This is a genomic window from Filimonas lacunae (assembly GCF_002355595.1).
In the GTDB taxonomy this organism is placed as follows: Bacteria; Bacteroidota; Bacteroidia; order Chitinophagales; family Chitinophagaceae; genus Filimonas; species Filimonas lacunae.
In genome coordinates this window covers 115,344-230,686 of sequence record NZ_AP017422.1, presented here as the reverse complement: position 1 = coordinate 230,686, position 115,343 = coordinate 115,344, and the positions used below count along the sequence as shown (strand labels likewise).

90 protein-coding genes (2 of these 90 cut by a window edge) are annotated in these 115,343 nt (G+C 43.7%); 33 read left to right on the top strand and 57 right to left on the bottom strand.

Annotated elements, in window-relative coordinates; all coding sequences use genetic code 11:
• Positions 1-1,094: the 5' end (the start) of a preprotein translocase subunit SecA gene (gene secA / locus FLA_RS00895; RefSeq protein WP_076379423.1), read on the bottom strand. It extends 2,233 nt beyond the left edge of the window; only the first 1,094 of its 3,327 coding nucleotides appear in the window; its start codon is at positions 1,092-1,094; its stop codon lies beyond the left edge, outside the window.
• A gap of 301 nt (positions 1,095-1,395) precedes the next feature.
• Here secA and atpG point away from each other — a divergent pair, with 301 nt between their 5' ends.
• The 6 genes from atpG (at position 1,396) to FLA_RS00860 (ending at position 9,442) form a co-directional block, all read left to right on the top strand.
• Complete coding sequence (gene atpG, locus FLA_RS00885; protein WP_076379425.1) at positions 1,396-2,277, top strand: ATP synthase F1 subunit gamma; 882 nt, start codon at positions 1,396-1,398, stop codon at positions 2,275-2,277.
• Positions 2,278-2,533: 256 nt separating this feature from the next.
• Positions 2,534-3,529, top strand: coding sequence for an SMC-Scp complex subunit ScpB (scpB, locus tag FLA_RS00880; RefSeq protein WP_076379426.1), 996 nt, complete (start codon positions 2,534-2,536; stop codon positions 3,527-3,529).
• 1 nt (position 3,530) lies between these two features.
• Positions 3,531-4,745, top strand: a complete 1,215-nt coding sequence (gene lysA, locus FLA_RS00875; RefSeq protein WP_076379811.1) for a diaminopimelate decarboxylase — start codon at positions 3,531-3,533, stop codon at positions 4,743-4,745.
• Between the two features lie 101 nt (positions 4,746-4,846).
• Complete coding sequence (locus FLA_RS00870; protein ID WP_159445110.1) at positions 4,847-5,998, top strand: Lnb N-terminal periplasmic domain-containing protein; 1,152 nt, start codon at positions 4,847-4,849, stop codon at positions 5,996-5,998.
• Between the two features lie 5 nt (positions 5,999-6,003).
• Positions 6,004-6,807, top strand: a complete 804-nt coding sequence (locus FLA_RS00865; protein WP_076379428.1) for an alpha/beta fold hydrolase — start codon at positions 6,004-6,006, stop codon at positions 6,805-6,807.
• Between the two features lie 16 nt (positions 6,808-6,823).
• The gene (locus FLA_RS00860; protein ID WP_084206244.1) at positions 6,824-9,442 is read left to right on the top strand and encodes a PKD domain-containing protein; all 2,619 of its coding nucleotides are present in this window, start codon (positions 6,824-6,826) and stop codon (positions 9,440-9,442) included.
• Between the two features lie 3 nt (positions 9,443-9,445).
• Here FLA_RS00860 and sov (FLA_RS00855) read toward each other — a convergent pair whose 3' ends face one another.
• Positions 9,446-16,663 carry a T9SS outer membrane translocon Sov/SprA gene (sov, locus tag FLA_RS00855; protein ID WP_159445111.1) on the bottom strand — a complete coding sequence of 2,406 codons (7,218 nt, stop codon included), beginning with the start codon at positions 16,661-16,663 and terminating at the stop codon, positions 9,446-9,448.
• Between the two features lie 279 nt (positions 16,664-16,942).
• Here sov (FLA_RS00855) and FLA_RS00850 point away from each other — a divergent pair, with 279 nt between their 5' ends.
• Genes FLA_RS00850 through FLA_RS00840 form a run of 3 tightly spaced genes read left to right on the top strand, consistent with a single transcriptional unit; the run spans position 16,943 to position 20,098 of the window.
• Entirely contained in the window at positions 16,943-17,707 is a 765-nt protein-coding gene (locus FLA_RS00850) for an SDR family NAD(P)-dependent oxidoreductase (protein WP_076379431.1), read from the top strand.
• 54 nt (positions 17,708-17,761) lie between these two features.
• Positions 17,762-19,666, top strand: coding sequence for a sensor histidine kinase (locus FLA_RS00845; protein WP_076379432.1), 1,905 nt, complete (start codon positions 17,762-17,764; stop codon positions 19,664-19,666).
• A gap of 30 nt (positions 19,667-19,696) precedes the next feature.
• Positions 19,697-20,098, top strand: coding sequence for a response regulator (locus tag FLA_RS00840; protein ID WP_076379433.1), 402 nt, complete (start codon positions 19,697-19,699; stop codon positions 20,096-20,098).
• A 30-nt stretch (positions 20,099-20,128) separates the two neighbouring features.
• Here the strand turns inward: FLA_RS00840 and sov (FLA_RS00835) are convergent, their stop codons facing one another.
• Entirely contained in the window at positions 20,129-27,358 is a 7,230-nt protein-coding gene (gene sov / locus FLA_RS00835; protein ID WP_076379434.1) for a T9SS outer membrane translocon Sov/SprA, read from the bottom strand.
• Between the two features lie 84 nt (positions 27,359-27,442).
• Complete coding sequence (ruvA, locus tag FLA_RS00830; RefSeq protein WP_076379435.1) at positions 27,443-28,042, bottom strand: Holliday junction branch migration protein RuvA; 600 nt, start codon at positions 28,040-28,042, stop codon at positions 27,443-27,445.
• A 157-nt stretch (positions 28,043-28,199) separates the two neighbouring features.
• On the opposite strand from ruvA, the gene FLA_RS00825 reads away from it, so the two are divergent.
• From FLA_RS00825 to FLA_RS00815, 3 genes are all read left to right on the top strand, one after another.
• Entirely contained in the window at positions 28,200-29,195 is a 996-nt protein-coding gene (locus FLA_RS00825; protein ID WP_076379436.1) for a beta-ketoacyl-ACP synthase III, read from the top strand.
• 109 nt (positions 29,196-29,304) lie between these two features.
• Positions 29,305-29,745, top strand: coding sequence for a DUF2147 domain-containing protein (locus tag FLA_RS00820; RefSeq protein WP_076379437.1), 441 nt, complete (start codon positions 29,305-29,307; stop codon positions 29,743-29,745).
• Positions 29,746-29,767: 22 nt separating this feature from the next.
• Entirely contained in the window at positions 29,768-30,238 is a 471-nt protein-coding gene (locus FLA_RS00815) for a GNAT family N-acetyltransferase (RefSeq protein ID WP_076379438.1), read from the top strand.
• Positions 30,239-30,376: 138 nt separating this feature from the next.
• Here the strand turns inward: FLA_RS00815 and fabD are convergent, their stop codons facing one another.
• From fabD to FLA_RS00795, 4 genes are all read right to left on the bottom strand, one after another.
• A complete protein-coding gene (gene fabD, locus FLA_RS00810; protein WP_076379439.1) occupies positions 30,377-31,270 on the bottom strand; it encodes an ACP S-malonyltransferase in 894 nt (297 codons plus the stop codon).
• 95 nt (positions 31,271-31,365) lie between these two features.
• A complete protein-coding gene (gene folE / locus FLA_RS00805) occupies positions 31,366-31,965 on the bottom strand; it encodes a GTP cyclohydrolase I FolE (protein ID WP_076379440.1) in 600 nt (199 codons plus the stop codon).
• Positions 31,966-31,994: 29 nt separating this feature from the next.
• Positions 31,995-32,411, bottom strand: coding sequence for a 6-pyruvoyl trahydropterin synthase family protein (locus tag FLA_RS00800; RefSeq protein WP_076379441.1), 417 nt, complete (start codon positions 32,409-32,411; stop codon positions 31,995-31,997).
• A gap of 13 nt (positions 32,412-32,424) precedes the next feature.
• A complete protein-coding gene (locus tag FLA_RS00795; RefSeq protein ID WP_076379442.1) occupies positions 32,425-32,835 on the bottom strand; it encodes a 6-pyruvoyl trahydropterin synthase family protein in 411 nt (136 codons plus the stop codon).
• A 73-nt stretch (positions 32,836-32,908) separates the two neighbouring features.
• Here FLA_RS00795 and FLA_RS00790 point away from each other — a divergent pair, with 73 nt between their 5' ends.
• The 3 genes from FLA_RS00790 (at position 32,909) to FLA_RS00780 (ending at position 34,450) form a co-directional block, all read left to right on the top strand.
• Positions 32,909-33,298, top strand: coding sequence for a nucleoside phosphorylase-I family protein (locus tag FLA_RS00790; RefSeq protein ID WP_096510620.1), 390 nt, complete (start codon positions 32,909-32,911; stop codon positions 33,296-33,298).
• A 98-nt stretch (positions 33,299-33,396) separates the two neighbouring features.
• Positions 33,397-33,576 carry a phosphorylase family protein gene (locus FLA_RS31765; protein ID WP_096510618.1) on the top strand — a complete coding sequence of 60 codons (180 nt, stop codon included), beginning with the start codon at positions 33,397-33,399 and terminating at the stop codon, positions 33,574-33,576.
• 1 nt (position 33,577) lies between these two features.
• On the top strand, positions 33,578-34,450 hold the full coding sequence (locus tag FLA_RS00780; RefSeq protein WP_076379444.1) for a 1,4-dihydroxy-6-naphthoate synthase: 873 nt from the start codon (positions 33,578-33,580) through the stop codon (positions 34,448-34,450).
• On the opposite strand, the gene FLA_RS00775 is transcribed toward FLA_RS00780, so the two are convergent.
• The gene (locus FLA_RS00775; RefSeq protein WP_076379445.1) at positions 34,437-35,744 is read right to left on the bottom strand and encodes a cryptochrome/photolyase family protein; all 1,308 of its coding nucleotides are present in this window, start codon (positions 35,742-35,744) and stop codon (positions 34,437-34,439) included. The genes FLA_RS00780 and FLA_RS00775 overlap by 14 nt on opposite strands.
• Before the next feature lie 133 nt (positions 35,745-35,877).
• Positions 35,878-37,773, bottom strand: a complete 1,896-nt coding sequence (rpsA, locus tag FLA_RS00770; protein ID WP_076379446.1) for a 30S ribosomal protein S1 — start codon at positions 37,771-37,773, stop codon at positions 35,878-35,880.
• Between the two features lie 182 nt (positions 37,774-37,955).
• Between rpsA and FLA_RS00765 the strand changes: the two genes are divergently transcribed.
• The gene (locus tag FLA_RS00765; protein WP_076379447.1) at positions 37,956-38,270 is read left to right on the top strand and encodes a hypothetical protein; all 315 of its coding nucleotides are present in this window, start codon (positions 37,956-37,958) and stop codon (positions 38,268-38,270) included.
• A gap of 113 nt (positions 38,271-38,383) precedes the next feature.
• Here the strand turns inward: FLA_RS00765 and FLA_RS00760 are convergent, their stop codons facing one another.
• The 34 genes from FLA_RS00760 to FLA_RS00595 all read right to left on the bottom strand — a co-directional run bounded on the left by FLA_RS00760 (position 38,384) and on the right by FLA_RS00595 (position 72,792).
• Positions 38,384-39,607, bottom strand: a complete 1,224-nt coding sequence (locus tag FLA_RS00760) for a BaiN/RdsA family NAD(P)/FAD-dependent oxidoreductase (RefSeq protein ID WP_076379448.1) — start codon at positions 39,605-39,607, stop codon at positions 38,384-38,386.
• A 3-nt stretch (positions 39,608-39,610) separates the two neighbouring features.
• Positions 39,611-40,438 carry a type I methionyl aminopeptidase gene (gene map / locus FLA_RS00755; RefSeq protein ID WP_076379812.1) on the bottom strand — a complete coding sequence of 276 codons (828 nt, stop codon included), beginning with the start codon at positions 40,436-40,438 and terminating at the stop codon, positions 39,611-39,613.
• Between the two features lie 106 nt (positions 40,439-40,544).
• Positions 40,545-41,894, bottom strand: a complete 1,350-nt coding sequence (secY, locus tag FLA_RS00750) for a preprotein translocase subunit SecY (protein ID WP_076379449.1) — start codon at positions 41,892-41,894, stop codon at positions 40,545-40,547.
• 80 nt (positions 41,895-41,974) lie between these two features.
• Complete coding sequence (rplO, locus tag FLA_RS00745) at positions 41,975-42,424, bottom strand: 50S ribosomal protein L15 (RefSeq protein ID WP_076379450.1); 450 nt, start codon at positions 42,422-42,424, stop codon at positions 41,975-41,977.
• Between the two features lie 62 nt (positions 42,425-42,486).
• Positions 42,487-42,669 (bottom strand): 50S ribosomal protein L30, encoded by a 183-nt coding sequence (gene rpmD / locus FLA_RS00740; protein WP_076379451.1) that lies wholly within the window; start codon positions 42,667-42,669, stop codon positions 42,487-42,489.
• Between the two features lie 58 nt (positions 42,670-42,727).
• Positions 42,728-43,249: a 30S ribosomal protein S5 gene (gene rpsE, locus FLA_RS00735; protein ID WP_076379452.1), complete on the bottom strand. Its 522-nt coding sequence runs from the start codon at positions 43,247-43,249 to the stop codon at positions 42,728-42,730.
• Positions 43,250-43,282: 33 nt separating this feature from the next.
• Positions 43,283-43,636: a 50S ribosomal protein L18 gene (gene rplR / locus FLA_RS00730; RefSeq protein WP_076379453.1), complete on the bottom strand. Its 354-nt coding sequence runs from the start codon at positions 43,634-43,636 to the stop codon at positions 43,283-43,285.
• A gap of 55 nt (positions 43,637-43,691) precedes the next feature.
• On the bottom strand, positions 43,692-44,246 hold the full coding sequence (gene rplF, locus FLA_RS00725) for a 50S ribosomal protein L6 (RefSeq protein ID WP_076379454.1): 555 nt from the start codon (positions 44,244-44,246) through the stop codon (positions 43,692-43,694).
• A gap of 127 nt (positions 44,247-44,373) precedes the next feature.
• Complete coding sequence (rpsH, locus tag FLA_RS00720) at positions 44,374-44,772, bottom strand: 30S ribosomal protein S8 (RefSeq protein WP_076379455.1); 399 nt, start codon at positions 44,770-44,772, stop codon at positions 44,374-44,376.
• A gap of 45 nt (positions 44,773-44,817) precedes the next feature.
• Positions 44,818-45,087 carry a 30S ribosomal protein S14 gene (rpsN, locus tag FLA_RS00715; RefSeq protein WP_076379456.1) on the bottom strand — a complete coding sequence of 90 codons (270 nt, stop codon included), beginning with the start codon at positions 45,085-45,087 and terminating at the stop codon, positions 44,818-44,820.
• Positions 45,088-45,142: 55 nt separating this feature from the next.
• Positions 45,143-45,718: a 50S ribosomal protein L5 gene (gene rplE, locus FLA_RS00710; protein ID WP_076379457.1), complete on the bottom strand. Its 576-nt coding sequence runs from the start codon at positions 45,716-45,718 to the stop codon at positions 45,143-45,145.
• Positions 45,718-46,056, bottom strand: a complete 339-nt coding sequence (gene rplX / locus FLA_RS00705; RefSeq protein WP_076379458.1) for a 50S ribosomal protein L24 — start codon at positions 46,054-46,056, stop codon at positions 45,718-45,720. The genes rplE and rplX overlap by 1 nt, the downstream gene beginning before the upstream one ends.
• Before the next feature lie 102 nt (positions 46,057-46,158).
• Complete coding sequence (gene rplN / locus FLA_RS00700) at positions 46,159-46,527, bottom strand: 50S ribosomal protein L14 (RefSeq protein WP_076379459.1); 369 nt, start codon at positions 46,525-46,527, stop codon at positions 46,159-46,161.
• Between the two features lie 108 nt (positions 46,528-46,635).
• Entirely contained in the window at positions 46,636-46,893 is a 258-nt protein-coding gene (gene rpsQ / locus FLA_RS00695; RefSeq protein ID WP_076379460.1) for a 30S ribosomal protein S17, read from the bottom strand.
• A gap of 30 nt (positions 46,894-46,923) precedes the next feature.
• The gene (gene rpmC, locus FLA_RS00690) at positions 46,924-47,136 is read right to left on the bottom strand and encodes a 50S ribosomal protein L29 (RefSeq protein ID WP_076379461.1); all 213 of its coding nucleotides are present in this window, start codon (positions 47,134-47,136) and stop codon (positions 46,924-46,926) included.
• 19 nt (positions 47,137-47,155) lie between these two features.
• Complete coding sequence (rplP, locus tag FLA_RS00685) at positions 47,156-47,542, bottom strand: 50S ribosomal protein L16 (RefSeq protein ID WP_455423351.1); 387 nt, start codon at positions 47,540-47,542, stop codon at positions 47,156-47,158.
• 136 nt (positions 47,543-47,678) lie between these two features.
• Positions 47,679-48,473, bottom strand: coding sequence for a 30S ribosomal protein S3 (gene rpsC, locus FLA_RS00680; RefSeq protein WP_076379463.1), 795 nt, complete (start codon positions 48,471-48,473; stop codon positions 47,679-47,681).
• 21 nt (positions 48,474-48,494) lie between these two features.
• Positions 48,495-48,839, bottom strand: coding sequence for a 50S ribosomal protein L22 (rplV, locus tag FLA_RS00675; RefSeq protein ID WP_076379464.1), 345 nt, complete (start codon positions 48,837-48,839; stop codon positions 48,495-48,497).
• A 34-nt stretch (positions 48,840-48,873) separates the two neighbouring features.
• Positions 48,874-49,143 (bottom strand): 30S ribosomal protein S19, encoded by a 270-nt coding sequence (gene rpsS / locus FLA_RS00670; protein WP_076379465.1) that lies wholly within the window; start codon positions 49,141-49,143, stop codon positions 48,874-48,876.
• Positions 49,144-49,200: 57 nt separating this feature from the next.
• Positions 49,201-50,040, bottom strand: a complete 840-nt coding sequence (rplB, locus tag FLA_RS00665; RefSeq protein ID WP_076379466.1) for a 50S ribosomal protein L2 — start codon at positions 50,038-50,040, stop codon at positions 49,201-49,203.
• 50 nt (positions 50,041-50,090) lie between these two features.
• Positions 50,091-50,390, bottom strand: a complete 300-nt coding sequence (gene rplW, locus FLA_RS00660) for a 50S ribosomal protein L23 (RefSeq protein WP_076379467.1) — start codon at positions 50,388-50,390, stop codon at positions 50,091-50,093.
• Between the two features lie 29 nt (positions 50,391-50,419).
• A complete protein-coding gene (gene rplD / locus FLA_RS00655; protein ID WP_076379468.1) occupies positions 50,420-51,058 on the bottom strand; it encodes a 50S ribosomal protein L4 in 639 nt (212 codons plus the stop codon).
• Positions 51,059-51,076: 18 nt separating this feature from the next.
• Positions 51,077-51,694, bottom strand: coding sequence for a 50S ribosomal protein L3 (rplC, locus tag FLA_RS00650; RefSeq protein ID WP_076379469.1), 618 nt, complete (start codon positions 51,692-51,694; stop codon positions 51,077-51,079).
• A gap of 345 nt (positions 51,695-52,039) precedes the next feature.
• On the bottom strand, positions 52,040-52,345 hold the full coding sequence (rpsJ, locus tag FLA_RS00645; protein WP_068242832.1) for a 30S ribosomal protein S10: 306 nt from the start codon (positions 52,343-52,345) through the stop codon (positions 52,040-52,042).
• A gap of 207 nt (positions 52,346-52,552) precedes the next feature.
• The gene (gene fusA / locus FLA_RS00640) at positions 52,553-54,703 is read right to left on the bottom strand and encodes an elongation factor G (RefSeq protein ID WP_076379470.1); all 2,151 of its coding nucleotides are present in this window, start codon (positions 54,701-54,703) and stop codon (positions 52,553-52,555) included.
• Positions 54,704-54,897: 194 nt separating this feature from the next.
• The gene (locus tag FLA_RS00635) at positions 54,898-55,818 is read right to left on the bottom strand and encodes a bestrophin family protein (RefSeq protein WP_076379813.1); all 921 of its coding nucleotides are present in this window, start codon (positions 55,816-55,818) and stop codon (positions 54,898-54,900) included.
• 47 nt (positions 55,819-55,865) lie between these two features.
• The gene (locus tag FLA_RS00630; RefSeq protein WP_076379471.1) at positions 55,866-56,351 is read right to left on the bottom strand and encodes a hypothetical protein; all 486 of its coding nucleotides are present in this window, start codon (positions 56,349-56,351) and stop codon (positions 55,866-55,868) included.
• A gap of 72 nt (positions 56,352-56,423) precedes the next feature.
• Entirely contained in the window at positions 56,424-57,791 is a 1,368-nt protein-coding gene (locus FLA_RS00625) for a HAMP domain-containing sensor histidine kinase (RefSeq protein WP_076379472.1), read from the bottom strand.
• The gene (locus FLA_RS00620) at positions 57,775-58,473 is read right to left on the bottom strand and encodes a response regulator transcription factor (RefSeq protein WP_076379473.1); all 699 of its coding nucleotides are present in this window, start codon (positions 58,471-58,473) and stop codon (positions 57,775-57,777) included. Before FLA_RS00620 ends, FLA_RS00625 begins: the two co-directional genes overlap by 17 nt.
• 105 nt (positions 58,474-58,578) lie before the next feature.
• Positions 58,579-59,046, bottom strand: coding sequence for a 30S ribosomal protein S7 (gene rpsG / locus FLA_RS00615; protein ID WP_076379474.1), 468 nt, complete (start codon positions 59,044-59,046; stop codon positions 58,579-58,581).
• A gap of 80 nt (positions 59,047-59,126) precedes the next feature.
• On the bottom strand, positions 59,127-59,507 hold the full coding sequence (gene rpsL / locus FLA_RS00610) for a 30S ribosomal protein S12 (protein WP_076379475.1): 381 nt from the start codon (positions 59,505-59,507) through the stop codon (positions 59,127-59,129).
• Positions 59,508-59,701: 194 nt separating this feature from the next.
• Positions 59,702-61,738, bottom strand: a complete 2,037-nt coding sequence (locus tag FLA_RS00605) for an OmpA family protein (protein WP_076379476.1) — start codon at positions 61,736-61,738, stop codon at positions 59,702-59,704.
• Between the two features lie 43 nt (positions 61,739-61,781).
• On the bottom strand, positions 61,782-62,792 hold the full coding sequence (locus FLA_RS00600; protein WP_076379477.1) for a PorP/SprF family type IX secretion system membrane protein: 1,011 nt from the start codon (positions 62,790-62,792) through the stop codon (positions 61,782-61,784).
• A gap of 10 nt (positions 62,793-62,802) precedes the next feature.
• Entirely contained in the window at positions 62,803-72,792 is a 9,990-nt protein-coding gene (locus tag FLA_RS00595; RefSeq protein ID WP_144264040.1) for an Ig-like domain-containing protein, read from the bottom strand.
• A 492-nt stretch (positions 72,793-73,284) separates the two neighbouring features.
• Here FLA_RS00595 and FLA_RS00590 point away from each other — a divergent pair, with 492 nt between their 5' ends.
• Positions 73,285-75,855 carry an NACHT domain-containing protein gene (locus tag FLA_RS00590; protein ID WP_076379479.1) on the top strand — a complete coding sequence of 857 codons (2,571 nt, stop codon included), beginning with the start codon at positions 73,285-73,287 and terminating at the stop codon, positions 75,853-75,855.
• A 65-nt stretch (positions 75,856-75,920) separates the two neighbouring features.
• Here the strand turns inward: FLA_RS00590 and FLA_RS00585 are convergent, their stop codons facing one another.
• The gene (locus FLA_RS00585; RefSeq protein WP_076379480.1) at positions 75,921-76,985 is read right to left on the bottom strand and encodes a branched-chain amino acid aminotransferase; all 1,065 of its coding nucleotides are present in this window, start codon (positions 76,983-76,985) and stop codon (positions 75,921-75,923) included.
• Positions 76,986-77,049: 64 nt separating this feature from the next.
• Between FLA_RS00585 and FLA_RS00580 the strand changes: the two genes are divergently transcribed.
• The 3 genes from FLA_RS00580 to FLA_RS00570 are packed head-to-tail and all read left to right on the top strand — an operon-like array spanning position 77,050 to position 78,688.
• Entirely contained in the window at positions 77,050-77,622 is a 573-nt protein-coding gene (locus FLA_RS00580; RefSeq protein ID WP_076379481.1) for a hypothetical protein, read from the top strand.
• Complete coding sequence (rdgB, locus tag FLA_RS00575) at positions 77,619-78,203, top strand: RdgB/HAM1 family non-canonical purine NTP pyrophosphatase (RefSeq protein WP_076379482.1); 585 nt, start codon at positions 77,619-77,621, stop codon at positions 78,201-78,203. Before FLA_RS00580 ends, rdgB begins: the two co-directional genes overlap by 4 nt.
• Before the next feature lie 35 nt (positions 78,204-78,238).
• Positions 78,239-78,688 (top strand): acyl-CoA thioesterase, encoded by a 450-nt coding sequence (locus tag FLA_RS00570; protein ID WP_076379483.1) that lies wholly within the window; start codon positions 78,239-78,241, stop codon positions 78,686-78,688.
• A gap of 2 nt (positions 78,689-78,690) precedes the next feature.
• Here FLA_RS00570 and FLA_RS00565 read toward each other — a convergent pair whose 3' ends face one another.
• The 3 genes from FLA_RS00565 to FLA_RS00555 form a co-directional block, all read right to left on the bottom strand.
• Entirely contained in the window at positions 78,691-79,422 is a 732-nt protein-coding gene (locus FLA_RS00565; RefSeq protein ID WP_076379484.1) for a shikimate dehydrogenase family protein, read from the bottom strand.
• Entirely contained in the window at positions 79,422-80,201 is a 780-nt protein-coding gene (locus FLA_RS00560) for a phosphosulfolactate synthase (RefSeq protein ID WP_076379814.1), read from the bottom strand. The genes FLA_RS00565 and FLA_RS00560 overlap by 1 nt, the downstream gene beginning before the upstream one ends.
• A 90-nt stretch (positions 80,202-80,291) precedes the next feature.
• Positions 80,292-81,713 carry a tetratricopeptide repeat protein gene (locus FLA_RS00555; protein ID WP_076379485.1) on the bottom strand — a complete coding sequence of 474 codons (1,422 nt, stop codon included), beginning with the start codon at positions 81,711-81,713 and terminating at the stop codon, positions 80,292-80,294.
• A gap of 138 nt (positions 81,714-81,851) precedes the next feature.
• On the opposite strand from FLA_RS00555, the gene FLA_RS00550 reads away from it, so the two are divergent.
• Positions 81,852-82,199, top strand: a complete 348-nt coding sequence (locus tag FLA_RS00550; protein WP_076379486.1) for a hypothetical protein — start codon at positions 81,852-81,854, stop codon at positions 82,197-82,199.
• Between the two features lie 600 nt (positions 82,200-82,799).
• Here the strand turns inward: FLA_RS00550 and FLA_RS00545 are convergent.
• Positions 82,800-83,393 (bottom strand): hypothetical protein, encoded by a 594-nt coding sequence (locus FLA_RS00545; RefSeq protein ID WP_144264041.1) that lies wholly within the window; start codon positions 83,391-83,393, stop codon positions 82,800-82,802.
• 62 nt (positions 83,394-83,455) lie between these two features.
• On the bottom strand, positions 83,456-84,304 hold the full coding sequence (locus FLA_RS00540) for an aminotransferase class IV (RefSeq protein WP_076379488.1): 849 nt from the start codon (positions 84,302-84,304) through the stop codon (positions 83,456-83,458).
• A gap of 73 nt (positions 84,305-84,377) precedes the next feature.
• On the opposite strand from FLA_RS00540, the gene FLA_RS00535 reads away from it, so the two are divergent.
• From FLA_RS00535 to FLA_RS00480, 12 genes are all read left to right on the top strand, one after another.
• On the top strand, positions 84,378-85,475 hold the full coding sequence (locus FLA_RS00535) for a Nif3-like dinuclear metal center hexameric protein (protein WP_076379489.1): 1,098 nt from the start codon (positions 84,378-84,380) through the stop codon (positions 85,473-85,475).
• A 44-nt stretch (positions 85,476-85,519) separates the two neighbouring features.
• The gene (locus FLA_RS00530) at positions 85,520-86,275 is read left to right on the top strand and encodes a zinc ribbon domain-containing protein (RefSeq protein ID WP_076379490.1); all 756 of its coding nucleotides are present in this window, start codon (positions 85,520-85,522) and stop codon (positions 86,273-86,275) included.
• Between the two features lie 68 nt (positions 86,276-86,343).
• The gene (locus tag FLA_RS00525; RefSeq protein ID WP_231940372.1) at positions 86,344-87,849 is read left to right on the top strand and encodes a tetratricopeptide repeat protein; all 1,506 of its coding nucleotides are present in this window, start codon (positions 86,344-86,346) and stop codon (positions 87,847-87,849) included.
• A gap of 102 nt (positions 87,850-87,951) precedes the next feature.
• Entirely contained in the window at positions 87,952-89,607 is a 1,656-nt protein-coding gene (recN, locus tag FLA_RS00520) for a DNA repair protein RecN (RefSeq protein WP_076379491.1), read from the top strand.
• Between the two features lie 12 nt (positions 89,608-89,619).
• A complete protein-coding gene (locus FLA_RS00515) occupies positions 89,620-90,309 on the top strand; it encodes a phosphatase PAP2 family protein (protein ID WP_144264042.1) in 690 nt (229 codons plus the stop codon).
• A gap of 343 nt (positions 90,310-90,652) precedes the next feature.
• Complete coding sequence (locus tag FLA_RS00510) at positions 90,653-91,765, top strand: helix-turn-helix domain-containing protein (RefSeq protein ID WP_076379493.1); 1,113 nt, start codon at positions 90,653-90,655, stop codon at positions 91,763-91,765.
• A 209-nt stretch (positions 91,766-91,974) separates the two neighbouring features.
• Positions 91,975-95,388, top strand: a complete 3,414-nt coding sequence (locus tag FLA_RS00505) for a SusC/RagA family TonB-linked outer membrane protein (protein ID WP_076379494.1) — start codon at positions 91,975-91,977, stop codon at positions 95,386-95,388.
• Between the two features lie 21 nt (positions 95,389-95,409).
• Entirely contained in the window at positions 95,410-97,029 is a 1,620-nt protein-coding gene (locus FLA_RS00500) for a SusD/RagB family nutrient-binding outer membrane lipoprotein (RefSeq protein ID WP_076379495.1), read from the top strand.
• Between the two features lie 194 nt (positions 97,030-97,223).
• A complete protein-coding gene (locus tag FLA_RS00495) occupies positions 97,224-98,039 on the top strand; it encodes a hypothetical protein (protein ID WP_076379496.1) in 816 nt (271 codons plus the stop codon).
• 293 nt (positions 98,040-98,332) lie between these two features.
• Positions 98,333-98,923, top strand: a complete 591-nt coding sequence (locus FLA_RS00490) for a TetR/AcrR family transcriptional regulator (protein ID WP_076379497.1) — start codon at positions 98,333-98,335, stop codon at positions 98,921-98,923.
• Positions 98,924-98,945: 22 nt separating this feature from the next.
• Positions 98,946-99,173, top strand: a complete 228-nt coding sequence (locus tag FLA_RS00485; protein WP_076379498.1) for a hypothetical protein — start codon at positions 98,946-98,948, stop codon at positions 99,171-99,173.
• Between the two features lie 10 nt (positions 99,174-99,183).
• Entirely contained in the window at positions 99,184-100,494 is a 1,311-nt protein-coding gene (locus FLA_RS00480; RefSeq protein WP_076379499.1) for an MFS transporter, read from the top strand.
• A 6-nt stretch (positions 100,495-100,500) separates the two neighbouring features.
• Here FLA_RS00480 and FLA_RS00475 read toward each other — a convergent pair whose 3' ends face one another.
• The 7 genes in view from FLA_RS00475 to FLA_RS00445 are tightly spaced (at most 34 nt apart) and all read right to left on the bottom strand, a layout consistent with a single transcriptional unit that may run on beyond the window.
• The gene (locus tag FLA_RS00475) at positions 100,501-102,267 is read right to left on the bottom strand and encodes a condensation domain-containing protein (protein WP_084206247.1); all 1,767 of its coding nucleotides are present in this window, start codon (positions 102,265-102,267) and stop codon (positions 100,501-100,503) included.
• A gap of 6 nt (positions 102,268-102,273) precedes the next feature.
• Positions 102,274-103,476, bottom strand: a complete 1,203-nt coding sequence (locus FLA_RS00470) for a glycosyltransferase (protein WP_076379501.1) — start codon at positions 103,474-103,476, stop codon at positions 102,274-102,276.
• 9 nt (positions 103,477-103,485) lie between these two features.
• On the bottom strand, positions 103,486-104,682 hold the full coding sequence (locus FLA_RS00465; RefSeq protein WP_076379502.1) for a glycosyltransferase: 1,197 nt from the start codon (positions 104,680-104,682) through the stop codon (positions 103,486-103,488).
• A gap of 14 nt (positions 104,683-104,696) precedes the next feature.
• Positions 104,697-105,458, bottom strand: a complete 762-nt coding sequence (locus FLA_RS00460) for an alpha/beta fold hydrolase (protein WP_076379503.1) — start codon at positions 105,456-105,458, stop codon at positions 104,697-104,699.
• Positions 105,449-105,745, bottom strand: a complete 297-nt coding sequence (locus FLA_RS00455; protein ID WP_076379504.1) for a phosphopantetheine-binding protein — start codon at positions 105,743-105,745, stop codon at positions 105,449-105,451. The genes FLA_RS00460 and FLA_RS00455 overlap by 10 nt, the downstream gene beginning before the upstream one ends.
• Complete coding sequence (locus tag FLA_RS00450) at positions 105,733-110,001, bottom strand: type I polyketide synthase (RefSeq protein ID WP_076379505.1); 4,269 nt, start codon at positions 109,999-110,001, stop codon at positions 105,733-105,735. Before FLA_RS00450 ends, FLA_RS00455 begins: the two co-directional genes overlap by 13 nt.
• 34 nt (positions 110,002-110,035) lie before the next feature.
• Positions 110,036-115,343, bottom strand: the 3' portion of a protein-coding gene (locus tag FLA_RS00445) for a type I polyketide synthase (RefSeq protein ID WP_076379506.1). 1,700 nt of this gene lie beyond the right edge of the window; 5,308 of the gene's 7,008 nt are visible here — the last part of the coding sequence; the start codon falls outside the window, past its right edge; the stop codon is at positions 110,036-110,038.

The following is a 115,343-nucleotide window of genomic DNA, read 5'->3' as shown; positions in this document are numbered from 1 at the left end:
GGATCGTCGTTACCCTCAGATATTTTCTTTTTGGCTTCGTTCAGGAACTGGTTCACTACACGCTTTTGCTCAGCTACCAGTTTCTCGATACGGGGCTTTAATTCAAAAAATTGTTGTGTGTTATCGCTATGTCCAACCGGACCAGATATAATTAAAGGAGTACGCGCATCATCAATTAATACGCTATCCACTTCATCCACCATGGCAAAGTGGTGCTTGCGCTGTACCATTTCTTCCGGAGAATGCACCATGTTATCACGCAGGTAGTCGAAACCGAATTCGTTGTTGGTACCATATACGATATCGGCCATGTAGGCGTTGCGACGGGCAGCGCTGTTAGGCTGGTGTTTATCAATACAATCTACCCGTAAACCCAACCATTCAAATATAGGTCCGTTCCACTCACTATCCCTGCGGGCCAGGTAGTCGTTCACGGTTACAATATGAATACCTTCTCCTGCTAATGCGTTCAGGTAAGCGGGCAGGGTACTTACCAGTGTTTTACCTTCACCGGTAGCCATTTCTGAAATTTTACCCTGGTGCAAAACAGTACCACCAATTAACTGCACATCGTAATGCACCATATTCCAGGTAACCAGGTTGCCGGCAGCATCCCAGGTGTTTTGATACACACTCTGATCGCCATTAATGGTTACATGTTTCTTTCTTACACTTAACTCACGGTCAAGCTCGGTAGCAGTGGCTACCATTTCTTTATTTTCTTTGAAACGGCGGGCAGTTTCTTTTACCACGGCAAATGCTTCAGGTAAAATGGCTTCCAGCGCTTCTTCAATTTTCTTATCCCTGTCTTTTTTCAGCTTGTCAATCACCGTGTAAATGGTATCGCGGCCCTGGATGTCTTCCTCCGGCAAAGCTTCAGCTTCCTGCTTTTTACCGGCAATGTCGGCATCGATACTGGTTAAATGCTGCTGAATACGTTGTTTAAATTCAACGGTTTTGCCACGCAACTCATCGTTGGTTAAGCTCTGGAACTGCTGATAGTACTGGTTTACTTGGGCAATAACAGGTTGAATCTGTTTTACGTCTTTCTCAGATTTGTTGCCTCCCAGTAGTTTACTTAAAAAACCTAACATAGAATTATGATCGTTTTACACCCGGTAACAGAGAACCTTCCGGCGCTTAATTATTAGTATTTTTGATATACATCCTCTTCAAAAACAATGCAAGCCCGTGCCTAAAGGCCAAATTGACAGGCCCTTTACTACAGCGGGTGCCAAAGGTAATCAATTTACGGAGGGAAGTTTAGCCCCGGGTTACAAAATTGCTGGAAAGGCTTTTTTAGAACCAGTAATGGAAATGTGCCTATTTTCTGCTACTTTTGCAGCCAATTTTAGGTTTTTGTTGTTAAAAAAACATCCAAACGATTAATTCACAATGGCCGGTCAGTTAAAAGAAGTTCGCAACCGCATTAAATCTGTACAGAGTTCTCAACAGATCACCAAAGCCATGAAAATGGTGAGTGCTGCCAAATTACGCCGTGCGCAGGACGCAATAATACAAATGCGCCCTTATGCACAGAAATTGCAGGAAATGCTGAGTAATATAGTAAGCAGCACCGAAGGAGAATTGAATTTAGAACTGGCCGAAACACGCCCTGTTGAAAACGTACTGCTGATAGTTATTACCAGCGACCGTGGTTTAGCTGGTGCTTATAATACAAACGTAGTAAAAGCAGCCAAAGCCACTATCCAGTCTAAATACGCTACCCAGTTTGCCAAAGGCAATGTTACTATCTGGAACATTGGTAAAAAAGGCTGGGAAACCCTGACCAAAGGCGGTTACAAAACCGACGCTACTTATAAAGATCTTTTCCTGCAACTGAATTTTGAAAACGTTCAGCAAGTGGCCAGGGCTGCTATGAAAGCTTTTGCCAACAAAACTTTTGATGCAGTAGAAATCGTATACAGCGAATTTAAAAACGCTGCTACTCAACGCTTTGCAGCAGAACAGTTCTTACCTATTCCTAAGGAAGAACCGAAACAAGGTGCCAAAAAGACTGATTTCATCTTTGAACCAGAGAAAGGTGCTTTGATTGCAGAGTTGATGCCTAAAATATTAAATATCCAATTATACAAAGCGGTGCTGGATGCCCACGCCAGTGAGCATGGAGCCCGTATGACCGCTATGGATAAAGCCAGCGAAAACGCAAATGAACTGTTGAAATCGCTGAAAATATCTTACAACCGCGCCCGTCAGGCAGCTATCACTACCGAACTTACCGAGATTGTAAGCGGTGCTGCTGCATTAGGAGCGTAGTCTTTGAGCAAATAGTCAATAAGTCATTGAGGTTAAAATAATTACAGCTAATTAAAGTGAATGCGCTTTTTACACGGATGAAGTGGTAAATTCGATTCACTTTTTTTAACCTTTAACCTCAATGACTATTTTATATTAGCTAAGAACTCATTGACTGACATGTTCCTTAAAATGCATTGACCGTCCCTGACTCAATGACAATAAGCAAGTTCAATGATATTCTTACCTGACTTGTATGACTTAATGACTATTAACCATGGAGCTATCTGAAATTATTCCGCATATTGAAGTTTTGATCTTTGCCAGTGAAAAACCATTGACCAGTCCCGATATAGTGGAGCTGATTAATAACGCATTTGGCTTCATGGAACAGCGCATTACCCTGGAACAGGTAGAAAGCTGTATGGAAAACATTGCTGACAAATACGAATCGGAATTCTTCCCGTTTGAAGTAAGAGAAAGCGGCGGCGGCTGGCAGTTCCTCACTAAAAAAACCTTCCACAAAACCGTAGCACAACTCAATGGCGATAAGTTTTTAAAACGCCTGTCGAACGCAGCTATGGAAACGCTGGCTATTATAGCCTACAAACAACCTATTACCAAAGGGGAAATTGAAGGCATACGGGGTGTAAACAGTGACTACAGCATTCAAAAATTACTGGAAAAAGAATTGATCGTGATATCCGGACGTAGCGAAGAGTTACCCGGGAAACCTTTAATATACAGCACGTCCAAAACCTTTATGGACTACTTTGGCATTAACAGCGCCGAAGACCTGCCAAAGATAAAAGAAGTACTGGCCGAGCAAATGGTAGAAGCTACCGTAGTAAACGGCATTACCACCTCCAGCGAAGAAAATATTGTACACGAAGAAGAAGAAGCCGTGGTGGTGCAATCTGAAATACCACTGGCAGTAGACAGCAGCGGTGCTTTAATTCCCGTGGATGACCTGGATGGAGACTCTGATGTAGAGGCCTCCGAAACCACAGAAGCTGCTGAACCCTCAGAATACGAAGCAAGCATTTCCGAAACACAAGCAGGTGTTTCAGAAGAGGACGAAACTGACACAGAAGATATAGAACAGGAAGAAGCAGACGAAGAAGCCACCACTTCCGGAGAAGAAGAGGACGAAGCAGATGAAGAAGATGCTTTTGATGACGAAGAAGAGGAAGACGAAGACAATACCCCAGACAATAATGAAGACGGCCACCAGGATGATGAACCTTCTGGTGAGCATCCCGAACAAAAATAACATGGCACAAGCATTAAGCAGCGAACAATTAGTGGACATTGCCGGCACGTATGGAACCCCGGTTTATGTTTACCACGCAGAAAAAATTGAAGAGCAATACCGTAAACTAACTACCGCTTTCAGCAATACCAATACGGTTTTCTTTTATGCCTGTAAGGCACTTACCAACATCAACATTTTAAAGCATATTAAAGAGCTGGGTGCCAATGTTGATTGTAGCTCCATTAATGAAGTAAAGCTGGCACTACACGCCGGATTCCCTCCCAACAGAATTTTGTACACTTCCAACGGCATCGGCTTTAGTGAAATTGAAGAAGCCAAAAACCTGGGTGTATACATTAATATAGACAGCCTTTCCAATCTGGAAAAGTTTGGTCAGAAATTCGGTCACTCCTACCCGGTGGGTATCCGCCTGCGTCCTAACATTATGGCGGGTGGTAACCTGAAAATTTCTACCGGTCACGAAAAAAGCAAATTCGGCATTCCCGTAGACCAGATTGAAACCATACTGGAACTGGTAAACAAATACAACCTGCGCATTTGCGACTTACACATACACACCGGCAGCGAGATAAAAGATGTGGAGGTGTTTGTAAAGGGTATTGAGGTGTTATTCAATATCATTCCTCATTTTAAAGACCTGGAGTTTATTGACCTGGGCGGCGGCTTTAAAGTGCCTTATAAAGACGGAGATGTAGAAACCGATATTCCTTTGCTGGCCCAAAAAGTAGGGGAAGCATTTGCCAACCATCCTAACCCCGGCGGCAAACCTTTACAGGTTTGGTTTGAACCCGGTAAATTTATGGTAAGTGAATGTGGCTATTTCATAACACAGGTAAACGTGATGAAAGAAACCAGTGCCGCTACCTTTGTAAGCGTAGACAGTGGATTTAACCACCTGATACGTCCCATGTTTTACGATGCTTACCACCGTATAGAAAATATCAGCAACCCTAACGGGCCTAAAAAAACATATTCGGTAGTAGGTAATATTTGCGAAACAGACACTTTTGCCTGGCATAGAGAGCTGAATGAAGTGCGGGAAGGCGATTACCTGGTTTTTTATAATGCAGGCGCTTACGGGTTTGAAATGAGCAGCAACTTCAACAGCCGTTATAAACCGGTAGAAATACTGGTAAAAGACGGAACCGCCCACCAGATACGCAAGAGGGATGTGTTTGAAGACCTGCTTCGCAATCAGATAGAAGTACTATAACAACCATATACAAAAATGGAAAAGTCAGTAGTAAAAAGTAAAACCACCGGCAATAGTTAACGTTCTTTACTTTTTATTACTGGCTTTTTTTAATGAATTCTATGCGCCACTTTATTTCGTTTGTACTGGCATTGGCTATCAGCACCAGCCTGGCATTTGGCCAACCGGACAGCTGCCGTTTACGCATCAGCGTCATTACCTGCGCCCCCGGCGCCGAACTGTATTCTTTATTCGGGCATACTGCCCTGCGTATTACCGACAGCACCCGGCACCAGGATGTAGTGTTTAACTATGGCACCTTCGACTTTAGTGATCCGGATTTTTATTCCAAGTTTGTAAGAGGTAAGCTGGACTATTTTCTGAACCCGGAGCCTTTTGATGGCTTCATGCAATTTTACCAGGAAGAGCAGCGCGGCATTACCGAGCAGGAATTAAACATGACCTGCGCCGAAAAACAGGCGTTACTGGAAGCCCTGAAAACAAACCTGCAAGGCAGCAACAAGTATTATAAGTATGATTTTTTATTTGACAACTGCACCAGCCGTGTAAGGGACCAGGTACAACATAATATACCGGGCGTTACCATGCAGGCCCCGCTTGTGCCGGAAGGCACCACTTTCCGTAACATGATTCATGTTTACCTGGACAATGGTGGCCAGCCCTGGAGCAAACTGGGTATAGACCTGTTATTGGGCAGCAGGATGGACAGACCTGTTACCGTAAATGAAAGCATGTTTTTACCGGACTACCTGCTGAAAGGAGTAGATAGTGCTAAAAAAGGCGATAAAACACCATTAGTGTTACAGAAAAAGCAATTATTCAGCGCCAGCCCCGATTTATCGCCGCAGAATAAGCATGTACCCCTGATAGTGTTTAGTGTAATAGCTGTAGTAGTGTTGCTATTATCACAATGGAAACAAAAAGCCGGCACTACCCTTATGCTCATTATTGATTCTATTGGGTTATATGTTACCGGACTGGTAGGTGTGCTATTATTGTTTATGTGGTTTTGTACCGACCATGTTGCCTGTGCAGCCAACTATAATCTGCTTTGGGCATTACCCACCAATTTATTAGCAGGCTTTTTTATATACAAACGCCCCACCTGGGTAAGGAAATATTTTTTGTATCTGGCCTTTTTGCAAATAGCTGTTTTAGTAGCCTGGATTTTTTTACCCCAGCAACTTAACATTGCCTTCCTTCCGGTTGTTATCATTACAGCCTGGCGCAGTTTTCAGCTGACTTTTAAATAATATGTATGACTTATCAGTTTTCCTATAAAAACCACCCCCTTAGCTATACAAAAAACGGCACCGGCCCTGTGGTGGTGTTATTACATGGCTTTGGAGAAGACAGCACCATATGGGATGAGCAGGTTTCGTATTTACAACAACATTGCCAGGTAATTGTACCAGATATTCCCGGTAGTGGCGCATCTGCTCCGCTGCATTCTCAACCTGAATCGAATATAGAAGATTATGCAGCCGCTATTTATGCGTTACTGCAACACGAACAGGTAACCAGCTGCACCTTTCTGGGGCATAGCATGGGAGGTTATATTACCCTGGCCATGGCTGAAAAATATCCTGCTATTATTAACGGCTTCGGTATGGTGCACAGCACCGCTTTTGCCGATAGTGACGAGAAAAAAGCCAACAGGCAGCGGGGAATTGAAATGATGGAACAATATGGCGGCGCTGCCTTTTTAAAAACCACCATTCCTAACCTGTTTGGAGCTGACTATAAAGCGAAGAACACCGATAAAATAAATAGTCTTATCGAAAAAAGCACAGCTTTTTCTACCCTCAGTTTACAGCAATACTATCATGCCATGATGATAAGGCCCGACAGAACAAGCGTTTTGAAAAACAGCCCTGTTCCGGTATTATTTATCATGGGAACAGAAGATGTGGCTGCTCCTTTCAATGATGTGTTAAAACAGTCATCCCTGCCTAATAGTTCGTATATTCATGTACTGAAACAAGTGGGCCATATGGGAATGTGGGAAGCTACAGCAACTGTAAACAGCTACCTGTTACACTTTATACGGGCGGTGAACTGATTATCACGTTCTTTTCATGAAGAAACTAATTCTACTTATCCTGTTTTCAGGTATAGCAACCTCCTTGCTTGCCGATCACCTCAAAGGTGGCTGGATACAGTATGAATACCTGGGACCAGGCATCAGCAGCAATACTTCCAGATACCAGGTTACCGTAAATCAATATTTAAGCTGTGCATCGCAACAACGGCAAATTGACCAGGTAGTATACCTGGGCGTTTTTGACGCAGTTACCGATGCTTACCAGTACACACTGAACATCCGGCATACAGACAGCATTATTGCTCAAAAAGTTTGGTTTAGCCCTTGTATCAGCCCTGTTCCGGACATTTGCTACCGGATAGATAAGTACACTACCACTATTGAATTAGCCAACAACGACAACGGCTACACGCTTGCCGTACAACGTTGTTGCCGTATACAGGGCATTGTAAACGTATTTAACTCCAGCAACGTAGGGGTTACCTACACCAATACCATTCCCGGAAAAGTGAATAGCTTGCCTTTTTATGATAATAACAGCCCCGTATTTGCACAAAAGGATACTGCAGTGGTTTGCTACAACTCACCATTCACTTTTGACTTTAGTGCTACTGATAAAGACGGCGATTCGCTGGTATATTCCTTTACAGATGGTATTATAGGTGGTAGCGCAGGCAATAACGGAGGAGCGCAGCCTAACCCGCCCAGCAATCCACCTTACGCTTCCGTGCCTTACAATGGCAGCTATAGTGGCACCACCCCTTTGGGTAATGATGTTACCATTGATAAGTTTTCGGGTATTATTTCGGGCCGCGCCCCTTCACAAACAGGCGACTACGCTGTGGCGGTAGTGGTGATGGAATATAGAAAAGGCGTACTAATAGGACAAACCCGGAAAGAAATTCATATTACAGTAGCCAACTGTAGCTTATCAGCTGCATTGCTTGACCCGGAATACATTTCCTGTAATAGCTTTACCAATAGCTTCTTCAACGAATCTACCAATAGCAATATCACTTCTTATCTCTGGGATTTTGGAGTGCCCAATATTACCACCGACACATCGCACCAGGCAAATCCTACTTATACTTATGCCGATACAGGTGTTTATACTATTAAATTAACAGTGGTGGCAGGTGCAGGTTGTACCGATTCGGCCAGTGCCAAAGTAAGAGTGTTCCCGGGGTTTGTACCGGATTTTAATGTAAACGGCAGCTGTTACCTCAATAGCTTTTTGTTTACAGATGCCACCCAAACAACCTATGGTGTAGTGGATAGCTGGAGCTGGAACTTTGGCGATAACACCACCCAGGCAGATACATCGCATATACGTAATCCCAGCTACTTATACCCCGCCCCTGCCAACGTAAATGTGCAGCTGATAGTTACCAATAGCAAGGGCTGTAAAGACACTACTACTAAGGCAGTGGTGATATCGGCAAGGCCGCCCATAACATTGCCTTTTAAAGACACTTTAATATGCAGCGTAGACACCCTGCCATTAATAGCCTACGGCACGGGCACCTTTCAATGGACGCCTAATTATAACATTATAAACGCCAACACCAATAATCCACTGGTATATCCTAAAGACACTACCACTTACATAGTAACCCTTACTGACCGCGGCTGTACCAATACCGATTCTATTAAAGTAAACGTGCTGGACTTTATTACCGTGCAGTTGCCCGTGGATACTACTATTTGCCAAACAGATAGCATTACCCTTCGCCCGGTAAGTCATGGCCTGCAATATACCTGGACGCCTGCCACCGGATTAAGCAGCACTACCATTAAATATCCTAAAGCGGCGCCGCTTAATAATATCACCTATTTTGTAGAAGCCCGGCTGGGTAAGTGTACCGCCAATACCTCAACCAATATTATTGTAGTACCCTACCCCACTGTTGTGGCTACAGGTGATACCACACTTTGTTTTGCCGACCTTGCTACTATACATGCCACAACTACCGCTGCGCATTTTCAATGGTCGCCAACCAAATCCATGCTCAACACCAATACACTGAATCCTATTGTAGGGCCACAAGCCACCACCACCTACTATATTTCTGTTACAGACACCTTGGGCTGCCCTAAGCCTGTAAAAGATTCTGTGCTGATAACCGTATTGCCGCCGGTAAAAGCCTTTGCCGGCAATGATACCAACGTAGTGGTAGGACAACCGGTTCAACTACATGCCACCGGAGGTGTTAACTATGTATGGTCACCTTCCACAGCATTAAACAGCACTAATTCGGCTGATCCTGTATTTATTTATTACACTGGTGGCGACACCATCACTTATACAGTAAGAGTGTATACAGCAGAAGGCTGCTATGCAGATGACCAGGTTACGGTTCGGGTGTTTACCACACAACCGGAAATATTTGTACCCAGCGGCTTTACACCGAATGCCGATGGCCTGAACGATATTATTAAGCCTATACTGGCCGGTATGAAGCAGCTGAAATTCTTTAGAATATACAACCGCTGGGGCAGGCAAATGTTTTACACCACCGAAGAAGGTAAAGGCTGGGATGGCCGTTATGATGGCGAACCACAGGCCAGCGGCACCTATGTATATACTGCGCAAGCTGTTGACTACACCGGCAGAACAGTAGAACGAAAAGGTACTATTGTATTGATCCGGTAACCTTTACTTTGTTAAGGCTATCCGCACTTTCACACCTCCTTTAGTAACTGTTATGGGCGAAGAAGTAGACACATAGGGAATGCTCTTTTGCCTGTCGAAATAGAACGAGATATTAATGCGTTTATTCAATGTGTAGTCAATAGAAGGAGATAGTTTGATGACTCTTTGTCCACCGGTAACATAAGTAACGTTTTCATCCAGTACACTGGTGCTTTGTGCATCACGCCGGTAACTGAAATCAACAGTAATACCCAAATCGTTTTGCAGTCTCTTTTGCCCTGCTTTCATAAACGGCAGGGTAAAAGGCAGATCTAAGCCATGCGTTCTCCAGCTTAAGCCAAAATCCCAGCCACTGCTTTGCACCTCACTCAACTGGTAATCGCTCAGACTTAAACTCAACTGCCGGCTTCTGTTGTACTTCAGGTGCACATTCAGCTGTTTTAACGTGGTTACATCTATGCCTATCAGCGGGCTGAACTGCTCTTGAATAGTAATGTTAGGCACAATGTAATAAGGCACAAAGTTACCGGAGGTGCTATCAATAAAACCCGGTGTACCCAAATGCAGCGGATCGTTAAATGTAAGATCACTGGAATAACTGTTCATACTTAAAGTGCCGGAATAGGCATGTGTAAAAACAATGCTGCTGAATAGGCTGCTCAGCGCCGGTATACGGGTAAGGCCCGAGTAGGTAGCGTTCCAGTTAGGTAAAGGCTTTATACCCGAAAAAGGATTGGAAGTAATGCCTGTGTTGGATTCATTGAGCAAAGCTATTTTATGGGCATCCTTATTGGTGTAGGCTGCCACGAACGCTGGTATCAGCACGTTTTGCGAATAACGGCCATACCCGGTATAATATCCATCCACCGTTTTAGTACCATCCTGATAAGCATTTAAACGCGCCATACGCGACGACACAATTAAACGGTTATTCTGAAAGGTTTTAAATGTTTCTGACACCTGCGATGGGCTGCTTTTACGAAACAGGGTTTGAAAACTGATAAACGATACACTAAAACCGCCGTTGGCTGTGCCGCTTAAATGTGAAAAGTGCAGGCCTGATCCCGTAGTATCTTTAAACAGTTCGCTATAGGTTTTAGAGAACGTTTTTTGCACAGTTACTTCTATCGTAAAATCCTTTAATGGTTGCAAAGTAGCCGCCATATTAAACTGTTGCGAAAAGCCCTGCTGAAAGTAATCATTAAAAGTAGAATCGGCGCTGAGCAAACCCAGGCGCGCCTTTTGCTCCATCCATTGTGCATTGGGCTGCTTACCAAATATATAATCCAACCCCGGCTGCATGCTTTTCCAGTTTTGTCCCAGAAACTGCGAGCTATCCATATAGCCCGGCACATAACTGTTCACATTGGTGGTATAGCTGATAGAAGCCCGCTTTACCATGGTAACCAGGGAGGTAACCGCTTTGGTTATTTCGGCAGGCTGGGCCGTTGCAGCCGCCTTTTCCCTTTCCTGTCTGCGACGTTCTCTTTTAGCATGCCGCCATTGGCGCAATGCCTTTCGCTTTGCTTTTCCATGAAGGTCTTTGATCACCTCATCCCTTTCCGGTAAAGGCGGCAATGCCACTGGTTTAATTGCTTTAGCTGGTATAGTTGCGGTGGTCTTTACCGGTTTATTTTGCTTTACAGGCGTGCTACCCTGGCTTACACGGGCCAGCCATTTCCATTTACTATACAAACGGGCAAAGTCCAGCTCGGCAGTAACGTTATGGTCCAGGCTGTTTTGCAATGTATTACCCAGGTACTTGGCCGATAAACTGGCCGAAGTGTAAGCGTAAGAAGCGCCATAGGTATACCGTGTAGTAATCCAGTTGGTTAGCGGAAACTTAGCTAAGGGTAATGTATAGGATGCAGATAGTTTTTGTTGGTACGATAAAGGCCGCCCGCCTTTCCAGAAGGTTTTCCATACACTGTCGCGCTTTTGTTTGGTATCCAGCTTTCCTTCCGGCTCATCTATAATAGCCCTGTTGGTAGCGCTGAAATCAATGTTAAGCGAACGGGAAAGATCCCACCGCAGATTATAGTACCTGTCGAACGTGAATTTCTTATTATAGGTAGTATCTACACGTGTAATAGTATTGGTAGAAGTGTTTACAATACGGGGGGTATACATGCCCATTTGTCGGTTAACATCCGTTCGAAAGCTGATGAGTGAAGGATTTAGATTGATATTAAAATCTCTTATTAATTGCAGCCACCCCGTTTTCCACTTCATACCTTTAAAAGGCTGTATATATTTAGCCGTGCCGTTAAAAGTATATCCAAAACCACCCCGGTATTTACGCATGTCATTCAACGATATCACCGAACTGGTTGCCGATGTTCTGGTATAGGCAAACGTAAAATCAAAATTACTCAGGCTCCATAGCTTAGGCTTAGCCGGCACTTTACCAAAACGTACATTGGTAAACGTAAGTGTTTGCATGGTAGAGATATCGCGCGCATTATTTAAAATAGAATCCCGTTTAGATTTGCTGGTTTTCTTTAACTGTGAACTGAGTTTGATATCAAGGTTGTACGGATCGTATTCAGGAGTAGCCACTGTTTTGCTATATCCTGCATACATAGGCATGGTGATACCTGCCTGTGAAGGCAATAGCTTACCGGCATCTATCTGCAAGGCAGCATCTACCTGCCTGGTGCTGTTAATAGATCGCTGGCTTAAGCTTTGTTCCACAGTGCCCCATCCCTGCGAATAGGTACTACCCGCCAGCGAGAAAGTACCCAAATCGGCCAACTGCATATCAACCCTGCCTATAGCCGCCCAGGCACCATGCTCATCTATCTCAGATAAACGTAACTCATCCACCCACACCTCCGTACTCAATGCAGCCGTATTGCCACCCTTGGGGTTTTCCACTGCTATCAATACACCACCTATATCGCCCAGGTTGGGATTGCCCATTACGGAATAAGTTTTCCCATCTATCTCCTTGCGGTAAATAACGCCGGTGTTTACGCCGTTATCATTACGCTCCACTTTTAAACTCACCAGTTGCTGTAATGAAAAATCGAGATTATTGGCAGTGGGCCAGATGGTTTCCGCAGTGGCGTTGCTCGTTAGCGAAGTCATGGTAAGCGGTATTTTTATTTCATAGTAGTTAGATAAAAAATCCTGCCCAATACGCACTACCAGGTTTAAATCTTTATTGGCAATAGCGGTTTGTCCACTTACCCCTTCGGCATGCACATACATGCTCAGCTTGCCATACTTACGCACATCCAGGCTCATCGTTTTAAATACAGCACGGGCTTCGCCATCTGTTAGTCCGGATATTTTCATGCTCATAGACCGCTCATCTTCCAGCACCGTAGTATTGGTGCTGCTTAACGTTTGCACACGCGCAATATCCGGCGGCAACTTATAGGGGATAGGTGTGCGGGCACTGTTATCTTCCAGCCCCACCGAGGTAATATCCAGTGTGGAAGTAGTGGAAAGCTGCGTGTAAGAACCGGTAGTATCGAGGTTATAAGTAAACGAACGCCAGGAACTGCGTACCAGGTTTAAAGCACCAAAACGCAACACCACCGAATCTTCAAAGCCTGATAAATACATACGCGAAAACTGTATAGACTTGAAATCGGATATACCACCAACAGCACTGGTATATCCTTCTATAGGAATGCGAAACAGGTACCAGTTTTCGGTGCTGCTGCTTCCATTCACTAAAGTAGGCGTTACCGTTCTTTTATCTGTAATGTAATTGCTACCTACCACAAGACTACCCGGTGTAAGATCAATGGCATACTCATAATAGGCTTCTGTTTCGTTCATTACATTATCCCTGTTCAAATCTTCATTATCCGGGTAAGTAGTAGCTGCTGTAGTAGTGGATGTAGAAGAGCTATTGGCTACCGGCGAGTTGCCTTGCGGGTTATTATAGTTTTTATAACGCACCAGGATGTCGGAGTTTTCCGTGAACCGGTCATCCCGGTACCATACATAATCATCATCACTGGGATCGTTATAGGCACGTTGATAGATGGTAGAAGTGGATTGGAAATTACGCAATAGGTTGCCCAGGTAATTACCACGCTTTCTTCTTTCCTCTTCATTATTCAAGCCATCATAGCCCACATCCTGGTAAGCACGATCGCTGGTTTCGTTACTAAATGCCTGCGTTTGCTGTACGGGATTTACAGGTACTTTACCCCAGGTACCACTGCTATCTACCGTTGTGTTTTGCGTAGGGGTGCTTAAGCCGTTTTCATAAAAATGCTTGCCATCTTTTAAAATATCTTCACTTACACTACCCAGGTTAATATGCAGTTTACCACCAGTGCTGGCGGGCTTTTTAATAAAAGGGTCCTGCATCCAGAATTCCACATAGGCAATATTGGCCGTTTCAAAATCACTTTGATCTATGCTGCGCATAATACCACCCCATTTGCTTTTAGGGTTGCGAAATCTTCCCTCTGCTGTTAACTCCGAAGTACGTGCTTCAAAGTTATAAGGCCCTTTCTCTTCGGGATAATAAGCAAGGTCCAGCGTTGCCAGCTGCACATCAGTAACGGTAGTGGTACGGTCGGGATACAACTCACTGGTATATACCGCACGCATACGCGGATCGCTTAACACGGCCAGGTTTTTCCGTAAAGGGTTGGTGCTGTAACTGGTGTTTTGTAAAACCGATTCAATCGTATACCAGGCCAGCTTTGCCCGGTTTCTATTGTAATCAATAGAATCACTTAACTCCGCTTCCGGAAATAAGCTGTTGCCCGAAGGCGTAGAAGCCAGCGCCCAGTTAGTGGCCGGATAACGAATATCAATACTGCTGCTGGCGCTTTCAAAATCATCAATATAAACAGCACCGGAAGTGCCTGAGCCAATTTGTGAAGCATGCCCCGGCTTTAGATAAGCAAATTCACCCGAAGCATTGATAGCACTGTTGGTAGTAGAGTGATAAAAAGGTAGCAGTTTATTTAACGCCCTTGTAATACCCGGCGATTGGGAAGCATAAGTAAAATCAACACCATAAATACTGTTGCTGATAGGATCATCGCCCACATTCACTTTGCTATAAAACGGTGTAGTGCCCAAATGCTCAAACGTAGCCCCCAGCGCCAGTTTGTCACTGGCTTTATAATCCAGTCGCACGCCCATAAAATTACGCTGCTGCATAGCATAGCTGGAGCTTTCATAATCTACCGTGACCGTAGTGCCTGAAGCCAGTAAGGCCTGGTTAATGATAGTTACCGTACCCAGGCTATAATCCACTGTATAGTCTACATTCTCTTTTAAGGTATTAGCCCCTGCCCGCACCGTTACTGAACCTGACGGAATATTAAAAGCCCCCAGCGATAAAGAAGAGCTACTGGTGCCTTTTACCGACCCCGAAGCCACAAAGCGGTTAAGATTGGCATAGGTTTGCGCTACTGCTTTAATAGAATCATACAAAGCGTAATACACATACTTAGCTTTTACAGAAGCAGGCATACCCGCAAAAGCAAGTGTATCCAGATCTTTACCAAACGGCTCCAGCACCGGGAAGATGATCTTGCCCTGCGCAGGTAGAATCGTATAGCCATTCACATAATCGAACATGCCATCAGGTATACTATTTTGGGTACTGTTTAACCTGTCCAGTTTCAATATAGATAACAGCGACTTTCCTTCTACTGCTGTAGCACTTTCAGGAAGATAAATTTTATCACCACCACTGGCTTCGCGGTATAATACATTGAAAGTAAAATCGGCCGAATCAATGCCCGTAACCCCTACAGAATATACATTCTTCATCATCAGGTGCCACATAGGCAGCGCTACCCTTTGCGAGGTACCTTTTAATAATTTCAAAAACAATACCTTTTGAATACCGCTAGTAGAATCTACGGTAACATCTTCCGAAAACTCCCCCACCTGGTACACCTTACCATTATAGGTATATTGAAAAGCCACTGCTAATGCATCGCTGGACTGCAATTGCCCGTTCAAACATAAAAACCCCACCTTGGCGTTGTAAGAGTATTCTGTGCTGGTAAGCTTACGGGCATATATCTTTTCAAAATCATTTACCTGTGTTAGCCCTCTTGCCTTTAAAAAACTGGTGATGTAGTTAGAGTTGCGATACGTTTCGTTACTGGTAGCATAAGCATATAAATCGTTCGCGCCGTTTTGCGGCAAAGCACTGGTGGATAAAGAAGTATTGGCACTATTGGCAGGCTCCGGCTCCCCCAGATCGGCCAGCCCAGCTACATACCGGGCATTGGTAGTAGAGCCCGTGCGGTTGGTTACCCACACCTCCATACGGGTTATTTTAATCTGGCTGTTTACAACAGGCAAACTCCCCATGGCTTTATTGAAATTATTGCGGAAGTATTGCGCCAGTAAGAAGTTTCGGTTCTCGTCATAATCATCCAGCTTTTTAGAAAGCGTAGTAGTAGCGCCACCCCCAGCCAGTGTAGCCGACTTCTTTTCAGAACGTTGATTGGCAATAGCCGCAGTAATACCCAGCCTGCCAAACTGCAATTGCGTTTTCACCCCAAACAAACTTTGCACCCCACTTACCAGCGAGCTGCGTGTTTGAAAGGAAATATTACCTGCTTCAATGCTCCGGATAATTTCATCATCCATCCCTTTATAATCCAGTTTCAACTGGTTTTCAAAATCAAAATTGGCCAGTGTGTTATAGTTAATAGGCAGCTTTAACTTATTACCAATGTTGGCAATCATGCTAAGGTTAGCATTCATATCAAAATCAAACCCACCAGTTTTACGTGCTGCTTCACTTAAAGAAGGATTATCAATTCTTTGCCCCATGTACCCCAATGCCAGATCCACAGTGCCTTGTGGCCTTATGTCCACTTTCATATTATTGGAGTCAAGCCCAAACATCCTGTCAAACAGCTTATGATAAAGCTGCATCTTTGGCCGCTTTACCTTTTTATTCAGGTCGTCCAATGTATGCGCCCTTACCATAAAGTAATCCTTTTCGGCCTTTGCATTCTGTAGCTTCCAAAACTCTTCATACGTTAAGTAAGTGGGCTTGCGGTAATAGCTGTTACCAATCTTCTCCACTATATAATAGCGATGCGTTACAGGATCATATTCCACTGTGCGTTTCAGGTAAGCAGTATCCGCTATATCAAAATGATTCTTTGGCTGATAAGTAAAAGGATCTCCCCTCCTGTCTTCAATAGGAAAACGGAGCGAGTCTGTTTTTTGAGCATAGCCCTTTATAACAGTTAGCAACCAGGTAAACACCAGGCAGTATATAACACGAACACAACCTTTTAACGGCACTAAACAGAAAGCTTGATGAGGTAGAGTTTTAATCGATAGGGTCTGTTTTTTAAAAAGGCTTATTGGATAACTGGCTACTTTGATACAGGCTTCTATGCTTTTGTTGCCTGCCCGTTTTGCCCCCTCCTAAGCCCGGCAAACACCCGTTTATTTGCTAAGAGGTATGATCAAACATTGTATAGATATTTTGTGGGTGAACCTGTGGTTTTGGTGTAGTTTCGTTGTTGCAAAAAAAAGTGTATGTCAGGCAAAATAATTTTAGTTACCGGGGCCACCTCAGGGTTTGGAAAAGCGATAGCAGAGAAATTTGCAGCAGCAGGATGGAACTGTATTATTACAGGACGCAGGAAAGAGAAACTGGAAGAATTAGCCAGCCATTTGCAAAACCAATACAAGGTAAACATACTACCCCTGACCTTTGATGTACAGGACCGGGAAGCTACAACTACACAATTACAGCAATTGCCCGCAGAATGGCAACAAGTGGATGTGCTGGTAAACAACGCCGGCCTGGCATTAGGACGTGACACTTTTGACGCCGCCTCACTGGACGACTGGGATACCATGATCAACACCAACGTAAAGGGTTTACTATATGTTTCCAAAGCGGTAGTACCTTACATGATAGCTAACGGCAAAGGACATATCATCAACATAGGCTCTACTGCAGGCAAAGAAGTATATCCTAACGGGAATGTATACTGCGCTAGCAAACATGCCGTAGATGCCATCAGCAAATCGCAACGGATAGATTTATTACCACATAGTATTAAAGTAACTGCTGTACATCCGGGCGCTGCTGAAACAGAATTTTCCGATGTTCGTTTTAAAGGGGATGCCAGCAAGGCAAAAGCAGTATACGATGGCTACGAACCACTACATGCAGCCGATGTGGCCGATATTGTTTTTTATGCTGCCAACCTGCCCGCACATGTGTGCATTAACGACCTGGTGGTAACCTGTACCGCCCAGGCCAATTCCTTTTTCACCCATAAAAACAGCTGATTGGTAGTTGTTTAATTTCTTACATTGCAATAGTAACTAATTCCCCTTAGCCCTATGCCCGGAATCCTTGATTTCCTATTTAAACTATTGGATACCAGCGACTGGCCACCACGTTGGCATTGTGGCAAGTGGACCTCTTTTCATGGCTGGCTTTTTATAGTCAGTGACCTGTTAATATGGGGTGCTTATTTTACCATACCTGCCATTATCATAAAATACTTAACCCGCCGCAAACACCAGCGTTTTATCCGCCTGTACTTCCTGTTTGCCTCTTTTATCCTGGCTTGTGGCACCACACACTTTATAGATGCTGTAACCTTCTGGTATCCCGCCTATCGCCTTAATGCAGTAGTAAGGGCTATCACCGCCATTATAAGCTGGATCACCATTTTTTATATGATAAGGCTACTGCCTTATTATTTTTCATTGCAAAGCCCCGAAGCACTGGAAGCAGAAGTAGCGATGCGTAAAAAGGCAGAAAAAGAGCTGCAACTGAAAAACGAACAGCTACGTAATGCAGAAATAGTAGGCCAGTTCGGGCACTTTGAATGGGATACTACCACCAACAACATCAAAACTTCGGAAGGTATGCGTCTGCTGCTGGATCTGGGCGAACAAGAGGACATTACCACCATAGAGCAATACCTCGCATTTTTTCCACCAGAGGTAAGAGTGCAGCAGGAAGAAACATTGAAACATTGCATTAAGGACAATAATTTCCACACCCATTATCAGGACATTGTTACTGCCCAAAATAACGAGAAAGTATTTCTAACCAGGGGCACAGTGGTTACCGGGGCTGATGATACGGTAGAAAAAGTGATTGTTACCTCACAAAACTTCACCGAGTTTAAAAAGAACAAGGAGCTACTGGAAGAAAGCCGCAAAATATTTAAAAACGCCTTCGACTTTTCTTCTATAGGAATGGCCTTTGTTGATTTGAATGGCCAATGGCTGGACGTGAATCAATCGCTTTGCGACATTTTCGGGTATACCAAAGAAGAAATGCGGCGACTCAACTTCATGGATATGACCCATCCTGATGACATAGCCGTAGATATGGCTTATGTAAAACAGCTGTTATCGCATGAAATAGAGAACTACCGCATGGAAAAGCGGTATTATAAAAAAGACGGTAGCATTATATGGATATTGCTATCCGCATCCTTGATATGGAAAAATAATCAACCCGCTTACTTTACCAGTCAACTGGTAGATATCACGGCAAACAAACACCTGATCACTGAACTGGAAAGCAAAAACATCGCCTTTAAAAAAGCGAATAAAAACCTGCAATATCATATTGACAACATAACAGAGTTCAACAGCATTATCAGCCACAACCTGCGCGGCCCGGCCACCTCGCTGATCAGCGCTGTGGACTTTTTGGACGATTGTGAAAATATAGAGGAAGCCAAAGAATTACTTTCTAAAATCAAGGGCACCTCCGAGCTTGTAATACAAACCCTCAACGATTTAAAAGAGGTGATAGAAATTCAGCTGAACAAAGACATAGTATACACCAGCTGTAACCTGTTTCAGGTATTACAAGGCAAATTGTTACTGTTTCACCCGGCTATTCATGCCACGCATGCCACCATTACCTGCGATTTTGAAATAGAAGTGATCAGCTTTCCGCTGGTATATCTCGAAAACATATTCCAAACACTCATTAGTAACGCCCTCACTTTCCGGAAAGAAGGCCAGGCGCCTACCATACATATATCCTCGGCACAGGTAAAAGATCAGGTGGTAATTCAGTTTATAGACAATGGTTTAGGTATAGATATGAACAGGCATAAAGAAGAAGTATTCAAATACAAAAGGATATTTCACAAAGGCTACCACGGCAGAGGACTGGGTTTATTTCTGCTAAAAAGTCAGATAGAGGCCTGTGGCGGAAAAATAACGTGGGAAAGTGATGGAATAAACGGTTCTATCTTTACTATTGCAGTATAATAAGCATAATCCCCTTAAAGAATACCAATAATGCTTGAGAAACCATACCGCCTGGGCATCATTGATGACGATCAGGTGTATCAGTTAATTCTGAAGAAGACATTTGAGAGAACCCAACCTGGAAAAAGTGTGTTGCAGTTTTTTAATGGTGAGGAAGCCATTGATTTTTTCAAAAGCTGTACTATTCCTGTTCATGAGTTGCCTGATGTGTTGTTAGTGGACATTAATATGCCCTACATGAATGGATGGCAATTTTTAGAAGCCCTGGAATTACTCAGTTTTGCGCACGAATACAATCCTGATATACACATTATCAGCTCTTCACCCGCCAATGAAGATATAGCGCTGGCACACCAATACAGAAGAGTAACCAGCTACATAGTAAAGCCCATAACAAAAGATAAGTTAGCCTCTATAATAGCAAAAGCCTGATCATTCGATCAGGCTTTTGTTTTTTAGCTCTTATTGAGCCAGCGATATTCTGATTTGCAACCCTCCCCTGGTTGTGGTAATAGGCGAGGAAGAAGAAATATAAGGTATCGTTTTCTGCTGATCGAAGTACAGCTTCACATTAATGCGGTTGTTTAAGATATAGTCAATAGCCGGCTGTATCTTAATTACCTTTTGCCCGCCTGTGCTATAAGCGGCATTCTGGTCGAGCGTGGTATTACTTTGTGTATCATCCCGCATCGAAAGATCCAGCGTTAAATTCAGGTCGTTATCCAGTTTTCTGCTCCCCTTTCCTCCTGGTATTTTAAATGGCAGCACCAGTCCGCGCTTACGCCAGCTGAAACCAAAGTTCCACTGGGTGCTTCTTACTTCACTCAACTGGTAATCAACCAGGCTCATACTCAACTGACGGCTTTTGATAAACTCAAATTTTATGTTTAACTGGTTAACGGTAGTTACATCAATACCCAATAACGGACTAAACGATTCCTGGATAGTAAGGTTGGGCACCAGGAAGTAAGGAACGAAGTTGCCCGACACCGTATCCACAAACCCGGGCGATCCTAAATGGAACGGATCATTAAAGTTTAAGGCGCTGGTATAACTGTTCATACTTAATGTACCGGTATAACCATGCGTTAAAGTGATATTAGAGAAAGTGCTACCCAGCCCCAGCATACGTGCTAAACCCGAGTAAGAAGCACGCCAGTTAGGCAAAGGTTTAATGCCACTGAATGGGTTAGACTTAATATTAGAATTGGTTTGCTTAATCAGCCCCACCTTGTTAGGGTCTTTGCCACTATATGCCGCAATAAACGCCGGGATAATTACTGCTTGTGAATACCTGCCGTAACCTGTATAATACCCATCCGAAGTTTTAGTACCATCCTGGTAAGGGTTGCTTTTAGCCAGCCTTTCAGAAACCACCAGACGGTTATTCTGGAAATCTTTAAATGTGCTGGACACCTCGTTAGGATTGTACTTGCGGAACATGGTTTTGAACCCGATATAAGAAACACTGAAACCACCAGAAGCATATGGGCTTAAGTGTCCGAAGTTATTACCCGTTCCGGTAGTGTCTTTAAACAACTCAGAGTATTCTTTTGTAAACGACTTGTCAATATTCAGGTCAATGGTAAACTCCCTGATAGGTTCTACCCTGGCTGTAAGTGCCAATCGTTGTTCAAATGTTTGCCGGAACATCAGGTTAAAGGTAGAGTCCCTGGAAATGATGCCTTTCTTCGCTTTCTCATCCAGCCATGCAGAATTCACCTGCTTACCAAACACAAAGTCCATTCCCGGTTGCATACTGCTCCAGTTTTGGCCCAGTACTCTTGTACTATCCATATATCCCGGAATACGGGTACTATAGTTAGCCGTATAGTTTACAGAAACCGTTTTCACCATTGTTACCAACCGGCCCACAGTTTTCACCACCGGCCCTGGGTCAGGCATAGCATTATTGCCCTTCATAGCCCTTGCAGCCCTTCTGGCTTCTTTCTTCTGCTTACGCCATTTACGCAGTGCTATCCTTCTCTTCTTACCATGCAGGTCCTTTACCACATCTTCCTTCGATGGAAGAGCAGCCATTGGATCAACCGCCTTTGTATTTTTATTAGCAACCGGTGCCGACTTCTTAACAGGTATTTGTTGTTTTACGCCCTTCTTAGGACCACCGCCACCATCAATAGCACTTAACAAACGCGATTTGCTATATAAGCGGGTAAAATCAAACTCACCATTTAAAGTATTCTGCTGGCCGTTTTCAATAATGTTACCGAGGTTTAAAGCCAAACGACTGGCGCCAATCCAGTTGTAATTGGCAGCGTAGCTATAACGCACATTAATCCAATCGGTCAAAGGCAGTTTGCTCAATGGCAATGTATAGCTGGCAACCGCCTTTTGTTGATACAGTGTGTTACGTCCACCTTTAAAGAAGTTATCCCGTACAGAATCTCTTTTTGCTTTCGTGTCTAAACGTCCGGCAGGTTCATCCACATAAGCCTTGTTGATGGCATTAAAGTCGAGGTTTAAGGAACGGGCCAGATCCCACCGCAGGTTATAATACCTGTCGAAAGTAAAGTACTTGTCATAGGTAGTATCTACACGCTCTACCTTATTGTCATAAGTACTGATGATGCGCGGAATATAAGTACCAAACTGACGGTTAATATCTGTTCTAAACCCAATCAGTGAAGGTGTAAGGTTAAAGTTGAAATCTTTCACCAGCGAGAACCAGCCACTCTTGCTTTTGATCCACCTTTTAAATGGTGTGATATACTTGGCGGTACCATTATAAGTATATCCAAAACCTCCATGATGTTTAATCACACTATTACGGGTAATTAACGGGCTGGTTTGCACCGTGCTGGTATAAGAATAGCTGAAATCAAAGTTGCTGATACTCCATAGCTTAGGCTTTTTACCCGTGTTACCAAATCGAACGTTGGTAAAGTTCAGCGTTTTAATAGTAGTTTGATCCAGTGCTACATTTCTGACCGAATCCTTATTCCTGGTAGTAGAAAGCACATCCTTCAACTTCACATCCAGATTGTAAGGATCGTATTCTGGTGTATAAGTAGTTCTGTTAATGCTGGCATAAATAGGCATGGTTACACCTATAGACTTAGGCATCATCTTACCCGCATCTATTTGCAGGGCAGCATCAAACTGCATCATGCTTTCACGCGCCCTTTCATTCGTTCTTTGTTCTATACTTCCCCAACCCGCAGAATAGGTATTAGCAGAGACAGATAAAGTACCCAGGTCAGACAACTGCATATCCACACGGCCCAAAGCAGCCCAGCCACCTTTCTCATCTATTTCAGATAAACGCAATTCGTTAAACCATACCTCTGCACTTAATTGTCCCGAGTTTTGATCAAGCGCATTTTCCACCGCTATCAAAAAGGCATTCACCTCTCCCAGATTAGGATTACCCATAATGGAGAAGGTTTTATTATTGATCACCTCCCTATAAATACTACTTACTGGTGCTCCATTATTATTCCTGCGCAGCTTCAGCTTCACCAGGTCTTGTAGCGAAATGTCCAGATCGTTTAAGGTAGGCCACACCTGCGCAGAAGTAGCGGTAACATTCGGCGCGGTGATGTAAAGCGGAATTTTTATTTCGTAGTAGTTGTTTAAAAAGTCTTGCCCTATACGAATTACCGCATTCAGCTCACCATCTTTCACTGTAGTTTGTCCTACCATCGACTCCGCGTGAATAAACATGTTTATTCTTCCATACTGCCGCATGTCCAGGTTCATGGTTTTAAACACCGCCCTGGAATCGCCGTTAGCAAGGTTACGCACTTTCAAGCTCATACTCTGCTCGTTCTGCAACAGGTTTACACCATTGTTGCTCAACATCTGCACCCGCTCAATGCCTGGTGGGATAACATAAGGAATGGGCTGGCGTGTGCTGTTTTCTTCCAGGTTTACAGCTAACACATCAAAAGACGTAGCACCATTATTCTGAACCGGCTTATAAGAACCAGTGGTATCCAGATCATACTTAAACTGGCGCCATTGGTTACGCACCAGGTCAAACTTCGCAAAACGCATGATCACCGAATCTTCAAAACCGGTAAGATATAAACGGATAAAGCGGATAGATTTAAAATCAGGGATATCGCCAATTTTGGCAGTATATGCATCAATAGGTACACGGAACAGATACCAGGTTTCTTCTGTCCCTGTTTGTGATCCATCCGGAATAAATGTTTTTTTATCTGTAATATAATTCGTTCCAACCTGCATGTTAGGCTTTATATCAACGCCGTATTCAAAATAGTCTTCGCTTTCATTTAAGGTATTATCCCTGTTCAAATCTTCATTATCAGGATATAAAGTAGCAGCAGGAGAAAATAAAGAACCACCCGACACTACAGGAGAGTTACCCTGTGGCTTATTAAAATTCTTATATCTGCCCAGAATACCAATATTATCCCTGTCATAAACAGCATCACGATACCAAACATAGTTGTCATTGGATGGGTCGGCAACAGCTTGGGTAACAAAGGTGGCGCCAGGGAAATTTTGATTCAACTCTCTCAGGTATCCGTCTCTTTTTCTTCTTTCTCCGTCATCGTCCAAACCATCAAAACCCAAATCCTGGTAAGCCCTGTCGGCAGGATCATTACTAAATGCCTGTGTAATTTGAATGGGGTTAACAGGAGTGCGTCCCCAGGTAGAAGTACTATCTACCGACGTAGTTTGAGTAGGCGTGCTTAACCCATTTTCATAAAAGCGACGACCATCTTTTAATACATCCTCACTAATGTCCCCCAGGTTAATGTACAGTTTACCACCAGGTCTGCCCGGCTGCTTAATAAAAGGGTCCTGAACCCAAAATTCAACAAAGCCTATATTGCCTGTTTCAAAATCGGTTTGATCAATATTACGCATGATACCACCCCAACGCTGCTGTGGATTTTTTAAAACACCTTCCGGTGTAAGATCAGTGGTAGTGTTGCTAAAGTTATATGGACCTTTTTCTTTAGGATAAAAAGCCAGGTCGAAAGTTGTTGACTGTACATCCGTAATATTGGTTGTTTTTTGTGGAAACAATTCTTTCGTATATACAGCACGTACATAAGGAGCAGTAAGATCAAAGCCTTTACCTCGTAAAGGGTTGTTCACGTTACTGGCATCTTGTAAAATAGGTTCAATATTATACCAGGCGAACTTTGCCCTGTTTTTACCATAAGCGATAGAATCAGTTAAAGTAGCTTCCGGAAATAAACCATTACCCGATGGCGTAGAAGCCATCACCCACGAAGTGGTGGGAAAGCGGATATCAATATTACTGGTGCTACCTTCAAAGTCATCTATATATACTGCACCTTGTGTACCACTACCAATTTGTGCAGCATGCCCTGGTTTTAACGCAGCTATCTCACCATAAGCATTGATAGTACTCATGGTGGTGGAATTATAAAACGGCAACTTGTTCAAAGCTCTTGTTAAGCCCGGCCACTCCGAACGATAGTTAAAGTCGAAACCATACATGGAGTTGTTGATCGGGTCTTCGCCATAGTTTACTTTAGTAAAGAATGGACGCTCTGCCAATTTTTCATAGGTGGCCCCGATAGCCAGCTGCTTGTTAACAGCATAATCAAGACGTACCCCCATAAAGCTTCTCTGCTGCAAACCAAACGTGGCATTATTTTCAAACTGTACGTTTACAGGAACGCCCGAGGTAAGAATAGCCTGGTTAATCACCCGCAGCGTACCCATGTTATAATCAATTACGAAATCCGTGTTCTCTATCAACGACTGCCCGCCCGCCGTCACTTTCACCGAACCTTGCGGAACGTTCAACGCCCCTAAATAAATCTCTGATGACGAACTCCCCTTGACCGATCCCTGCGCCACAAACCTGTCCACGTTGGCATAGGTTTGCGCAATGGCTTTAATAGAATCATATAACTGGTAGAATACGTACTTGTCTTTTAGTGACTGGGGTTGTCCGGCAAAAGCCAGTGTATCCAGATCGCGCCCAAAAGGCTCCAGCACCGGGAAGATGATTTTACCCTGCTGAGATAATACCGTAAATCCTTCCACAAAGTCAAACTCACCATCAGGCAAAGGATCATTACGGCTGTTCAAACGGTCCAGGTTCACTATGCGTAATAACGACTTACCTTCTACATCAGGAGAGCTTTCCGGTAAGTAGCGCTTATAACCACCGCTAGGATCCTGGTACAATACGTTCAGTTTAAAATCCTGACGTTGAATACCCGTAACATCCAGTGAGTATACGTTTCTCATTGCCAGCTTCCAGATAGGCAGACTTATCCTGGCAGAAGTAGCTTTCAACAGTTTTACAAACAATACCTTTTGAATGCCTTTAGAAGAATCCACCGCAACATCCTGCGAAAATTCCCCCACCTGGTACACACGGCCGTTGTAGGTATATTGATAAGCCACACCCAGCACCTGGTCACTCTGCAATTGTTGATTTAAACAAATAAAACCCACTTGCGGGTTAAAGTAATATTCAGTGCTGTTCAACTTACGGGCAAATGTTTTTTCAAAGTCATTCACCGGTTTAAAGTTTCTCGACTGTAGTATAGTGCTGATAAGGTTGGGGTTACGGTTGTTCTCATTCCCCGCCAGGAAACCATATAAATCGTTAGCGCCATTCTGTGGCAGCGCACTGGATGTTAAAGAATTAATATTGGGATTATAGGGAGCACTCTCACCCAGGTCCATCAAACCAACAATGTTTCTTGTTTCTGTAGTAGCACCGGTACGGTTGGTTACCCAAACCTCCATACGCAAAATCTGCACCTGGCTGTTTACTACAGGCAGGTTGCTCATGGTTTTATTATAGGTATTGCGGAAATACTGGCCTAACAGATAGTTTTTGTTTTCTTCGTAGTCGTCCAGTTTTTTATTCAGTGTTTGCTTTAATCCACCGCCTTGTAACGCAAGTGACTGTTTCTGGCTACGGTCGTTAGCCAATGCTGTAGTTATGCCTAAGCGTCCAAACTGCAAGGAGGTTTTTACACCAAATAAGCTTTGCACACTCGACATTAACGTACCCTTGCTCTGGAAAGAAATGTTACCCGCTTCAATGCTACGGATAATCTCATCATCCATCCCTTTATAATCCAGCTTAATCTGGTTTTCAAAATCAAAGTTGGCGAGCGTGTTATAGTTAATGGGCAATTTCAGTTTGTTACCAATGTTACCTACCACGTTCAGGTTGGCATTCATATCAAAATCAAAGCCACCTGTTTTACGCGCTCTTTCCGGTAAAGTGGGGTTGTCAATTCTTTGCCCCTGGTAGCCCAACAATAAATCCACATTACCCTGCGGTTTAATATTTACTTTTAAACCACCACTGTCCACCCCAAAAATGCGATCGAATAATTTGTTATACAAACGCATCTTAGGACGTTGCACCTTTTTATTCAGATCAAATAAGGTTTGGGAACGCTGACTGAAATAATCTCTTTCTGCCTGCTGCGAGCGCAGTTTCCAGAATTCATCAAAAGTGAGATAAGTAGGTTTGCGATAGTAGGTGTTACCTACCTTTTCTATAATATAATATTGCTTCGTTACCGGGTCGTATTCTATAGTACGTTTTAAGTAAGAAGTATCTTTTATATCAAATGGATTTGACCTGGGGGCAGCAAAAGGATCGCCCCTCCTATCTTGTATAGGAAAGCGGAGAGAATCGGTCTTTTGACCATATGCACGTAGTGTGCCCAACAGGCAGCATACCAGCATGGTTATCCAGTAAAACCGAAAACTATAGTTACGGGTTATCAATTTACTCTTAAGCTCTGGTTAAGTAGAATTATGTCTATAGGCTCAAATATTTTTCAGGGCCAGTTTAATTAATGATTCCAGTGTAGTTTCTTCTGTAGGATGATTGGATTTTAATGCTTTCTTTAAAGCCTGTTCTGCAGTTGGTCTGGCTATTCCTAAACTTACAAGGGCGTTTAAGGCGTCTGATTCCATAGAATATTGCTGAGCGTCGGCCTGCGACAAAATGGACAGGTCAGGAGCTTGTTTGTTCAGCTTATCTTTTAACTCTAAAACCAGGCGCTCTGCCGTTTTTTTGCCTATACCTTTAATTCCTTCCAGTTGTTTTGCATTGCTCTGAACGATAGCTTTCACTATTTCGTCAGGTTTCATCCCCGATAACATCATACGCGCTGTAGAAGCACCCACACCCGAAACACTAATCAGCTGCAGAAAAAGTTCTTTCTCCCGCATCTCATAAAACCCATATAGCGTTTGACCATTTTCGGTAATATGCAAATAGGTGTACAATTGTCCCTTTTCCATATTACTGATAACTGAAAAGGTGTGAAGGCTAATATGTAAATCATATCCTACACCATTCACATCTACAATTACCTGGGCCGGGGTTTTGTGCACAAAAATGCCTCTTACAAATGCTATCATATACCGAGTTATACCAAAAATAGGGGTTTTTCTACCTAATAGACGTAAATAATAGTCACTTAGTCATTAAATTTTTTATTTCTATACCCCCTTAAAAATTGAAAAACCATATTAATGAATTGTCAATACCTTTGGCACCTTTAATTGAATTCACAGCATGAACAAAATCAGTGCAGCCATTACCACCGTGGGAGGCTATGTTCCTGAATATAGACTTACCAACCAGGAGCTGGAGAAAATGGTAGATACCAATAATGAATGGATTATCGCGAGAACCGGAATAGAGGAAAGACGTATCTTAAAAGGGGAAGGCAAAGCCAGCAGCGACATGGCAGCTCCCGTAGTAGAAGAAATTCTGAGAAAGAGAAACATCAGCGCCGAAGAGATTGACTGCATTATCTGCGCTACTGTAACCCCCGACATGGTTTTCCCTGCTACTGCTAATATCGTTTCTGATAAAGTAGGTGCTGTAAACGCCTTTGGATTTGATGTAAGTGCCGCCTGTAGCGGCTTTTTATATGCCCTTACCACAGGAGCTGCTTTCATTGAAAGTGGTCGTTATAAAAAAGTGATTGTAATAGGTGTAGATAAAATGAGTGCCATCATTGACTACACTGATAGAAACACCTGCGTAATCTTTGGTGATGGTGCCGGCGGCGTATTGCTGGAACCTAACGAAGAAGGTTACGGTGTAAGAGACAGCATTTTAAAAAGCGATGGCAACGGCAGACACTATCTGCATATGAAAGCCGGTGGATCATTGAAACCAGCAAGTATTGAAACAGTTACCAACCGTGAGCACTACGCTTTCCAGGAAGGTAAAACCGTTTTCAAATATGCAGTATCCGGCATGGCCGATGTAGGTGCACAAATATTAGAGCGTAACAACCTCACGGCCGATGACATTGCCTGGCTGGTACCACACCAGGCCAACCTGCGTATCATCGACGCTACCAGAACCCGTATGGGACTGCCACTGGAAAAAGTAATGATCAATATTCAACGTTATGGCAATACTACCGCTGCCACTATTCCTTTGTGTTTGTGGGAGTGGGAAAAGCAACTGAAAAAAGATGACAACTTGGTATTGGCTGCCTTTGGTGGTGGGTTTACCTGGGGTGCTACCTGGATTAAGTGGGCTTATAACGGCTAAACAAATAGAACTTAACACATTATTAGCGGCTATTACACCTGGTAATAGCCGCTTTTTTTATGGCTATAGACACTAAAAACAGTAACTTAGAAAGAGAAAGCCTGTTAATATGAAAAAAATAATCGCCACATTGCTTACCTACGGCATCTGTTTCACCGCCCTGGCTCAGAAAGCATCGATAGAACGTATATGGTTTAACGCTGAAAAAACTTCCAAAATCCAGATTTACAAAGCCGTAGATGGCAAATACTACGGAAAAATAGTCTGGCTGCAGGAGCCTGTTGATGAACACGGTAAACCACGCACCGATGTGAAAAACCCCAAAGAAAACCAGCGCAATGTTCCACTCCTCAACTTCGTGATTTTAAAAACCTTTACGCAAGACAAAGACGATAGTAACATATTTGAAGACGGCACCGTTTACGACCCTAAAAGTGGTAAAACCTATTGCGGTAAACTTACGGTTAACGGCAAAGAACTCAAACTCAAAGGCTTTATCTGTGGCTTCTCTTTGCTCAGTCGCTCCAGTATATGGACGCTGGCAGAATAAGCAAAATCACTAATTTGCAATAATGACAATAACAATACGCAGAGCCAGGAAAGAAGATTGTCCGCGGCTGATGGAATTAGTGAATGAACTTGCGTTATTTGAAAAAGCTCCGGAGGAAGTAACCGTTACCCTGGAACATTTTGAAGAAAGCGGCTTTGGCCCCAACCCCGTGTGGTGGGCTTTTGTAGCCGAAGCCCCGGTAACTGCCGGCAGCCCAGAACTACACATTATAGGCTTTGCCCTTTACTATATCCGGTACAGCACCTGGAAAGGGCAGCGTATGTACCTGGAAGATCTGTTGGTGACCGAATCATGGCGTGGTAAAGGCGTAGGAGCCATGCTGTTTGAGCAACTGTTTGCCGAAGCTAAAGCCCGCGGCTTAGCCGCCATTGCATGGCAGGTGTTAGATTGGAACGAACCCGCTATTAACTTCTACAAAAAGCTCAACGCCAGCTTCGATGGAGAATGGGTGAATTGTAGTGTGAATGTGTAACCGGCAGCCTTGTAAAACTATAAGTTCCTCTTGGCGCATCACATCAGATGCAATTTAATACTGATTATATCTGCGCAAAATAAAAGCGGCTGCTTCAATGAAACAGCCGCTTTTTATAAATATTATTCAGGTATTACATTAAGAAACACCATCAGTAATAGCAGATTTCTCAATTTTTGCTACTAATCCCTGTAACACTTTACCAGGACCAGATTCTGTAAAATGAGTAGCGCCATCAGCCACCATAGCCTGTACACTCTGCGTCCATCTAACTGCGCCGGTTAACTGGCTGATCAGATTTTGCTTAATAGTAGCTGCATCGCTTACAGCACTGGCCACAACGTTCTGATAAACGGGGCAGGTAGGCGTGTTAAAAGTAGTGGCTTCAATAGCAGCAGCCAACTCTTCACGCGCAGGAGCCATTAAAGGAGAGTGGAAAGCACCACCTACGGGCAATACCAGCGCACGCTTGGCACCTGCCGCTTTCAGCCTTTCACAGGCAACATCAATGCCCCTGATGCTACCGCTGATTACCAGCTGGCCAGGACAGTTATAATTAGCCGCTACAACCACCTCTTTAGTTTCGTTTTGTACCAGGGCACAGATTTCTTCCACCTTGGCATCTTCCAGTGCTAACACCGCAGCCATGGTAGATGGAGTTAATTCGCAGGCCTTTTGCATAGCAGTAGCACGAATGCTTACCAGACGTAAAGCATCTTCAAACGATAAAACACCGTTGGCTACCAGCGCAGAAAATTCGCCTAAAGAATGACCGGCAACCATATCAGGCACCGCATTCTCTAAAGTACGATATGCTACCACAGAGTGTAAAAACACTGCAGGCTGGGTAACATTCGTTTGTTTTAACTCCGCATCAGTTCCGGTAAACATTACGTCACTGATACGAAAACCCAGAATATCATTAGCCTGTTCAAACAGGTCTTTAGCCTGAGCATTAGACTCATACAAAGCCTTTCCCATACCACTGAACTGGCTGCCCTGTCCGGGGAATATATAAGCATGTTTACTCATCAGATGTAAAACTTTTTTGCAAACGTAACGTAACTGGTTTATATCCGCACCGCTGCACAAACATATAAATAAGGGGTATACTCCTCCTCACCTCTCTAGCTGAGGTCGGATGAAATCAATTTCAGAAACTCGTTACGGGTAATATGATTGTGTAAAAACTCGCCGTCAAAAGCCGAAGTAGTGGTAACAGAGTTTTGCTTTTGCACACCACGCATCATCATACACAGGTGTTTTGCTTCAATAACTACTGCCACGCCTAGCGGGTTCAACGCTTCTTTAATCGCCTCCAGAATTTGAGTGGTTAACCTTTCCTGCACCTGCAGGCGGCGGGCATACACATCCACCACCCTGCCCAGTTTACTTAAACCGGTAATATAACCATTAGGAATATAGGCAATATGCGCTTTACCAAAGAAAGGCAACATATGATGCTCACACATCGAGTACAATTCAATATCCTTCACAATCACCATCTCGCTCACCTCTTCCTTAAACTTGGCTGAGTTTAGTATATCTATAGCGTTCAAATCATACCCTTGCGTAAGATATTGCATAGCCTTAGCCATGCGTTCAGGCGTTTTCAAAAGCCCCTCACGCTCAGCATCTTCACCCAGTAAGGTCAAAGCGTCTTTATAGCTTTTCATCAAGCCTTCCGTTACCTGCTCATCATATTCTTCTGTCTTCTTATATGCCATACATGTTTAATTTGAAATCAGAAAAAAGCCTATACCGGGTATTCCACAAAATTCCTGGGTGTTTCATATAGCCGCACCTGCATATCCAATGAAGCATCTATACAAGGTCGCAACAGATTATAAATAACAACAGCGATATTTTCAGCAGTAGGATTTAATTCTTTAAACTCTGCTGTGTCCAGGTTCAGATTTTTATGATCAAACCTGTCCAATACCTGCTCCTTAATAATATCGCTTAGTATCTTCAAATCTATCACATACCCGGTAGTTGCATCAGGCACACCCACCACCTTCACAATCAGCTCATAGTTATGCCCATGATAATTGGCGTTGTTGCATTTCCCAAACACAGCATCATTTTTCACATCATTCCATTCCGGAACATGCAGGCGATGTGCAGCGTTAAAATGCTCTAGTCTGTATACAGCTACTTTGTTATCAGGCATGAATTATTAGAGGTTAATCACCAAAATATTCTACGTAAATTCTCTGCGTTTCGTACAACTTAACACAATGCAGCTTCACATGTTCGGGCAGATGAGGAGCCAGTTCATGCCAGATACCCATTGCCAGGTTTTCTGTGCTGCACATTTTACCACGTAAAAAATCAACATCCAGGTTCAGGTTCTTGTGATCTACTTTCTTAATCACCTTCTCCTGCACCAGTTTGCTTAGCTTTTTAACATCCATTAAAAAGCCCGTATCAGGGTCAACAGTACCCTTGATAGTAATATACAGGTCAAAATTATGACCATGCCAGTTCTCATTGGCGCAAACACCAAACACAGCATCATTCTGCTCTTTGCTCCAGTTGGGATTATACAACTTGTGCGCTGCGTTAAAATGTTCCAGCCGGGTTAGATAAACCATCTCGCTCCCAAAATTTTTGCAAAGTTAACTGTTTCTGCGTTTATACCTATTTTACTACGACCTTTGCCTATATATGCGCATAGTAATTTCAGCGGCAACAATAGGAGAATGGATGCCAGCTTACGCAGGCATAGACCCGCTTTACACGGGAAATAGCCAACGCATGCATGTAACCTTCCACCAGGGAGGTGTAGGCCTGCTGGCTACAGCCTTTTCCCTTACCAAACTTATTTACGAAGAAAAGCCCGATTTAATTATCCAGGCAGGCATTGCCGGATGCTTCGATACCACACAGCCACTGGCTAAAGTGTTGGTTATAAAAGACGAAAGTCTGGCCGATACGGGTGTGCAGGAGGAAGGACGCTGGAAAGATATTTTCGACCTCAAACTCGAAAAACCTGGTTATCCCCCTTCGAAAAAAGGAGACTTTCTAATCCCTGGCTGCCCCAATACAATCTGCTAAAGCTGCCCGAAGTAAGCGCCATCACCATCAACACCATTACCACCGGCGAAAAACGCATTCAGCAGATCAGGAAAAAATACAATCCTGTTATTGAAAGCATGGAAGGGGCAGCCCTGCATTACGCATGTCGCCAAACCAACACGCCATTTATACAAATAAGGGCCATCAGCAACTATATAGGCGAACGCGATAAAAGCAAATGGCGCATTAAAGACGCTATTGGCGAACTAAACCAGGTGTTACTGAAATATATTGACAAACTTTATAAGATAGGATGATATGAAACTGACGTTAGGATTTAGCCCCTGCCCCAACGATACTTTTATTTTTGACGCATTGGTCAACAAAAAGATAGATACCGGCGATCTGGATTTTGAAGTAGTGCTGGCCGACGTACAAACCCTCAATGAATGGGCATTGGAAGGAAAACTGGACTTGTCTAAAATAAGCTACGGAGTGCTGCCACTCATTTACCAGCAATACACTGTATTAAGCAGCGGTGGCGCCCTGGGTAAAGGCGTAGGCCCCTTACTCATTACCGCCGATCCCGCAAATATTACCAACTTTGCCAGCCGGTTCAACAGCGAAGCCGATCAGCCAACAATAGCCATTCCCGGCGAAAACACCACCGCTCACATGCTATTCTCACTCGCCTTTCCTAATGCAAAAAAGAAAGTGCTGAAAGTGTTTCATGAAATTGAAGACGCAGTAAAAACAGGAGAAGTAGATGCCGGCGTTATTATCCACGAAAACAGGTTCACCTATCATTTAAAAGGCCTGCATAAAATAATGGATCTGGGCGAATACTGGGAAGCCACTATAAAAGCGCCTATTCCTTTAGGTGGCATTGTAGCCCGTAAAAGCATAGATAAAACTTTAACCACCCGCATTGATAAACTGATACAAGAAAGCCTGGCCTATTCTTATCAACATCACCACAAGGAATTGTCTGATTACGTAAAGGCCCACGCCCAGGAAATGAGCGAAGATGTAATGCGTCAGCACATCAATTTGTATGTAAACAATTTTTCACAGCAATTAGGCACAGAAGGCGAAAAAGCAGTTATGGCTATGTTGCAGGTATATCAGCAGTTACATCCCGAAACTGCTATCAATACCAGCAACATATTCAATGAGACTATCCCTTCTTAAGCACTTTGCCATAGGTAGCCAGCGCCCGCTTTCTTGCATCTTCATGCACCACCATGGGCGCTGGGTACTCAAACCCTTCCAGCTCAGGCACCCATTTTTTAATATAGGTAAGCTCTTTATCAAATTTCTCCGTTTGCCGGGCAGGGCTAAAGACTCTGAAATAAGGTGCAGCATCACAACCACAACCTGCCGCCCATTGCCAGCCACCATTATTGGCCGCATAATCATAATCCAACAGCTTTTCTGCAAAATACGCCTCGCCCCAACGCCAGTCAATTAACAGGTGCTTGGTTAAAAAAGAGGCCGTGATCATGCGCACCCGGTTATGCATAAAACCTGTAGTATTCAACTCACGCATCCCCGCATCCACAATAGGATAACCCGTTTGGCCAGCACACCACTTCTCAAACTCTTTTTCATTATTCCGCCAGGGTATACGGTCATAGTCCTGCCTAAACGATTCTCCCGCACGCACATGCGCAAACTGCGCTAATATCATATGATAGAAATCACGCCAGATAAGTTCATTTAAAAACACCTCACTTTTCTCCTGCGCCTTCCGGGCCAGTTGACGGATACTGATAGTACCAAACCGCAAATGTATCCCCAGGTGACTGGTGCCTTTAATACCCGGAAAATCACGCGTATCCTTATAGTGTTCAATCAGGGCCGATTTCACCTGCTTCCCGGGAAAATCAATATCCACACGTTCAAATCCCATACTTTTTAAAGTCGGCAGAGCGTATGCTTTTTGCTGGTAAAAGTTGTCGTAATATTTTTTGGCCGGGTAAGAAGATAAATAAAAAGGCGTCAGCGCCGACTTCCATTTGCGGCTGTAAGGCGTAAACACAGTATAAGGTGTGCCATCATCCTTCACCACCTCATTACGCTCAAATATCACCTGATCTTTGTAAGTATGCAAAGCAGCACCATGCTGTTTCAGCAAAATTCCAATAGCCTCATCCCTGTCTATAGCATACTGTTCATAGTCATGATTCGTAAACACATGCCCTATATCATATTTCTTCAGCAATGCTGTAAAAACCTCTTCCGGAGTTCCATGATACACTTCCAGACTGCTGCCCAATGCTTTCAGTTGCTCCTGCATCTCTTCCAGCACATCATAAATAAACGTTATACGCTTATCAGCTGCCGGCAATTCATTCAAAATATTGGTATCAAACACAAATATGGGCACTACCGGCCTGCTACTTTTCAAGGCATGGTACAATGCGGCATTATCAGTAAGCCGCAAATCCCTCCTGAACCAGGCAATATTCACTTTTGCTTTCATAGTTTACATAGTACGTTTTAACAGGGTAACAGAGCCGAAAGATAAAGGTTTAAGCAACATACTACTACAAAAAAGAAGAGGCAACATCCTTGCGGATATTGCCTCTGTATCTTCAGATTGAAGTAGTAACAGATTAACCGTTATCTTCTTCTTTCTTCAGTTTTTCTTTGATTTGAGCTAAAGCACCCAGGTCACCTAAAGTAGCTTTTTCTACTTTGCTCTGGATGTTTTTAACAGCCTTCTTCGTTTTGTCAGCTTCTACTTTTGCTTCTTTCTTCACTGCTTCTTTTTCTTCAGCAACAGCTTGCTCCCAAATACGTGCATGGCTTACAACGATACGCTTTTCATTACGATCGAATTCGATCACCATGAATTGAGCAGTTTCGTCAGCTCCTACGCTCTTACCATCTTCTTTTGCAAGGTGACGGTTAGGCGCAAAACCTTCTAAACCGTAAGGTAATTGAACAATAGCACCTTTCTCATCTTTGCGGGTAACAGTACCTTCGTGAATGCTACCTACAGCAAATGTATCTTCCAGGGTGTTCCATGGATCTTCTTCCAGTTGCTTATGTCCTAATTGCAGTTTGCGGTTTTCTTTATCAATGCTCAGGATGATAACATCGATTTGCTCACCAACTTTAGTGTACTCAGAAGGATGGTTGAAGCGTTTCAGCCAGCTCAGGTCGCTGATGTGGATCATACCACCGATACCAGCTTCCAGTTCAACAAACACACCGTATGGAGTGATGTTTTTAACCAGGCCTTTGTGCTTGCTTCCTTCTGGGAACCTTGTTTCAATAGTGCTCCAAGGATCTTCAGTCAGTTGCTTAATAGATAAGCTCATTTTACGGGCATCTTTGTCTAAAGTAACCACTTTAGCTTCGTGCTCGTTACCCAGCTTGAAGAATTCTTTAGCGTTGATTGGAGTGTTAGCCCAGGTAATTTCACTTACGTGAACCAGACCTTCAACACCAGGCTGAATTTCTAAGAACGCACCGTAGTCTTCGATATTAACTACTTTACCTTTTACGGTAGCACCTTCGTGGATCCACTCAGGCAGCACATCCCATGGATGTGGAGTTAATTGTTTCAGACCCAGGCTGATACGACGTTTGTCGTCGTCGAAATCCAGAACCACCACATTCAGTTTCTGGTCTAATTTCAGCACCTCTCCCGGGTGTGAAATACGACCCCAGCTGATGTCGGTGATGTATAACAAACCGTCCAGGCCACCCAGGTCCATGAAGGCACCGAAATCGGTGATGTTCTTCACAGTACCTTCCAGTACTTGACCTTTTTCCAGTTTGCTGATGATCTCTGCACGTTGTGCTTCGATATCGCTTTCGATCAGAGCTTTGTGAGATACTACTGCGTTTTTGATAGCCTCGTTAACTTTAACCACTTTGAATTCCATGGTCTTGTTAACAAACTGATCGTAGTCAGTAACAGGTTTAACGTCGATCTGAGAACCTGGTAAGAATGTTTCCATACCAAATACGTCAACGATCAAGCCACCTTTAGTTTTGCTGGTAACAGTACCGGTAACCACTTCACCTGTTTTATGAACCTCAACGATTCTTTCCCAGGCACGGTGAATACGCGCTTGTTTACGGCTCAGGTGTAAGTGACCTTGCCTGTCTTCTTTCTCAACCACCATTACTTCTACAGTATCACCTATTGCCAGGTTCTGTAAGTCACGGAATTCGTTTAAAGAAACGAGACCATCGCTCTTAAAGCCAATGTTGATAACAACATCAGTTTTAGTCAGCGCCACAACACCACCGTTTACGATTTCACCATCTTCGATTTGAACGAAAGTGTTTTCGTAAACTTTGTCGTATTTCAGTTGCTCTTCAGCAGAGTAATGAGCCACGTTACGCTTGTCAATACTCCAGTCGAAATCATCATGAGCAGTTGCTACAACTGGCTCAGCTACAGGTGCATTTGTTGTCGCAGTAGGTTGCTCTGCCGGGGCAGCACTCTCCTGTGCATCTGCGTTTAATTGTTTAACGATAAAATTTTGAAACATAACATTACCCCGAGGTTTTATTCGGGGTTGCAAAGTTACTATTTTTTTACCAGATACACTATATACCCTAAGCCAGCATTGCAATGCAATCCTGATGGGAATTTTTTAAGTAATTCTTCAGGAAAAAGTAAGCAGCGAATCTCAAAATTCTCCTACCTTTTCTGCCTAAATACATGATTTATATGAAAAAACTGATCCTCGCCCTGATGGCCACCTGCATGCTGTCAGCAGCTTCTTTTGCACAAACCAAAGAGAAAAAGGCCGAAACAGCCCAGGCACCTGCAAAAACAGCAACAGCTACTCCTAAAAAAGATCAGAAGCCGGCAGCAACAACAGGTACGCCAACTAAAAAAGACGGCACGCCTGACATGAGATATAAAGAGAACAAAGACGCAGCGAAAGAGCAAAAACCGGCAGGCCCTACCAAAAAAGATGGCACAGCCGACAAACGCTATAAAGCAAACAAAACGGCCCCTGCTACCCCCGCTAAAAACTAAGGAAAACAATATTCCGAAGTAAAACAGGTAGAGAAACGAATAGAAAAGCGGTATCCCGTAGTAGTAGTTATTACTAAAGGATACCGCTTCTTTATGTTAAATAAGTGAATCTGTTATTTCTCCGCTATCGCTTTTGCTGCTATCCACCCGCTGGTCCAGGCATGTTGAAAATTAAATCCACCGGTAACACCATCCACATCCATTATTTCCCCTGCAAAAAACAGCTGGGGAACCACCCGGCTTTCCATAGTAGCAGGTTCTATTTCCCCCGGTTTAATACCGCCGCAAGTCACAAACTCTTCTTTAAAGGTAGTTTTACCTTTAACAGAAAACTGCTGCATAGTCAGATGTTGAATCAGCTTATTTTGCTGTTTGGAAGGCAGTTCACCCCATCGCACGTTCTCATCCGTTTCACATTGTTGTAACAGGTAAGCCCATAAACGGGAAGGTAACTGAAAAGGATTTTTACCTCCCATACGTTGCTGCGCATGGTCATTCCTGATAGAAGCCCACACATCTCTTAACGTCTGCTCTGTATATTCCGGTACCCAGTTCACATAAATACTAAACTGGTAATCCATTTCAGCCAGATTACGTGCTCCCCAGGCAGAAAGTCGCAAAATAGCCGGTCCGCTCATACCCCAATGGGTAATTAATAACGGCCCCTGTTGAACCAGCTTAGTGCCAACAACCTTTACCTGCGCATTAGATACACTTACTCCCATTAAAGAAGTGATAGCATTACCAGGCATATTAAAAGTAAAAAGAGAAGGCACAGGCGTCTCTGCCGTATGTCCCAAACGATTCAGCCATCCAAAATGTTCCGCTTTAGGAAATCCTCCGCACGCTACGCACACAAAATCTGCCTTCATCACACGATCACCACCCAACGATAAAGCAAAAAAACCTTCTTTTCGGGCAATCTCCTTAACATCTGCATGCAATACTACCTCTACCTTATGCTTATCAGCTTCACGCAACAGGCAGTCGATAACCGTTTGAGAATTATCTGTCACCGGGAACATTCTGCCATCAGCTTCTTTTTTCAATGCCACTCCACGTTCGCCATACCATTCAATAGTATGGGAAGGATTAAACCAGTGGAAAGTTTTCTTGAGAAAATTCTTTCCCCGGGGATAGAATTGCACCAGTGCATTCATGTCAAAACAGGCATGTGTAACATTACACCTGCCTCCGCCACTCACCTTTACTTTAGAAAGCACTTTACTACTTTTTTCCAGTATGGTTACTTTCAGCTGAGAATTCATACGTGCAGCATTCACTGCACAGAAAAAACCAGCTGCACCGCCACCTATAACAACTAAATGCTTTTGCATTACTTAAGAAGAGGCTTTAACAGTGTTGGTATAGTAACTCGTATTTAAATTCGGATTGCTTTGTTCCGCAGCTTCAATAATGCTGTAGTCAGAAAGAATGAATGCCTTTCCCTTTTTCACACATACATTATGCTCAAAATGCACAGACGGCTTGCCGTCACGTGTACGTACAGTCCAACCATCTTCTTCTGTATATATATCGCGCTTACCTAAATTAATCATCGGCTCAATAGCCAGTACCACATTCTCTTTCAGGTAAGTTCCTGTACCTCTTTTACCATAGTTAGGCACCTGCGGATCTTCATGCATGGTTTTACCCAGGCCATGCCCTACCAGCTCCCTTACTACGCCATAACCATACTTACGTTCAGTATGCTCCTGAATAGCAAAAGCAATATCTCCCACACGATTACCGGCAATAGCCTTCTCAATACCTTTGTATAACGATTCCTTTGTTACCTTCACCAGCTGTAGCACCTCAGGGCTTACCTCCCCCATAATAAAGGTATAAGCATGCTCTCCCACATAACCATCCCTGGTAATACCTACATCAATAGAAACAATATCCCCTTCTTTCAATTCCTTTTTATTAGGAAAACCATGCACCACCACGTCGTTTACCGAAGCACAGATATTATGGGGATAACCATGAAAATTAAAAAAGGTAGGAACCCCTTTGTTATCCTGTATAAAACTTTTACAAAACGTGTCAATCTCAAGCGTGGTCATACCAGGCTTTAACACCTTCGCTACTTCGCCCAGCATAGTGCTTACCAAAGTAGAATTGGTTTTCATGATAGCTAACTCAGCCTCTGTCTTATAAATAATCATATTAAACCTCCTGCTCATTATAATACTAAATACACCTGTTCTACAAAATAAAAATAACCTGTCAGAACTAGCCCAACAGGTTATCTACTATTATCAGTTCAATTAATTAATAACTGGCTGCTGTTGTGGTAGCCTGTCTGCCTTGTAAACGACCGCCTTTCATAAGACCATCGTACTGACGCATTAACAGATGAGTTTCAATTTGCTGTAAAGTATCCAGCACAACTCCCACCATAATCAGTAAAGAAGTACCTCCAAAGAAAGTACTGAAACCCTGGGTAACACCTAAACGCTGGGCAAAACCAGGAAGGATACCTACCAACGCCAGGAAAATAGCGCCAGGCAAAGTAATTCTATCCATGATAGCGCCAATGTAATCAGCAGTTGGCTGACCAGGTTTTACACCAGGAATAAATCCGTTGTTACGCTTCAGATCTTCACCCATTTGTTTAGGGTTGAAAATCAGGGCCGTATATAGGAAGGTAAAGCCAATTACCATTACCGCATAAATAATCATATACCATACATTGCTGTGGTCGTTAAATATGCGAACAATACCTTTAGCAGAATCCAGGTTGGTAAAAGAAAACAGTGTAGGCAGGAACATAATTGCCTGGGCGAAAATGATAGGCATTACACCTGCACTGTTCACCTTTAAAGGCAAAAATTGTCTTGCACCACCAAACTGCCTGTTACCAATAATTTGCTTGGCATAGTTTACAGGTACTTTTCTTACACCCTGGATCAGGATGATAAGACCCATAATAATAGCAATCAATAAAGCAGTTTCAATCAGGAAAATCAGCAAACCACCACCGGCTTTGGCTTGTTTTGCGCCAAATTCCTGGATAATTGCTTGTGGAAGACGGGCTAAGATACCTACCATGATAATGATAGAAGTACCGTTACCTAATCCTTTATCCTGAATTTTCTCACCAATCCACATCACAAATAAAGTACCGGCAGTCAGTACAATTAAAGTAGATGGGAAGAAGAATGGTTTATAATCAGCAATGATAGCCTCAGCATAACCTGGACTGTTCAGGTAAGCAACGTAAGCACCAGCCTGGAAAACGGTTACTAATACAGTAAGATATCTAGTCCACTGGTTAATTTTTTTACGACCGCTTTCACCTTCTTTCTGCACCTTCTGTAACTGAGGAACCAGGATGGTCATCAACTGCATAAAGATAGAAGCAGAAATGTAAGGCATGATACCTAACGCCAGAATAGAAGCCTGGGTAAAGGCTCCACCCGCAAACATATCAAACAAGCCTAACATACCACCACCTTTGTTGTTGGCTTTAGCTGCTTCCAATAAATGTGGATTGATGCCCGGAAGTACGATTTGCGTACCAACCCTGTACACCAGTATTAAGCCCAGAGTAACCAGGATTTTGCTGCGTAACTCTTCAATGCTCCAGATGTTCTTTACTGTCTGAATAAATTTTTTCACTGAATCTGCGGTTAATTATGTTATTGCTTTAAAGCCAAAAAGACGCACCCGAAGGTGCGTCTGGCAAATATCGTTAAAATTTATTTCAAAACTTCAACAGTTCCACCAGCAGCTTCAATAGCCGCTTTTGCTTTTTCACTTACTGCATCAACTTTAAAGGTAATTTTAGCGGTTAATTCACCGTTACCTAAAATTTTAACCCTGTCAGTACGGCTTACTAAGCCATTGATATACAGGTTCTCCAGAGAAAATTCAGTAATACCGTATTTTTCTGAGATCTGAGAAACCTGACCCAGGTTAAATACTGTATACTCAATACGGTTGTTGTTTTTAAATCCACGCTTAGGAATACGTCTTTGGATAGGCATCTGACCACCTTCGTGACCATTTTTACGCTGATAACCTGCGCGGCTTTGACCACCCTTGTTACCTTTTGTAGATGTACCACCTTTACCACTCGCTTCACCACGACCTAAACGTTTGTCTTTATGTACAGCACCTTCTGCTGGCTTAAGATTATGCAGTTTCATGTTATTGATTTTTAGACTCAACGGGGAATCACCCCCTTGCATTTGTTATTTATTACTGAAAACTAAGCTAATTCTTCCACTTTAATCAAATGGCTAACTTTAGTAACCATACCTAAAATCTGTGGAGTAGCTTCAACTTCTTTTGAAGAGTTAAGTTTGTTTAAACCTAAAGCTTGCAAAGTCAGTTTCTGACGTTCAGGTCTGTCGATTGCGCTCTTAACCTGAGTTATTTTAATCTTTTTCATAAAAAATTGTTAGTAGATAAGCCAGATAGCGTGGTGCCATCTGACCTACTAGCCTATTTTATCCGTTAAAAACTTTCTTTAATTGCAGGTTGCGGTCTTTTGCAACTTGTACAGGCTCACGTAACAGGGTTAAAGCTTTAATAGTAGCTTTTACCACGTTATGAGGGTTTGCAGAACCTAAGCTTTTAGCCAATACGTCGGTTACACCAGCGCTTTCCAGTACAGCACGCATGCTACCACCGGCGATTACACCGGTACCGTGTGCTGCAGGCTTAATCAGAACTTTAGCAGCTCCGTCTTTAGCCAGCTGATCGTGAGGAATAGTACCGTGCATAATAGGCACTTTAACCAGGCTCTTTTTGGCATCTTCAATGCCTTTAGTGATGGCTTCCTGAACTTCCTTAGCTTTACCTAAGCCTTGTCCAACAATACCATTTTCATTTCCTACCACAACCAGAGCTGAAAAGCTGAAGGTACGGCCACCTTTTGTGGTCTTTACCACACGGTTGATAGCCACAACTTTCTCCTTCAGTTCAACGTCACCGGCGGCTTTAACTTTATTTACAGTTACTTTAGACATTTATATCGATTTACGATGTTAGTTGTACGATTATTAAAATTGAAGACCACCTTCACGTGCACCTTCAGCAGCTGCTTTCACACGACCATGATACAAATAACCACCACGATCAAAAATAGCGGCAGTAACACCTAAAGCAACAGCTTTGCGTGCAACAGCAGCACCAGCCAGTTTAGCCTTTTCAGACTTAGTTACTTTTTGAGCAGCGATATCCTTGTCTTTAGTAGAAGCTGCTGCAATGGTTTTACCATTTAAATCATCAATTACTTGAAGATATACATCAGCATTACTGCGAAATACAGAAATTCTTGGTACTGAAGGAGTTCCAGCTATTTTCTTACGGGTTCTATAGCGGATCTTTTGTCTTCTTACAACTTTAGCGTCCATTGTTGTTTATTTAGAGCTCCCCGATGCTGCCGGGGAGCCGATTATTTTAATGATTTTACTTACCAGCAGCTTTACCAGCCTTACGACGGATAAATTCACCGCTATACTTAACACCTTTACCTTTGTACGGTTCTGGTTTACGTAAGCCACGAATTTTAGCAGCAACCTGACCCAGTAATTGTTTGTCAATACCTTCTAAGAAAATCTTAGGGTTCTGACCTTTTTCAGTTAAAGTAGTCACTTTTAATTCTGAAGGAATCTCAAATATGATATTGTGAGAATAGCCCAGAGACAGGTCCAGAGTGTTACCCTGGTTGGCAGCTTTATAACCCACACCCACCAGTTCAAGGTCTTTCTTGTAACCTTCAGTTACACCTTTCACCAGGTTTGCAATTAAGGCACGGTATAAACCGTGTAATGCGCGGTGACGGATTTGATCAGTAGGGCGGCCGATGTTAATAACACCGTCTTTCACCTCAATAACGATATCTCTGTCAACAGCCTGCTTCAGTTCACCTTTAGCACCTTTAACAGTCACAATGTTGTCTTTACCAACAGTAATAGTTACTCCGGCTGGAACAACAATTGGTTTTTTACCTACACGAGACATACAAAAATTGTTTTAATTCTGATATAATACGTTTTCAAACCGGTCAGCCGTGTATGTGCAGCTTAATGTATCTGAAAACAAATATGTAAAACGAACAAAACCAGGCAATTACCTGGATTTGTTGCTCTTAGTAAATGTAGCAAAGTACTTCACCACCAACGTTGTCAGCTTTAGCTTGCTTATCAGTCATTACACCTTTAGAAGTGCTGATGATAGCAACACCTAAACCATTGATAACTCTTTTGAAGTCAGCAGGTTTAGAATACTGACGCAGACCTGGACGGCTTACTCTTTCCAGAGAACGGATAGCAGGCTGCTTAGTGGTAGGATCATATTTAAGTGCTATCTTGATGATGCCTTGTTTATTGTCATCTTCAAATTTGTACTTCAGGATATAACCTTGCTCGTACAGAATTTCAGTGATACGCTTTTTCAGGTTAGAAGCAGGTATTTCTACCAGCCTGTGACCTGCCAGCTGCGCGTTACGAACCCTGGTCAGGAAGTCTGCTATAGGATCAGTTACCATAATTATGTCAAGTTAACTTCTATTATAAATTTTGTTACGGTAGTATTACCAGCTTGCTTTTTTAACACCTGGAATTTTACCATTCAATGCCATATCACGGAAAATCACCCTTGATAGACCGAAATAACGCATGTATCCCTTAGGGCGACCAGTTAACTGGCAACGGTTTTTTAAACGAACTGGGGATGCATTGCGTGGCAATTGATCCAACGCTGCGTAATCACCGGCAGCTTTTAACTCAGCACGCTTCTCTGCGAACTTCGCTACCATTTTCTCCCGCTTTCTTTGTCTGGCTTTTACTGATTCTTTTGCCATAAGTGGTTTCTATTTACGATTTCAGATCTACAATCAAGTAAATCGTGAATTATGTTTAGTTATTGTCTTTCTTGATGTTCTTAAATGGCATACCCATTTCCTTTAACAGTTCGTATGCTTCTTCGTTTGTATTCGCAGAAGTAACGAAAGTGATGTCAAGGCCAGTGATTTTATTCACTTTGTCGATATCAATCTCAGGGAAGATGATTTGCTCAGTAACACCTAATGTGTAGTTACCACGGCCATCAAACGCTTTATCGCTGATACCTTTGAAGTCACGTACACGAGGTAATGATACTGCGATCAAACGATCAAGAAACTCATACATCTTCACACCACGTAAAGTAACGCGTGCACCAATTGGCATGCCCTTACGCAGTTTAAAGTTAGAGATATCCTTTTTAGAAGTAGTAGCTACTGCTTTCTGACCAGTGATCATAGACAGCTCTTCAACTGCTACGTCTACCATTTTCTTGTCAGCAACCGCACCGTTAACGCCGCGGTTGATACAGATTTTCTCCAGTTTAGGAGTTTGCATTACACTTTTGTAAGCAAATTTCTTCATTAAGGCAGGTACAACATCATTTTTGTACTTATCTGCCAATCTCGGAGTGTATTTAACGGTACTCATTATTTAATGGCCTCCCCGGACTTTTTAGATATACGAACTAATTTACCATTTTCCCTGGTACGCTTAATTTTAGCAGGCGCGCCAGCTTTCGCATCCCACAGCATAACGTTGCTGATGGCGATAGGAGCTTCCTTCTTTACAATACCGCCCTTGGTATTTTGAGCGGAAGGCTTCGTGTGCTTGGTAACAATATTCACACCCTCTACTACTACACGGCCTTTATCAATGATAACTTCCAAAACCGTACGAGGTTTCTTCAAATCTTTATCATCTCCGGTAATCACTACTACAGTGTCACCTTTTCTGATATTGTATTTAGGTTTAAATCTGTTGCTCATTTTTATATGTTTATGGAGTCAACCCTTTTCTGTTTTGCTGACCCCTGCAAACGAACCTTAGGATCGAAAGGGGGCGCAAAGGTAATTAAATTTTCCCGTTTATTATAACACTTCCGGTGCCAGAGAAATGATCTTCATATACCCCTTATCACGTAATTCTCTCGCTACTGGCCCGAAAATACGGGTTCCTCTTGGTTCGTCAGAGTTGTTCAGTAATACAACCGCGTTGTCATCAAAACGGATGTAAGAACCGTCTTTACGACGTAATTTGTTGGTAGTACGAACTATTACAGCTTTAGAAACAGTTCCTTTTTTAATACCACCGGCAGGGATTGCGTCCTTTACAGTAACAACGATTTTGTCACCAATTTTGGCATAATCCTGACCAGAGTTGCCTAATACCCTGATACAGAGTACCTCTTTTGCACCGCTATTATCAGCTACGTTAAGGCGGCTTTCTTGCTGAATCATTTTATTTAGCTTTTTAGCTGTGACCCCGGTGTTACCCAGGGTTAATGTTGTTAATTTCAGAGGCTGAATCCCGTATAGCCAGGAAATCAGCTTGGTAAGTTGTTATTACTATTTAGCTTTCTCAATAACTTCTACCAGTCTCCAACGCTTTGTTTTGCTCAGCGGACGGGTTTCCATTATTTTAACAGTATCACCAATAGTGCACTCATTTTTTTCGTCATGAGCATGAAACTTGGTAGTTTTCTTTACGAACTTACCATAGATAGGGTGTTTTACTTTTCTTTCAACAGCAACAGTAATGGTTTTAGTCATTTTGTTGCTGCTTACAATACCTATCCTTGTTTTACGCAAATTTCTTTCAGACATCGTTCTTATTTTTAGCTTGAGCTATTTAGTTTATTTAGCCAGTTCTTTAACCTGTAATTCAGTTTTCAAACGGGCAATATCCTTTCTGAGATTGCGAATGCTCATAGGATTTTCCAGCGGAGAAATAGCGTGAGCAAACTCCAGCTTCTTTAAGCGAAGCGAATCTTCCTGGATGCGGGCCTGCAGATCTGATACGCTCAGATCTTTAATGCTCTTGTTGAAATCAATTTTTTTATTAGCCATCGCTATAACCTTTTAGAAATTAAGATTGTAAGTCTCTTCTTACAATGAATTTTGTTTTGATGGGCAGCTTCTGGGCAGCTAATAACATAGCTTCCTGAGCCACTTGTTCTGATACACCGTCACACTCAAACAGAATGCGTCCTGGTTCTACTACTGCAGCCCAGAATTCAGGGTTACCTTTACCTTTACCCATCCTTACTTCTAATGGCTTGCGGGTGATAATTTTATCAGGGAATACTCTGATCCATACGTTACCCTCACGTTTCATAGCACGGGTCATTGACTGACGGGCTGCTTCGATCTGACGGTTGGTTAACCAGATAGGTTCCAGAGCTTTTAAAGCAAAAGATCCAAACGCAATGTAAGTGCCTCTTTTGGCAACTTCACGAATGCGACCTTTTTGCATTTTTCTATGTTTTGATCTTTTTGGCTGTAACATGGTACCCTCCTATCCTCTCAAAAATTAAGAGAGGCAAATTTTGTAAAATTTTTATGTATAGTTTTTCCTGAAGCTCCCCCGCCTTAGTGGGGGAGCAAGGGGGTTAATTTCTTCTTTCCCTTCTTTCGCCGCCACCTCTTCTTTCACCACCTTGGCCGCCTCTTCTGTCATCTCTTCTATCACCACCTCTTCTGTCGTCACCACCTCTTTCTCTTCTGTCGTTCAGGCCTTCTTTGCCGCTTACGAAGTTCGGATTCAGTTCGCGTTTACCTAATACTTCACCTTTACAGATCCATACTTTGATACCGATTTTACCGTATACAGTTTGAGCAAAAACGTTCGCGTAATCAATATCCATACGGAAAGTATGTAATGGAACACGACCTTGTTTAAACTCTTCGCTACGTGCAATCTCAGCGCCACCTAAACGGCCGCTCAGTTTAACTTTGATACCTTCAGCACCCATTCTCAGAGTAGAAGCTATCGCCATTTTAGTAGCACGTTTGAAGTTAATACGGTTCTCGATTTGTCTTGCGATAGTGTCACCAACGATGTTAGCGTCTAACTCAGGACGACGGATTTCAAGGATGTTGATCTGAACGTCATCTTTACCGGTTAACTTTTTCAGTTCTTCCTTGATGCGGTCAACTTCGTTACCACCTTTACCGATGATGATACCAGGCTTAGAAGTATGTATAGTTACAATCAGTTTACCCAGTGTACGCTCAATAACAATTTTAGCGATACCGCCTTTGCTGATACGAGCTGTAAGGTATGTTCTGATTTTGTTATCCTCGATCAATTTGGTAGCATAGTCTTTCTTGCTGCCGTACCAGTTACTTTCCCATCCGCGGATGATGCCTAACCTGTTACCAATTGGATTTGCTTTCTGACCCATATAATGGATTAATAGGAGTTATTAATTATTTGAATCAACAATGATAGTTACGTGATTGCTGCGTTTACGAACTCTGTAACCACGTCCTTGTGGTGCAGGGCGCATCCGTTTTAAAACACGGCCACCGTCAACAAAAACAGTTTTTACCACCAGGCTCGCGTCAGCGGCACTTTGACCATTGTTTTTTTGCTCCCAGTTGCTGATAGCACTCTTCAGCAGCTTAGCCAAAGGAACGGCGTTGTGCTGAGGGTGGTGCTCCAGGATCGCCAGCGCTTTTTCCACTTGCATACCACGGATAACATCCGCGAGCAGGCGCATTTTGCGTGGTCCTGTAGGGTAATTATTGAGTTTAGCTACTGCTTCCATCTTATTAAGTTAATTGTGTTCTTAAAACCGGCTACTATTTCTTGGTACCGGCATGTCCTTTAAAGTTTCTGGTAGGAGCAAATTCACCTAATTTGTGACCTACCATAAATTCTGTTACGTAAACCGGTATAAACTTATTACCGTTATGCACAGCGAAAGTGTGACCTACGAAGTCAGGAGTGATAGTAGAACGGCGACTCCATGTTTTCAGAACGCCTCTCTTGCCTTTTCCTTCGTTAATCGCCAGAACTTTACCTTCCAGCTTTGCATCTACGTAAGGACCTTTTTTAATCGAACGAGCCATAGTATACTTTGTTGTTTATTTGTTCCCTTTTACAGGAACCATTTTAACAAGAATAAATTATTTACTTAATTTTTTACCGTTTCTTCTCTGGATAATCATCTTATCAGAACCTTTACCACGAGTACGAGTTTTCTCGCCTTTAGCGTATTTACCGGTTCTGCTTCTTGGATGTCCACCAGAAGCGCGGCCTTCACCACCACCCATTGGGTGATCTACTGGGTTCATCGCTACACCACGAGTGCGGGGACGGATACCTTTCCAACGGTTTACACCTGCTTTACCAGCAGTTTCCAGGTTGTGGTCACCATTACTTACTACACCTACAGTAGCGTAACAATTAATCAACACTTTGCGTAATTCGCCAGAAGGCATTTTCAATACAGCGTACTTTTCTTCTTTGTTGGCCAGCTGTGCAGAAGAACCTGCGCTTCTAGCCATTTTGCCACCCTGACCAGGCTGCAGCTCAATGTTGTGAATCATAGTACCTAAAGGCATATTCTTCATCATCAAAGCGTTACCAATTTCGGGAGCAACTGCATCACCGGCTACTACGGCTGCACCAACCTGTAAACCTTGTGGAGCAATGATGTATCTTTTTTCACCATCTGTATATTCTAACAGAGCGATGAAAGCGGTACGGTTTGGATCGTATTCAATAGAAACCACTTTAGCAGTGATGTCTCTTTTGTTACGCTTGAAATCAATGATACGGTAGTGTTTTTTGTTACCACCACCAATGTAACGCATTGCACGACGACCTTGTGCGTTACGACCACCAGTGCTGCTGATTGGCTCCAGCAAACTTTTCTCAGGTTTGTTGGTAGTAATCTCAGCGTAAGCATTACCGATTCTCCATCGGGTACCTGCGGTCATTGGTTTGTACTTCTTCAGTGCCATTTTACAATTCTTTTAAAGTCAATACTTAGCGGCGTTTGACAGCCATACTCTTAAATATTAGCGTACAGGTCGATGGTTTCGCCTTCTGCTACTGTTACATATGCCTTTTTATAGGCAGGTTTAACACCTTTAATGAAACCAGCTTTTGTATAGCGGGTTTTATTTTTACCAGGTACTACTATGGTATTAACATCCACAACAGATACACCATAAAAAGCTTCAACAGCTGATTTTATTTCCAGCTTGTTAGCCTTGCGGTTTACTCTGAAAGCATATCTTCTCAGCTTCTCTTGCTGGTTGTTTGCTTTTTCTGTCAGGATCGGTTTTACTAAAACTTCGGTCAGATTCATTTTATCTCAATTTGAGAATTTGAAAAATTCTATGCTTCAACGCTATCTTCTATCTCTGTAAATACTTTAGCAGCATTTTCAGTTAAGATCAGGACATCAGAGTTAACAATATCATAAGTATTGATATCAGTTAACAAAGTGCTTCCTACAGAAGAAATGTTGCGTAAGCTCAGATACAGGTTATCGTTGTACTCGTCCAGAACAAACAGGCTCTTCTTGCCAGCTACGTTCAGGTTCTTTAAAACTTCAGCAAACTGCTTGGTTTTAGGAGTGTCGAAGGTCATTTCTTCAACAATTACGATAGCGTTTTCTTTTGCTTTATAAGATAAAGCAGAGATCTTAGCCAGGTCTTTAACTTTCTTGTTCAATTTAAAGCCATAACCATGCGGCTTAGGTCCGAAGATGGTACCACCACCTTTGTATAAAGGGTTACGGATGTTACCTTTACGAGAACCACCTGTACCTTTTTGACGGTGCAGTTTACGGCTTGCACCATGAACTTCAGCGCGGGTTTTTACTTTGTGTGTACCTTGGCGTTGAGCAGCAAGATATTGTTTAACAGCCAGGTAAATTACGTGGTCGTTAGGCTCAGTACCAAATATATCGTCCGGCAACTCAATTGATCTGCCAGTTTTTTGTCCTTTTGTATTTAAAACTTCTACTTGCATCGTACTTCAGGTTAAAATTTATTTCTGGATTAAAACGATGGAACCGTTGTGGCCTGGTACAGAACCAGTTACAAGAATGTAATTTTTCTCAGGGAAAATTTTAACCACTTTCAGGCCTTTAACTTTCACTCTGTCGCCACCCATACGGCCGGCCATTCTCATACCCTTAAATACGCGTGAAGGATAAGAAGAACCACCAACAGAACCTGGTGCACGCTGACGGTCATGCTGGCCGTGTGATTGCTCACCAACACCGCTAAAACCATGGCGCTTTACAACACCCTGAAAACCTTTACCTTTTGAAGTACCAACTACTTCCACATCTTCACCTTCAGTAAAGATGTCAACGGTAACCGTTTCACCTAAATTTTTATCCAGAGAATAGTCGCGGAATTCTTTTACGAATCGCTTAGGAGCAGTTTGGGCTTTTGCGAAGTGATTAATGTCGCCCTTTGTAGCATGCTTTTCTTTCTTGTCGCCAAATGCTAACTGTAATGCTTTGTAACCATCTGTGTCTTGAGACTTCACTTGGGTTACAACACAGGGACCAGCTTCAATGATGGTGCAGGCAGTCTGCTTACCATCGGGACTGAAGATGCTGGTCATCCCAATTTTTTTTCCGATAATACCTTTCATTCTGTTGCGGTTTACGCCCCGCAAGGTCATGAGGACATTCTTATCATTTGCCGCTCTCATCCCAGAGCGGATTCAAAGAATTCAATCCTTTGTTTGCCATCAACCTTTTCCGTTGTTCGGTAACCAGTAGGTTAACCGGTAGAAGTACTGATGGTAAACAAACCTCGAAGGGCTTGTTTATATTTCTAATAGTTAAGCTTTTCTGCCAATAGGCTTCAAAGCAATGATATATGTCAGAGCTCTTTTCTTCTGCACTTTTGCAGAATTGAGAGATAATCTATTTATAAGAACGTAGGCTGAATTTACCTGTCGCATACTGCTTACAGTAGTACGCCAGGTAAATCATCAGGCTTTAATCTCTACTTCAACGCCAGATGGCAGATCCAGTTTACTTAAAGCATCTACAGTTCTTGAAGAAGAAGTATAGATATCCAGTAAACGCTTGTGCGTACACAGTTGGAATTGCTCACGACTTTTCTTGTTCACGTGTGGAGAACGTAAAACCGTAAATATTCTTTTGTGAGTAGGCAAAGGAATAGGACCAGTAACTACTGCTCCTGTGCTACGAACGGTTTTAACGATTTTCTCGGCAGATTTGTCTACCAGGTTGTGGTCGTACGACTGTAATTTGATTCTGATTCTTTGCGACATAGCCTAAACCCAAAATTTCTAATTGGGAGCGCAAAGGTATGCACCCGCTTTCAATTACACAAACCTTTTGAGGATTATTTTCTTAAAATTTCCTAAAAAGGCCATATTTATCCACAAAAAGGCCCAACTTGTTATTAAGTCGGGCCTTTTTTATGGTGGTTAAAAGGGATTGCTCACCTTTCAACCACTGTTATTTTCAGACTGTAATTAGTCTTCAATTTTCACTTTTCCTTTAGATTTTGCAATTACTTCCTCAGCTACGTTGTTAGGAGCAGGGTTGTAATGACTGAACTCCATGGTAGAAGTTGCACGGCCGGAAGACAGAGAACGCAGTTGAGTTACATAACCAAACATTTCGCTCAATGGCACTTTAGCCTTAATAACCTGCAGGTTGGCACGGCTATCCATACCTTCCAGCATACCACGACGGCGGTTTAAGTCACCTGTAACGTCACCCATGTACTGGTCTGGCGTTAACACTTCCACCTTCATAATAGGCTCTAAAAGCGTTGGTTTTGCTTTACGGCCAGCTTCACGGAAACCAGCTTTAGCGCACAATTCAAAGCTCATAGAGTCAGAATCCACATCATGGTAGCTACCATCAAATACTCTGATCTTCATGTTGTTTACAGGGAAACCAGCCAGTACACCTGTAGTCATAGAAGTTTCAAAGCCTTTCAGAATAGCAGGAATGAATTCTTTAGGGATAGAACCACCAAAGATATCGTTCACAAACTGGAAGCTCTTTCCTTCGTTCTCTTTCATCCACTCTTCATCAGCAGGGCCGATAGAGAATTGAATGTCAGCGAATTTACCACGACCACCAGACTGCTTCTTCAGCACTTCACGGTGTTCAACGGTAGTACCGAATGATTCTTTGTAAGCAACCTGAGGAGCACCCTGGTTAACTTCCACCTTAAACTCACGACGCATACGGTCGATGATGATTTCCAGGTGTAATTCACCCATACCACGCAGGATAGTTTGACCGGTATCTTCATCTGTGTTTACGCGTAAGGTAGGATCTTCTTCTACCAGTTTAGCGATAGCCATACCCATTTTGTCCACGTCAGCCTGAGTTTTAGGTTCAACCGCGATAGCGATTACCGGTTCAGGAATGAACATGTTTTCCAGGGTAATTGGATGGTTTTCATCACACAGGGTATCACCGGTTTTGATTTCTTTGAAACCTACCGCTGCACCAATATCACCAGCTTCGATAAAGTCGATGGGGTTTTGCTTGTTAGCAAACATCTTCATGATACGGCTGATACGCTCTTTTTTACCGCTTCTTACGTTCAATACATAAGAACCAGCATCCAGGTGACCGCTATAGCACCGGAAGAACGCCAGACGACCTACGAAAGGATCAGTCATGATTTTGAATGCCAGGGCAGAGAATGGCGCCTTAGGATCAGCCTTACGGGTGATAGTTTCACCAGAATCAGGATCTGTACCTACGGTGTCTTCAATATCAACAGGAGAAGGCAGGTAACGGCAAACAGCATCTAACGCAGTTTGTACACCTTTGTTCTTGAAAGAAGAACCACACATCATAGGAACAATGCTCAGGTCGATGGTAGCCTTACGGATAGCCTCGTGCATTTCTTCCTCAGTGATGCTGTTAGGATCTTCAAAGAATTTTTCCATCAGGGTATCGTCGTATTCAGCAACGGCTTCTACCAGGTTGGCTCTCCATTCGTTTGCTTCTTCAACCATATCAGCAGGCACATCAATTTCATCAAAGGTCATACCTTCAGTTTCCATGTGCCAGATGATACCTTTCATCTTAATCAAGTCAACCACACCGGTGAAATTATCTTCCGCACCGATAGGTAACTGTAAAGGAACCGCTTTAGCACCCAGCATTTCTTTTACCTGGTTAACCACCATCAAGAAATCGGCACCGGAACGGTCCATTTTGTTTACGAAACCGATACGTGGAACACGGTAACGGTTTGCCTGACGCCATACTGTTTCAGACTGTGGCTCAACACCATCAACCGCAGAAAACAATGCAATCAGACCATCCAGTACACGCATAGAACGTTCCACCTCTACGGTAAAGTCCACGTGACCGGGAGTATCGATAATGTTAAAAGAGTATTTTTTAGTGTTGGCATCTGCCGTACCTCTCACAGTAGGGAAGTTCCATTGGCAGCTTACAGCAGCAGAGGTAATGGTAATACCTCTCTCCTTTTCTTGCTCCATCCAGTCAGTAGTAGCTGCACCATCGTGCACTTCACCAATTTTGTGAATCATACCGGTGTAGCGCAAAATACGCTCGGTAGTTGTGGTCTTACCGGCATCAATGTGTGCGGCAATACCGAAGTTGCGTTGAAATTTCAAGTCCGCCATAAAAAAAATAAAAGTTTAATAGAAGTTATCAAAAACCGGGCACACTTCTGCCACCTGATTTTCAGGGCGCAAAGGTAGTGATTTTAGTATACTAACAAGCATCAGGCGCATTAAATTGTGATTACAAAAAAAGCCCGGCAGAAGAATCTGCCGGGCAACTACTATAGACATGATCAAAACCCTTGATTAATAACCTATAACACATAAAAGCTTGCAATAGGCTGTACCTCTGTTTCCGTAAACTGCGCATGATCGTTCAACATCTGCCGCAAATCCTTTTCTATGGTCCGGGAAATAGTGGTCATTGGTGTATCAGTAGGTTTATTTTCAAATGGATCCTGTAACTGAATAGCCATTTTCTCTATCAGTAAAAAAGAGGCAGCAATAGCTGTTACCAGCGGCACCTCCATCCAGCCAAAAAAGTCAATCACCGAAAAAGGTAGCAGCAGGATAAAAAATATAATGGTAAAATGCAGGTACAAACTGTAGGTAACCGGAAAAATAGTATTCTTAATCCGCTCACATTTCCCCATATTATCACACAACCTCGTTAAAGTACGGTCCAGTTCCACGTGCTGATAAGCGTTAATCCACCCTTTCTGCAAGGCATACGCAATGTCGCGGCCATGCATGTCCAGTAAGGCATTAGGCTTATTATCATAATGCGCTATCTGCTGCAATTCCCTTTTACCAATCAGCCGATCCAGTCCCTGTGTCCCATTCAACTTGCGTAAGCTCTGCCCCAGGCTGTATGTCCAGGCAATCTGCCGCCGTACAAAAGCCGTTCTGAAATGCGTAAATTCTTCCTCCTGGTAAACACCTTCGGCAGCAAAAGAAAGCACCTGGCGCGTTAACGTGCGCGAATCATTTACTATGGCCCCCCAGATGTTTCGCGCCTCCCACCAGCGGTCATACGCCTGGTTCGAGCGAAATGCAAGTAACAGAGAAATTACTGTGCCCATAATAGTAGGCACGGCTATGGGTATAGAGATATCTTTTACATTAAAGGTGCGGAAAAGCAAAGCCACAATGCTGGCATACAATACCACCAGCATCAGCTCGTATTTTACTTTTCCCAGCACATATCCCAGGGGTATTTTATCTTTTAACAACATATTTCCTCCTTCTTTTGTACCAAACATTCGTAACAAAAGCAAAAGCGCTAACTCACTGCCAGCAGAAGATCAGCCATTCTAATCTGCTTCACATCTCCTGGTTGTGGCTGTAACGCCACCCGGTCAATATCACATTTGGCATATGTAAGCAAACCAGATATATCTATGCTGTTGTTACATGCCTTTTGCAACACGTAATCAGCGGGATACACAATCAGGTCTATTGTATTGGCATGCAAAAAATTTCGAAAAGCATGGCGGGTATTTCCATGCATAAACCGGATGGAAATGTTGGTAATAACAGAAGCATACCTGTTTTTAATGATCATACAGGCGTTCTCAAATTCTTTGGTAATCAGCTTATACCTGTCATTATTTCTGCCAAACAATAGTAAATCAGACAATGAATCCGGCATAGTTAAACCATGCATCAGCAAAATATTCAATTGCTCAGCTTTATACTTTTCTACCGTGGCCACAATAATGTCCAGGGAGTGAACAGTAAAATCTGTAGGAATTACTATATTTTTCATAATACCACAAGGTTAGTACAGTGGTATTAAGAGCGAATAAGAAAGAAATTAGAACCAGATTAGAATTAAATTTTATTGCTGAATGGGCAAACTGATATGAATAATACACCCTTCTCCTGCACGGGAATTCACTACAATATCCCCCTCATGCATCCGAAGTATATTACGGGATAATGGCAACCCGATACCGTATCCTTTGTGGCTTCCCACATTAGAAGCCCTGAAAAACGGATCAAATATATAGGGCAGTTCATTCTCAGGAATTCCAATTCCCATATCCCTTACAATAATTAAAATACGCTCATCAGTGGCTGCCACCCCTATTGTAACAGGCTTGTTATCCGAATATTTACAGGCGTTTAACACCACATTACTCAACGCCAGCACCAGCAGCTGCATATTCCCCTTCAATGTCAGCTTCCGCTCCTCCTCCGGCAAATGACTGGTATCAAAATAAACATGATTAGAGGGCTTAATGTTATCAACCGACTGTTTCACCGCCCAAACAAGCTCATCTGCCCTCAAAACTTCCCAGTGCTGCTTCTTCCCATCAAAACCCGTCTGAGCCAGGTTTAGCAGGGAAGTGGTGATATGGCGCAAACGCTCCGCTTCACTTAACACAATACGAAGTGATTGAACATAGGCTTCTTCTTCCCTTTTTTTACTTAAAGCCAGTTCTGCCTCCCCAATGATAGCAGTCAACGGCGTACTTAGCTCATGAGAAGCGTTGCTCACAAAATTGTTTTGCGATTCAAAGGAGGTTTCCAGCCGGTCAAGCATATTATTAAAAGTATGTACCAGCTCTCCAATTTCATCTTTCCCCCCGGTTTCTCCTAATCGCAAATGCAGGTTGTTACTGCTGATATCCTTCACACGATGGGTTATGCGCCTGACCGGCTTCAAAATTTGCCGGGAAAACAAAATACCCACTGTCAGCATTACAATTACAGACACCAGAAATCCCACAATCATTACCTTCTTCAGGTTGCCAAGATATCCTCTGCTAAATTCATTAACAGCAGATACAATTACAATATGACTTCCCCCAGGCTGTTCATACAGTAACCCCAGATAAAACCGGTCGTCATGGCGATACATGGCTTCCTTTTCCCTTATTACACGGTAAAAAAAAGAATGCGGCACCTCCGGCAGGTTCATACTATCCGGCCGGCCTGTACTCCTGTTTATCGCTATAAAATATTCCTTTTCCAAAGGCAGCCCTTCCAGGTGTTCACGCCGGATCTCATTATAAGCCTGAACATGCGTTTTATCCTCACCTAACTTCGCTTTGGCAGCAACGATAGCCCGTATCTCAAGTCGCTTATAAAAATCTTCAAACGCATTTCTGCTGGCAAAAAAGTATACAAACCCACTTAAAAAAAGCAGGATAGCAGCCGAGATGGCTGTAAACAGCAAAGTGATTTTAGTTTGAATTTTCATTGCTATGCGTTTCCTTCAGAATATAGCCCATACCTATAACTGTATGAATCAATGCACTTGAATTGCCCTTATCCAGCTTCTTCCGTAAATAGTTCACATACACATCCACCACGTTGGTGCCCATATTAAAATCAATTCCCCAAACATGCTCCAGTATCTCCATCCGGGATAATACTTTGCGCTGGTTCTTCAACATAAATTCCAGTAAACGATATTCTGTCGCTGTTAAACTAATGGTTTTACCACCACGTTGCACTGTTTTGGCATTGGCATCTACCTGTAAATCATCGATAGAAAGAATATCCGGCTTTTCCATTGCAGAAAAATTACGCCGGGTAAGAGAACGGATACGTGCCTGTAGCTCGGCAAACTTAAAAGGCTTTACCAGGTAGTCATCCGCACCACTATCAAGACCTGTAACCACATTTTCAGTACTACCTAAAGCAGTTAACATTAAAATGGGAGCATTCACATTGGCCTCCCGAAGTTTACGGCAAATATCCAGGCCATTCATGCCTGGCAACATAATATCCAGCAAAATAATAGCAAACTCATGCTCACTGGCAATGGAGTATCCCAATATGCCATCCATAGCCACGGTTACTTCATAACCCGCCTCTGAAAGACCACGTTGAATAAACGAAGCCACATTTACCTCATCTTCTACCAATAAAACTTTCATAATCAGGATAATCTATCCTACAAATTAGCAACACAAACGCATAAAAAACAAAAACGCCCTGAATAATCAGGGCGCTTCTCCAAAAATATATAGGTGAATATATTGTTAGATACGGAAGTGGGAGAATGCTTTGTTAGCTTCTGCCATACGATGCGTATCTTCTTTCTTTTTAAACGCTGCTCCTTCACCTTTACTAGCTGCAACGATTTCGTTAGCCAGTTTGTCAGCCATTGTACGACCATTTCTTTCACGGCTGTAGCGGATTAACCACTTCATGCTTAAAGAAATTTTACGGTCAGGGCGAACTTCGGTAGGAATCTGGAAAGTAGCACCACCGATACGACGGCTACGTACTTCTACTCCAGGAGTTACATTGCTCAGAGCTTTTTTCCATATCTCATAACCATCTTCACCGGTTATTTTGCTAACCTTGTCAACGGCAGTATAGAATATATTAATAGCTGCGCTTTTTTTACCGTCCCACATTAAGTTGTTCACAAAACGTGTAACCAGTTTGTCGTTAAAACGACCATCGGGCGCTAAAGGTAATTTCTTGGCTTGTGCTTTCCGCATTGTCTGCTTGCATTAAATTTTTCAAAATTCTGTTTATCAAGGCAGGTCTGTATAACCTTACCCGCTTAAGAAAACGAAGACTATTTCTTAGGCTTCTCTTTCTTGGTACCGTATTTAGAACGGCTTTGTTTACGGTCTTTCACGCCGGCAGTATCGAGGCTACCACGAACGATGTGATAACGCACACCTGGTAAATCCTTAACACGACCACCACGAATCAACACGATAGAGTGCTCTTGCAGGTTGTGACCTTCACCAGGGATATAGGCGATAACTTCTACCTTGTTAGTCAAACGTACTTTAGCTACTTTACGTAAAGCCGAGTTTGGCTTTTTAGGGGTAGTAGTGTAAACCCTTGTACAAACGCCACGACGTTGAGGACATGCATCCAGTGCGCGGGATTTGCTTTTTGCCCTGATTATTTCACGGCCCTTTCTTACTAACTGCTGTATTGTAGGCATTCTAAACCATTTATTTTTGGGACGGCAAAGGTAACAGCAACAGAATCAATTTCCAAATAAATATCTAAAAACTATGTGGATTTCTTTTTGATTTAGGTCGCTGTTTAACTTTTTATCCACCATTTCGAATAAGTTTCAAAAATACAAATCCTGCTGTTACCAACAGGATTTGCAGTACTATTTATTCCAATTTACTAATAATGAATCACTTTTAACTCTGTTCTGCGGTTAAGCGCCCGGCCGTCAGGATTATCCTTTCCGCTTGGCGTTGTATTAGGCGCAATAGGGCAACATTTGCCATACCCCTTGCTTTGCAGGCGCATAGTCTCAATACCCACTTTAATCAGGTACTCTACGCACGATCTGGCGCGGGCGTCTGACAATTTCAGGTTGTACTTCTCAGTCCCCTTACTATCTGTATGAGCACTCATTTCAACCACCATATCAGGATACATACGCATTACCTTAGCAAGGGTATCCAGAATAGGGAAAGATTCCGGACGCAGCGTAGCTTTGTCAAAATCATAATAAATATCCTTCATAACCACAGGCTGCCCTACCGGATAAGGCTTGGCCGTATCTTCATGTTTCAGACAAAGGTCCGGGTTCATTAAAGTATCTGCACCACTCTCACCGGGCTTATAAAAATGTAACGACTTAGGTAAATAATATTTTTTCTCTCCTACCACCTTCAAAGGCATAAATTCTTCAATTTCAAATCCATAGGTGCCTGTTGCATCAATATCCTGTGTATACACTATTTTATTAGTAATAGTATCCACCACATTCACCCTGGCTCCCACCATGGGTTCATTAGTTCCACAATCCACTAGCTTACCGGTTACATATAAACTCTTACGCTTTAATTCAAACAACTCCAGGCAACAAACCGAACTACGGTCACTACTGAAATTGGCATCTGTAAACAGGTATTTTCTGCCGCGGCTTGAAAAATAGATATCATCCTTGGTGGAATTAATAGGATATCCCAGGTTTTTTACTTCCGCCCAACCAGCAAAATCCCCTTTGGAGCTATATAAATCGAATCCTCCCATTCCAACCCTCCCATTACTGGCAAACACCAGTGTATTAGTGGCTGCATGATAAAAAGGAGCTTCCTCGTCGTCTACAGTATTAATAGAAGTACCCATATTACTGGCAGGACCAGGAATACCATTGGCATCCAGCACAGAATACCATAAATCGTATTTTCCCACTCCACCCGGACGGTCAGAAGCGAAAACAAGATGTTTTCCATCAATAGTCACAAAGGGCTGTATAGAACTGTATCCCTCTACATTCACCGAAATATTCAGCTTCACCGGATCTGACCAGGTAGGACCACTTTTCTCACTCATATAAATAGCGCCTTTGTTCTTTCCTTCTACCTGAACCCAACGGGTTAAGAACATCCTGCGACCATCAGCTGTAAAAACAGCAGCACCTTGCTGCAAACTCTTATTTACATCCACTTTCACTTTTACAGGCAAAGAATAACCGGAATCAGTGATAGAACTCTGATAAAGATTGTTGAAATATGGGTTGGTGCCTTTAGACCAGGCAATAGCAGCACTATCTCCCCTGGAAGAAGTGAACACAAAAGTTTTGTTATCCATCCAAACAGGGGCATAGGTGGCTCCTCCCTGGTTAATAAAACTATTCATCTTGTCTACCTGCACATTGAATTTTTCAAAGGACAACTGTTCTTGTATAAACTTACAATTGGCCAGTTCTTTTTTTGCACTGTTGGTATACTCATCCTCCAAAGTACGACCTTGTAAAAAATGTTTAAACTCACCTTGCGCTTCCGAATACTTTGTATTGGCACGAAGGCTTACACCATACCAGTAATGTGCCAGTGGAAAACTCGCCGAATCAAACTGCGTACTCACTCCATACCACTTTTCAGCATTGGAATAGTCGAAATACATCCGGTACGATTCAGCCAGGCGGTACACTACATTCTCATAAGTGTTCGCCTCTTTTTTCATTCCTTTGGCAGCAATCTTTACCATATAAGGTTGATAGTTTCCCAGGGCAGTCTTCGCATTTTTACTGGTCAGAAACTTTGCATAATACTGGGCGGCGGAATAATAATCCCCCCGCTCGTAAAACATATCTGCAGTTCTTTTATAATCATACAGGTATTGAGCAGAGATAATATTGCAACATAATAGCAGGATTATCGTATAAAAGCTCACTTTAAGGAATAGAGCGTTAGTATATTTCATATTCTTATTTTAATCCAAGGCCTTTCTTTAGCTAAGCAAAAAATTATAATCTGGGGCATATAAAATTCTCACTGGGAAAAGCTCTTGTTCTTCTTCCTGTAAAGGACAATGACAATTCAAATGCATTGCTTGCGCGGGCCAGGTTTTTTAGTTTAGACACGTTAGCATCATAGCTGACACCCAATATCATGTGTTCGTAATGAAACCCAATGAATGGAGTTACAGCATCCTGAAAGCGATAATACCCGCCTACTAAAAAATCAGTGAAAGTATTAGCCTTGAATTGTGCATACGCTCCCACCATCTTCTCTTCCGAATTGCCTTGCCTCATATACAAAGCATTGGGTGTAACCACAAGCGCTTCACTCAACACCCATCTCACACCACCATGTATAGCATAACGAATAGGCAAGGTTTCCTTTTTACCATATACAAAAGGATCTTCCGGACGTGTCAGGTGAAACGCAGAAACTCCCAGAAAGGTGTTTAAAGTTTTATTAGGATCAGAATCGAAATATAACACACCTGCGCCCGCATCAAACACATTGGAAGAATTGCGGCTCAGGGCCTCACTGGTAGGATTACTGGGATTGTATCCTGTAATAGGATTCCACTGATCGGCAAACTGGAATTTGGCAGGATCAAATCTCCTGCTCAATAAGCCGGCTTGTAAACCAACTACCAGACGTTGATATCCATTAGGCCCAAACTTAATCCCGGTATATGCTGCAGAGGCATAGGCATTAAGATAGTTATAACCTGCATCCCCTGCAGCCTGGTTCATTATATTCAGGCCCAGATTCAGATTTTTCTTGGTTACAAAATCGGCAGATAATCCAACAGTTGAAAAAGGGTTGGCAATATTATTCCACTGGCTTCTATAATTGGCGCTTACCCGGTAATCGCCATCAATAGCACCTGTTAAAGCAGGATTCAGCCACATAGGATATGCATAATATTGCGAGAAGTGAGGGTCCACCTGTGCTTTTAAACAGGTGGTTCCCAACAACATGCTGCACAATGCAAGCAGCTTAATATTATTTTTCATTCGCATAACTTTATTTTTAACGTACCAGGCTCACAGAACCTTTTCTGTCAATAGTGGTACCATCCAACAGTTTAATTTTGAAAATGTATACATACACCCCTACAGGCTGTAGCTGTCCACCCGCCATACCATTCCAGCCCGTTCTGTCCTGGGTATGATATATCAGCTCGCCCCACTGGCTATAAATCCACATTTCCAGGGTTGCTATGTTATTGCTTAACGCGGTGAAGTAATCATTCTTACCATCATTATTAGGTGTAAACACATTCGGAATAAACACGCTGTTACCTAACGGATTGGTAGCTGTACCGCTAACCTTAGCAGACAGGCTGCTTGTTTGACATACCTGTGCTCCTATAGCTCTCACCTGGATAGATACTTCCTGGTTTGGCTGTAAGCCTCCGATGGTATGAGATAAGCCATTATTACCGTTTGGAGTAGTAAAGGTTACACCATCCAGCGTCACCTCATAACCAATAGCTCCTGCTACCGCATTCCACTTAAAGGTCACTGACGCTGATGTAACAGAATCTACTGTTACTACAGGTGCAGCCAATGGACGATAAATGGTAACCGTAGTCTGGCCTCTGTCCGTACTGGCGCAGCCACCGGCATTGGATACTGCTACATAGAAAGTAGTATCAGATGTAATAGCCCCTGTTGCAAAAGTGCTGCCGGTAAATATTACCGTATTGCTGTTAGCACTGTTATACCAGTTATATACTGCACCTGGCACAGAAGAAGAAGCAGTAAGCGTTACCATACTTCCTGAACATACCGCAGGCGTGCTATTGGCAATCGCCGGAGCGGCCGGAGCAGCAGAAACGGTTACGTTTACAGTAGAGCGTGTACTGCTTGCACAAGAAGAAGCATTTACCGCCTCTACATAATACACTGTACCCGAAGTGATATTATTAAGCACATAATTAGCGCCTGTAAACAGTACAGCACCACCAGCAGCTGTACTATACCAGTTGTAAGTATATCCGGATACCGGATTTTGTACCTGCAACGTTGCAGCACTACCCGAACAAACAACCACATTATCAGACACTACGGCCGGCGCATCCGGAACTGCATTTACAGTTACAGCTACTGTTGCACGTGTGGTGCTTACACAGCCAGCATTAACAGCTGTTTCCACATAGTAGCTGGTGCTGTTGTTAAGCACATTGGTAGCATAAGTATTACCAGTAAACAGCAGATTACCACCTGCCGGTAAATCATACCAGTTATATACATATCTCGAATCAGGACTTTGTACACTTAAAGTAGCCGGAGTACCTGCACAAATGGTACGTCCCGTAGCAGCTATCACCGGTGCAGAAGGCGGTGCAACCACAGTTACGTTCACTTGTGTACGTGAACTTGCTGTACAGGTTGCATTGCTCACTTCTACAAAATAAGTAGCGTTTGCTGCCAGCGGAAGCGTTGTATAAGAAGATCCTGTTGCCAGTAATAATCCTCCGCTACCCGCTGTATACCATCTGTAAGTGAGATCCGTTTGCGCATTTTCTACCTGTAAAGTGGTAGACTGGCCTATACAAGCTGTAGTTCCTGTTGCAGAAACAGTAGGTGGTTGTAACACATTACTTACCTGCACAGTAGCCGCAGCCCTTGTTGCACTGGAACATCCTGTGCCGCTGCTGGCCTCTACATAATAGTTGGTATTAGTGGTAAGGGCAGGTGTAACAAACGTACTGCCACTAAACACCAGGTTACCACCTGTGGCAGCATCGTACCACAAATAAGCAATACCAGGTTGTGGAGTTTGAATGCTCAAGGTAGCCGTACTGCCCGAGCAGGTTACTACGCCGCTATTTACCAGAACAGGGGTAACAGGCTGTGTATTCACTGTTACAGGAACCGCCGTACGGATGCTTGCTGCGCAACCTGCGGCACTGCTGCTTTCAACATAGAAAGTAGTATTGGCAGATATGGCAGAAGTCACATAAGTAGTTCCTTCCATTAACAGATTACCACCAGCCGCTGCATCGTACCAGCGGTAAATAATACCAGTTTGTGGTGAGGCTATGGTTAAAGTAGCCTGGCTTCCCGAACAAATACTGGTTCCGGTAACTGCAGGAGCAGAAGGCGACTGAGATACAGTTACATTCACCGTAGTCCGTGCGTTACCTGTACAGGTACCATTAGTTACCTCTACATAGTAAGTAACACTTGCATTCAATACAGGAGTGGTATAAGAAGAACCCGTAGTAACCAGGTTGCCGCCACTGCTGGCAGTATACCAGCTATAGCTTAATCCTGGCTGAACATTATTGACAGTTAACGTAGTAGGATTACCTGCACAGATATTAGTACCGGCTGCATCAATCACAGCATCTGCCGGACGTGTATTCACAGTCACGGTCACCTGTGTACGTGATCCACTGGTACAGCCGCCATTAGCAGCTCCTACATAATAGGTAACACCAGTAGTTAATCCCGGAGTAGTAATGCTGGTGCCGCTGAACAGCAGGTTACCAGCTGTAGGTGCATCGTACCAGTTATATACAGTACCCGCCTGTGGAGTTTGTACACTTAACACAGCGCTGTTACCAGAACATACCGGGTTGGTAGCTCCTGCAATCACCGGAGCAGCCGGCGTTGTATTTACCATAATAGTAACCACCGCACGAACAGGAGCGCTACAGCCAGCAGCCGATACGGCATCTACAGAATAAACAGTTGCTGTAGTTAATGGTGCTGTAGTATAAGTGGTTCCCACTGCTACTAAAGTACCACCGGCATCATACCAGTTATAGGTTACATTTTGTTGTGGAGTTTGAACAGAAAGTGCAACGGTTCCGCCTGAACATACAGAAGATCCGTTACCATTAATAACAGGAGTTACAGGTGCAGGAGTCACATTTACCACAGCAGTTGCCCTGGCCACACTTGCACAACCAGCACTGTTGGTGGCCTCTACATAATAAGTAGCGCCTATAGCAAGTGTTGGAGTGGTAAAGCTGGCTCCTGTAAATAACAGGTTACCACCTGTGGCAGAATCATACCATTTGTAGGTTATACCTCCGGTTACATTCTGCACCTGGAAGCTGGCCGCATTACCTGCGCAAATAGCTACATTCACATTTGCCAGCGTTGGAGTTGCCGGCTGGGCGTTAACAGTAACAGTAACCTGTGTGCGACTGCTACCAGTACATCCGGCAGCGCTGATTACTTCTACAAAATAAGAAGTATTGGCAGTTAACGCCGGTGTTACAAAAGTAGCACCATCAAACAAAGCATTACCGCCTACAGGCGCATCGTACCATCTGTAAATTGCGCCGGTTTGTGCATTCTGCACCTGGAGGGTAGCAGCAGATCCGCTACATACAGATACATTATTGCTTACTACAGTTGGCGGTGGCAATACAGGGTTCACCACCACAGTAGCCGCTGTTCTGGCGCCTGTGCTACAACCAGCTGCATTCACAGCTTCAATATAGTAAACAGTGGTTGCTGTCAACACCGGTGTCTGGAAGGTAGTACCACTAAATACAATACTGCCACCATTGGCCACATTATACCAGTTATAAGTTACCCCCGCATCCGGATTTAATATTTGTAAAGTTGCCGATCCGGAACAAACAACAGTACTGTCATTGGTTCCCACAATTCCTCTTGAAACCGGCAATGTATTCACTGTAACATTCACAGTATCCCTGTTCGTACTTACACAGGTTGAACCGGTATTCACCGCCTCTACACTATAGAACGTAGAAGTAGAAAGAGCCGGTGTAGTAAAGCTGGTTCCGGTTCCTCCCAACACACCACTGGCGTTATACCAGTTATAAGTAACACCCGTTTGTGCACCATTCAGCGTTAATACCGCTGTTTTACCAGCGCACACCTGTACTGTATCGTTAGCAGCCACAGGCGTTTGCGGTGCAGCATTTACCAGCACAGCAACCTGCACACGGTTAAGGTTAGGACAATTGGTAGAGGTTCTCCTGGCCTGCGCATAGTAAATGGCCGTGTTGGCTAATGCAGGCGTTGTATAAGAAGCTCCGGTAGCCACCAGGGAATCTCCTGATACTCCATTCGTATACCATTCAATAGTGGCATTAGGAGAAGCAGTTGCGGTCAATGTTGTAGTACCGCCGCTACATATGGCAACCGGATTATTGCTGGTTAACACCGGAGGAGCAATTAACCGGGTTGTATAATAAATATTAACACTGGTTAACGCACTTACCAGCCCACTGGTAGCTCTTACCTGTATACCATCAAATGGCTGGGCAGGCACAAACTTCGCAATAAACTTACCACCTGCTCCCAGTCCAAGCAGTTGTATATGAATTAATCCATTATTTAAAGAGACAGCATCGCCATTAGGAGTAGCGCCGTTGTACGACTGTATTTGTATACCACTCAGAATATCCGCCGCTAATACTGTTGGCGGACCTTCCAGCAAAATAGCAACCGTATCGCCAGCCGTGCTTACAGATGGGAATTTCAGTATCTGTTCAGCATAAGCATTCACCAGGCCAACTGCAATATTTAAAGTAGAAGCTGTAGCGGTATCTGTATCCACCGCACCGCCAGCATTCGTAATGCCACATCCTATACATAATCCATCTACTGTATTGGTTTCACTGGTAGCAGCGTCACAAGCCAGGTTCACACCTGGATTTACAGTAATGGTAACCGCAGTTCTGGTAGAAGTAGAACATGCAGCACCAGCCAGCACGGCCTCTACATAATAGGTAGTAGTAGCTGTTAAAGGCGGTGTATTATAAGTAGCGCCAGTAAACACAGCAGTACCACCGGAAGGCTGCAGGAACCAGTTAAAGGTTACACCGGCAGTAGCAGAAGTAGCCGTAATAGAAGCACTTTGTCCAGCCTGTATCACCGCACCTGGTGCATTCACCGTAACCACAGGTGCAGCCGGTGGCTGACTCAACGTTACAGCAACACCGGTACGTGGGCTTACGCAATTAGTGCCACCTACCGCTTCTACATAGAAAGTAGTATCGCCAGTAATAGCCGGAGTAGTAAAGCTTGCTCCGGTTGCTAATACCGCACCGCCAACAGGTACATTATACCAATTATAAGTAAATGAGCCCTGTGGATTTTGTACACTCAATACCGTAGCATTTCCTGAGCAGGATGCTACTGAATCACTGGCTACAACAGGAGCTTGTAATCCGGCATTTACCACTACAGTAACCATTGAACGTGTAGCACTGATACAACCGGTACCATTGCTGGCGCCTACATAGTAAACTGTATCTGCACTTAATGCAGGGGTAGTGAAGCTTGATCCGGTAAATATAGCCGTACCTCCGGTACTGTTACTATACCAGCTATAGGTAATGCCAGCCTGTGGATTTTGCACAGAAAGTGTAGCAGGTACACCCGCACAGGTTGTTACCGTAGAGTCTGTTACAGCCGGAGCGCCAGGAGCAGGAATCACATTCACTACTACCGGCTTACGAACAAGAGCAGCACAACCTGTATTACTTACAGATTCTGCATAGTATATAGTAGTATCCGTTAATGCAGGAGTAATATAAGTAGCGCCCACTATTAAAAGAGTACCGCCTGTAGAGTCGCTATACCATTTAAATGTAGTATTAGCAGGGCTGCTGGCTATTAAAGTAGCCTGCTGGCCTGCACAAATAGCTACAGTATCCGCATTCACAATAGGTCCTGCCTTAATACGTTGTGCATATCCAACATGCACAGCACTTAATAAGGTAGCAAGGCCTGAGTTCATTCTCAACTCCACTCTGTCAAATACCTGGGTTGGCACAAACTTAATGATACCATTAGTATCGCCAGACAGTAGCTGTAGTTGTACTAAGCCATTATTGGCAACAGTGGTTCTGTCATTATTATAAGTAGCGCCATTATAGCTGGCTACCTGTAAAGACGACACCACACTGATGTCAGTTAAACCTACAGGGAAAGTAACATGAATGGCCACCGTATCACCCGCATCGCCAGTGAATGGGAAACCTAATGTTTGTTGAACATAAGCATTGGTTAAACCAGCTATCACATGCAGCTCAGAAGAGGTGCTGGCGTCATTATCCACGGCAAGTGCAGCGGAATCAACAGAACACAGCACACACAAACCGCCCACAGCAGTAGTTTGCGTAGTTGCTACATCACAAGGTACCGGAACTCCCGAACCGGTAAATACTGTAACCGGAACTACCAGGCGTGTAGCTAAACTACAGGTATTGGCACCGCCTGCACCTAAATAATAATTGGTGGAAGCAGTTAATGCAGGCGTTGTAAAGTTTGGACCTGTAAACGCCGGAGTACCACCTGTTGCAACTGCATACCAGCTAAAGGTTGTATTAGGCGTAGAAGAGCTGGCTACAAAGCTGGCAGTTTGTCCACTGCCAATAACTGCCGACGGTGGCGTTACAGCCACATCAGCAGGCGCTGCATTTACAGTCACTACAGCAGTAGCGCGTCCGGTACTGCTACAGCCATTATTAACGCTTTCCACATAATAACTGGTGTTAGCCGTTAATGCAGGGGTTACCAGGGTATCGCCTGTATACACAGGGGTACCGCCACTGGCAGTAGTATACCATTTAATCAGCATTCCAACAGGCGCTGTCACATACAATTTCGCAGAATCTCCGCTACAAATGCTCACAGAAGTAGCATTCAGGGTCGGATTATCCGGAATGGTATTGGGAACAACATTCACCTGCGTTCTATTCACATTCACGCAACCATAGCGTGAAGACTCTATATAATAAGTTGTTGGAGTTGTTACAGGAGGAGTAGTATAAGTAGTTCCGGTAAATACAGGAGAACCACCCGCCGCTGTAGTATACCAGTTAATAGTGGCATTTACAGGGCTGTTCACAGTAAGAACTGCCGAAGAACCGGTACATACATTTACTATATTCTGGCGGGAAGAGAACACCGCCGCATCATATACATATAAGTTAGAAAGCACGTTTGCCACACCATTCAGCACTACAGCTATTCCATTAAAGGAATGCGGTGCAGCCAGCTTCAATCTGAACCTTCCTCCACCTAATCCTAATAACTGTGCTTTTACCAAACCTGAATTAGCTACAGTAGCGTCGCCATTAGCAACATTACCTGTGTAAGTTTCTAATGAAATAGCCCCCAGCACCTGCGCGCCTAATACCTGGGAAGGCACTTCCAGGTCAATTTGTATGCTATCACCTGCACTGTAATTACCAGAGAATTTCAGCACCTGGCCAACAGTAGCAGCAACCCCAACCGTAGCAGTAATAGTGGAATGAGTAGTAGTGTCGCCATCAACAGCCAGCAAAGGATCTGTAATACTACAACCCACACAAACACCCGTAGTAACCGGTCCGCTTTGTGTACCTGCATGTGCAAGCACCGATTGTGGAGCCAGTAAAGGAGTACCGGCATAGGTTTGAACAGCATATATCCTCAACTGACCAACAGCACTCACTCCGGCCAGTGTAACAGCTACACCGTCAAAAGAGTTTTTAGCTGGTACCGTTACTTTAATTTTACCACTACCACCAGTACCCAGTAATTGCGCACTCGCAACAGCACTATCCAGGAATACTAAGTCACCATTAGCATTATTGCCACTATAGGTTTGAATAGCAATCCCTCCTAACAGCGTTGCACTTAATAATTGACCAGGCACTTCCAGTATTACACTAATACTATCTCCCGGATATCCCGTGTTACCGAACTTGAATAGCTGGCCAAAACCACCTACACCAACTGTAGTGGAAATAGTAGAATAACTGCCGAGGTCAGCACCAATGGCATTATCCCCATTGGTAACAGCACATAATAAGCACAAAGACTGATTTTGTGTTGATTGTGAAGTAGCATAACCACACACTACATCATTCACCACATTCACAGTAACCATGGCACGGGTTAAACTGCTACATCCGCCAGGATCAGCCGCTTCTACATAAAAGCTGGCACTATTGGAAAGCGCTGGCGTAGTATAGCTGGTTCCTGTATGTAATAAGGTACCACCCGCAGCCGAATCATACCAATTATAAGCAAGACCATCTATCGGTCCGTCTATAGTAAATGTGGCAGCACTGCCAGGATTAACATTTGCAACAGGATCTACCAGTATTGGTGTAGAAGGCGAAGGCTGCACAGTCACACTCAATTGAATACGTGCACCATTTGTACAACCACTTGCGTTTACAGCTTCTACATAATAATTGGTGCTGGCAGCCAGCTGTGGCGTTACAAAATTAGTACCCGTAAATAACAGGTTTCCGCCGGTAGCTGCATCATACCAGTTATACACAACCCCCGTTTCCGGATTTTGTATCGCAAAAGAGGTGGTTCTGCCTGAACAGATTTGCCTGGTTAAAGGTGTGGGGTTAGCCACTAAAGGCAACTTGCTCACAGGCACCAATACAGCAGTTCTGCCATTAGTATTGGTACACGTACCATTAGATGCTTCTACATAAAAAGTAGTACTGTCTGTTAATAATGGAGTTACAAAGCTTACACCCGAGTCCAATACAGCTCCGCCGGTAGCACCAGTGTACCATCTGTAAGTAACGCCCGTTTCCGGATTTGTTACAGCAAAGGTAGCTGTCCTGCCTGTACACACAGGTTGCACTGCAGGCACAACAGGATCAAGCGGAATCGTTTTCACTGTTACAGTCACTCTTACCCGCTCACTTTCATAAGTACAACCTATTTTAGCCGCTGCTACAAAATAAGAACGCGTGGCACTTAAAGCACCCGTATTATAAGTAGCACCAGATGAAGTTGTAAATAATGGGGTCGGGCTGGTAGAATCAGCATACCAGCGTATTTCATTACCTGTGGAAGTAGTGGCATTCAATCCCACCGAACCACCGGTACATATAGTATAATTCTGTGATTGGCTTCCACCAAACGTAGGCTTACCCGCTGTGCGGATAGCTCCGTAGTAGCGGATAGTTTGCGTAAGATTCGCATTCAGCAAAGAAGAGAAGGTTAGTCGAATCCTGTTTACAGGCTGACCTGGCCTTATTATAAAAGGTGTTTTCTGTCCACTGTTTAAAAGCCCCACTAAATCTAATCCCAGTAAAGTATTTAATTGCTGGGTAGAAACCAGTGTTGTTCCATTATAAGAATTGACAGTAATATTATTAGCCAGCCCTACATTTAATAACGCAGGAGAAGATTGTACCTGCAAATGAAACTCATCATCTGCCTTAGAAAGGTTATCAAAATAAACATCCTGGCTGATAGAACCTGCTACCGCCAGCGCCCCTAAACCCAGTTCAGAATAATTGGTAGTATCTGTATCTATTATGTTCTTAGGATCGCGTACTCCCGCATTACCTAATTGTAAAGCATCCAGGCTTAATCCTGAACCATCAAAGGAAGTAGCAAAGCCTTGTACACAAGGATCAGAGCTGCCTGATGCATTATAAAAGGCATAGTACACCTGCGTACTGTTGCTGGTACCCAGTAATACCGCATTGGTTACATCCTGGATATAAATTCTGTCATAGGCGGCTGCAGGCGTTAACGCTATGTAATAATATCCGTTCACATCCTGAACAAGTTTCAGGTTGTCGGCAGAAAACGGAGTACTGCTGGCGCCACTTAATACCGCCGTAGCTCCGTTACGCGCCTGTATATTAAAATAGTGATTGCCGAGTACCACAGTACCCAGCACGTTGGCCAGTAAATTACCTAAGCTGCCTCCTAACAACGATTTCAACAAACCGGTATCTGTGTTAATACGCACATAAGTAGTAACACCTGCACCTACTGTTGTTGGAAATTTCAGCTCCAGCGTTCCCTGGTAACTCCCTAAGCCTACAGCTACCCCTCCATAGGAGTTTAGCTGGGCAAAAGAAGTTTCAGAGCTACTGATAGCATTGGTAGGGTTGGTTACATGATCCGACGCTGCGGTGCCAATAGTAACCTGATTGGCATAAACCCGCTGGGCGCTTACCCTGTTCATATAAAATGAACAGAAAAACAGCAAGGGAATTGCGAAAGTTTTTAAGTAAGACCTCATCCGCCCGGTGTAAAGCTTCATCATATTCCGTGAATTAATATTTCTTTTAGAGTTCTGTTCATGCCAGGCATAGCCTTGCATACAGAGGCATTCAGAAAATATTGGATATTCAATCGAACTTGACAGCCAGGTTCTGTTCAGGCAGTTCACATACTGAACAGAAGCCGTTACGGGCATATTGGATTTTAAATGGGAGACGTTTCTTTACTTCAAAAGCGCAGCGCAATACATCTGTTCTATTGAAATCAGCAAGCATCAGATTTCCCTTAAAGCCTATTTTAATACGTTTTAATACGGCGTTTTAAAACAGGGCGTTTTTATGAAATCTGTAACAAATGTAAAATCATAGAGAAATTAAAATTATTCATTATATTCACTAGAGTCATCCTGTTCACAATTTTATCTTTTTCTAATCCTGTTCATTTTGTTCAGGATTATCTATATATTCATTTATCTTTTTTCTTTGTGTGAACGAAAACATCAAATCCAATTCAAACCTAGGGAAGCCTTAATTGCATGAGAACATTCATTGAAGATGAAGTTATTAACTCATTGGTGAATAAGGTTTTGTCAAGATTTGGGAAGAAAAGCATCACACCGGCAGAGTGCAAAGCCCTGTCAAACGATATTCTTGCCCAAACCGGTAAAACGGTAAGTGAAACAACGTTAAAGCGGCTGCTGGGATTTGCCAGGAGAAGTTTTGACTTTTCTATTTATACGCTTGATACACTGGCCGAATACCTGGGTCATCCCAACTGGGATGTATTTTATAAAAGTACCATGCCCGCTATAGCTACCACTACGGTGGTAGACAATCCCAACAAATGGGAGAATCTTAAAAACACCAGTTCCAAATATTCACGTTATACTGTTCAGGCTATCAAAAACAGTTCAGGCATTCCGTTTGCCGAAACCCTGCACAGGGAAGAGCTAACCGCCTTTATTAAAAAATTTATGCTTACCAGCCAGTCAATAGCCCCTATAGTGGCTCCTGCCGGCTTTGGCAAGTCTATTGGTCTTGCCCACACCGCTTTAAAATTATGGCTGGGAAGCTCCCCTATCTTCCCCAATGATATATGCTGTTTTATAAACATACAACAAGCACAAACAGTTGCTTTACAAAAACATCCTATATCTGAATGGTTTAGCAAAGACCTGAACCTGTTGCATGAAGAAATTACAGCACTCGAAGCCATTAAAAGGAAAGAAGATAAACTGGTTATTATTATTGAGGGGTTTGATGAAAGAACTTTCTCAGCAGATAAGCTGAAACTAATATATGCAAACATTATAGAATTCATTAACTATAATAACGCCACCGGTTGGGTTAAAGTAATCCTGGCTTTACGCCCTTCTACCTGGACCAAACTGGTACATGCTTATTTCAGCCCCAGCTTCTTCCACTCCCGTGTGTTTATAGATAATTCTTATCCTTACGAAAACGTAATCCACCATACTCTTCCTCTATCTCCCGGCGAGATAAGGAAAATACTGGCATCCCACCATGCAGCACGCCAGGTAACCGATAGCCTGTCAGGCGATCTGCTGGAGCTATTGTCTTACCCACGCTACCTGGACATTATGCTCACCATGATGCCCGATAAATCAATGCGCCCCAAAACTGAAGAAGCATTAATATATAAAATCATAGACACCAACTCACGTCACCATTTTCAGTTCGATTCCCATGCGGCAATTAAGTCAAAAATTATCGACAAAATTGTTTCTGCCATAGCGGAAGGCAATAAAGAACAGGCAGATACCGACTGGGCGTTAATTAAAGATGTGCTTACCTCTTCTGCCTACAGCCAGCTGATCGACGACTTTTTCATTGCAGAACAAAACCAATATGGCAATTCCCTGCCACAACCACGCAGCATTAGTTTCCATAATAAATATGTAGAACAGTATTTTATTAGCTGGAGCCTGATGAAACGGAATAACCAAACCGTTAACACCGATCTGGTGAACAAAGTATATGAAAATGAATACCTGCAGTCGGCAAAACAAAATATTATTAAATGGTATATCCTGCACTCCTTTTTCATGAATAATGGTAAGGCCTTACAGGAAATATTCAACTCTTCTTATATTACCGGTAAAGACCGGCTTCGCTATTTCGAATTTTTAGTAGAATTATCAGATGGTACACACGATCAGAATAAACTGATACAAAACCTGCTGGTGAATAACGACTTCATACAAACCTTTTTTGACAAAGGATTATTGTACGAACATATCGGGTCGCCTAACAGCAAGTTATTGGTAGTACTGTTCAATCTCTCCAAACAGGCCACCTGGAAACATTGTACCCTTACCCTGCTATTCCTGAATGCTATATTGCACCTGAAAGCCTATCGTGCTGAATCTTACCTGCGCGAATACCGCCAGATAGCCCGGCACTACGAAACGCCGGAAGTACAGTTTGCACAACAGATAATGGAGGTAATGCTTGATTATGCCAGGTATGAAATTAAAAGCGATCAGCTATCTCATATACTTAACAGGTTTGTAGATACTATCTATCAGCCGTTATCTGAAAATAATTCACATGCCTACCTGGATATTATATTAGCGGTATATGGCATGCTGTACATGGATGCCTATAAAGAGCTGTTTTACTTTACAGAAGCCATACAACAAATATTGCCACAATACAATCATGAAGCGTCTGGCTATGTAACCACACTACTCAACTATGTACATAAATATGCATCAGTAATGTACCAGTCAACTGACGAAATACCTGGTAATGAAATAACTGTATTGCTTAATAATGCCGAGGTGCTGCCGGAAGAAGACTCCCTTAACAAAACGTTGTTATACTTGCTGGGGGCCAGGTATTATGAGAAAAGAAAAGAAATGAACTGGTGTGTTACCTATGCTAACAAGGCCTCCAATATGGCTAACGACCACCAGATACAACTTTTTAGCCTGATGTCATATAAAATATTAAAGCATGCTTACATATTATCCAATCAATCTGAAAGAGCTGAAATTGCAGAGGTGAATATGAAAAAGCTGCTGGTGACCGAAGTGCAGGAACAATTTTTCACAGGCGAATCAGTAGTCGATTTTCGTATATAGCAGATTATAAAAACAAAAGCCGGCAACATTTGCTACCGGCTTTTTATCTTTTAGCAGTATCAGACTTAGATCTTAAACAACCAATTGTGGGTATCAGCAGTTTTACCTTCACGAATAGAAGCTAAAGTTGCTTTTACCTCAGGAGAAATTTTGAAATTGTTAATATCAAACTCCATTACAAAATCTTTGTATTTCAATTCTCTGATAGGGGCAATTACCGCAGCAGTACCTGTACCAAAAGTTTCGGTAAACTTGCCGGCTTTGTAGGCTTCTACCAGCTCGTCAATGTTCACTCTTCTTTCTTCTACTTTGTAACCTGCTTCTTTCATTAACGTAATAGCAGTAGCCCTGGTAACACCTTCCAGAATAGTACCTTCTTCCAGAGAAGGAGTCACTACTACATTATCAATTACAAAAAACACGTTCATCATACCCACTTCCTGTAACCACTTATGCTCTACAGCGTCAGTCCACAGCACCTGGTCGTAACCTTGTGCTTTTGCATCCGTAGCAGCTCTCATGCTTCCACCGTAGTTACCGGCATTTTTAGAAAAACCTACCCCACCCGGAGCAGCACGTGTATATTGTTCTTCCACCGCTATTTTCATCGGTTGGGCATAGTAAGGACCACCGGGGCTTAATATCACCAGGAATTTATATGTTTCAGAAGGTTTTACACCCAGCATCGCGTCTGTTGAAATCATAAACGGACGGATATACATGGAGTGTTCTTTCAAAGCAGGAATCCAGTCACTTTCAATATCAATCAGCTGGCGCATGCCTTCGATAAAAATTTCTTCCGGCACTTCCGGCATGTTCATACGAACAGCTGATTTGTTAAAACGCTTGAAATTGTCGTAAGGGCGGAAGATAAATGGCTCACCATTATCGTTTTTGTATGCTTTAATGCCCTCAAATATCGCCTGACCATAATGCAGCACAGAAGTAGAAGGGTCCAGCGTTAATGGCTGGTAAGGCTTAATTTCTACTGTTTTCCACTCACCATCCGCATATTCAGCTTCCAGCATATGGTCGGTAAAATATTTACCGAAAGGAATATTCTCCAGGTTCAGGTCGTTCAGCTTACTTTTGGCCACCTTCGTAACCTGTATTTCCAAAGCATCTATCATAACACTATTTTTGTTGCAAATAAACGAATTAACAAGAAAACTAACAACCGTTAATAATATACTTATGTCAGGCTTACGTTTCCAGATACCACCTACCTTATTGGCTGGTATTTACAAAGATACACTTATCGCCTCAGACGAGGCGGGTGTAGCAACGGAAAAAAACACTCCGGTACCGGCAAAACAAACGCCTGTTCCGGTTAGTTCTCCTGCTGCTGCCCTGCCCGATACCCCTCCCGAAAAATGGGTATTAGGTGGTAATGCCCGTGGCGTGGTGGTGGTGGTAAATGACCCTGATAACGTGTATCTGGCCGATGACGTATTACAGCTGCTTACCGGCATATTAAACGCCTGTAAATTGAACATGGCAGATATTGCGGTAGTGAATTATGCCCGCTACCCCTACCCGTTCGCACGCCTGCAGCAATTTTTGCAAATTAACAGCTGTATCCTGTTCGACGTATCGCTCGAAACCATGCAGTTACCTTTCAGCATTCCTTACAACCAGGTACAGCAATTCAATAACTGTACTTTTACATACGCACCTGCCCTGCAAACCATGCTGGGAGCATCGGAAGATGCCAAATTGCAAAAAAGCAGACTCTGGTTAAGTCTGAAAAAAATGTTTAATATATGAGTGAGGTAACACTGGTATTTGCTACCAACAATCAGCATAAGATAGAAGAGATAAAAAAGGTAACCGGTAGCCGTTTTAATATCATCACATTAAAAGAAGCAGGCATCGACATTGATATTCCTGAGCCACACCCTACACTGGAGGCGAATGCCAGTGAAAAATCATCCGTAATTCATCAAATTACTCAACAAAACTGCTTTAGCGAAGACACCGGCCTTGAAGTTGCTGCCCTGAATGGCGAACCAGGTGTAAAAAGCGCCCGCTACGCAGGAGAAGACAGAAGTACACAGGATAACATAGATAAGCTGCTAACCAACCTGGCCGGTCAACCCAACCGCAAGGCCCGTTTCAGAACTGTTATTTCCTTAATCTGGAATAACCAGGAATATTTATTTGAAGGTATTTGCGAAGGACAAATTATAGCTGAACAAAAAGGCGTTTCCGGTTTTGGTTACGATCCTGTGTTTATACCGGATGGCGGCAACACCACCTTTGCAGAAATGACTATGGAAGAAAAAAATGTATTCAGCCACAGACGTAAAGCCACTGATAAACTCATTCAATTTTTGCAGCAGCAATAAACCACGGCTTTTTTTATATACGCAGCACACTCACTATGGACAGGATTAAGTTACAATTGCCCCAACAGTTCACCTTTACCACAGAACTACCTATACGTATTACCGATCTTAATTATGGCGGCCATGTAGGCAATGATGTATTTCTATCACTCATTCACGAAGCCAGGATGCAGTTTCTGCACCAACATGGCTACACAGAATTACAATTTGCAGATACCAGCCTTATTATGACCGACTCTGCTATAGAATACAAACACGAACTCAGCTACGGCGATGCTGTTCGTATTTCAGTAGCCGCAACCGGCTTTGACAAACTTGGCTTTGATATTTATTATTTACTGGAATTGATTACGCCTGATGGCACCAAGCTGGCAGGTAAAGCCAAAACAGGGATGACGTGCTTCAACTATGCTGAAAAGAAGAAAACAGCCGTACCAACAGAAGCCATTGAAAAGTTAACCGGCAATCAACAGGTAATTTCTTAGAATTACCTGTTCCATATTTTCCAGTTCTCTTCTGCCTGTATCAACAACATATCATGGCCGTTTTTAACAGCGGCCCCCTGTTGTTGTCCTTTCGCCAGAAACTGCGTCAGTGGCGGGTTATATACCAGGTCGTATAAATAATGACGATCGGTTAAAAGAGCGTAAGGAATATCCGGATACTGCTCTATATTAGGATAAGTGCCTAATGGCGTACAATTCACCACTACTGTATAGGCTTCCATTACTTCCGGAGATAATTCATCGTAGGTTAAATTATCTACAGTTTTTGTGCGTGACACAAATTTGTAAGCAATGCCCCTCTTTTTTAAAATATATTCCACCGCAGCAGCTGCCCCTCCGGTACCTAAAATTAATCCCTGCTGATGATGCGGCTGTAATAAAGGCGCAAAACTTTGCTCAAACCCTACCACATCTGTATTATATCCAATCAGCTTTCCCTCTTTAATACGAACGCAATTACAGGCGCCCATATCCTGCACTACTTCAGAAGTTTCGTGCAGGAAAGACAAAATGCTTTTTTTATGAGGAATAGTAATGCAAAAACCTTCCAGGTTCTTTTCTGTAGCCAGTATGTCGCGCACGCTGGCTATTTCAGGATAAGAGAATAATTGAAACTCAGCATCTGCAATACCTTCCTTCTCAAACTTCTCTCTGAAATAGCCTTGCGAAAAAGAATGGGTTAAAGGATATCCCAATATGCCAAATGTTCTCATTATTTCTTAGCAGTTGTTAGTTGATCAAGATATAAATTAAATGTATCGCCACGCAGGCCTATACGCATAGCTTCCAGCGCAATAACTTCGTGCGGGGCAATGTTACCCAGGTTTACATTACAACCCAACAGTTCCAGGAAGTATAATTGCTGTGATTTCTGTGGCGCTTCCCATAAAATTTTCTCACCAGGGATTTGGGTAAGAATTTCCTGCACCAGCCCTTCACGCACTTCTCCACTGCCCCTGTAAATGCCTACGTTACCCGCTTCACGCGCTTCGGCAATTACATAGGAAGCTCCGGCTTCCAGTTCTGCGCTCATTTGTTCAATCCACTTATAAGGAGGTATGATATGTGCGGCATCTTTACTACCCACTTCACTTAATACGGTAAAGTATTTGGTCAGTTTTTCGATATAACCGCATTTCTCAGCATGAGGGATAGTAATAGAACCATCACTCACTTCTACATACTGGATATTATAATCCTGGCAAACCTTAATATAATCTTCAAATTGATTTCTGATCAGAAAGGCTTCAAACAAGGTGCCGCCAAAGTAAATAGGCAGATTGTAAGATTGGTATACTTCAATTTTCTCCCTAAGATTAGGGGTAACGAAAGAGGTGCCAAATCCAAGCTTAATAATATCAACATGAGGTAACGCAACGCTTAGGAAATTATGTACTTCATTAATGCTAAGACCCTTGTCCATCACCATCGTCACTCCATCAATCCTTGGCTTAACGTTCCTATCCGGCATTTGCGTTAAAGAGAAATTCATCATAACGTTCATTGAAGGCTGCAAAAATAGGAAACGCACCTCAAATGAGGTACATTAGAAAAAAACGTATGTCCTAATTTCCTGTGAATGTTAAATTTTGTGGCCTTTTTTGTAGCGTGCAATCAAATCTACCACCTGATTGTTCTGTAACATAGCCGGCATTAACTCCAGTATTTTCTTTACCAGCTTAGGTGCTTTTTCCATGCCATGCTCTAAATACAATAAAGCTTCTTTAGGCATACCCAGTGAAAAATAACCGGCGCAGGCATAAAAATAAAAGAGCGGCTTTTCGTCTGTGGCTTTCAAAGCAGCACGGCACTGCTCCAGCACTTCTTCATAAAAACCAGCTTTAAACAAACAACGTATCAGTGCTTCCCAGCCCGCTACATTCTTTGCTTTGCTGCGTATTACTACACTGAAATACTGAATAGCTTCTTTATATTTTTCCTGCTCCATTTTACATTGCCCCATAGCGAGGTTGTACTCTGGCACTGATTTCTGCAAACGCATAGCAGAATCAAGGTTCTTTACAGCATTGTCCCACTGCTGCTCACTTATATAAGTAGCGGCAATTTTATAATACAGTTTGCTGTCTTCCGGATTCATGTGTGAAGCCTTGCGATAATGAATTCTCGCCTGTGCAAAATTTCCCAGCCTGTGATAACAATGGCCTATGGCCTCGTATATCACTTCTTCCGGCCTGGTAAGCTCCAGCACTTTCTCCAACGCTTCTATAGCTTCTTTGTATTTGCGCAACCGTATATAGGCATCGCCCATGTTACGATAAGCGTAATCAAATTTTTCGTCTATAACAATGGCGTATTGATAGGCATCAATAGCCTTTTCGTATAGTTTTATTCCCTGGTAACTGGCGGCCAGGTTAAACCAGGCCAGCTCGTTAAAAGGTTGTTCATCTATGATCTGTAAATGCAGTTTTATGCTTTCTTCGTTTCTTCCCGTAAAGTCGGTCCAGAAACAAATTTTGTATAACGCTTCCTCATTACCCGGCTCTTCCTGCAATATCATTTTCAAACAATCAAACACTTTGTCAAACTCTTCGTAATCGTCGTACACATCCGACAATTCAAAAAGCAGGTCAATACGCTCTTCCCCTGTAAACAGCTGTAAGGCATCTTCCAGCAGTTGTACTGCTTTCTCCTGCTGATCCAGCGCCAGGTATGCGTCAGTTTTTAAAATGAAAAGGTTAATATCCTGTGAGTCGAACAACTCGGCATGCTCAAGCACCTCAAGGGCTTCGTGGTATTTGCGGGTTGCCAGTAATATGTCTGCTTTTTTAATCAGCAGCTGCGAGGAATACGGAAAATACTCTAAACCTGTTTCTGCTGCCTCCAATGCACCGGGTAAATCATCCCGTTCATCAAAGTAGTCGATAATGCGCTCAAAGGCTTCTTCTTCCAAAAAAGAATGGCCTCTGCCAGTTTTCAGGTTTTCGTATTGTACCAACAACTCGTTTATTTCTTCTCTATCTTCACTGTAAGGATGCTCTCTCATACGCCTACGGTTACTGAAAAGTAAGAGAAATAGTACAACTTTCCAATTTTGGTAGTCACTTTTTATAATTTGGTCTTTTTTAACAAATCCAAGAAAAAGTTGTTAAATAATTTAGATTTTCACTAAATTTGCAGTACCATGACTAAGCAACATGCACATATCTTATTTCTCACCGCCTTATTGGTGTTTGGTGCTGCGCGCATGTCATTTGCCTCTTCCACCGGCTCCTCTGATGACAGACTGGACAAATTCAGTCTCAAAAATCTGAGCAAATATTCCCGGTCTTACTCCATTTCAGGCTTACGCCCTTCTGGTTTAACCTTTAGCGGCACCCAGGAATTAACTTCACAAAAACTGGACAACAACCAGATTCAGACTAATTCTGTTATTCGTCTGGAAAGAGGTAACACTACTTATGTGTATCCTTATAAATACAAAGTAAAGGTTCCTAAGTTTAAAACGCCTACTACGCCTACCTTCAGATAATTTCCTCTTTATCAGGCTTTTGTTACAGCAGTGACATTACTTGTGCAATTTCTCCGGATACTTTTACCCACTCTTCCGGCACTATTGCCCTAACATTTTGCACTTGTACAAACATTCCGGGTACTAGTACAAATTCTTCCGGCATCTGTTGCGCATCACTTTGTACTTATACAATTTCATCAGATACTTTTAATCACTTTTCCAGTACTTGTGCCCTAATATTTTGCACTTGTGCAAACATTCCGGGTACTAGTACAAATTCTTCCGGCATTTGTTACGCATCATTTTGTACCTGTACAAAATCTTCGGGTACTTTTACTCACTCTTCCGGTACTTGTGCCCTAACATTTTGCACTTGTGCAAACATTCCGGGTACTGGTACAAATTCTTCCGGCATTTGTTACGCATCATTTTGTACTTGTACAAAATCTCCGGGTACTTGTGTAAATTATTCCGGCACTTGTTGCGCAACATTTTGCACCGGTGTAAAATGTTGCTGCACCGGTGTAAATTCTTCGTTTCATTTATTCCGATGAATAAGACAAGCTCCCCTATCAATATGTCAGAGGTAGTAAACTTCGGTCTGCTTTATCCCATAAATTATAAGATGCGATAACCTGTAGTAGGAATTTGAAATTTAGAAGCGGGAACAGGGCTTAAATTAATAACAGTAGCAGAAAAAGAGATCTTATTCCCCTTTTCAGTTTGTGATTCATATTCCAGCACAAAACCTGGAATGCCCTTAAACTGGTAAGTATTTTCGCTAACGGAAGGTGTAATGGCTACAGCATAGAACATATTTAATACGCTGCCGTCTTTCAGTTTTACTTCGGCCTTTTTGCATTCATAGCCTAGTATTGTTTTGGTTTCGTTGCCCAAAGTCACCTGCATGCCCTCATATCTTTTGTTCTGTTCTTTCCATTGGGCTGCATTTAACCGGCTCATATATTTATTACCCCCCAGCTCTCTTAAAATAACAGCTTCTTCTTTTTTGCCATCATAAAAGGTAGTTTGCTGGAAAGTAGGACTTACCAGGTCAGAACGAGTTTCGCTCCCCTTCAGATATAAAGTTTTAGTAGCATGCTCAGCAGTTCCGTCAGAGTTGGCAATGTTTACATTGAATGTAATTGTGCAATCCGCCACCACTTTAGGCGCCTGCGCAACAGCGCCGGAAGCCATAAGAATGAGCATCAAACAAATTAAAATTTTACTCATAAAACCTCAGAATAGGGGTGAGCTATAAAAATAAACCTTCTTTACCATAATCGCGCATTTATCGATTGATTATACAATAATGTAGATAAATGACGCTGATACGTATTATTCCCCAGCGATTTTACCCACCGGATCCCTGATAGGGCATTCGTTAAAAAAAGCTCGCTGGCTTCTGCCAATATCTCTTCTGTAACCGGCACTTCCTGTACCTGCCGTCCCTCTCCACGTATCGCTGCTAACAAATAACGCCGCATTACACCATTAATACCGCCTTCATCCAGTGGCGGCGTTTTCACTACCCCCTCATGCACTACAAACACATTGGCAATAGTAGCGTCAGCTACCCGGCCCCAGGCATTTAATAATAAAGCGTCGTCCAGTTGCTGTTCATTGGCCCACATGGCGGCCAGCGCATAACATTGATAATTGCTGCTTTTAATGGAAGAAAAACGATCTGCCGCTTTTACTGCATCCCTAAAAATACCCACGACCAACCCATGCTCATTCAAACCGGTGGCAGGTGGCTGCTCCCAGGTTTGAATAATAGTATGTGGCAAATGGTCCACCACACCATACAAACCTCCCTCTCCCCTGAAAACAGTTACCCGCACCCGTGCATGCTGCCAATGTCCATTGGCAACAGCCAGCTGTTTAACCAGGCTATCAAGATAGGAAGGTGTAAAAAAATCCGGCACAACAAACCCTAACTGCAGCATAGAGGCAAACAAACGCTCAAAATGAAACTGCTTCAACGCCAGTTCGCCATTTACCAGCTTCATTGTTTCAAACAAACCATCTCCGAATTTAAATCCCCGATAATCGGGCGAAATAAATCCTTGTCCGGCTTGTTGTAGTACACCGTTATAAATCAGGTATTCCGGTTGTTGCATACGCCAAAAATACAGCAGTAGCTATTTCGCTCACTTTTTTTTGCATCCCTCCTGAATTCGTAGGTTTGTGGCCATGAAAATAGCCGCCATTATACAAACGCTCGAAAATGTTGCGCCTCCCTCTTACCAGGAAGGATACGATAACTGTGGCCTGCTCACCGGCAATGCCACAGAAGAATGCACCGGCATTATCTGCACCCTGGATGTAACCGAAGCGGTGATAGCCGAAGCGGTAGAAAAAGGTTGCAACCTGGTGGTAGCCCATCACCCTGTCATTTTCGGCGGACTCAAAAAGCTCAATGGCAATAATTATGTAGAAAGAACTGTAATAGCAGCCATTCGTAACCAGGTAGCTATTTACGCCATCCATACCAACCTTGATAATGTAATAAACGGGGTTAACCAGCGTATAGCCAGTCAGTTAGCACTTACCAACTGCCGCATACTTGATCCCAAACCGGGCTTGTTGATGAAACTGTACACCTTTGTTCCGGTAGCACAGGCCGAACAGGTAAAAGAAGCTTTATTTGCAGCAGGCGCCGGCCATATTGGTCACTACAGCGAATGCAGTTTTAGTGCTTCCGGCAACGGCACATTCAAAGGAGACGACTCTACACAACCTTTTGCAGGGCAGCCCGGCACCCGCCACACAGAAGCTGAATTAAAAATAGAAGTAATATTTCCTGCTTATCTGAAAAAAGCGGTGGTAAATGCGCTCCTGAAAGCGCATCCTTACGAAGAAGTTGCCTATGACGTGGTAGCCCTTCAAAACGATTACCAGCAGGTAGGCAGTGGCTTGGTAGGTGAATTATCTGCACCACTTTCGGAAACAGCCTTTCTCGAAAAACTGAAGCAAGCATTTGGTTTACAAGTAATAAGACATACACCCCTTCTCCAAAAACAGGTAAAAACCGTTGCCCTTTGTGGTGGAGCCGGCAGCTTTTTAACCCGGAAGGCCATTGCCGCCGGCGCTGATGTATATGTCACTGCCGATGTAAAATACCATGAGTTTTTCGACGCCGAAAACAGGCTGGTCATTGCCGATATCGGCCATTGGGAAAGTGAACAATTTACCATAGACCTGCTATATGATATTTTGCTGACAAAATTTCCTACCTTTGCCGTCCTTAAATCAAAAGTGAAAACCAACCCGGTTCAATACTTTTCGTAGATTTAAGTTTCTCAAATCGCCCATTTAAAATCGTACATCTGAATATGGCAGCAGTTAAAGATTATTCTGTTGAAGAAAAACTCTCAGCCCTGGTAAGGTTGCAGAAGATTGACAGCAAACTGGATGAAATCCAGATTCTGAAAGGTGAGCTTCCTATGGAAGTAAGTGACCTGGAGGATGAGATTACCGGTTTGAACAGCCGCAAAACACGTATTGAGGAAGAGATCAATGGCATCACAGAATTTATTGAGCAAAAAAAGCAAGCCATTAAAGACGCGGAAGCCCTGGTAGCCAAGTACGAAAAACAAAGCACCAGCGTTAAAAACAACCGCGAATTTGAAGCTATCAATAAAGAAATAGAAATGCAGCAGCTGGAAGGCAAGCTGGCTGAAAAACATATTCGCGACGCTAACGAAGAGCTGGCTGATAAAGCTAAAGGCTTAGAGTACGCTAAAAAACAAATTGCCACTAAAGACGGCACCCTCAATCACAAAAAAGGGGAACTGCAAAAGATTATTGCAGACACTGAAAAAGAGGAAACACACTTCAGACAGGAAGCTGATCAGGCCCGCAAAGGCATGGACGATCGTTTACTGTATTCTTACGACCGTATCCGTAAAAGCTACCGCAATGGCCTGGCTGTTGTTCCTGTAGAAAGAGATGCTTGTGGCGGTTGCTTCAACGCTATTCCTCCTCAGAAACAAAGCGAAATTCGCCAGCGTAAGAAAGTGATGGTTTGCGAAAACTGCGGACGTATATTAGTAGATGACGATCTGAATAATGCAGTAGAAGTAAAATAAATCATAAATACAGCATAAAATTTGTTGTTAAGGGTACTTCTCAAAGTACCCTTATTTATTTTCGGAAAATGATGATACGTACGCTAACAGTTTTTATCGCGGTATTACTACTTACAACAGCCCTCAGCAACAGCTGTAAAGCAGAAAAGGTATTTGACTTCAATGCCACCTGCGAGAAAGCTTATGCCGACATCACCAGTTTAAAACTGGCCAGCGGGCAGCAGTGGATCAACGAAGTGAGAAAAGAAAACCCCGATAACCTGGTAGCCGATTACCTGGAAAGCTATATTGATTTTTTTATTCTCTTCTTTAATGAAGATCCCCAGGAATACGAAGTACGTAAACCACACTTTTCCGAACGCCTGGATAAACTGGCCGAAGGCCCCAGCTCTTCCCCCTTTTACAAATACAGCCAGGCTGTAGTATCCCTGCAAAAGGCCACCGTAGCCATCAAGTTTGGCGAACGCTGGAGTGCCGGCTGGACATTCAAACATGCATTCGGGCTAATCAAAGACAACAACAAGGCCTTTCCCAATTTTGCCCCTAACAATCTTATTTACGGCCCGCTGGAAGTTGCGGCAGGCACCATACCCAGTGGCTACAAATGGCTGGCAAACCTGTTTGGTATGAAAGGCTCCGTAAAAGATGGTATGCAAAAAATGCGCACCTTCCTCAACGGCTCTGATAAATGGTGTGGTATTTTCTTCAATGAAGCCGCCTTTTATTACTGCTACCTGGTGTACTACATCGAAAACAAACCAGACGATGTAGCTCAGTTCATTATACAAAAGAAGCTGGACGTAGTAAACAACCACCTTTTTACCTACCTGGCCGCCAACCTCAGCATCAACAATAAAAAAACGGACTTCGGCAAAAACATCGTGCTTAACCGTAATCAGTCGCCCGAATACCTGGCCACCCAGGCCTGGGATTTTGAACTGGGCTATGCTTACATGCGCCACCTCGATTTGCAGGAAGCCGTATCGCATTTCGAAGCTTTTCAACACAACTTTAAAGGCAAGTTCTATGTAAAAGATGTGTACGAAAAACTCAGCTGGTGCTACTACCTGCTGGGCAATAAGCAAGCCGCCGAAGCAGCACGTCAGAACATATTGAAAAAAGGCAGTACAGAAACGGATGCGGATAAAAAAGCTGAGAAAGACGCCAAAGAAAACAAATGGCCTAACTCCGTGCTACTGAAAGTGCGGCTATTAAACGATGGCGGTTATAATAAAGAAGCCCTGGCATTACTCAACGGTAAGTCATCGGAAAGCTTTACGCAGATAGAAGAAAAGCTGGAATTCGCCTACCGTGTTGCCCGTATTTACGATGATGTAGGTAAAGACAACGAGGCTATACAGGCTTACCTGGCAGCCATTAAACTGGGCAGTGGCCGTACAGAATATTATGCAGCCCGCGCCGCCCTGCAAATAGGTTATATTTACGAACGCCAGGGTAAAAAAGCAATGGCCATCACTTTTTTCCAGCAATGCCTTGATATGGAAGATCATGAGTACAAAGACTCACTCGACCAGCGCGCCAAAGCAGGTATTGCACGTTGTAAAGGACAATAACAATAAACTGTAAACAGCCGCACATACTTTTCGACATTTGCAGGTTGCTTTTTGACTTTGCATTACTTTTGGCTTTTACAAATCGCCTTTTGAATATCCACTATGTTACAAAGCCTGCATATACAGAACTATGCTATTATTGACCAGTTAACCATTGGTTTTTCTCACCAGTTAAATATTATCACCGGTGAAACAGGTGCTGGTAAAAGTATATTAATGGGTGCCCTTAACCTGATATTGGGTGGACGTGCAGATACTTCTGTATTAAGAAACAACGAACAAAAATGCTACGCAGAAGGCACCTTTAGTGTAGATGGCAAACCGGAGGTGATTCATTTTCTGAAAGCCAACGACCTGGAAGACGGAAAAGAACTGGTGCTGCGCCGCGAAATAACCGCCAGTGGTAAATCAAGAGCGTTTATCAATGACACACCTGTTACCCTGCAACAATTAAAAGAACTGGCTTCTATGCTGGTAGATCTGCATCAGCAGTTTGATACCCTGGAACTGGGTAATGCCGGTTTTCAACGCATGGTACTGGATGCTATGGCCAACCAGTTACCATTATTACAACAATACAGACAACAATTCCATAACTGGCAAAAGTCAGCCACCGAGTTACAGCAATTACAGGAACAAAAAGCAGGCTTTCATAAAGAGCTGGACTATAACCGTTTCCTGTACGACGAACTGGAAGAAGCCAACTTCAGCGAAAACGAACTGGAAGATATTGATAAAGAATTACAGTTACTGTCCAACGCTGAAGACATCAAAGGGGTACTGGACCGTTTATTTTTTGATTTAAAAGAAAGTGAGCAGCCTATTGTTGGTACACTTAAGCAAATGGCCAACCAGTTACAACAATATCAAAGCTACCATGCACAGCTACCATCACTGGCAACCCGCCTGCAAAGCACACAGATTGAGTTACTGGACATTGCCAATGAAATAGCCGGTGTAAGCGAAGGCATCACTTCCGACCCGCAACGTCTTTCCTGGATTAACGAACGCCTGGCCAACGGTTACAAACTGTTTAAAAAACACAGTGTACAAACCACTGCCGAGCTGTTAGCTATACAACGCGAACTACAACAAAAACTGCAGGCTGTTCTCAACATAGATGAATCTATTGCTGAAAAACAAGCAGCTACCGAGCAACTATACCAACAGGCATTAGTGATTGCACAACAATTAAGCGCCGCACGTCACCAGCAGGCTCCCGAACTGGAGCAACAGGTAAATCAACTACTGGCACAAATTGGCATGCCTAATGCCCGCTTAAAAGCGGCGATCACCGAAAGCGCACTACAGGCAGACGGTATTGATGTAATTGAATTTTTATTCGACGCCAACAAAAGCAACCGTTTTGAACCCGTACGCAAAGTGGCCAGTGGTGGTGAATTAAGCCGTTTAATGCTATGTATTAAATCGCTGGTAGCCCGTTCTATTGACTTACCTACCCTCATTTTTGATGAAATTGATACCGGCATCTCAGGTGAAGCCAGTAAGCAGGTTGGCATCATTATGAAAAACCTGGCCGCGCAACGCCAGGTAATTGCTATTACCCACCAGCCACAAATAGCAGGTAAGGCCGACAGACACTTCTACGTGTATAAAGAAACATTTGAAGAAACCGTAAAAACCAACATCCGCATTCTTACTACAGAAGAGCGCATTACTGCCATTGCACAAATGCTGGGAGGTGAAAAACCTACCGCAGCCGCGCTGGAAAATGCCCGCGAAATGGTTATTAATTAATATTCGTTTTCTTTGCCAACATTCCCGGGCATTCCCCGGGCGTATTTTAACATGCAGCAATTCAATACCAGCCTTTTTAAAAAGGCCCTGATCATTACTACCCTATTAGGCATTATTGTACTGTACAGCTCTTTCTCTGTAGGTAAAATTGATCTTTTCCTGCTGTTAAACACCAACCTTGGTAAAGTAATAGATTTTATAATGGTAGTAGGCACTTACCTGGGCGATGGCGCTATGTGGGTACCTGCATTACTGCTGGTATTATACTGGAAGCGTAAAGACAGTTTACCGTTACTGATATCCTCCTTTGCCCTATCCACCATTTTTACACAGGTTTGCAAATACCTGATCATACCCGATGCGCCCCGTCCGTTAAAAGCGCTGGGTTCAAGTCCCCTGCTTTCCCAGGTACATACGGTGCCATATGTAGAGGTACATACCATATCCAGTTTTCCTTCCGGACATACCACCACAGCCTTTACCCTGTACCTGGTGTTCAGCCTGCTGTTAACCGGTAACTGGTGGCTGTTTGCAGGCCTGGTATATGCACTATGGGTAGCCTATTCCCGTATTTATCTCTCACAACATTTTCCATTAGATGCGGGTGCAGGAATGATAGTAGCCACTGTATCCGTTTTATTATCCTGGGGAATTCAGCAATGGTTTATGAATCGTAAAAAACGGGTAGCCGCTTCACAATAAAAAGGCCCCAACCTACGCTGGGGCACCCTTTTTTTAGTTTAAACACGAGGTAGGAAATAGTCATACGTACTAAAAACGGGCACTACGCTGTCAGCGTTTAGTTTTCTCTTAGTGCAAGATAGCTGGCTTCCCGCACATCCGCAACTACAAATTCCGCTACACCTCCTACCTGTATTAGCAGATATTTCTGCACTACAAGTCTGGCTGTTCCCGGCAAAAAGCCTTTTTTATATTTTCCGGCATTAACAAATTGTTATTCTACTGCCTTTTCGCCTTCCCTCTTCACCCGATTAACAAATAGGTAACATTAGCCCGATAGCTTTAATGATCCCATATCTGTCTTATGCTTAACATTACCATTATTAGCTGTGTACTGGTGCAAACAACCATTGCTATATACCTATTGCGCATCAGCAAAATTGAAAACGATTTTGAAAAATGCCTGCAAAAGCTCCTCTATGTTCTGCTGGGCCATCTATCCACTAAATTTTTCCTGCTGGCCATATTGCATAATGTAGACATGTATTCAAAGGTTACTTCCGGCTTTGGCTTATGTTATGGGCCGCTGCTATTAGCCGCCACCCGTGCTTACCTGCAAAAGCCACTCAGCCGCAAAGCCATGTTTTTACACCTCACCCCCTTCATGATATTCAGCTTTGTATATATCGTACTCATTATCAGCTTACTTACCCGGTTTATTCCGCTGGCATACATTGAACGTTATAATTACTATTACCAGCTACTGGTAACCCTTTCCCTTTTCTCCTACCCTTTTGCCATTAAAATAACGCTGCAAAAACAGGTGAAAGACAAACAACATCCTGCACAAAAATTATTGCACAGTGTAAGTGATGTGTTCATTGCAGGCGTATTTACGGGTATGGCATTTTGTGTAACCGGTATTTACCAGATGAACATTCCCTCTTTTGACCTCCGCATTATTCCCTATATCTGCTTCACATCCATTCCACTGTTTATTCTCCGGTATAAGCTGCAACATAAATTCGCAGAGCCGGCAGCAAACTTTGCCCCATTAAAAAATAACACAGAAGAAGAGCCTGAAAAACGTTACCAGAAATCCGGCCTGGACGAAGAAATGATGCTCGGCTATGAAAACACACTCACCACCTATATGCAGCAACACCAGGTTTACCTGAACACCGAACTTTCTCTCGAAATCCTTTCCCAAAAAACCTGCATTCCCAAACATCACCTCACCCAGTTATTAAATGATAAGCTGCATAAAAGCTTTTATCGCTTTGTAAATGAATACCGCATCCAGCATGCTACTGAAAAATTAAAGAACCAGGCCACAGAGGTAAATATCCTTTCATTGGCCTACGACTGCGGTTTTAACTCCAAATCATCCTTTAATAACTACTTCAAACAACTCACCGGCTACACCCCATCTGCCTACCGTAAACTGCACGAAACATCACTTCCTGCAAAGGCATAACATTCGGTCCATCATTTGGTAATACTGAATTAACACACAGCCGGCTATTCTTTAATCAGCTGTATATGAACACTTTATTATGTGTACAACTGTCCTTCCCACACGGTAAATACACTCCAAAGTCCTTCCCTTGTGGGCGTGTTGTGATTCCTTTAACAGAATTCCACATTTGTGCGCGTGCAGCTGACACCTGCATCAAACACATAATCATGAAACAGAAATTGACACAAACCCACTACAGCGGTTTTCTGCTGTTATTGTTACTGGCACTCTCTGCCGTAACTGCATTTGCTCAAACTACCATTAAAGGAAAGGTGACTGCCGCTAATGGCAGCCCACTGACAGGTGTAAACGTATCGGAAAAAGGTACCTCACACAATGCCATTACCAGTGCAGATGGCACTTATACCATTGCAGTAAGCAAACCAGGCGCAGTATTATCATTTACTTATGTAGGTTATGTTATGCAGGAAGTAAAAGTTGGCACCCAGGCCGATATCAGCATTGCCCTGCAGGAAGACAATAACGATATGCGCGAGGTAGTAGTTACCGCCTTTGGCATTAAAAGAGAAGACAAGAAAATTGGTTATGCTGTACAAAGTGTAAAAGGCAGCGACCTGGTAAAAGCCCGCGAAAGTAACCCAATTGCCGGCTTAACCGGTAAAGTAGCAGGTTTATCTATCGGAACCAATGCCGAAATGCTGGGCCGCCCTAACGTTGTATTACGTGGCAACTCAGATGTATTATATGTAGTAGACGGTGTTCCGGTTAACTCCGATACCTGGAACATCAGCCCTGATGATATTGAAACCTACACCATATTAAAAGGCCCTAATGCTGCCGCATTATATGGTTTCCGCGGCCAGAATGGCGCTATCGTACTTACTACCAAAAAAGGCAGCAAGGATAGAAAAGGCTGGACTATTCAGTTCAATAGCTCTCAACAAGTAGAAAAAGGATTCCTCGCCCTGGCTACTCCGCAAAAAGAATACGGCAGAGGCACCAACTACCTTTACCAATATGCCAGCGGTTATACCTATGGCGACCCAACCTCAGCCTCTTTCCTCGGAAAAGACCTGTTATATGACAACGGTCAACGTCTGGCTATCTGGGGTCCGCATTTTGATGGACAGCTTTTAAAGCAGTACGATAGCCCCTACGACCTTACTACCGGTGTAAGAACTCCTACAGCTTATAAAGCACGTGGCACAGATAACCTGAAAAACTTTATGGAGGCCGGCTTCCTGTCTACCAATAACATTTCAGCCTCTGCCAGCGGAGATAACTACGATATCCGGATGTCGTACTCGCATACTTACCAGAAAGGAATGGCTCCCAATACGAAATTAAACATGGACAACCTGAACATCAACACCTCTTATAAGTTCAGCCCCCGTTTAAGTGCCGAAGCCAACCTGAATTATAACACCCAGTACACTCCCAATATTCCCGATGTTTCTTACGGTCCTAACAGCTATGTATACGAATTCAGTGTATATGGATCTGCTGATTTTGATATCCGGGACTTACAAAACTACTGGAAAGGCCCACAGGGTATTACTAACCTCATGCAGTATAACAACGAGTATGGCCGCGCCAACAACCCTTATTTCCAGGCATCTAAATGGTTACACGGACATTATAAAAATGATATCTACGGTTATATCAAGTTGAATTATAAAATTACGGATGATTTAAACGCCAGCGTTCGCTCGCAGGTTACTACCTGGGATCAAACACGTTCAGAAAGCGTTCCTGCCTCTATTAACCTGAATAGTTACCTGGCTACCGGCTGGTATACATTCGGAGCTTATAATGGAGATTACCGCGAAGACCGCCGCAACCTGATTGAAAACAACAGTGACCTGTTATTAACCTACAACAAAAAGCTGGGTAACAACTGGAACCTGTCTGCATTAGCAGGTGGTAGTTGGCGCTCTTTCAAGTATAACTCCACCTATAGCACTACGCAAAACCTGTCTGTTGCCAACGTATTCAGCTTTCAAAACACCAAAAGCACACCTTATATATATAGCTTCCGCTCTAACATGATGGTGTACAGTGGCTACTACTCGGTAGATCTGGGTTACAAAAACTATTTCACCGTTACTACTACTGGCCGTGTGGACAACCTGTCTACACTTTCTAAAAACAACAGTACTTTCTTTTATCCATCTGTAGCATTGAGTTCCTCTATATCTGATTACGTAAAACTGCCTGAATTTATATCGGCTTTAAAAGTACGTGGATCATTTGCTTCTGTTAAAAGCGGTTTAACCCAGGCAACAGCGCCTTCTGCCTATATGCTTATATACGGCAAAGCGGTGGGTGCCAGTGTTACTACAGGCGGCGGTTTATTGGGCTATGGCAGCGAGCTGTATTCCTCATACGATGGACCTTCGTATGCCAACCAGTTTTCTTATTCTACTGCCACCCTGTATAACGGCCAACCTTCTATCAACTACTCAACCAACATAGCCAATCCTAACTTAAAACCTGCCACTAATAAATCTTATGAAGGTGGTGTGGACATGAAGTTGTTCAACAACAGAATAGGCGCTAACGTTACCTATTTTATGAGTGATAACGGTCCACAGATTTACCAGTTAGCTGCTGCCAACTCAACAGGCTTTCAAACCAAAAGCGTTAATGGCGTAGTTACCCGTAAAACAGGATGGGAAATAAGTATGAACGCTGCTCCACTGCAAAGCAAAAACGGACTTAACTGGAACATTACCGTTAACTGGGCCACCTTTGTAGAAAAGCTGAAAGCTATATATGGTACAGAAGAAGTATTAAATATCAACGGACACAGATATCGTGTAGGCGAACGCATGGATGCATACTATGGCACCGGCTTTATGAGAGACCAGCAAGGAAACATCCTGTATACAAAAGGCGCAGGCACTCCTTTATTAAACCCAAGCACTTCACTGGATGACAAAAAATTCCTGGGCAATCTGAATCCTGACTATTCTTTTGGTATCAACAACTCATTCAGCTATAAAAACTTTACGTTCAGCTTCCAGTTTGATGGTCGCGTAGGTGGTAAGATATATGACCGTGTATACAACCAGATGATTAATGCAGGTACTGCTGCTGAATTAGCAGGCAACACCGCTGCAGGTCAGGCACGTTTGAAAGAATGGCAAAGTACTAACCAGGGAGCAGTAAAACCTACCGGTTATTATGTGGGTACCGGCAAAGTGATTACATCAGGTACACCTGTATATTCAAAAGGCGTATTGGTTAACCAGAAAGATGTAACACTGGAAGATAACACAACAGCAACTACTGTTCAAAGCTACTTCTCCAGTGGTATCAGTGGCGGTAACTCTATTGATGAGTACTATATGATCAGCCGCACTTTTGCCAAGCTGCGCGAAGTAACCATTGGCTATACCTTACCGGCTAAAATGTTACAATCCAGCTTCATCAAATCTGCATCCATATCATTAGTAGGTCGTAACCTGTTGTACTTCGCAGCACGTAAAGACTTTGATATAGATCAGTATTCCAGTGGTTATAACTTTTCATCCAACTCCCTGAGCGGCACATCCAGCACCGACTTACAAAGTCCTACCGCACGCCGTTATGGAATTAACATCAATCTTACTTTCTAAAACAACTAACACAATTTTGTTATGAACATATTCAGAATTCTTCGCCAGGCAGCAGCAGCTGCAATTTTTACAGCTGTTGTAAGCAGTTGTCAAAAAGGCGATCTGACCACCAACAATAACGTTACCAATAACGATGCGGTAGGTATCAACCCAAGCCTGTTCCTTAACCACATCACCTACGCTATATATAAAGGTGGTGGTGTACTGGAAAGCGTTAGCGGTAATTTAACCGAAGAGCCCTGGGGCGTAGTATCACACTACAACCAGTACTACCTGTCCAACTATTCTTACTACCAGAGCATCAATACTTATAACTGGTCTAACTCAGCTACCCATTACGACATGCTGAAGTATGTAATATTGATGGAAAAGCAGGCAGCCAGCTTAAACCCTACAGCAGCCAACACAAACATATATGCAGGCCTGGCTAAATTTTTCAGAGCCTATAGTTTCATATGGCTGGCACAGCGTGTGGGAGATATTCCTATGACACAAGCCGGCAGCAGCACTATAGAGCAGCCGGAGTACGACTCGCAAAAAACGGTATATGTAAACAGCCTGAAACTGCTGGACGAAGCCAATACTATTATTGCAGCCCTGATAGCAAAAAACAACAGTGCCAATACAGTGGTAGATGCCAGTGGCGACATCTTTGGTTTAACATACCTCCAATGGCAGAAAATAGTAAACACTTACAAGCTGCGCGTACTGATAAGCCTGAGCAAACGTGCCGATGACAATTCAGATATGAATATCAAAAGCCAGTTTGCAGCTATCATCAATGATCCAACCACTTATCCTGTATTGGCTTCCAACAGCGATAATATGGTGTTCAAGTACGTATCTACCAATGCCTACCCCATAGCATCCAGCACTTACAGCCTATATGCTAATATTGGCAGCACCTATCTCAACATTACCACCGCCAATGCCGATCCGCGCACATTTAAAACAACCACTCCTGCACCGGCCCAAATTACAGCCGGCAAAACAGCTGCTGATTTCTCAGCTTATGTAGGAGCCGATCCCAACCTGTCTATCAGTCAGATATCAGAAAATTCATCAGCTGGTCAGTATTCATTCGCCAACTACAACTATTATAGTAAATCAAACCTTACTGGTTCGCTGGTTGAGCCGGAAATTCTGATTGGCTACCCTGAATTATGCTTTAATATAGCAGAGGCTGCAAACAGGGGCTGGATTACTGCCGATGCCGCCACCTGGTATGGCAAGGGCATTGACGCCTCTTTAAGCTTATATGGCCTTACCGAAGGGCAATCACTTACTGTAAATGACAAAGATGGCAACAAAGTAGGTACTGTTACAGTCAATATAAGCAACTTCAAAACCAATGTTGCTTACAAAGGCGGAGAAGATGGTTTAAAACAAATATTAGAGCAAAAGTATGTCGCCTTCTTCCAGAACTCAGGCTGGGAAGCGTTTTACAATCAGCGCAGAACAGGCTATCCTGCCTTCGCACAAGGTGGTGCAGGTATTGGCACAGCCAATAATAAACTGCCACGCCGCTGGCAATATCCATTAAACGAGAAAAACGAAAACGCTGCACATTGCAATGCAGCTATTCAATCTCAGTTTGGCGGTACCGACGATGTAATGCAAGACACCTGGTTGACTAAATAAAACGATCGGCATTAATACCCAACGGGCTGCATCTTCCGGTGCGGCCCTTTTTTATGCCACTATCTATTATTGTTTATTATCGGTACAACACCCCTAACCTAAGGGTTAATAATAAAAAAAATATTTAAAAATAATCTACGTGCTTTGCAACGTTAACCGAATAACCTAAATCCTATATAAAACAAACACATACCATGAAAAAAGTTCTCATTCCTGCCCTGGCCTTGCTGGTTGCAGCAGTTTCCTGTAAAAAAGATGATGCACCTGTTAACACTGAAACCGGTAAATACCTGTCAAGAATCGCCCCTCCTGATGATTATGTATACCTGTTTAATTATGCAGGTGGTAAATTCCAGTCTCTTGCCGATTCCAGCAATAGCGGAATTGAAAAAGATTCTGCCATTTACAAAAATGGTATTCTTTCTGATATTTATTATGTATCCTCCGATGCGGAAGTAACCCCTAACTATAATTTTGTATATGATGCCAATAACCGCCTGGTGAGGGTAAATTACACCTACCCATCCAGTGTAGAACAATTCGACTCACTCACCTATACCAGCGCAGGAAAACTGGCTTTCATATACAGCGCTAACATACAGGAAGATGGTTCACGTTTTATTTACAGGGCACAGGAAATAACGATAGACGCCAACGGCAACATTACCACTGTACTTAACAAAGAAACTGCCGGACTTAGCAGTCCGGAGCTATTGGAAAAAAGCAAACACGTATACACCTACGACACTAAAACATCTCCTTTTGCCCGTGTAGCTTCACCTGCATACTGGATGACCATCAATGGCAACGAATTCTTCGGCACAAACAATGTTACAAAAACCGAGCAGTACGGCTATAGTAACGGAGCTTACACCTTAGACAAGCTGGAGAAGTTTACTTATACTTATGATGCAGATGGCGACGTAATAACCTCTGAAAGATCATATGGCACCTCCGAAGCTAACCTTACATCAGAAGGCGTTACTAAATACTACTATACCATACTATAACAACTCCAGCAGTTGTATAAAAACAGGGCGTCCAGCATATGGACGCCCTGTTTTTATACAACTTCAAGCCTGTTTGCCTACCTGATACCGGATAATATCCTCCGGTAAAACGGCCTTCTTCCAAAACTCGCACTCTTCATCAACCCATATCCACTTCTACCTTAATTTCGGCTTTACCGGTAATTTCCCGCCATTCCCCGGCAGTAAATGCCATTCCTATAATTATGGACGTTTTTTTCATAAGTAAGCGATCATTCACTTATTTTTGTCCGGTAAATATTCCCTCCTGCTGCATGCGTCCAAGAAATACTGATAAACAAGAGCTGGTTCAACAGAAGGCCATAGAAATGCTGGTAACGGATGGCTTCGAAGGTTTTAGTGTAAATAAGCTGGCAAAAGCCTGCGAAATTTCTGTAGCCACCTTGTATATCTATTACAAAGACAAAGACGACCTGGTTATAAAGATTGCTACAGAGGAAGCTAAGAAAATGGGCGATGCCATGCTGCGTGATTTCAGCCCCGATCTAAGCCTGGAAGATGGACTGCGCATACAATGGCGCAACCGGTACGAATGGTTACTGGAGCAGCCGCATACTTACCGGATGTTTGAACAGTTACGCAATTCCACCTACCAGGAGCGGATAGTCGGCTCCCTCACAACGCCTTTTAAAGAAAGTATGAGCAGCTTTCTGAAAAACGCTATTGACCGTGGCGAGTTACCCAAAATGCCGCTGGAAGTATTCTGGAGTGTGGCTTACGCTCCCTTATACAACCTGGTTCGTTTTCACCACGATGGCAAAAGCATGGGTAATAAACCATTTAAAGTCAATTCCAAAATGATATGGCAAACTTTTGACCTGGTAATGAAAGCATTAAAACCATAATCCAATCATCAATACTTACGTTATGTATGCAGATACTAAACAGATATTGATTTTCAAAACCAATATCCGCACACCCAAAGATCACCATGCCGTTAAAAATTCACTGGACACTCACCAGCAAATAAGCCAGTGGAATATAGATATGCAGGATGTAGACTGTGTATTACGCATAGAATCTTACCAGGTGAAAACACACGAGATAATCGCATTAATTAACAGTCAGGGCTATCAATGTAGCGAACTGGAATAAATCAAAAAGAATGAAACAAAAAATAACCCTTCCACTTTCGTCGTACCAGAAATTCATCATTTTTATACTCGCCATTACCCAATTCTCTGTTATTCTTGATTTTATGGTAATGTCTCCTTTAGGAGATATGCTGATGAAATCCATGAACCTTTCCACAAAACAGTTTGGCATCGCCGTATCTGCTTACGCATTCAGCGCCGGCATATCAGGGCTGCTTACCGCAGGATTTGCCGATAAATTCGATCGCAAAAAACTGCTCCTGTTCTTTTATACCGGATTTGTAATAGCCACCTTTTTCTGTGGCATGGCACACACTTACCCACTGCTGGTAACAGCGCGTATTGTTACCGGCTTATTCGGTGGTGTTATCGGCTCCATCTCTATGGCCATTATTACCGACCTGTTTGCTATGGAGCAGCGTGGCCGCGTATTAGGATTTGTGCAAATGGGCTTTGGAGCCAGCCAGGTATTAGGCATTCCCATTAGCCTGTACATTGCCAATAAATGGGGCTGGCAATCGCCTTTTCTGATGGTAGCCGGTTTAGGAGCCGTTATAGCCCTGGCCATTGCGGCACGCATGCAACCCATTACCGCACACCTGGCCATACAGCGCGAGCGCTCTGCTATCGATCACCTGGTGCATACGTTATTGAAGAAAAACTATCGTACAGGTTTTAGTGCCACTGCCTTGCTGGCAATAGGTGGTTTTATGATGATGCCTTTTGGCAGTGCATTCGCCATCAACAACCTGGGCATTAACAACGATCAGTTAACCATGCTGTTTATGGTTTCCGGTATTGCCTCCCTGTTTATCATGCCATTGATAGGCAGATTAAGTGATAAAGTTGACCGCTTCAAAATATTCACTGTCGCTTCTTTGTGGATGGTTACCATGGTACTTATTTACACGCATTTATCGGTGACTCCTTTATGGCAGGTAGTGATATTAAACGTGCTGATGATGATGGGTATTATGAGCCGTATGATTCCTTCTACAGCATTGGCAACCGCACTGCCTGATATGCAGGACCGTGGCGCCTTTATGAGTATTAACTCCTCCCTGCAGCAGATTGCAGGAGGTTTTGCAGCAGTAATAGGCGGGATGATTGTAGTGCAGCCCCACAAAAGCGCACCATTACAACATTACGATACACTTGGCTTTGTAGTAGCCGGCGTAACCTTCTTTTGCATATTTATGGTGTACCGGGTAAGTGTACTGGTAAAAAGAAAAGCAGCTGAAACAGCTGCTGCAAAAGAGGCGTTCAAAGCCGAAACGGAAGGCAGTGAAGAGAAAACAGAAACCACTGTACAACCGGTATAAAACAAATTAACACACCCTTCTTTCTACATACCGGATGCAATAGCGGGTAAACAATACCGCCAGCAAGCCCGCCAGCATTCCCTGCACAATAGAAAGAAGGGTGCCGTTAAATGTATAGTCCGACGGCACAAACAGATACAGGCAACTAGCAACTACCGTTACCAGTGCAAACGTTATTCCTCCATTCTTTGCTGCCAGCTTTAATGTAAAACGGTTTTGCATTCCGGGAGTACTATATAACAACACCTTATCCTGCCGTTCAAAAAATAAAATGCTTTTGCGGGTAATATCCCAGCTAATACAAAAAGGCAACAGCAAAGCCATAGGTAATAAAAACCGGGCAAACGAATGTTCTCCTCTGAATAAATGCACTGCGTTTCTGTTATCAAAACCATAATAAGCCACGCCCCAGTTCACCAGCACATTGGTTAAAAAATACCAGGCCATATTGCGTTGCACAAACCGCTGCATCCACATTTCACGTACAATACCTGTTTCGGTCATAATGCCCCTTTCGGCAAAAGCTACCTGCTGCTGTAATAGTTCCATCGCCTTATCCCGGATACACTCCGCGTCCTGCCTGTTTAAAAAAGAATCATCTGATATAAAGGCAAAGTCCAGTTCTTTATTGAAAGCGCTTACCACGATGGTATTCGGGTTGCGCCACGGAAAAGCCACCGTAGGACTATAGATAGCATTCACCTTAAACTGCTGGTAGTTGTTGGGGATATTCAATTGTCCCATATTGGAAAACGTAAAATCATGACTTCCTTTCGAGCTGCGCAGCAATGCCACCATCTTCTTCACCGAAGCATGAAAGTATTCACTCAGCAGCAACAATTCATGCACATTCAATTGCTTTATTTTCTCTTTCAGGCTCTTTTTAAACAGCTGTGTCTGCAACCAGAAATTCTTATCTCCTGCCTTATCGGCCCGTAACTCTACAATAGGCGCAAAGGCAAACATATGATCTTCTTTCACCTGCTCTACATAACGCCGGATATCCACCGGACATATTACCTTGTTACGCGCACCTTTCCCTTTTACCTGCTGTGCCGCACGTAAAAAAGCAATGGACAATGCTGCATGTACCGAGGTATCTGCTTTTTTACAGGCTGACAATAACGAAGCTGTATCTCCGGCATTCAACCGCCAGTGCAACAGGTAGCTGCTTTCTTCCCGCGCTATTACATTTTTAGCAGGTAATAACACCCTGGCCAGCCAGCTATACACTGTTCCTTTTATCCTGTTTCGTTTACGCTGTACCACTTCATCCGGTATCAACTCCAGTATATTCCCAAAAGAAGTATAAGGTTCCAGCATTTCCTCCGGCTTATCCAATAACAATAACAATTCGCGCATTAACGCCACAAACGAAACCCCATCACAAATACAATGCGGACACACAATCACCAGCTCGGAAACACCTTCTCCCTTCATCCATACTACCCTGGCCAATGGTGCGCGTTGCAATACAAAAGGCTTTTTCCACTCTTCCTGGTACACCTGTTTCCATTCGCTATCCGATTGGCGTTGCACTATTCTTACAGGAATTGCATCCATATCCTCTTTCCACACAAAATGTGGCTGCCCCTGCGAATCTTCTTCAATACATGCCCGCAGCAGCGGATGCTTCGCCTGTATCTTATCCAGTGCATATTGCAGCACACCCAGGTCTATCTCCCCGGTAACAGAAGCCGCAAACACACAGTTCACTGGTGTGCCGGCATCTACATACATAATTCGCTCCCCTGTAATCAGCTTTCTTTTCATAAACTATCAGTATACGGCAGTAACAGATTTTGCAGTGGCCACAAAGCGCTCCAGACAGTCAACCGCCTTATCGTTTCCGCCGGCATCTATAAAGCTTTGTTTTATACGGCCGGCCCCCTGTTTATACACCGGGTTTTGCAATAAAGCCCACACAGCAGCTTTCAGCTCTTCTATACGCAAGCGCTTATACCGCAGCTTTACACCACAGCCGCCCCGCTCTATTAAAGACGCAGTATGAAAATGATCATAAGTAATAGGCGTTATCAACAGTGGCAATTCGTTTAACAAAGCATCGTTGACCGTATTAAATCCACCGTGGCAAATCACGGCATCTACATAGGGCAACAGCTGCGTTTGTGGCACATAGCTCTGCACTATAAAATTGTCCGGCCACTCTTCCAGTATCCCCGGGTCGGTTGCCGCTATTATCGTCACTGGTTCATCCTTAAATGCAGCTACTATTTTTTCAAAAAAAGCTTTGCGAATGTCCACCAGCAAAGTCCCCAGCGACACAAATACTTTGGGCGTGCTTATTTTATGCAGCGCATCAAAATCAAAAAAGGTATGATTAGGCCTTCCCTGCACAGGACCTACAAACTGCATATGTGGCGGAGCATCTGTTATCCTGCTGAATTCCTGCGAAGTGAATACCAGGTTCAGTTCGTTGGAATGTATTACAAACTCATCTGTGTAAATGCCATACTCCTGTTGCAGGTTACGCACCAGGCGTTGCTGCCATTCAAATATTTTGGGCGCATCCGTAGTGTTTCCCATCACGTCAGGCGGCACAGGCGTAGTGGTAACATACGGAATACCGCGTTTATAAGCGCAAAGCCCTCCCGCAAAAGTGATACAATCATTCACAATTACATCAGGCTGATAACTGTCTATGATACGCAACAACCCTTCCTGCATATATAGGGCAAAAGGAATGTAGGTTTCTTCCAGTGCCAGCTTCAACACTTCCGGACCGGATAGCACCGCACCATCGTCCTGCCTTTTTAAAATACGCGCAATAGCGTCTTTATAAGGTGCCAGTTCTTCATGCGGCACTATAAACCTGCCCCCTTCTGGTATGTAGGCGTCTGCCAGTTCTGTAATGCCCACCCACACCACTTCATGTCCCCTCGCCAGCAAACTGCCACCTACGCTTAATGTAGGACTGATGTGCCCGAAAAAAGGCGGCACTACAAACATAAACTTAGCCATACTCTATTTTTATTGATATTCTACACTGGTTAATAATCCTTCCAGCAAACGCACAGCACGACCTGTACCACCTGCCTGTTCAAAAGAAGCTTTTATCTCCCCCGCATGCTCTTTATAGCTTTTATCCTGTATTACCTGCCATACTGCTTCTTTAATATGTGCAGCCTTGCATCTTTTGTAATTCAACCGAACACCCGCATTCACCTGCACCACTCTGCCTGCCACATACGACTGATCATAAGCAATAGGCACCACCACTAATGGTAGCCCCTGCATCAATGTTTCACAAACCGTATTATGGCCTGCATGACACAACACGGCGCTCATATAAGGCAACAAGTCCAGCTGCGGCACTCTTTTCTGCACTATAAAGTTATCCGGCCACTGTTCCAGCAAATCCGGATCGCTTACCAACACCACTGTGATGGTTTCGTTCCGGAAGGCTTCTGCCACTTTTGTAAAGAAGTCTTTTTTATAGGCATGATCAAACGTAGTACCTATAGAAATTAATAAACGGGGCCGCTCTTTATAGGCCAGCAACTGCTCCCACGGAAAGTCAATATCCATATGCCGCGCTGCCAGCACAGGCCCCGTAAAACGGTACCAATCCGGCAATACCATTTCTCCAAAAAATGCGCGGGAAGTAAACACCAGCGTCAAACGCTCCGAACAGGCTATCAGTTTATCCTCCTGTACACCCAGCTCTTTTTGCAGGGCTATTATCTGGTCAGCTTCCCATTGGTGTACCATAGGTAAATCTTCCTGCATTTTTATAGCAGCAGGTGCCGTTACAGAGGTAGCATAACAAATGCCTTTATTATAAGCAGCAATGGCCCCGGCAAACAACTGGTGATCGTTAATCACCACATCCGGCTGGTAACGCTCTAACCAGTCTATAATGCCATCATACATATAACGGTTCAGCGGAATCAATACTTCCTCATACAAAAATTTCACGCTTTCTATACCGTATACATTTTTGCGGGTAATAATATCCAGGTACTCCTGCCCCTGCTTTTTCATTTCATCACTGCTATCATATTGTATCAACAATAACTGCCCACCGGGTGGCAACTGCTGTTGCAGTTTTTCATCCAGGCTTATCCATGCCACTTCATGCCCATATTGCAGCAATACTGTCCCTACACTTATAGTAGGGTTAATGTGCCCGGTTAAGGGTGGCACTACAAATGCATACTTGGCCATTACTATTGAAGGTTTCAGTTATCAAAAAAAGCAGTTAACGCATTACCTATTACCAGCGGCTGTTGCAAAGGCACATTATGATCGCCCTCTATCAGCAGCATGCTTGCATGCTTTATCATCTGATGCAGCTTTTCACCGGCAGCTACGCAGTTCGATTGCCTGCCATATAGCAGCAGTGTAGTATGCCCAATAGCATCCACACCACCTGCTGTAAAAAAAGCATGCTCAGCCTGCATATCCGCCCGTATAGTGGTTTCATTAAACAAAAACTCATACATACGATGGTTCTTCTCCAGCTGCCGCTTTCCCATTTTCATAATGGCATTGTCGGTAAAGGTGTTTACATAATGCACCAGAAAATCTTTGCTGTATGTTTCAATCACCTTCAACGCTTCTTTATCAGCCGGGTCTGGCCCTTCTATTACACCCAGCTTTTGAATACACTGCGGGTATAGCATCGCCATTTTTAAAGCCACCAATCCACCAAAGCTATATCCTACCAGGTGCGCCGATGTAATATCCAGTGCCTTCATCAATGCCAGTAAATCATCTGCCATCGCCTGTAAATCATAACCGGCAGTAACACGGCTGCTCATACCATGCCCTTTCATGTCATACATTACCACGCGGTAGCGTTGCGCCAGTAGCGGGGCGATATTAAAATAATACACAGCCAGGTTGCTAAACATGCCATGAATCAATATCACCGTTTCCTTTCCGGTTTCATTCAACTGCTGGTAATGAACAGAAGTGTTGTTAATAGCTACTACAGGCATGATTCAATGTATGCAGTGATATGCCCCAATTTTAAAGCAATCAGCTGATCCAGGTCCATGCCCGATAACCAGCCGGTAAAATCTACCCGCACACCAAAATGCAGCTTCACCTTTTCCGAGAAGGCTACAATTTCAATACTATCCATTTCCAGGTCTTTGGTAAATGAACTTTCATTGTTGATAACAAGATCTTCGGCAAACTCTTCCCCAATTACTTCTACAATAAATTGGGTTAACACTGCCAGAATTTCTTTACGGTCTGGTTTGGTTTGTACTAAGCTGTCCATCCTATTATGTAATTTTTATGTTTAATAGTTATAATCCAGGTATCGTTTATTTTCAGGTCTTCTCCACGCAAGGCGGTTATTTCGTAAGCCTTCGGGTTTCCCATCAACCCTTTGCCTAAATACTTCCCGTAAGCTTCTTTAGCCACCCATCCCCGGGTTATCCATTCCGCTTCGTCTTTACCGGCCAGCAGTCGCTGCTCCATTTCCGTAAACACCATACTCTTAAACCCTTCTCCCCGCACACTGATCTCTTCAATATCCACTCCCACCGATGTATCATAACGCGCCACGGCCACTGCTTCTGTTTTTTTATGCGCCAGCGAAATTTGTATGCCTTTAGCCAGCATTCCTTCTACCAGCGGCCTGCCTTGTACATCCGATTTTATTTCCAGTTCAATAGGGTAACATAACTCCTTCGCAGTATTGCGCAGTAAAGCCCGCACCGCATCCTTCACCGCCACGCGACTTATCAGCCATTCCTTCTTTTGTGTTACGGGTAAGGCATGATAATGCGCTTTCTCCTGCTGATTAAAATAGCGTTTCAGAATAAAGTCCCACGATACCACGCGGTTATACGCCTGGTTAAACCAGAACACACCGGGTGCTACCTCTTCTGCCAGTTGATTTTGCAAGGGAGACACAGACACATTCCACAGGCGATCATCCAGCTCCAGCCTCCTGTTCTGCCATCCTTTCAATATCGCCCATACTTTGCCTGCTCTTTTTAAACAGATGTTAGCAGTGGCAAATTCATCCGTTATTTCTGTAAGCGTGCAGATGCATTCAAAGCTGCCTGCCTGATCATGTACATCCGCACTAAATGCAATCGAATCTATTTTTACCGGAAAGGCCACACGGTCTTTCTCTAAGGTCAGCTGCAGCCATAAACCAAACAGCTGCCCGGCATTGTCCAGCAGCGATCCTTTACCACTGCTGCCTGTTATCCTGCCTGAAATACCTTTGCTCCCTACAGCTGTTACCTGTTCTATGCCCTGGTAAGCAGGGCCATGAAACATATGCTGTTCATATATCTGCGCAGGCGTTACCGATATGGGCAACAACTCCCCTACTGTAAAATCCAGCGATTCAACCGCCGCAAACGTATTGCCTGTTTGCACCTGTGCCTGTGCATATTTTTCCATGTTCAACGCCACGGTATCGGCTGTTGTCCAATCTCCTTTAATCACTTCCTTAAAAGGGGATGCTACATTCATCCACTGAAACACTTTCATGTTGCGCACTACCTGCACCACCCGGCCTTGTGCCTGTTCCAATGCCGCTTCTGCAAACAACTCTATCATCATGGTCATAGGAATAACCGGGTCCATATCTGCCGCACAATGCCAGCCTGGCTTTTGCTTTACCAATGCGTGATCTATCAGGTAAGGATGGCTGGTTAACGAAACAGCCAGTTCTTTTTCAAAAGCCCGTTGCACTGGCTGAGCGGTAGCAGGAGCTGCAGCACGGCCATATAAAACATCCAGCACTTCTTCCTGTGCCGTTATCATATCCTGCATGTTCTCCAGGTAACTTTTCACCAGTGCATCATCTGCCTGCGCCAGTTTAGCCGGCTTCGCCCAAAATACCGGCGCATCTGCAAAGTGAGCGCCACTGAGTTTACTGAATTCTTTTACAAAAGGAGATCCTAACTGGAGCTTCACGGGAGTAGCCCCCGCCCCCCTGGTATGGTTTGCAACGCCCATAAACGACAGATCCACTTTACCCCCTTCGGCAAACAAAGCCGCCAGCACACGCTGTAACTGACTCAGTCCCGACCGCACCGCCACATTGGCCGATACAGCACTATAGGCGCTATGCTTTACATTCAGGGTGTCATCCACAAAGCCCGTAAGTCCACCAGAACCCGCCTGTATAAACAATCGTACTCCATCCTGGTACAGTGTATCAATCAATTGCCTGAACAACACCGGCTGTAACAGGTGCCGCACATTTAATTCTTTTATTTCTTCTGATGTGGCAGGGTATTGCTTCAAAGTGGTGGCCGACCATAAAGGCACCCGGGCGCTATTAAAGCGCACCATATCCATACCCTGCATCAAAAAAGGAATTTTATCCTGTAAAAAAGGAGAATGAAAACCAGACCGGAAAGGCAGCACCTGGTGAAATATCTGCTTTTCTCTTAACAATACCATCAGCTGCTCCAGCGCAGTATCGGTACCGCATAGTATCACCTGCTGCGGGCAGTTATCTATAGAAAGATGAATATCCTGTATACCTTCCATCCATGCCGACACTTTATCCCAACCACATCCCACTACCAAAAACCCCGCATGCTTTACTTCAAACTGTTCAGGCTGCAACTTTGTAAGCAATTCCGCAATAGAAGCTTCGTCCGAAATGCCTGCGGCTCTGGCAGCCAGCCACTCACCTAAACTATGACCGGCATACACATCAGCCTGCACACCCAGCTTTTCTAATGCCTGGTGCAATACCTTGCTTTTCTCCAGCAATTGCAATGAAGCACTTAACACCCCTTCTCCTGCATCCACCACAGCACCGGCAGTATCTCCATTGTTAAAATAACTGGTAATAGTAGCGTACTCTCCACCTGCCAGCCCATCCAGTCCCGGAAACAGCAAAGCCACTTTACCACCGGTTTCCACCAGTCCCTCATTCGAAAACCAGATATCCTGCTTATTACGCCAGGGCTTATTTCTCCCCACTATTTTAACAGCCTGTTTCCTGCGCGCAGGCGTAGGGTTAAACAAAGCAATACGCCAACGGCCTTCCCCCACTTCTGTACTTTCATCTTCCAATGCTTTTATCAGCATTTCCGGCGTATGCCTGGCCAGCAACAGCACTTCATCCTTTACAGGCGCTGCTACCCTGCTTATTACTGTTGTTCGCACACGCGGCGCATCCTGCAATACCACATGTGCATTAATACCACCAAAGCCAAAAGCATTTACGCCTGCATACCGTGGCTTATCTTCTGTATGCCAGTCAGCCCCCTCCTGCACCGGCCTGAACCGTGTTTCCTGCATCAGTGGCAACGGCTCCTCACAATGCAACGTAGGCGGTAACTTACCCGTATGCAAGGCCATCGCTGTTTTTATTAACCCTGCAATGCCCGCAGCTGGCATCGCATGCCCTATCATTGACTTCACCGATCCTATCCCCACGTAAGGCAGCTGCCCTGCACCACCAAACACCTGTAACAGTGTTTCCAATTCTGTTTTATCTCCCAATGGTGTACCCGTTCCATGTGCTTCCAGGTAACCTATTTCATTTCTATCAACACCAGCCCGTTCCCAGGCCTGCATAATGGCTTTTGCCTGTCCTTTTACCGAAGGACTCATCACACTGGCAGCAGCACCATCACTGGCCACTCCCACCCCTTTAATCACTGCATATATTCTGTCATCATCCCGCATGGCATCTTCCAGCCGCTTCAACACTACAAAGCCACACCCTTCCCCAATCAGCAACCCATCTGCTTTGCTGTCAAAGGGGCGTATCTGCTCTCTACGTGACAAAGCTCCCAGTTGTGTAAATATGCTCCAGAAAGGAGCGTTCTGGCATACATGCACTCCCCCGGCAATAACCATATCCAGCCGGCCGTTGGTTAACTCCTGCACAGCATGGTCTACTGCTATTAACGAACTGGCGCATGCTGCATCTACGGTATAGGCCGCGCCCCCCAGGTTTAGCCGGTTGGCCACCAGCGAAGCCACCAGGTTAGGAATAAGCCCCATAGCTGTATCCGCCCCAAACCGGCCTTTCTTTACCTGGAATTCTTTCTTCACCTTGTGAATCTCTTCGGGCTGCAAATGCGGTAAAACACTTTGTAACAGATGGGCCAGCTGCTCTCCCGTGCGTACAATTTCAATAGCACGTGTAGCACCGGGCCCCGTATAGTTGCCTTTACCCAGTATAATACCGGCACGTTCCAGCAAAGCAGTTTTATCCAATGCATTGGCATCGGCCAATGCCTGTTTGGCAAGGCTCAGCGTAAGCAAATGCTCCGGCTCAATGCCTTCTACAGCCACCGGCAGTATTCCAAAACTTAAAGGATCAAATTCAGCATAATCATCAATAAATCCGCCACGACGGCAGTAAAAGCGGTCGGGCGCTGTTGCCGCAGCATCAAAGTATACAGCATCCAGCCTGTTGGCAGGTGCCTGTTGTATAGCATCTACCTTATGAAGTATATTATTCCAGAAAGCAGGTATGTTCACAGCACCCGGAAATACGCCCGACATACCTATAATAGCCACGTCTGTTTGCCTGGTCATGTTATTGCAATTAATAAGAAAGGAATAGCAGCGCTTACGCCATTATCAGCACCTGGTTTTCTACACCATACTTCACCTCATCCATAAACATTTCCATACCCTCTGCTAAAGGAATCATAGATATGCCACGGCGTTCATATTCTTTTTCCAGTGTAGGTGTAACCATGCCGGTGCCTTTCCACGGCCCCCAGTTAATCACTGTTACCTTTCCTTTTAACTTACGCTTTAACTGTTTGGCATATTTATCCATCACACTGTTGGCAGCCGCATAATCCGTTTGACCTTTATTGCCATATACCGAGGCCACGCTCGAAAACAGTATCACAAACTGCACATCGGGTTGCAACTGCTCAGCAAGCACTCGCACAGGCGTTACCTTGGTAGCAAACACCCTTTCAAACGACTCAGTGGTTTTGTGGTTAAACAGTTTATCTTCCAGCAAGCCTGCTCCATGCACCACCCCATCCAGCCGGCCATATTGTGTATATACCTGCTGAATAAAGCTGCCCAGTTGCGCTTCATCCCGTATATCTAAAGCATGATAGGCTACAGTGCTACCATTGTTTTCCAGGGCGGAAACAGTGGCATGCACCTGGTTTTGTTTATATATTACCTGGGCACGCTTTTCAATTTCAGCAGGCGTGCTGCCCAGGCCATGTTGTAAAAGGTATTTCTTTATCTCTTCTTTTGTTTTCAAAGCATACAGCTTCGCATCCTGCGCGCCGGGCTGATAAGGCGAGCGGCCTACCAATATAAAATGACAAGGAAACTCGGATGAAAAACGCACCATCAACTCTGCCGTAATGCCCTGCGCACCACCCAGCACCAACACTACCGACTCTTTGTTCAAGGTAATGCCAGCCACCTCACCGGCTGCATAGCTGGCCGATACCGGTTCATATGTTTTTCTCTCTCCCTGTTCATAAATAACATCCGCCGCGGCATCTGTATGTAAAATTTCTTCCAGTGTAATAGCAGCTACTTTACTCGCCGGCAATGGCGTAGCAATGCTTACGTGGCGACACCTGGTATGCTCCCATTCCTTATCCAGGCTTTTTAAAAAGCCCGTATATCCTTGTATGTTCCGCAGCACGGTTATATCAGATACCTCGTCCAGGCCTGTGCCCATATCAGAAACGGCATACACCCATTTCATCTTTTGCGGATCCACCTTTTTAAACATGGCAAAAGCATCCAGTATGCCCGGCTTTTGCAGCGAAGCAAAAGTGTCCAGTATAATCAACCCCTGGTAACCTTCCAGCGATTCTATGGTTTTAGGAATAATATCCACTACCGCACCATGTGCTTCAAATAACTGCTTCACACAAGGCGCTATTAACCCTCCGTCTTCCGTTACCGCAAAGCGCTTACCTGTTAGCTCCTGTGGATTATTTACCGTTAAAGCAGCAGGGATCAGTTCAAAACGAAACCGCGCCAGCTGCACCACAGGGCGTGGCTTATGTGATTTCGCAGCAGTTTCCACCACCACTTCCTGCACCATTGTATTGGCAGCAATCCAACTCATTAAACCCTGTAACGACTTAATAGCGGCCAGCTGTTCCATCACCGCATCTTCATCGGCAGCTTGTGCAAAACTACCCAGGCGGTTTTTCAGCTCACCAATAATTTCCATGCGTTTGATAGAATCAATGCTCAGGTCTGCTTCCAGGTCCATTTCCATGCCCAGCATTTCCTGAGGATATCCTGTTTTATCACTTACTATCTGTAACAACAAAGCACAAAGCTCCTGCTCCGAACGCACAGCAGGCTGCACACCCGTTGCCACTGCTGTAATACCAGGCACCGCCACAGGCAGCGTAGTTGTTACCGCATGCGCTTGTATCCAGTTTACCAACGCACTTAATGTTTTTAAACCTGCCAGCTGTTCCAGCATAGCATCATCACCTCCATTGTTTCCACCAAACCCACCCAAACGCACTTTCAACTCACCTATAATTTCCATGCGTTTAATGGAGTCAATGCTCAGATCTGCTTCCAGGTCCATTTCCATACCCAGCATTTCCTGCGGATAACCTGTTTTATCACTCACCACATGCATCAACACACTTTGCACATCTAACGTAATAGCCACTGCCGGCGCAGCCACAACAGGCGCTGCCCCTTTAGCAGATACAGCCGCTACTGATGTGCCTGGTATACCTACAGGTTCTGATGACACTTTGCTATCTCTGCGGTTAACAGCAGCCATTCCATTAGCAGGCGGTTGTTGCCCCAGGTAGCCTAGTAACACATCACGTTGCGCCTGCACCAGCAACTTCACATTATCCAGGTAATCTTGTATCAACTGCTCTGTATGTGCATTGCCCGTAACAACGGGTACCGGCGTTTCTGTTGTTAACGCTAAAGGAGTAATAATAGGCATAGCCCCGTGCGCTGGCAAGCTACCCGTAACAGGCCGCGCCATCTGCCCGTTCACCAGCCAAACAGTGGGTTTTCGTTTATACTGGTCGCCATCTTCCAGGTTCAACAGCACGGCACCTCTGCCTTCAAACAATGCATCCATCAACACCTCTCTGCCACTGGCCATATATTTAGCCAGCACTGTTAGCAGGTGCGTAACACCATACGCTTCTTTATCTTCTGTATGTAATAACAATTGTTCCTTATCCCCGTTGATGGCTTTCACCAAACCGGTTAACACTTTACCCGGCCCCACTTCTATAAACAACCGTGCGCCATTGTCGTACATAGCACGTACCTGTTCCGAAAAGCGCACCGGCTTCACCAGATGCTCGGCCAGTCTTTGTTTCACCGCAGCAGGCGCAACAGGATATAATGCTGCCGTAGTGTTGCTCCATACCGGCATAGCCAATTCATTAAAGGTTACATCTTTAATAGCCGCTGTATACAATGCAGCTGATTTTTCCAGTAGAGGACTATGAAAAGCACAGGCCACTTCCAGTTGCCGGAAAGATATTTTCAATTCTCTCAGCTTCTCCTGTAACTGGGTCATCACTGCCGTTTTACCAGCCAGCACCCATTGCAGTGGTGAGTTATGATTTACCGCATATACTTCTTTGTTCGCTTCCAGTATAGCCGCCAGTTCTTCTTCACCACAACTAACCGCAACCATCACTCCTTTATCTTCTCCTACCGCATCCAGTATTGCTTTGGCCCTTTGCTCACTTAATGGTATCAGTTGCGCCGCATCAAATGCACCGGCAAAACATAAAGCCGGCAATTCTCCATAACTATGCCCTGCCACCATATCAGGTGCTATACCCAATTGGCGCAACAAGGTAGCTATAGCCAAATCTACTACACCCAATAAAGGCTGGGCCAGCCGTGTATCTTTCATTTGTTCCTGCTGTGCTTTCAGCAGGTTGTTATCAAATACCGCGTCAGGAAAAAGCACCTGTTGATAAGCAGGCTTATCTGCCAGCAACCGGCGCATAGCCGGGAACATCACAAACAGGTCGCGCGCCATGTTAATACGCTGGCTGCCCTGCCCTGCAAACAGAAAGGCAACTTTGCCTTCCAGCTTTTTAGTAATGTATATACCCTGTGTTTCTACTCCCGATCCGGCCAGGTTCATTTTCAGCAACAGATCTTCTGTGCTTTCCGCTACAATAGTTATCTGCACAGGATGCTGGTTATACAAGCGCCAGGCGCTGTAAGCAATATCCCGTAACCGCAGCGTATCGTTATTTTCCAGCATAGCTCTCACTATACCCAGGCGCTCTCTGGCTTCTTCATAGGTATCCCCTCTAAACACAACCAGCTCACAAGGCCATGCAGCCGCTATAGGCTCAGCCGCTTCTTTACCATTATCATTGGTAATTACCGCATGAAAATTCGTTCCCCCAAAACCAAATGCGCTGACACCCGCAATACGGTTAGCTTCTGTCCAGATGCCTGCGGTAGTATGAAAAGCAAACGGACTCGTTTGCCTGTTATAATAACTGTTAGGCGTTTGCAGATGAATGGTAGGTGGTTTTACACCATGATACACGGCTAGTGCGGCCTTAATCAATCCCGCCATACCTGCTGCACACTTCGTATGTCCAATCTGCGTTTTTACAGATCCCAGGTGTGTTTGTGCAGGCAACGCACCGGCATTTAATAACAGATCCGTTAAGGCACTCAGTTCTGTTTTATCACCCACCACGGTGCCAGTGCCATGTGCTTCTACCAGGCCTACCATAGCAGGCGAAATACCCGCCTGTTCATAAGCCCTTACCAATGCTTTTTGCTGGCCCGATTTACGTGGTGCAGTCAGCCCCAGACTTTTACCATCGCTTGATCCGCCTACCCCTTTTATTACGGCATATATTTTATCACCATCCTGTACCGCAGCTTCATATTTTTTCAACACCACCAGTGCCACACCTTCACCTAATGCAATGCCATCAGCACCTGCATCAAAGGTGCTGCAACGGCCTTTGCGCGAAAGGGCATGCGTACTGGAAAACATCAGGTAATCGTTAATACCGTTGTGCAGGTCGGCCCCGCCGGCTATCACCATATCTGATTTTTCCAGCAGCAATTCCTGGCAGGCCAGATCTATAGCTGCAATCGAAGAAGCACAGGCCGCATCTACGGTGTAGTTACGTCCACCCAGGTTTAACCGGTTGGTAATACGACCCGATATAACGTTAGCCAATATACCCGGGAAAGAATCTTCTGTAAGCTTAGGCAACGCTTCATCCAGCGCCGCAGGTATATGGCCGAAAATTTGTGTAAACAAGGAGCGGAAGCAGTAGTTGTTAGCCAGATCGTTACCCCCTTCTGCTCCAATGATAACAGAAACATTTTCCCTCCCTTCATTACTGTTACCATAACCCGCATCATCCAATGCCTGTTTGGCCACCAGTAAACTTAACAACTGTGTAGGATCAATAGCAGCCAACGATTGTGGCGGTATACCAAATGCCACCGGATCAAAATCAATATCCGGTATAAAGCCACCCCATTTAGAATGCGACTTGCTGCCATCCTGCACATCCGGGTTATAATATAAGGCTTTGTTCCAGCGCTCATCCGGCACTTCGGTAACGCTGTCTTTTCCTGTAATAATATTGCGCCAGAACTCTTCTATATTCTTCGCGCCAGGATAGATACAGGCCATACCTATAATAGCAACATCTAATGCTTTTTTAGTACGCTCCGGCAAATCATATAAAGTAGCCTGTTGCAGATAAGTATTGTTTTCTACCGCCACATGGGTATGCAAAGCAGCCAGTGTAGTAATTTCCCTGCGTAAAGCAGCCACCTGGCCTATCATATACATGCCTGTTTGCAACTGTTCCTCTGTAGCAATGTTCACCAACGCATCGCCCTGCCTTTCTATTCCTTTGGCAGCAATACGCAGCCTGCCTACA

What these genes read in the sequence shown, in the direction of transcription:
- FLA_RS00490 (WP_076379497.1), top strand. Translation starts at nt 98,333, where the DNA reads ATGCGTCCAAGAAATACTGATAAACAAGAGCTGGTTCAACAGAAGGCC.
- scpB (WP_076379426.1), top strand. Translation starts at nt 2,534, where the DNA reads ATGGAGCTATCTGAAATTATTCCGCATATTGAAGTTTTGATCTTTGCC.
- FLA_RS31765 (WP_096510618.1), top strand. Translation starts at nt 33,397, where the DNA reads ATGGAAGGGGCAGCCCTGCATTACGCATGTCGCCAAACCAACACGCCA.
- rplN (WP_076379459.1), bottom strand. Translation starts at nt 46,527, where the DNA reads ATGATTCAGCAAGAAAGCCGCCTTAACGTAGCTGATAATAGCGGTGCA.
- FLA_RS00585 (WP_076379480.1), bottom strand. Translation starts at nt 76,985, where the DNA reads ATGATAGATGCTTTGGAAATACAGGTTACGAAGGTGGCCAAAAGTAAG.
- fabD (WP_076379439.1), bottom strand. Translation starts at nt 31,270, where the DNA reads ATGAGTAAACATGCTTATATATTCCCCGGACAGGGCAGCCAGTTCAGT.
- FLA_RS00450 (WP_076379505.1), bottom strand. Translation starts at nt 110,001, where the DNA reads ATGACCAGGCAAACAGACGTGGCTATTATAGGTATGTCGGGCGTATTT.
- FLA_RS00475 (WP_084206247.1), bottom strand. Translation starts at nt 102,267, where the DNA reads ATGAAAAGAAAGCTGATTACAGGGGAGCGAATTATGTATGTAGATGCC.
- FLA_RS00625 (WP_076379472.1), bottom strand. Translation starts at nt 57,791, where the DNA reads ATGAAAATTCAAACTAAAATCACTTTGCTGTTTACAGCCATCTCGGCT.
- FLA_RS00495 (WP_076379496.1), top strand. Translation starts at nt 97,224, where the DNA reads ATGAAAAAAGTTCTCATTCCTGCCCTGGCCTTGCTGGTTGCAGCAGTT.
- fusA (WP_076379470.1), bottom strand. Translation starts at nt 54,703, where the DNA reads ATGGCGGACTTGAAATTTCAACGCAACTTCGGTATTGCCGCACACATT.
- FLA_RS00870 (WP_159445110.1), top strand. Translation starts at nt 4,847, where the DNA reads ATGCGCCACTTTATTTCGTTTGTACTGGCATTGGCTATCAGCACCAGC.
- rplV (WP_076379464.1), bottom strand. Translation starts at nt 48,839, where the DNA reads ATGGAAGCAGTAGCTAAACTCAATAATTACCCTACAGGACCACGCAAA.
- rpmD (WP_076379451.1), bottom strand. Translation starts at nt 42,669, where the DNA reads ATGAAAAAGATTAAAATAACTCAGGTTAAGAGCGCAATCGACAGACCT.
- rplP (WP_455423351.1), bottom strand. Translation starts at nt 47,542, where the DNA reads ATGCAAAAAGGTCGCATTCGTGAAGTTGCCAAAAGAGGCACTTACATT.
- rplC (WP_076379469.1), bottom strand. Translation starts at nt 51,694, where the DNA reads ATGAAAGGTATTATCGGAAAAAAAATTGGGATGACCAGCATCTTCAGT.
- rpsQ (WP_076379460.1), bottom strand. Translation starts at nt 46,893, where the DNA reads ATGTCTGAAAGAAATTTGCGTAAAACAAGGATAGGTATTGTAAGCAGC.
- FLA_RS00595 (WP_144264040.1), bottom strand. Translation starts at nt 72,792, where the DNA reads ATGATGAAGCTTTACACCGGGCGGATGAGGTCTTACTTAAAAACTTTC.
- FLA_RS00795 (WP_076379442.1), bottom strand. Translation starts at nt 32,835, where the DNA reads ATGGTTTATCTAACCCGGCTGGAACATTTTAACGCAGCGCACAAGTTG.
- sov (WP_076379434.1), bottom strand. Translation starts at nt 27,358, where the DNA reads ATGCTGGTATGCTGCCTGTTGGGCACACTACGTGCATATGGTCAAAAG.
- rplE (WP_076379457.1), bottom strand. Translation starts at nt 45,718, where the DNA reads ATGAGTACCGTTAAATACACTCCGAGATTGGCAGATAAGTACAAAAAT.
- lysA (WP_076379811.1), top strand. Translation starts at nt 3,531, where the DNA reads ATGGCACAAGCATTAAGCAGCGAACAATTAGTGGACATTGCCGGCACG.
- rdgB (WP_076379482.1), top strand. Translation starts at nt 77,619, where the DNA reads ATGAGTGAGGTAACACTGGTATTTGCTACCAACAATCAGCATAAGATA.
- ruvA (WP_076379435.1), bottom strand. Translation starts at nt 28,042, where the DNA reads ATGATAGCATTTGTAAGAGGCATTTTTGTGCACAAAACCCCGGCCCAG.
- rplO (WP_076379450.1), bottom strand. Translation starts at nt 42,424, where the DNA reads ATGAAACTGCATAATCTTAAGCCAGCAGAAGGTGCTGTACATAAAGAC.
- rplR (WP_076379453.1), bottom strand. Translation starts at nt 43,636, where the DNA reads ATGGACGCTAAAGTTGTAAGAAGACAAAAGATCCGCTATAGAACCCGT.
- FLA_RS00605 (WP_076379476.1), bottom strand. Translation starts at nt 61,738, where the DNA reads ATGAAATATACTAACGCTCTATTCCTTAAAGTGAGCTTTTATACGATA.
- FLA_RS00505 (WP_076379494.1), top strand. Translation starts at nt 91,975, where the DNA reads ATGAAACAGAAATTGACACAAACCCACTACAGCGGTTTTCTGCTGTTA.
- FLA_RS00555 (WP_076379485.1), bottom strand. Translation starts at nt 81,713, where the DNA reads ATGAGAGAGCATCCTTACAGTGAAGATAGAGAAGAAATAAACGAGTTG.
- FLA_RS00815 (WP_076379438.1), top strand. Translation starts at nt 29,768, where the DNA reads ATGACAATAACAATACGCAGAGCCAGGAAAGAAGATTGTCCGCGGCTG.
- recN (WP_076379491.1), top strand. Translation starts at nt 87,952, where the DNA reads ATGTTACAAAGCCTGCATATACAGAACTATGCTATTATTGACCAGTTA.
- rplB (WP_076379466.1), bottom strand. Translation starts at nt 50,040, where the DNA reads ATGGCACTGAAGAAGTACAAACCAATGACCGCAGGTACCCGATGGAGA.
- FLA_RS00560 (WP_076379814.1), bottom strand. Translation starts at nt 80,201, where the DNA reads ATGAATTTCTCTTTAACGCAAATGCCGGATAGGAACGTTAAGCCAAGG.
- rplF (WP_076379454.1), bottom strand. Translation starts at nt 44,246, where the DNA reads ATGTCTCGTGTAGGTAAAAAACCAATTGTTGTTCCAGCCGGAGTAACT.
- map (WP_076379812.1), bottom strand. Translation starts at nt 40,438, where the DNA reads ATGATTATTTATAAGACAGAGGCTGAGTTAGCTATCATGAAAACCAAT.
- FLA_RS00840 (WP_076379433.1), top strand. Translation starts at nt 19,697, where the DNA reads ATGCTTGAGAAACCATACCGCCTGGGCATCATTGATGACGATCAGGTG.
- FLA_RS00775 (WP_076379445.1), bottom strand. Translation starts at nt 35,744, where the DNA reads ATGAAAGCAAAAGTGAATATTGCCTGGTTCAGGAGGGATTTGCGGCTT.
- FLA_RS00525 (WP_231940372.1), top strand. Translation starts at nt 86,344, where the DNA reads ATGATGATACGTACGCTAACAGTTTTTATCGCGGTATTACTACTTACA.
- FLA_RS00540 (WP_076379488.1), bottom strand. Translation starts at nt 84,304, where the DNA reads ATGCAACAACCGGAATACCTGATTTATAACGGTGTACTACAACAAGCC.
- rpsA (WP_076379446.1), bottom strand. Translation starts at nt 37,773, where the DNA reads ATGTTTCAAAATTTTATCGTTAAACAATTAAACGCAGATGCACAGGAG.
- FLA_RS00845 (WP_076379432.1), top strand. Translation starts at nt 17,762, where the DNA reads ATGCCCGGAATCCTTGATTTCCTATTTAAACTATTGGATACCAGCGAC.
- FLA_RS00765 (WP_076379447.1), top strand. Translation starts at nt 37,956, where the DNA reads ATGAAAAAACTGATCCTCGCCCTGATGGCCACCTGCATGCTGTCAGCA.
- rpsG (WP_076379474.1), bottom strand. Translation starts at nt 59,046, where the DNA reads ATGCGGAAAGCACAAGCCAAGAAATTACCTTTAGCGCCCGATGGTCGT.
- rpmC (WP_076379461.1), bottom strand. Translation starts at nt 47,136, where the DNA reads ATGGCTAATAAAAAAATTGATTTCAACAAGAGCATTAAAGATCTGAGC.
- rplD (WP_076379468.1), bottom strand. Translation starts at nt 51,058, where the DNA reads ATGCAAGTAGAAGTTTTAAATACAAAAGGACAAAAAACTGGCAGATCA.
- rpsN (WP_076379456.1), bottom strand. Translation starts at nt 45,087, where the DNA reads ATGGCAAAAGAATCAGTAAAAGCCAGACAAAGAAAGCGGGAGAAAATG.
- FLA_RS00800 (WP_076379441.1), bottom strand. Translation starts at nt 32,411, where the DNA reads ATGCCTGATAACAAAGTAGCTGTATACAGACTAGAGCATTTTAACGCT.
- FLA_RS00590 (WP_076379479.1), top strand. Translation starts at nt 73,285, where the DNA reads ATGAGAACATTCATTGAAGATGAAGTTATTAACTCATTGGTGAATAAG.
- rpsJ (WP_068242832.1), bottom strand. Translation starts at nt 52,345, where the DNA reads ATGTCGCAAAGAATCAGAATCAAATTACAGTCGTACGACCACAACCTG.
- rpsE (WP_076379452.1), bottom strand. Translation starts at nt 43,249, where the DNA reads ATGTCTAAAGTAACTGTAAATAAAGTTAAAGCCGCCGGTGACGTTGAA.
- rplX (WP_076379458.1), bottom strand. Translation starts at nt 46,056, where the DNA reads ATGAGCAACAGATTTAAACCTAAATACAATATCAGAAAAGGTGACACT.
- FLA_RS00790 (WP_096510620.1), top strand. Translation starts at nt 32,909, where the DNA reads ATGCGCATAGTAATTTCAGCGGCAACAATAGGAGAATGGATGCCAGCT.
- FLA_RS00470 (WP_076379501.1), bottom strand. Translation starts at nt 103,476, where the DNA reads ATGGCTAAGTTTATGTTTGTAGTGCCGCCTTTTTTCGGGCACATCAGT.
- FLA_RS00780 (WP_076379444.1), top strand. Translation starts at nt 33,578, where the DNA reads ATGAAACTGACGTTAGGATTTAGCCCCTGCCCCAACGATACTTTTATT.
- FLA_RS00550 (WP_076379486.1), top strand. Translation starts at nt 81,852, where the DNA reads ATGACTAAGCAACATGCACATATCTTATTTCTCACCGCCTTATTGGTG.
- rpsS (WP_076379465.1), bottom strand. Translation starts at nt 49,143, where the DNA reads ATGGCTCGTTCGATTAAAAAAGGTCCTTACGTAGATGCAAAGCTGGAA.
- FLA_RS00635 (WP_076379813.1), bottom strand. Translation starts at nt 55,818, where the DNA reads ATGTTGTTAAAAGATAAAATACCCCTGGGATATGTGCTGGGAAAAGTA.
- FLA_RS00460 (WP_076379503.1), bottom strand. Translation starts at nt 105,458, where the DNA reads ATGCCTGTAGTAGCTATTAACAACACTTCTGTTCATTACCAGCAGTTG.
- FLA_RS00865 (WP_076379428.1), top strand. Translation starts at nt 6,004, where the DNA reads ATGACTTATCAGTTTTCCTATAAAAACCACCCCCTTAGCTATACAAAA.
- FLA_RS00500 (WP_076379495.1), top strand. Translation starts at nt 95,410, where the DNA reads ATGAACATATTCAGAATTCTTCGCCAGGCAGCAGCAGCTGCAATTTTT.
- rplW (WP_076379467.1), bottom strand. Translation starts at nt 50,390, where the DNA reads ATGAATCTGACCGAAGTTTTAGTAAAACCGATCCTGACAGAAAAAGCA.
- FLA_RS00630 (WP_076379471.1), bottom strand. Translation starts at nt 56,351, where the DNA reads ATGAAAAATATAGTAATTCCTACAGATTTTACTGTTCACTCCCTGGAC.
- FLA_RS00480 (WP_076379499.1), top strand. Translation starts at nt 99,184, where the DNA reads ATGAAACAAAAAATAACCCTTCCACTTTCGTCGTACCAGAAATTCATC.
- rpsL (WP_076379475.1), bottom strand. Translation starts at nt 59,507, where the DNA reads ATGCCTACAATACAGCAGTTAGTAAGAAAGGGCCGTGAAATAATCAGG.
- FLA_RS00535 (WP_076379489.1), top strand. Translation starts at nt 84,378, where the DNA reads ATGAAAATAGCCGCCATTATACAAACGCTCGAAAATGTTGCGCCTCCC.
- FLA_RS00465 (WP_076379502.1), bottom strand. Translation starts at nt 104,682, where the DNA reads ATGGCCAAGTATGCATTTGTAGTGCCACCCTTAACCGGGCACATTAAC.
- FLA_RS00530 (WP_076379490.1), top strand. Translation starts at nt 85,520, where the DNA reads ATGGCAGCAGTTAAAGATTATTCTGTTGAAGAAAAACTCTCAGCCCTG.
- FLA_RS00510 (WP_076379493.1), top strand. Translation starts at nt 90,653, where the DNA reads ATGCTTAACATTACCATTATTAGCTGTGTACTGGTGCAAACAACCATT.
- atpG (WP_076379425.1), top strand. Translation starts at nt 1,396, where the DNA reads ATGGCCGGTCAGTTAAAAGAAGTTCGCAACCGCATTAAATCTGTACAG.
- FLA_RS00580 (WP_076379481.1), top strand. Translation starts at nt 77,050, where the DNA reads ATGTCAGGCTTACGTTTCCAGATACCACCTACCTTATTGGCTGGTATT.
- FLA_RS00565 (WP_076379484.1), bottom strand. Translation starts at nt 79,422, where the DNA reads ATGAGAACATTTGGCATATTGGGATATCCTTTAACCCATTCTTTTTCG.
- FLA_RS00860 (WP_084206244.1), top strand. Translation starts at nt 6,824, where the DNA reads ATGAAGAAACTAATTCTACTTATCCTGTTTTCAGGTATAGCAACCTCC.
- FLA_RS00850 (WP_076379431.1), top strand. Translation starts at nt 16,943, where the DNA reads ATGTCAGGCAAAATAATTTTAGTTACCGGGGCCACCTCAGGGTTTGGA.
- FLA_RS00455 (WP_076379504.1), bottom strand. Translation starts at nt 105,745, where the DNA reads ATGGACAGCTTAGTACAAACCAAACCAGACCGTAAAGAAATTCTGGCA.
- folE (WP_076379440.1), bottom strand. Translation starts at nt 31,965, where the DNA reads ATGGCATATAAGAAGACAGAAGAATATGATGAGCAGGTAACGGAAGGC.
- FLA_RS00760 (WP_076379448.1), bottom strand. Translation starts at nt 39,607, where the DNA reads ATGCAAAAGCATTTAGTTGTTATAGGTGGCGGTGCAGCTGGTTTTTTC.
- rpsH (WP_076379455.1), bottom strand. Translation starts at nt 44,772, where the DNA reads ATGGTAACTGATCCTATAGCAGACTTCCTGACCAGGGTTCGTAACGCG.
- FLA_RS00570 (WP_076379483.1), top strand. Translation starts at nt 78,239, where the DNA reads ATGGACAGGATTAAGTTACAATTGCCCCAACAGTTCACCTTTACCACA.
- FLA_RS00620 (WP_076379473.1), bottom strand. Translation starts at nt 58,473, where the DNA reads ATGAAAGTTTTATTGGTAGAAGATGAGGTAAATGTGGCTTCGTTTATT.
- FLA_RS00820 (WP_076379437.1), top strand. Translation starts at nt 29,305, where the DNA reads ATGAAAAAAATAATCGCCACATTGCTTACCTACGGCATCTGTTTCACC.
- FLA_RS00600 (WP_076379477.1), bottom strand. Translation starts at nt 62,792, where the DNA reads ATGCGAATGAAAAATAATATTAAGCTGCTTGCATTGTGCAGCATGTTG.
- FLA_RS00485 (WP_076379498.1), top strand. Translation starts at nt 98,946, where the DNA reads ATGTATGCAGATACTAAACAGATATTGATTTTCAAAACCAATATCCGC.
- rpsC (WP_076379463.1), bottom strand. Translation starts at nt 48,473, where the DNA reads ATGGGTCAGAAAGCAAATCCAATTGGTAACAGGTTAGGCATCATCCGC.
- FLA_RS00825 (WP_076379436.1), top strand. Translation starts at nt 28,200, where the DNA reads ATGAACAAAATCAGTGCAGCCATTACCACCGTGGGAGGCTATGTTCCT.